94 protein-coding genes, 2 tRNA genes and 1 pseudogene (1 of these 97 running past the window's edge) are annotated in these 115,343 nt (G+C 70.7%); 54 read left to right on the forward strand and 43 right to left on the reverse strand.

Going from position 1 to position 115,343, the window contains the following annotated elements; all coding sequences use genetic code 11:
* From ACI2K4_RS19405 to ACI2K4_RS19425, 5 genes are all read left to right on the forward strand, one after another.
* Positions 1-769, forward strand: partial view of a fructosamine kinase family protein gene (locus tag ACI2K4_RS19405; protein ID WP_404513092.1) — the 3' portion only. It extends 122 nt beyond the left edge of the window; the window shows 769 of its 891 coding nt (coding positions 123-891); the start codon falls outside the window, past its left edge; its stop codon occupies positions 767-769.
* A 17-nt stretch (positions 770-786) separates the two neighbouring features.
* Positions 787-1,896 carry a GTP 3',8-cyclase MoaA gene (moaA, locus tag ACI2K4_RS19410; protein WP_404513093.1) on the forward strand — a complete coding sequence of 370 codons (1,110 nt, stop codon included), beginning with the start codon at positions 787-789 and terminating at the stop codon, positions 1,894-1,896.
* A gap of 2 nt (positions 1,897-1,898) precedes the next feature.
* A complete protein-coding gene (locus ACI2K4_RS19415; protein ID WP_404513094.1) occupies positions 1,899-2,180 on the forward strand; it encodes a MoaD/ThiS family protein in 282 nt (93 codons plus the stop codon).
* Between the two features lie 78 nt (positions 2,181-2,258).
* Complete coding sequence (locus tag ACI2K4_RS19420; protein ID WP_404513095.1) at positions 2,259-3,458, forward strand: low temperature requirement protein A; 1,200 nt, start codon at positions 2,259-2,261, stop codon at positions 3,456-3,458.
* Positions 3,459-3,570: 112 nt separating this feature from the next.
* On the forward strand, positions 3,571-6,789 hold the full coding sequence (locus ACI2K4_RS19425; protein ID WP_404513096.1) for a UvrD-helicase domain-containing protein: 3,219 nt from the start codon (positions 3,571-3,573) through the stop codon (positions 6,787-6,789).
* 75 nt (positions 6,790-6,864) lie between these two features.
* Here the strand turns inward: ACI2K4_RS19425 and ACI2K4_RS19430 are convergent, their stop codons facing one another.
* Positions 6,865-7,611: a prepilin peptidase gene (locus ACI2K4_RS19430; protein ID WP_404513097.1), complete on the reverse strand. Its 747-nt coding sequence runs from the start codon at positions 7,609-7,611 to the stop codon at positions 6,865-6,867.
* A 294-nt stretch (positions 7,612-7,905) separates the two neighbouring features.
* Here ACI2K4_RS19430 and ACI2K4_RS19435 point away from each other — a divergent pair, with 294 nt between their 5' ends.
* Together ACI2K4_RS19435 and ACI2K4_RS19440 are read left to right on the forward strand one after the other, a co-directional pair.
* Complete coding sequence (locus tag ACI2K4_RS19435; protein WP_404513098.1) at positions 7,906-9,021, forward strand: flagellar basal body protein FliL; 1,116 nt, start codon at positions 7,906-7,908, stop codon at positions 9,019-9,021.
* Positions 9,022-9,189: 168 nt separating this feature from the next.
* A complete protein-coding gene (locus ACI2K4_RS19440) occupies positions 9,190-10,437 on the forward strand; it encodes an AAA family ATPase (protein WP_404513099.1) in 1,248 nt (415 codons plus the stop codon).
* Between the two features lie 73 nt (positions 10,438-10,510).
* On the opposite strand, the gene ACI2K4_RS19445 is transcribed toward ACI2K4_RS19440, so the two are convergent.
* Entirely contained in the window at positions 10,511-11,050 is a 540-nt protein-coding gene (locus ACI2K4_RS19445; protein ID WP_404513100.1) for a GNAT family N-acetyltransferase, read from the reverse strand.
* A 151-nt stretch (positions 11,051-11,201) separates the two neighbouring features.
* Between ACI2K4_RS19445 and ACI2K4_RS19450 the strand changes: the two genes are divergently transcribed.
* Together ACI2K4_RS19450 and ACI2K4_RS19455 are read left to right on the forward strand one after the other, a co-directional pair.
* Positions 11,202-11,756 (forward strand): DoxX family protein, encoded by a 555-nt coding sequence (locus ACI2K4_RS19450; RefSeq protein WP_404513101.1) that lies wholly within the window; start codon positions 11,202-11,204, stop codon positions 11,754-11,756.
* A gap of 223 nt (positions 11,757-11,979) precedes the next feature.
* The gene (locus ACI2K4_RS19455; RefSeq protein WP_404513102.1) at positions 11,980-13,431 is read left to right on the forward strand and encodes a glycosyltransferase 87 family protein; all 1,452 of its coding nucleotides are present in this window, start codon (positions 11,980-11,982) and stop codon (positions 13,429-13,431) included.
* 39 nt (positions 13,432-13,470) lie between these two features.
* On the opposite strand, the gene ACI2K4_RS19460 is transcribed toward ACI2K4_RS19455, so the two are convergent.
* The 4 genes from ACI2K4_RS19460 to moaC form a co-directional block, all read right to left on the reverse strand.
* Entirely contained in the window at positions 13,471-13,908 is a 438-nt protein-coding gene (locus ACI2K4_RS19460) for a molybdenum cofactor biosynthesis protein MoaE (RefSeq protein WP_404513103.1), read from the reverse strand.
* Positions 13,909-13,946: 38 nt separating this feature from the next.
* Positions 13,947-15,152, reverse strand: a complete 1,206-nt coding sequence (locus tag ACI2K4_RS19465) for a molybdopterin molybdotransferase MoeA (RefSeq protein ID WP_404513400.1) — start codon at positions 15,150-15,152, stop codon at positions 13,947-13,949.
* A 127-nt stretch (positions 15,153-15,279) separates the two neighbouring features.
* Complete coding sequence (locus tag ACI2K4_RS19470; protein WP_404513104.1) at positions 15,280-15,771, reverse strand: molybdenum cofactor biosynthesis protein B; 492 nt, start codon at positions 15,769-15,771, stop codon at positions 15,280-15,282.
* Complete coding sequence (gene moaC / locus ACI2K4_RS19475) at positions 15,768-16,259, reverse strand: cyclic pyranopterin monophosphate synthase MoaC (RefSeq protein WP_404513105.1); 492 nt, start codon at positions 16,257-16,259, stop codon at positions 15,768-15,770. The genes ACI2K4_RS19470 and moaC overlap by 4 nt, the downstream gene beginning before the upstream one ends.
* A 636-nt stretch (positions 16,260-16,895) precedes the next feature.
* Between moaC and ACI2K4_RS19480 the strand changes: the two genes are divergently transcribed.
* From ACI2K4_RS19480 to ACI2K4_RS19505, 6 genes are all read left to right on the forward strand, one after another.
* Positions 16,896-19,421 carry a putative bifunctional diguanylate cyclase/phosphodiesterase gene (locus ACI2K4_RS19480; RefSeq protein WP_404513106.1) on the forward strand — a complete coding sequence of 842 codons (2,526 nt, stop codon included), beginning with the start codon at positions 16,896-16,898 and terminating at the stop codon, positions 19,419-19,421.
* A complete protein-coding gene (locus tag ACI2K4_RS19485) occupies positions 19,421-20,779 on the forward strand; it encodes a glycosyltransferase family 87 protein (protein WP_404513401.1) in 1,359 nt (452 codons plus the stop codon). Before ACI2K4_RS19480 ends, ACI2K4_RS19485 begins: the two co-directional genes overlap by 1 nt.
* Complete coding sequence (gene crcB / locus ACI2K4_RS19490; protein WP_404513107.1) at positions 20,776-21,261, forward strand: fluoride efflux transporter CrcB; 486 nt, start codon at positions 20,776-20,778, stop codon at positions 21,259-21,261. The genes ACI2K4_RS19485 and crcB overlap by 4 nt, the downstream gene beginning before the upstream one ends.
* Complete coding sequence (locus ACI2K4_RS19495) at positions 21,258-21,626, forward strand: fluoride efflux transporter FluC (RefSeq protein WP_404513108.1); 369 nt, start codon at positions 21,258-21,260, stop codon at positions 21,624-21,626. Before crcB ends, ACI2K4_RS19495 begins: the two co-directional genes overlap by 4 nt.
* A gap of 77 nt (positions 21,627-21,703) precedes the next feature.
* On the forward strand, positions 21,704-22,333 hold the full coding sequence (locus ACI2K4_RS19500; RefSeq protein ID WP_404513109.1) for a phosphoribosyltransferase: 630 nt from the start codon (positions 21,704-21,706) through the stop codon (positions 22,331-22,333).
* Between the two features lie 25 nt (positions 22,334-22,358).
* Positions 22,359-22,778, forward strand: coding sequence for a zf-TFIIB domain-containing protein (locus ACI2K4_RS19505; RefSeq protein WP_404513110.1), 420 nt, complete (start codon positions 22,359-22,361; stop codon positions 22,776-22,778).
* 91 nt (positions 22,779-22,869) lie between these two features.
* On the opposite strand, the gene ACI2K4_RS19510 is transcribed toward ACI2K4_RS19505, so the two are convergent.
* Complete coding sequence (locus ACI2K4_RS19510; RefSeq protein WP_404513111.1) at positions 22,870-25,557, reverse strand: replicative DNA helicase; 2,688 nt, start codon at positions 25,555-25,557, stop codon at positions 22,870-22,872.
* A 410-nt stretch (positions 25,558-25,967) separates the two neighbouring features.
* Here ACI2K4_RS19510 and ACI2K4_RS19515 point away from each other — a divergent pair, with 410 nt between their 5' ends.
* A complete protein-coding gene (locus tag ACI2K4_RS19515; protein WP_404513112.1) occupies positions 25,968-28,379 on the forward strand; it encodes a hypothetical protein in 2,412 nt (803 codons plus the stop codon).
* A gap of 66 nt (positions 28,380-28,445) precedes the next feature.
* On the opposite strand, the gene rplI is transcribed toward ACI2K4_RS19515, so the two are convergent.
* From rplI to rpsF, 4 genes are all read right to left on the reverse strand, one after another.
* Positions 28,446-28,895 (reverse strand): 50S ribosomal protein L9, encoded by a 450-nt coding sequence (gene rplI, locus ACI2K4_RS19520; protein WP_404513113.1) that lies wholly within the window; start codon positions 28,893-28,895, stop codon positions 28,446-28,448.
* Positions 28,896-28,909: 14 nt separating this feature from the next.
* Positions 28,910-29,149 carry a 30S ribosomal protein S18 gene (gene rpsR / locus ACI2K4_RS19525; RefSeq protein ID WP_007073789.1) on the reverse strand — a complete coding sequence of 80 codons (240 nt, stop codon included), beginning with the start codon at positions 29,147-29,149 and terminating at the stop codon, positions 28,910-28,912.
* A gap of 44 nt (positions 29,150-29,193) precedes the next feature.
* Positions 29,194-29,739 (reverse strand): single-stranded DNA-binding protein, encoded by a 546-nt coding sequence (locus ACI2K4_RS19530; protein ID WP_404513114.1) that lies wholly within the window; start codon positions 29,737-29,739, stop codon positions 29,194-29,196.
* An 82-nt stretch (positions 29,740-29,821) separates the two neighbouring features.
* Positions 29,822-30,112: a 30S ribosomal protein S6 gene (gene rpsF, locus ACI2K4_RS19535; RefSeq protein WP_121157770.1), complete on the reverse strand. Its 291-nt coding sequence runs from the start codon at positions 30,110-30,112 to the stop codon at positions 29,822-29,824.
* A 1,018-nt stretch (positions 30,113-31,130) separates the two neighbouring features.
* On the opposite strand from rpsF, the gene ACI2K4_RS19540 reads away from it, so the two are divergent.
* Both ACI2K4_RS19540 and ACI2K4_RS19545 read left to right on the forward strand, forming a co-directional pair.
* Positions 31,131-31,907, forward strand: a complete 777-nt coding sequence (locus tag ACI2K4_RS19540) for a deoxyribonuclease IV (protein WP_404513115.1) — start codon at positions 31,131-31,133, stop codon at positions 31,905-31,907.
* A gap of 12 nt (positions 31,908-31,919) precedes the next feature.
* A complete protein-coding gene (locus ACI2K4_RS19545; RefSeq protein WP_404513116.1) occupies positions 31,920-34,202 on the forward strand; it encodes a hypothetical protein in 2,283 nt (760 codons plus the stop codon).
* Positions 34,203-34,337: 135 nt separating this feature from the next.
* On the opposite strand, the gene ACI2K4_RS19550 is transcribed toward ACI2K4_RS19545, so the two are convergent.
* Complete coding sequence (locus ACI2K4_RS19550; protein ID WP_404513117.1) at positions 34,338-35,876, reverse strand: glycosyltransferase family 87 protein; 1,539 nt, start codon at positions 35,874-35,876, stop codon at positions 34,338-34,340.
* A gap of 121 nt (positions 35,877-35,997) precedes the next feature.
* Complete coding sequence (locus ACI2K4_RS19555) at positions 35,998-38,403, reverse strand: transglycosylase domain-containing protein (RefSeq protein ID WP_404513118.1); 2,406 nt, start codon at positions 38,401-38,403, stop codon at positions 35,998-36,000.
* A 79-nt stretch (positions 38,404-38,482) separates the two neighbouring features.
* Between ACI2K4_RS19555 and ACI2K4_RS19560 the strand changes: the two genes are divergently transcribed.
* On the forward strand, positions 38,483-38,854 hold the full coding sequence (locus tag ACI2K4_RS19560) for a hypothetical protein (protein ID WP_404513119.1): 372 nt from the start codon (positions 38,483-38,485) through the stop codon (positions 38,852-38,854).
* A gap of 316 nt (positions 38,855-39,170) precedes the next feature.
* Here ACI2K4_RS19560 and ACI2K4_RS19565 read toward each other — a convergent pair whose 3' ends face one another.
* Entirely contained in the window at positions 39,171-39,632 is a 462-nt protein-coding gene (locus ACI2K4_RS19565; protein ID WP_404513120.1) for a DUF5318 domain-containing protein, read from the reverse strand.
* Between the two features lie 176 nt (positions 39,633-39,808).
* Between ACI2K4_RS19565 and ACI2K4_RS19570 the strand changes: the two genes are divergently transcribed.
* Entirely contained in the window at positions 39,809-40,456 is a 648-nt protein-coding gene (locus ACI2K4_RS19570) for a PadR family transcriptional regulator (protein ID WP_404513121.1), read from the forward strand.
* 20 nt (positions 40,457-40,476) lie between these two features.
* The gene (locus ACI2K4_RS19575; protein ID WP_404513122.1) at positions 40,477-41,556 is read left to right on the forward strand and encodes an inositol-3-phosphate synthase; all 1,080 of its coding nucleotides are present in this window, start codon (positions 40,477-40,479) and stop codon (positions 41,554-41,556) included.
* Between the two features lie 190 nt (positions 41,557-41,746).
* On the opposite strand, the gene ACI2K4_RS19580 is transcribed toward ACI2K4_RS19575, so the two are convergent.
* On the reverse strand, positions 41,747-42,256 hold the full coding sequence (locus ACI2K4_RS19580) for a methylated-DNA--[protein]-cysteine S-methyltransferase (RefSeq protein WP_404513123.1): 510 nt from the start codon (positions 42,254-42,256) through the stop codon (positions 41,747-41,749).
* Positions 42,257-42,573: 317 nt separating this feature from the next.
* On the opposite strand from ACI2K4_RS19580, the gene ACI2K4_RS19585 reads away from it, so the two are divergent.
* Positions 42,574-43,131: an NADPH-dependent FMN reductase gene (locus tag ACI2K4_RS19585; RefSeq protein WP_404513124.1), complete on the forward strand. Its 558-nt coding sequence runs from the start codon at positions 42,574-42,576 to the stop codon at positions 43,129-43,131.
* Between the two features lie 72 nt (positions 43,132-43,203).
* On the opposite strand, the gene ACI2K4_RS19590 is transcribed toward ACI2K4_RS19585, so the two are convergent.
* Positions 43,204-44,685: a CCA tRNA nucleotidyltransferase gene (locus tag ACI2K4_RS19590; protein ID WP_404513125.1), complete on the reverse strand. Its 1,482-nt coding sequence runs from the start codon at positions 44,683-44,685 to the stop codon at positions 43,204-43,206.
* Positions 44,686-44,838: 153 nt separating this feature from the next.
* Here ACI2K4_RS19590 and murJ point away from each other — a divergent pair, with 153 nt between their 5' ends.
* The 7 genes from murJ (at position 44,839) to ACI2K4_RS19625 (ending at position 53,252) form a co-directional block, all read left to right on the forward strand.
* Positions 44,839-46,584: a murein biosynthesis integral membrane protein MurJ gene (gene murJ, locus ACI2K4_RS19595; protein ID WP_404513126.1), complete on the forward strand. Its 1,746-nt coding sequence runs from the start codon at positions 44,839-44,841 to the stop codon at positions 46,582-46,584.
* A gap of 303 nt (positions 46,585-46,887) precedes the next feature.
* Positions 46,888-48,486 carry a protein kinase family protein gene (locus ACI2K4_RS19600; RefSeq protein WP_404513127.1) on the forward strand — a complete coding sequence of 533 codons (1,599 nt, stop codon included), beginning with the start codon at positions 46,888-46,890 and terminating at the stop codon, positions 48,484-48,486.
* Positions 48,487-48,535: 49 nt separating this feature from the next.
* Positions 48,536-49,294 (forward strand): RNA polymerase sigma factor SigM, encoded by a 759-nt coding sequence (sigM, locus tag ACI2K4_RS19605; RefSeq protein WP_404513128.1) that lies wholly within the window; start codon positions 48,536-48,538, stop codon positions 49,292-49,294.
* Positions 49,291-50,262 carry a hypothetical protein gene (locus ACI2K4_RS19610; protein WP_404513129.1) on the forward strand — a complete coding sequence of 324 codons (972 nt, stop codon included), beginning with the start codon at positions 49,291-49,293 and terminating at the stop codon, positions 50,260-50,262. The genes sigM and ACI2K4_RS19610 overlap by 4 nt, the downstream gene beginning before the upstream one ends.
* Before the next feature lie 183 nt (positions 50,263-50,445).
* Positions 50,446-51,399: a thioredoxin-disulfide reductase gene (gene trxB, locus ACI2K4_RS19615; protein ID WP_404513130.1), complete on the forward strand. Its 954-nt coding sequence runs from the start codon at positions 50,446-50,448 to the stop codon at positions 51,397-51,399.
* Positions 51,400-51,434: 35 nt separating this feature from the next.
* A complete protein-coding gene (trxA, locus tag ACI2K4_RS19620) occupies positions 51,435-51,758 on the forward strand; it encodes a thioredoxin (RefSeq protein ID WP_404513131.1) in 324 nt (107 codons plus the stop codon).
* Positions 51,759-52,094: 336 nt separating this feature from the next.
* Positions 52,095-53,252: an N-acetylmuramoyl-L-alanine amidase gene (locus ACI2K4_RS19625; protein ID WP_404513132.1), complete on the forward strand. Its 1,158-nt coding sequence runs from the start codon at positions 52,095-52,097 to the stop codon at positions 53,250-53,252.
* Positions 53,253-53,262: 10 nt separating this feature from the next.
* Here ACI2K4_RS19625 and ACI2K4_RS19630 read toward each other — a convergent pair whose 3' ends face one another.
* Positions 53,263-53,922, reverse strand: a complete 660-nt coding sequence (locus ACI2K4_RS19630; RefSeq protein ID WP_404513133.1) for a GNAT family N-acetyltransferase — start codon at positions 53,920-53,922, stop codon at positions 53,263-53,265.
* A gap of 309 nt (positions 53,923-54,231) precedes the next feature.
* Here ACI2K4_RS19630 and ACI2K4_RS19635 point away from each other — a divergent pair, with 309 nt between their 5' ends.
* Together ACI2K4_RS19635 and ACI2K4_RS19640 are read left to right on the forward strand one after the other, a co-directional pair.
* The gene (locus ACI2K4_RS19635; RefSeq protein WP_404513134.1) at positions 54,232-55,548 is read left to right on the forward strand and encodes a PLP-dependent aminotransferase family protein; all 1,317 of its coding nucleotides are present in this window, start codon (positions 54,232-54,234) and stop codon (positions 55,546-55,548) included.
* Between the two features lie 74 nt (positions 55,549-55,622).
* The gene (locus tag ACI2K4_RS19640; RefSeq protein WP_404513402.1) at positions 55,623-56,573 is read left to right on the forward strand and encodes a D-alanine--D-alanine ligase; all 951 of its coding nucleotides are present in this window, start codon (positions 55,623-55,625) and stop codon (positions 56,571-56,573) included.
* Positions 56,574-56,651: 78 nt separating this feature from the next.
* On the opposite strand, the gene ACI2K4_RS19645 is transcribed toward ACI2K4_RS19640, so the two are convergent.
* The 9 genes from ACI2K4_RS19645 to rpmH form a co-directional block, all read right to left on the reverse strand.
* The gene (locus ACI2K4_RS19645; protein ID WP_404513135.1) at positions 56,652-57,530 is read right to left on the reverse strand and encodes a hypothetical protein; all 879 of its coding nucleotides are present in this window, start codon (positions 57,528-57,530) and stop codon (positions 56,652-56,654) included.
* Between the two features lie 1,517 nt (positions 57,531-59,047).
* Positions 59,048-60,088 (reverse strand): ParB/RepB/Spo0J family partition protein, encoded by a 1,041-nt coding sequence (locus ACI2K4_RS19650; protein ID WP_404513136.1) that lies wholly within the window; start codon positions 60,086-60,088, stop codon positions 59,048-59,050.
* Between the two features lie 27 nt (positions 60,089-60,115).
* Complete coding sequence (locus ACI2K4_RS19655; RefSeq protein WP_404513137.1) at positions 60,116-61,513, reverse strand: AAA family ATPase; 1,398 nt, start codon at positions 61,511-61,513, stop codon at positions 60,116-60,118.
* 709 nt (positions 61,514-62,222) lie between these two features.
* Positions 62,223-63,164, reverse strand: coding sequence for a 16S rRNA (guanine(527)-N(7))-methyltransferase RsmG (gene rsmG / locus ACI2K4_RS19660; protein ID WP_404513138.1), 942 nt, complete (start codon positions 63,162-63,164; stop codon positions 62,223-62,225).
* 7 nt (positions 63,165-63,171) lie between these two features.
* Positions 63,172-63,705 carry a protein jag gene (locus ACI2K4_RS19665; protein WP_404513403.1) on the reverse strand — a complete coding sequence of 178 codons (534 nt, stop codon included), beginning with the start codon at positions 63,703-63,705 and terminating at the stop codon, positions 63,172-63,174.
* A gap of 316 nt (positions 63,706-64,021) precedes the next feature.
* Complete coding sequence (gene yidC, locus ACI2K4_RS19670) at positions 64,022-65,062, reverse strand: membrane protein insertase YidC (RefSeq protein ID WP_404513139.1); 1,041 nt, start codon at positions 65,060-65,062, stop codon at positions 64,022-64,024.
* Entirely contained in the window at positions 65,059-65,352 is a 294-nt protein-coding gene (gene yidD, locus ACI2K4_RS19675; RefSeq protein ID WP_404513140.1) for a membrane protein insertion efficiency factor YidD, read from the reverse strand. Before yidD ends, yidC begins: the two co-directional genes overlap by 4 nt.
* Positions 65,349-65,768, reverse strand: a complete 420-nt coding sequence (gene rnpA, locus ACI2K4_RS19680) for a ribonuclease P protein component (protein ID WP_404513141.1) — start codon at positions 65,766-65,768, stop codon at positions 65,349-65,351. Before rnpA ends, yidD begins: the two co-directional genes overlap by 4 nt.
* Positions 65,769-65,801: 33 nt before the next feature.
* Positions 65,802-65,939: a 50S ribosomal protein L34 gene (gene rpmH, locus ACI2K4_RS19685; protein WP_404513142.1), complete on the reverse strand. Its 138-nt coding sequence runs from the start codon at positions 65,937-65,939 to the stop codon at positions 65,802-65,804.
* Positions 65,940-66,616: 677 nt separating this feature from the next.
* Between rpmH and dnaA the strand changes: the two genes are divergently transcribed.
* The 5 genes from dnaA (at position 66,617) to ACI2K4_RS19710 (ending at position 73,348) form a co-directional block, all read left to right on the forward strand.
* Positions 66,617-68,530, forward strand: a complete 1,914-nt coding sequence (dnaA, locus tag ACI2K4_RS19690; RefSeq protein ID WP_404513143.1) for a chromosomal replication initiator protein DnaA — start codon at positions 66,617-66,619, stop codon at positions 68,528-68,530.
* A 945-nt stretch (positions 68,531-69,475) separates the two neighbouring features.
* Positions 69,476-70,609: a DNA polymerase III subunit beta gene (gene dnaN, locus ACI2K4_RS19695; RefSeq protein ID WP_404513144.1), complete on the forward strand. Its 1,134-nt coding sequence runs from the start codon at positions 69,476-69,478 to the stop codon at positions 70,607-70,609.
* A gap of 35 nt (positions 70,610-70,644) precedes the next feature.
* A complete protein-coding gene (gene gnd / locus ACI2K4_RS19700) occupies positions 70,645-71,517 on the forward strand; it encodes a phosphogluconate dehydrogenase (NAD(+)-dependent, decarboxylating) (RefSeq protein WP_404513145.1) in 873 nt (290 codons plus the stop codon).
* A gap of 6 nt (positions 71,518-71,523) precedes the next feature.
* Positions 71,524-72,657: a DNA replication/repair protein RecF gene (gene recF / locus ACI2K4_RS19705; RefSeq protein WP_404513146.1), complete on the forward strand. Its 1,134-nt coding sequence runs from the start codon at positions 71,524-71,526 to the stop codon at positions 72,655-72,657.
* A 76-nt stretch (positions 72,658-72,733) separates the two neighbouring features.
* Entirely contained in the window at positions 72,734-73,348 is a 615-nt protein-coding gene (locus ACI2K4_RS19710; protein WP_404513404.1) for a DUF721 domain-containing protein, read from the forward strand.
* A gap of 214 nt (positions 73,349-73,562) precedes the next feature.
* Here the strand turns inward: ACI2K4_RS19710 and ACI2K4_RS19715 are convergent.
* Positions 73,563-74,696 (reverse strand): annotated as a pseudogene (locus tag ACI2K4_RS19715) (MFS transporter); the annotation flags it as partial.
* A 247-nt stretch (positions 74,697-74,943) separates the two neighbouring features.
* Complete coding sequence (locus ACI2K4_RS19720) at positions 74,944-75,498, reverse strand: hypothetical protein (protein ID WP_404513147.1); 555 nt, start codon at positions 75,496-75,498, stop codon at positions 74,944-74,946.
* Positions 75,499-76,022: 524 nt separating this feature from the next.
* Here ACI2K4_RS19720 and gyrB point away from each other — a divergent pair.
* From gyrB to ACI2K4_RS19750, 6 genes are all read left to right on the forward strand, one after another.
* Positions 76,023-77,966, forward strand: a complete 1,944-nt coding sequence (gyrB, locus tag ACI2K4_RS19725; protein ID WP_404513405.1) for a DNA topoisomerase (ATP-hydrolyzing) subunit B — start codon at positions 76,023-76,025, stop codon at positions 77,964-77,966.
* 179 nt (positions 77,967-78,145) lie between these two features.
* On the forward strand, positions 78,146-80,665 hold the full coding sequence (gyrA, locus tag ACI2K4_RS19730) for a DNA gyrase subunit A (RefSeq protein WP_404513148.1): 2,520 nt from the start codon (positions 78,146-78,148) through the stop codon (positions 80,663-80,665).
* Between the two features lie 3 nt (positions 80,666-80,668).
* The gene (locus ACI2K4_RS19735) at positions 80,669-81,670 is read left to right on the forward strand and encodes a DUF3566 domain-containing protein (RefSeq protein ID WP_404513149.1); all 1,002 of its coding nucleotides are present in this window, start codon (positions 80,669-80,671) and stop codon (positions 81,668-81,670) included.
* 178 nt (positions 81,671-81,848) lie between these two features.
* A tRNA-Ile gene (locus ACI2K4_RS19740) sits at positions 81,849-81,922 on the forward strand.
* Positions 81,923-81,963: 41 nt separating this feature from the next.
* Entirely contained in the window at positions 81,964-82,092 is a 129-nt protein-coding gene (locus tag ACI2K4_RS19745; RefSeq protein WP_404513150.1) for a DLW-39 family protein, read from the forward strand.
* Between the two features lie 43 nt (positions 82,093-82,135).
* Positions 82,136-82,208: transfer RNA gene (locus ACI2K4_RS19750), tRNA-Ala, on the forward strand.
* A 335-nt stretch (positions 82,209-82,543) separates the two neighbouring features.
* Here ACI2K4_RS19750 and ACI2K4_RS19755 read toward each other — a convergent pair.
* From ACI2K4_RS19755 to ACI2K4_RS19770, 4 genes are all read right to left on the reverse strand, one after another.
* Positions 82,544-83,881 (reverse strand): acetyl/propionyl/methylcrotonyl-CoA carboxylase subunit alpha, encoded by a 1,338-nt coding sequence (locus ACI2K4_RS19755; RefSeq protein WP_404513151.1) that lies wholly within the window; start codon positions 83,879-83,881, stop codon positions 82,544-82,546.
* 90 nt (positions 83,882-83,971) lie between these two features.
* Positions 83,972-84,595 (reverse strand): TetR/AcrR family transcriptional regulator, encoded by a 624-nt coding sequence (locus ACI2K4_RS19760; protein ID WP_404513152.1) that lies wholly within the window; start codon positions 84,593-84,595, stop codon positions 83,972-83,974.
* Positions 84,596-84,703: 108 nt separating this feature from the next.
* The gene (locus ACI2K4_RS19765; protein ID WP_404513153.1) at positions 84,704-87,616 is read right to left on the reverse strand and encodes a hypothetical protein; all 2,913 of its coding nucleotides are present in this window, start codon (positions 87,614-87,616) and stop codon (positions 84,704-84,706) included.
* 5 nt (positions 87,617-87,621) lie between these two features.
* Positions 87,622-89,415, reverse strand: a complete 1,794-nt coding sequence (locus ACI2K4_RS19770; protein WP_404513154.1) for an HSP90 family protein — start codon at positions 89,413-89,415, stop codon at positions 87,622-87,624.
* Between the two features lie 153 nt (positions 89,416-89,568).
* On the opposite strand from ACI2K4_RS19770, the gene ACI2K4_RS19775 reads away from it, so the two are divergent.
* From ACI2K4_RS19775 to ACI2K4_RS19785, 3 genes are all read left to right on the forward strand, one after another.
* Complete coding sequence (locus ACI2K4_RS19775) at positions 89,569-90,888, forward strand: MFS transporter (RefSeq protein WP_404513155.1); 1,320 nt, start codon at positions 89,569-89,571, stop codon at positions 90,886-90,888.
* Positions 90,889-90,907: 19 nt separating this feature from the next.
* The gene (locus tag ACI2K4_RS19780) at positions 90,908-92,104 is read left to right on the forward strand and encodes a lipase (protein ID WP_404513156.1); all 1,197 of its coding nucleotides are present in this window, start codon (positions 90,908-90,910) and stop codon (positions 92,102-92,104) included.
* Positions 92,105-92,254: 150 nt separating this feature from the next.
* The gene (locus ACI2K4_RS19785; protein ID WP_404513157.1) at positions 92,255-93,553 is read left to right on the forward strand and encodes a YncE family protein; all 1,299 of its coding nucleotides are present in this window, start codon (positions 92,255-92,257) and stop codon (positions 93,551-93,553) included.
* Positions 93,554-93,587: 34 nt separating this feature from the next.
* On the opposite strand, the gene ACI2K4_RS19790 is transcribed toward ACI2K4_RS19785, so the two are convergent.
* Positions 93,588-94,487 (reverse strand): sulfurtransferase, encoded by a 900-nt coding sequence (locus ACI2K4_RS19790; RefSeq protein ID WP_404513158.1) that lies wholly within the window; start codon positions 94,485-94,487, stop codon positions 93,588-93,590.
* Positions 94,488-94,809: 322 nt separating this feature from the next.
* Here ACI2K4_RS19790 and ACI2K4_RS19795 point away from each other — a divergent pair, with 322 nt between their 5' ends.
* A complete protein-coding gene (locus ACI2K4_RS19795; protein ID WP_404513159.1) occupies positions 94,810-96,018 on the forward strand; it encodes an MFS transporter in 1,209 nt (402 codons plus the stop codon).
* An 83-nt stretch (positions 96,019-96,101) separates the two neighbouring features.
* Here ACI2K4_RS19795 and ACI2K4_RS19800 read toward each other — a convergent pair whose 3' ends face one another.
* The 3 genes from ACI2K4_RS19800 to ACI2K4_RS19810 all read right to left on the reverse strand — a co-directional run bounded on the left by ACI2K4_RS19800 (position 96,102) and on the right by ACI2K4_RS19810 (position 98,758).
* Positions 96,102-96,881 carry an SGNH/GDSL hydrolase family protein gene (locus ACI2K4_RS19800; protein ID WP_404513160.1) on the reverse strand — a complete coding sequence of 260 codons (780 nt, stop codon included), beginning with the start codon at positions 96,879-96,881 and terminating at the stop codon, positions 96,102-96,104.
* Between the two features lie 174 nt (positions 96,882-97,055).
* Positions 97,056-98,234 (reverse strand): hypothetical protein, encoded by a 1,179-nt coding sequence (locus ACI2K4_RS19805; protein WP_404513161.1) that lies wholly within the window; start codon positions 98,232-98,234, stop codon positions 97,056-97,058.
* On the reverse strand, positions 98,231-98,758 hold the full coding sequence (locus ACI2K4_RS19810; RefSeq protein WP_404513162.1) for a SigE family RNA polymerase sigma factor: 528 nt from the start codon (positions 98,756-98,758) through the stop codon (positions 98,231-98,233). Before ACI2K4_RS19810 ends, ACI2K4_RS19805 begins: the two co-directional genes overlap by 4 nt.
* A 130-nt stretch (positions 98,759-98,888) precedes the next feature.
* On the opposite strand from ACI2K4_RS19810, the gene ACI2K4_RS19815 reads away from it, so the two are divergent.
* The gene (locus ACI2K4_RS19815; RefSeq protein WP_404513163.1) at positions 98,889-100,637 is read left to right on the forward strand and encodes a proline--tRNA ligase; all 1,749 of its coding nucleotides are present in this window, start codon (positions 98,889-98,891) and stop codon (positions 100,635-100,637) included.
* 110 nt (positions 100,638-100,747) lie between these two features.
* Here the strand turns inward: ACI2K4_RS19815 and ACI2K4_RS19820 are convergent, their stop codons facing one another.
* Complete coding sequence (locus ACI2K4_RS19820) at positions 100,748-101,359, reverse strand: dTDP-4-dehydrorhamnose 3,5-epimerase family protein (RefSeq protein ID WP_404513164.1); 612 nt, start codon at positions 101,357-101,359, stop codon at positions 100,748-100,750.
* Between the two features lie 165 nt (positions 101,360-101,524).
* On the opposite strand from ACI2K4_RS19820, the gene ACI2K4_RS19825 reads away from it, so the two are divergent.
* From ACI2K4_RS19825 to ACI2K4_RS19835, 3 genes are all read left to right on the forward strand, one after another.
* Complete coding sequence (locus ACI2K4_RS19825; RefSeq protein ID WP_404513165.1) at positions 101,525-101,917, forward strand: CBS domain-containing protein; 393 nt, start codon at positions 101,525-101,527, stop codon at positions 101,915-101,917.
* Between the two features lie 69 nt (positions 101,918-101,986).
* The gene (locus tag ACI2K4_RS19830) at positions 101,987-102,409 is read left to right on the forward strand and encodes a SufE family protein (RefSeq protein ID WP_404513166.1); all 423 of its coding nucleotides are present in this window, start codon (positions 101,987-101,989) and stop codon (positions 102,407-102,409) included.
* Between the two features lie 112 nt (positions 102,410-102,521).
* Positions 102,522-103,154: a DsbA family protein gene (locus ACI2K4_RS19835; RefSeq protein WP_404513167.1), complete on the forward strand. Its 633-nt coding sequence runs from the start codon at positions 102,522-102,524 to the stop codon at positions 103,152-103,154.
* 119 nt (positions 103,155-103,273) lie between these two features.
* On the opposite strand, the gene ACI2K4_RS19840 is transcribed toward ACI2K4_RS19835, so the two are convergent.
* Both ACI2K4_RS19840 and ACI2K4_RS19845 read right to left on the reverse strand, forming a co-directional pair.
* Entirely contained in the window at positions 103,274-103,825 is a 552-nt protein-coding gene (locus ACI2K4_RS19840) for a YbaK/EbsC family protein (protein WP_404513406.1), read from the reverse strand.
* A gap of 221 nt (positions 103,826-104,046) precedes the next feature.
* Positions 104,047-104,244: a hypothetical protein gene (locus ACI2K4_RS19845; RefSeq protein ID WP_404513168.1), complete on the reverse strand. Its 198-nt coding sequence runs from the start codon at positions 104,242-104,244 to the stop codon at positions 104,047-104,049.
* A gap of 130 nt (positions 104,245-104,374) precedes the next feature.
* Here ACI2K4_RS19845 and ACI2K4_RS19850 point away from each other — a divergent pair, with 130 nt between their 5' ends.
* Together ACI2K4_RS19850 and ACI2K4_RS19855 are read left to right on the forward strand one after the other, a co-directional pair.
* On the forward strand, positions 104,375-105,181 hold the full coding sequence (locus ACI2K4_RS19850; RefSeq protein WP_404513169.1) for an alpha/beta fold hydrolase: 807 nt from the start codon (positions 104,375-104,377) through the stop codon (positions 105,179-105,181).
* Positions 105,174-105,740 carry a TetR/AcrR family transcriptional regulator gene (locus ACI2K4_RS19855; RefSeq protein WP_404513170.1) on the forward strand — a complete coding sequence of 189 codons (567 nt, stop codon included), beginning with the start codon at positions 105,174-105,176 and terminating at the stop codon, positions 105,738-105,740. Before ACI2K4_RS19850 ends, ACI2K4_RS19855 begins: the two co-directional genes overlap by 8 nt.
* A 70-nt stretch (positions 105,741-105,810) precedes the next feature.
* Here ACI2K4_RS19855 and ACI2K4_RS19860 read toward each other — a convergent pair whose 3' ends face one another.
* Positions 105,811-107,247 (reverse strand): MFS transporter, encoded by a 1,437-nt coding sequence (locus ACI2K4_RS19860; RefSeq protein WP_404513171.1) that lies wholly within the window; start codon positions 107,245-107,247, stop codon positions 105,811-105,813.
* A 147-nt stretch (positions 107,248-107,394) separates the two neighbouring features.
* On the reverse strand, positions 107,395-107,649 hold the full coding sequence (locus tag ACI2K4_RS19865) for a hypothetical protein (protein ID WP_404513172.1): 255 nt from the start codon (positions 107,647-107,649) through the stop codon (positions 107,395-107,397).
* Positions 107,650-107,912: 263 nt separating this feature from the next.
* Between ACI2K4_RS19865 and ACI2K4_RS19870 the strand changes: the two genes are divergently transcribed.
* Positions 107,913-112,427 carry an HAD-IC family P-type ATPase gene (locus ACI2K4_RS19870; protein WP_404513173.1) on the forward strand — a complete coding sequence of 1,505 codons (4,515 nt, stop codon included), beginning with the start codon at positions 107,913-107,915 and terminating at the stop codon, positions 112,425-112,427.
* A gap of 101 nt (positions 112,428-112,528) precedes the next feature.
* Here ACI2K4_RS19870 and ACI2K4_RS19875 read toward each other — a convergent pair whose 3' ends face one another.
* Together ACI2K4_RS19875 and ACI2K4_RS19880 are read right to left on the reverse strand one after the other, a co-directional pair.
* Complete coding sequence (locus ACI2K4_RS19875) at positions 112,529-113,158, reverse strand: MBL fold metallo-hydrolase (RefSeq protein WP_404513174.1); 630 nt, start codon at positions 113,156-113,158, stop codon at positions 112,529-112,531.
* Positions 113,158-114,246, reverse strand: a complete 1,089-nt coding sequence (locus ACI2K4_RS19880; RefSeq protein ID WP_404513175.1) for an S-(hydroxymethyl)mycothiol dehydrogenase — start codon at positions 114,244-114,246, stop codon at positions 113,158-113,160. The genes ACI2K4_RS19875 and ACI2K4_RS19880 overlap by 1 nt, the downstream gene beginning before the upstream one ends.
* A gap of 173 nt (positions 114,247-114,419) precedes the next feature.
* Here ACI2K4_RS19880 and ACI2K4_RS19885 point away from each other — a divergent pair, with 173 nt between their 5' ends.
* The gene (locus ACI2K4_RS19885; protein WP_404513176.1) at positions 114,420-115,010 is read left to right on the forward strand and encodes a DUF4291 domain-containing protein; all 591 of its coding nucleotides are present in this window, start codon (positions 114,420-114,422) and stop codon (positions 115,008-115,010) included.
* The last annotated feature ends 333 nt before the right edge of the window (positions 115,011-115,343 follow it).

Consider the following 115,343-nt stretch of genomic DNA (forward strand, 5'->3'; position numbering starts at 1 on the left):
CGACGGCAGTTCGGTGTTCGCCAAGAGCTGGCCGGAGGGGGCGGCGGTGCCCGTACCCGATGGGTTCTTCGCGGCCGAGGCGGCCGGGCTGCGCTGGTTGCGCGCGGCCGGTGCGGTGCCGGTGCCGGAGGTCGTCGCCGAGCTACCGGAACTACTCGCCCTGGAGTGGGTCGAGCCGGGGGCGGCGACCCCGGCGGCGGCGACCCGCTTCGGCCGGGAGTTGGCCGCGCTGCATCGGGCCGGTGCGCCCGCCTTCGGTGCCGACTGGTCCGGTTACATCGGTGCGCTGCCGCAGTCGAACACGCCGTCGACCGGACCGTGGCCGACCTGGTTCGCCGAGCACCGGTTGGCACCGTACCTCCGCCGCTCGGTCGACAACGGCGCGCTCGGACCGGCCGAGGTCGACCTGGTCGAGCGGGTGATGAACACCATCGACGGGTACGGCGGCGCCGAGCCCCCGTCACGAATCCACGGTGACCTCTGGCCGGGCAATGTGATCTGGGGCTCGGACGGACGGGTCTGGCTGGTCGACCCGGCCGCGCACGGCGGGCACCGGGAGACGGATCTGGCGCAGCTCGCGCTCTTCGGCGGCGCCCCCGAACTGCCCCGCATCATCGACGGCTACCAGGAGGTCTGGCCGCTCGCCGACGGTTGGCGGGCGCGGGTCCCGCTGCACCAGCTTCACCTGCTGCTGGTGCACACCGCCCTCTTCGGCGCGGCCTACCGGTCGGCGGTAAGCACGGCGGCTGGCTCCGCGCTGGACGGTTGACGGTATACCGTCGAACGATGGGCATCCCGGTGATCCAATCGACGGCCGCCGGACCGGCGCGGGCAACAACCCGGCCGGGGACGGACCAGAAGACCGAGACACCCGTACGACCGGAGGTCAACGGGTTGATCGACCGTTACCAGCGGCTCGCCACCGACCTGCGGGTCTCCCTGACCGACCGGTGCAACCTGCGCTGCACCTACTGCATGCCGGCCGAAGGGCTGCCCTGGTTGCCGAAGGACCGGCTGCTGACCGACGACGAGATCGTTCGCCTGGTCCGGGTGGCGGTGCAGAAACTCGGCGTGACCGGGGTCCGGTTCACCGGCGGGGAGCCGTTGATCCGTCCCGGACTGCCCGCCATCGTCGCCGCCGCCGCCCGGCTGGACCCCCGGCCGAAACTCTCGCTGACCACGAACGGCATCGGTCTGGCCCGGCTCGCCGGGACGTTGCGCGATGCCGGGCTGGACCGGGTCAACGTCTCGCTCGACACCATCGACCCGGACCGGTTCACCGCGCTGACCCGGCGGGACCGGTTGTCGGACGTACTCGCCGGGCTGGCCTCGGCCGCCGACGCCGGGCTGACCCCGGTGAAGATCAACTCGGTGCTGATGCGGGGTGTGAACGACCAGGACGCGCCGGACCTGCTCCGGTTCGCCCTCGCGCACGGTTACGAACTGCGCTTCATCGAGCAGATGCCGCTCGACGCCCAGCACGGCTGGGACCGCGCCTCGATGGTGACCGCGACCGAGATCCTGGCCGCCCTGAAGGCCGAGTTCACCCTGCTCCCCGACCCGGTCGAGCGGGGTGGCGCACCGGCCGAGACCTGGCTGGTGGACGGCTTCACCGCACTCGACGGCCGACCGGCCCGGGTCGGTGTGATCGGCAGCGTCACCCGGCCGTTCTGCGGCGACTGCGACCGGACCCGACTGACCGCCGACGGCCAGGTGCGGGCCTGCCTCTTCGCCACCGAGGAGTCCGACCTGCGCGAGGCGCTGCGGTCCGGCGCGGACGACGAGGAGTTGGCCGGGCGCTGGCGTACCGCGATGTGGGGCAAACGGGCCGGACACGACATCGACGACCCGACCTTTCTCCAGCCGGCCCGTCCGATGTCGGCGATCGGAGGTTGACCATGACATCACCGACCACCAACAGCACGACCGGCGTGTCGACGGTGAACGTGCGCTACTTCGCGGCGGCGCGGGCCGCGGCCGGGGTTTCCGAGGAGCCGGCTCCGGGCGGGATCGGCCTGGACGAGTTGGTCGACGTGCTCGGTATCCGGCACGGTGAACGGCTCGCCACCGTACTGAAGGTGGCCAGCTTCCTGGTGAACGGCGTGGTGCGGCACGACCGGCGACAACCGCTGCCGCCGGACGCCACGGTCGACGTACTCCCCCCGTTCGCCGGAGGCTGAGCCGCTCCGGGCAGCAGCCGCGTCGCCCGGCCGTTCGTTGACCCGTTGGTACGGGCAGCGCACGGGTGGGGGTGGCCGATGAGGATCGACCGCGCCGACGAACTCGTACGCGACCCGGAGGAGCCCGAACGGGCCACCTTCCTCGAACTCCTCTTCGACGTGGTGTTCGCCTTCGCGCTGACCCGGGTGTCGCAGCAACTGCTGGAGGCGATCGGCGACGGACGACGGATCGGTGTCATGGCCATTGCCGAGACCCTGGTGCTGCTGGTGGCGGTCTGGAACGTCTGGATCTTCACCTGCTGGGTGACGAGCCGGTTCAACCGGCTGGCCACCGCCATGCACCTGCTGTTCAGCGGGCTGATCGTGGCCAGTCTGCTGCTGGCGGTGGCGATGCCGCAGGCGTTCGGTGACCGGGGCATGCTCTTCGCCGCGGCGTTCGTGGGAGCGCAGGTCGGGCGCCCGATCTTCCTCGCCGTCCTGCTCGGCGGGCACCCCCGGCGGCGTAACGAGATCCGGCTGGTGTGCTGGGCGTCGCTGTCGGGCGTGTTCTGGATCGTCGGCGCGGTCCTGCCCCACGAGGTGCGGCTACCGCTCTGGGCGGTCGCGCTGGCCGTCGACTACCTGGGCGTACGGCTCGGTTGGCCGGCGCCGTGGCTCGGCCGCGAACAGAACGCGCAGTGGCGGCTGGCCGGTGCACACCTCGCCGAGCGTTACCAGCAGTTCCTCATCCTCGCGCTGGGTGAGTCGGTCCTCTTCATCGGGCTGACGTTCAGCGAGGGGCCGCTCGACTTCGGCCGTACGGTGGCCTTCCTCGTCTCCGTTGTAAGCACGCTGCTGCTCTGGCAGATCTACTTCCAGCGGGCCGGAAAGCTGTTGCCGGAGGCGATGGGTAGCACGCCGAACCCGGGCCGACTCGGACAGTCCTCGAACTACACGCAGTTTGCCCTGGTCGCCGGGGTGCTGCTCACGGCGGTCGCGAACGAACTGGCCATCGCCGACCCGCTCGGGGACACCCACCTGGCGTTCAGCGTGGTCGTGCTCGGCGGGCCGATCGTCTTCCTGATCGCCCGACTCCGGTTCGAGTACGAGGTCTTCGGCCGCTTCGCGCCGCCACTGCTCGTCGGGCCACTCCTGCTCGGCGCCCTGATCCCGGTGATGCTGCTCCCGCCCCCACTGGTCGGTCTCGTCGTGGCCACCCTGCTGCTGGCCGCCAGCGGCCTGGGCAACCTCTACCACGTCCGGAAGCGCGCCGTGACCACCCCGAATCCCCCGCTCTGACCGGGTACGGGCGGTGTGAGCAACGCGTACGGGCTGTGTGGCACGGGATCGGGGATCTCACGCTTGTGCGTGGCGCCACGCGCGGGCGGACCGGCCCATGACAGTATGCGGCGTGCCTCCGTTCAGCGCTGCATCTTCCGGCGGCTCCGTCATGGCCACCGGGTCCTTCGTCGCGGACCTGCACATCCACTCGAAGTACTCGCGCGCGTGCAGCCGGGACCTGACCCTGCCCAACCTCGGTTGGTGGGCCAAGCGCAAGGGCATCAGTGTGCTCGGCACCGGCGACTTCACCCACCCCGCCTGGTACGACCACCTGCGGGAGACCCTCCGCCCGGCCGAACCGGGGCTCTACCGGCTCAGCCCGGAGGCGGAGCGGGACATCGCCCGCCGGCTGCCGCCCCGGCTCTCCAGCGTGGCCGAGGCCAACCCGGTGCGTTACCAGCTCAGCGTGGAGATCTCCACGATCTACAAGCGGGACGACCGGACCCGTAAGGTGCACCACCTCGTCTACCTGCCCGACCTGGACGCGGTCGCCCGGTTCAACGGGGTGCTCGGCCGGATCGGCAACATCGGCTCGGACGGGCGGCCGATCCTCGGGCTCGACTCCCGTGACCTGTTGGAGATCGTGCTGGAGGCGAGCCCCGACGGTTACCTGGTGCCGGCGCACATCTGGACGCCGTGGTTCTCCGCCCTCGGGTCGAAGTCCGGCTTCGACGCGATCGCGGACTGCTACGCCGACCTCGCCGAACACATCTTCGCGGTGGAGACCGGACTCTCCAGTGACCCCGAGATGAACTGGCGGGTGTCCAGCCTCGACCGATACCGGCTGGTGTCGAACTCCGACGCGCACTCCCCCGCCGCGCTGGCCCGCGAGGCGACCGTCTTCGCCACCGAGGTCGACTACTTCGCGATCCGGTCGGCGATGCGTACGGGCGACGGGCTCGCCGGCACGATCGAGTTCTTTCCCGAGGAGGGGAAGTACCACGCCGACGGCCACCGCCTCTGCGGGGTCAACTGGGCGCCGGAGCGGACCCGTGAGGCCGGTGGGCTCTGCCCCGAGTGCGGCAAGCCGCTGACCGTCGGGGTGCTCAGCCGGGTCGAGGACCTTGCCGACCGGCCGGCGGGACACACCCCGTCCGGCGCGCCCCGGGTCACCCACCTGGTCCAGCTCGCCGAGATCCTGGGCGAGATCAACGGAGTCGGCCCGAAGTCGAAGACGGTCGAGGGCCAGCTCAACAACCTGGTCGCCGCGCTCGGCGCCGAACTCGACATCCTGACCTCGGTGCCGCTGGACGACCTACGGCAGTCGGGTGGCGAACGGATCGCCGAGGCGATCGGCCGCCTTCGCGCCGGTGAGGTGCGCCGGGTCCCCGGCTACGACGGCGAGTACGGCGTGATCAGTCTCTTCGCCCCGGACGAGCTGCGTGGCCCGGGCAGTGGCGCACAGCCGGACGCACTGTTCGACGTACCCGTGTCGGTGCCCCAGCCGCGACCGGCGGCGGAGTCGGCGCCGAAGCCACGGGCCAAGTCCGCCGCGAAGGCCGCCGAGCCGAAGCGTCGGCCCGCGCGGGCCGTGCCACCGCCGGCCCCGCCGATCGCACCGCCGCCGTCACCGCACGAGCCGTTCGAACCGATGCTGGCCGGGATGGAGGAGGTCGGCACCGGCCTGCTCGACCGACTGGACGCGATGCAGCGGGTGGCCGCCTCGGCACCCGGTGGGCCGCTGCTCATCGTCGCCGGTCCCGGCACCGGCAAGACCCGCACGCTGACCCACCGGATCGCGTACCTCTGCGCGGAGCTGAACGTCTTCCCGGAGCACTGCCTGGCGATCACCTTCACCCGGCGGGCTGCCGAGGAGTTGCAGGTCCGGCTGGACGGGCTGCTCGGCCCGGTGGCCGAGGACATCACCGTGGCCACCTTCCACTCGCTCGGCCTGGCCATCCTGCGCGAGCACCCGGCCGCCGCCGGCCTGCCGGCCGACTTCCGGATCGCCGACGACACCGAACGGACCGCCGCGCGCACCGAGGCCGGCGAGGACGACGCGGCGTACGTGAAGCTGCTTCGCGGTCAGGACCTGGTCGACCTGGACGAGCTGGTGACCCTGCCGGTGCGCGTGCTGCGCGAGGACCCGGAGCTGGTCCGGCACTACCGCGACCGCTGGCGCTGGGTGTTCGTGGACGAGTACCAGGACGTCGACGAGGTCCAGTACGAGCTGCTCCGGCTGCTCGTGCCGACGGACGGCAACCTCTGCGCGATCGGTGACCCGGACCAGGCGATCTACTCGTTCCGGGGTGCGGACGTGGCGTACTTCCTGCGGTTCTCGCAGGACTTCTCCGACGCCCGGCTGGTCCGGCTCACCCGCAACTACCGCTCGTCGGCGCCGATCCTGGCCGCCGCGGTCCAGGCCATCGCCCCGTCGTCGCTGGTACCGGGCCGGCGGCTGGACCCGGCCCGGCTCGACCCGGAGGCACCGCTGGTCGGCCGCTATTCGGCCGCGTCGGTCGCGGACGAGGCGAACTTCGTCGTACGGACCGTCGACGACCTGGTCGGCGGGCTGTCCCACCGGTCCCTCGACTCGGGCCGGATCGACGGCCGCAACTCGGGTGTCTCGTTCTCCGACATCGCCGTGCTCTACCGGACCGACGCGCAGGCGGCGCCGATCGTGGACGCGCTGGTCCGGGCCGGGGTGCCGGTGCAGAAGCGCTCGCACAACCGGCTGCGCGACCGGCCCGGGGTGGGGGTGATCGCGCGCGAGCTGCGGCACGCCGACGGGCTCGGCGGCTCACTGGCCGCCCGGGTACGTCTCGCCGGTCAGGTGCTCGCCGAGCGGTTCGCCACCCCGACCCTGGACGCGCCCGGCGGGGTCGGCCCGGACGAGATCCGCAACGCGGTCGACCTGCTCACCCCGCTGGCCCAGCGCTGCGGCGACGACCTGCCGCTGTTCCTGTCCCAGCTCGCCACCGGTGCCGAGGTCGACGCGCTCGACCCGCGCGCCGAGGCGGTCACCCTGCTCACCCTGCACGCCGCCAAGGGGCTGGAGTTCCCGGTGGTGTTCCTGGTCGGCTGCGAGGACGGGCTGCTCCCGCTCCGCTTCCCGGGTCGGCCGCCGACCGACGAGGACGTGGCCGAGGAGCGACGCCTGTTCTTCGTCGGGCTCACCCGGGCACAGGACCGGCTCTACCTCAGCCACACGGCCCGCCGGTCGCGGCACGGTCAGGAGAAGGAGACCGTACCGACGCCGTTCCTGGGTGCGATCGACGCCGGCCTCTTCGAACGGTTCGGCGACACCGAGCCGCGCCGCCCCAAGGACCGCCAACTCCGCCTGCTCTGACGCCTACCGCCCCGACGCCGGTCCAGATCTTCTGCTCTGGACACTGACCTGCCCCGACGCGACGGCCGGGGCGGGTCAGCCGAGCACCAGGGCGAGCAGGGCGCCGCCGAGCAGGGCCGGGCCGAAGGCCCACGTGCTGCCCCGATCGGCGCGCCGGGTCAGCAGCAGGACCAGCGCGATCGTGCCGTTGACCAGGTGCGGCAGGGCCAGGCCGAGCAACAGGACCGGCCAGCCGAACCAGCCCAGCGGCAGTCCGAGCAGGGTGGCCAGCTTCACGTCGCCGAAGCCGAGCCGGGAGCCGGGCAGGAGCGCGAGCAGCAGGTAGCCGGCGGCGCTGACCAGCGCGGCGAGCAGTGCCCGCAGCAGCGGTTCCGGGGTGCCCAGGAGAACCGAGGCGCCGACGAGCCCGACCAGCACCAGCACCGTGGCGACCGCCAGGAGCGGGTCGGGCAACCGCAGGCAGGCCAGGTCGATCAGGGCCAGGGGGAGCCCGACGGCCACCAGGGCGAGCACCGCCGGCAGTGCCGGGTCGATCCCGTCGGGGGTGGAGAGTGCGGCGGCGACCAGGGCGAAGGCGGCGGCACCGAGCGCCACCACCGGACCCGTACGGGGACCCAGACGCGCGCCGCAGCCCGGGCAGCGCGCGTCGGGGCGTACCCAACCGGGTCGGCCGCGCGGGAACGGGCGGGTGCACCGCTCGCAGGCCGACCTGGGGGCTGAGCCCGGCCCGACGGAGAGCCGGTGCACCAGCCACGGAGTGTTCACGCCGACCACCGCGCCCAACACCGTCGCGAGTACGGTCACGACGGACCCGGCGGACATGCGCTCGGATGTTATCGCCGCGTACCTCTCCGGTCGACCCCGTCCGACAGGTGGACGGCGGCGATCGGCCGGAGCCGGCGTGTCGGTAGGGACGGGCGTGTCGGGTCGGCTGACCGACAAACCCGGTGACCGGACACCGACGGGTCGGTACGGATCCGGCAAAGCCGGCACGATCCTCGGCGTCGGGCCGGTTCCACGAGGTGAGTCGATCGGGGGGTCACGCTACGGTGACCAGAGCATCGCCGTCCCGCCGAGGGTGGCCAGCCTCTTTCTCTCGTGCCAGGAGGACAGTCCATGTCTAACTACGGACCGCCCGGCGGGCCGTACCCGGGCCAACAGCCTGAGTCATGGCCCGGCCAGCAGCAGGGACCGCACCCCGGACAGCAGGAGCCGTATCCGGGACGGCAGGGGCCGGGCCGGGGCCCGGAGCCCTACCCCGGACAGCAGGAGTCATACCCCGGACAGCCGGGGGCGTATCCGGGCCGCCCGCAGCCGGGACAGGCACAGGGACAGCACCCCGGCCAGCCTTCGGGACCGTGGCCGGGGCAGCAGGCCGACGACCCGTACCGCCGGCCGCAGGGGGACGATCCGTACCGCCGGCCGCAGGCCGAGCCGCACTGGCAGCCGTCGGGGGAGCCGACCTCCCTGGCGTACCCGGAGGAGCCCTACCGGCCGGCGCGCGAACCGTACGCGCAGCCGCAGGATCCGTACCGGCAGTCCCGCGACCCGTACGCGCAGCCGTCCGACCCGTGGGGCGACGAGCCGCAGCCGTGGGGTGGTGGGCCGACGTCGACCCCACCGGGCGGCCCCGGCTCGCCCAGCGGCTACCAGGACTACCGTGACCAGGGTTATCCCGGTGGGCCGGGCCAGGGCTACCCGCCGGGTTACCCGGCACCGGGGCCGGATCCGCAGTGGACCACGGCGGGCCCGGTGCCGCCGCGCAAGGGCAACCGGGGCATGGTGGCGGTCCTGGTGGCGCTGCTGGTGCTCGTGGTCGGGGTCGGTGGCACCGCGCTCTGGCTGATCGGACGGGACACCGAGGGCTCGAACGGTACGACGACGGCGGGCGCGACCACCCCGGGCGCGGACCCGAGCGCGGCGGCCCCGGGCGCGCCGAGCGGGGACCCGGAGGCGGGTGCCCCGGCACCGGAGTCGTCGACGGACGCGCGGCTGGTCAAGGAGGGCCAGTGCGTCAAGAACGAGGGCGACGCGAGTGGCAAGCCGAAGCTGGCGATCACCCAGTGTGGGCCGAAGACGTACCAAGTGCTGCGCCGCTTCGACGGTGCCACCGACGGGGAGAACGACGCCAAGACGAAGTGCGCCCAGGTCGAGGGCTACACCGAGTGGTACTTCTTCAACAGCGAACTCGACGTGCTCGACTTCGTGCTCTGCCTGAAGTCACAAGGTTAGCCACTGGGCCGCTCACCGGACCCTTACGGAACCAGTCACAGAATCGTGGAAACTAGGACTGTCTAGCGTTATTGCTAGACAGTCCTAGTTAATTCACGAGACGACACGCGGTAGCCAGATCTACCTATTTCTAGCTCGGCGGCTAGACGTGCCGATACGGTGCAATGCGTGGATCCGGTCCGCAACCCGTACGCCCCCGGCGCCGGCCAGCGCCCGCCCGAACTCGCCGGTCGGGGGCGGGAGCTCGACGTCTTCGACGTCGTGCTCGAACGCGTCGCCCGGGGACGGCCGGAGCGGAGCCTGATGCTCACCGGGCTGCGCGGCGTGGGCAAGACGGTGCTGCTCAACACGCTCCGCTCGCAGGCGATCGGACGGCTCTGGGGCACCGGCAAGATCGAGGCGCGACCGGACCAGTCGCTACGCCGCCCGGTCGCCGCCGCGCTGCACATGGCCGTACGCGAACTCGCGCCGCACCATCGCGCGCCGGACCGGATCGACGGCTTCCTCGGCGTACTCAAAGCCTTCGCCCTGCGCGGCGGGCCCGCCGGCAGCGGTCGCGGCTCGGCCACCACGAAGCTGCGTGACCGCTGGCAACCCGGCATCGACGTGCCCGCCGCGAGCGGCCGGGCCGACTCCGGCGACATCGAGATCGACCTGGTCGAGCTGCTCACCGACGCGGCCAGCGTGGCGACCGACGTCGGCACCGGGATCGCCGTCTTCATCGACGAGATGCAGGACGTGAACCCGGAGGACGTCTCCGCGCTCTGCGCCGCCTGCCACGAGCTGTCGCAGATCGGCGCACCGCTGATCGTGGTCGGCGCCGGCCTGCCGCACCTGCCCGCCGTGCTCTCGGCCGCCAAGTCCTACTCGGAGCGGCTCTTCCGTTACCAGCGCATCGACCGGCTCGACCGGGTCGCCGCCGACCAGGCACTCTGCGCGCCGGCCGAGCGCGAGGAGGTCGAGTACGAGCAGAAGGCGCTCGACCTGCTCTACGAGAAGTCCGGCGGATACCCCTACTTCGTCCAGGCGTACGGCAAGGCGACCTGGGACCACGCGCCCCGCTCCCCGGTGACGGCGGCCGACGTACGGGTCGCCGCGCCCGAGGCCGAGGCGGAGTTGGCGGTCGGCTTCTTCGGCTCCCGGTTCGAACGGGCCACCCCAGCGGAACGCGAGTACATGCGGGCCATGGCCACACTCTCCCTGGTCGCCGGGGAAGAGACCGGGGTGGAGCGCGACGACATGGACGCCGCGGTGCCGACCGCCGAGATCGCCCGCGCACTCGGCCGCAAGCCGGCCAGTCTCTCGCCCGCCCGGGACGCGCTGATCAAGAAGGGGCTGATCTACTCGGGCGAGCGGGGCACCGTCGCCTTCACGGTGCCGCACTTCGGCCGTTACCTGCGCACCCAACCGGCCTGACCGGGCCCGGCCCGACCCGGACCGGCCTGACCCGGACCGGCCCGACCCGGACCGGCCCGACCCGGACCGGCGGTCAGACCCGGGACCAGGGCATCGGATAGTTGACCTCGCCGACCGGCACGACGCCGTCGCTGCTGACCGACGGCGGCAGCAGCAGGGCCTGCCACGGTGCGCCGAGCCCGGACCAGGGGCTGGTCAGCCCGTACCGGGCGGCGGGTACGAAGCCGAACCGCGAATAGTAGGCCGGGTCGCCCAGCACCACGACCAGCCGCTCGCCGAGTTCGGTCGCGGCGGCCAGGGCCGCCTGCACCACGTCGGTGCCGTAACCGACGCCGTGCCGCTTCGGCAGCACCGCGACCGGGCCGAGCGCCAGCGCCGGCACCGCGCCGGGCTGCACCCGCACCCGGGTGAGCAGTGCGTAACCGACCACCTCGCCGTCGACCTCGGCCACCATGGACAGCTCCGGCAGCCAGGCGTCGCTGCCGCGCAGGGCCTCGACCAGGTGCACCTCGGCCGGCACCGGCCGCTCCGGGGACGCGAAGGCGGCGGCGACCACCCGGCGGATCGCCGCTGCGTCGGCCGTACCCTCGGGCCTCAGCCGTACAGTCGTCACGCCTGGCGACGCTACCGGTACCCGTACCGGCCGCGCATCACGATTCGCCGACCACTTTCCCGATTCGTGCTGCTCACGCCGGGGTGACCGGCACGGACCAGTCCGACGGTTGCGGGGGTGGACGGGGCACCGAGCGGGTAAGACTGGTCTCATGAGACCCGTACGTACCGTCGCCCGCACCCTGCTGAGCGGCATCTTCGTGGTCAACGGCGCCCGGTCGGTGGCGGATCCCAAGTCGTTCGTACAACGGGCGGAGCGGGTCACCGACCGTGTCGCCCCGATGCTGGCCCGGGTCGACTCCCGGATACCGACCGACCCGACCTCGCTGGTCCGGATCAACGGCGCGGTCCAGCTCGTCGGCGGGCTGATGCTCGCCACCGGCCTGCTCACCCGCCCGACCGCGGTGGCGCTCGCCGGCTCACTGGTCCCGACCAGCCTGGCCGGGCATCCGTACTGGGCGGAGGACGAGGCGAGCCGGCGTCGGATCCAACGGAACGAGCTGTTGAAGAACGTCGCCATCCTCGGCGGCCTGCTCCTGGCCGCGGTGGACACCGAGGGCAGGCCGGGGCTGCGGTGGCGGGCCGGACACGCACTCGACGACGGGCGCCGTTCGGTACGACGTACCGTACGACATGCCGGACGGGGGACCCGGATGGTCGCGAAGTCCGCGCGCCGATCGCCGGTCGGTTCAATACTCCCCCGATGAGCTGCGTCGATATCGGGGCGTGTCGCCTCCGGTACGACGGAAACCGCGAAACACCTGAAACAGTCGCCCTGCGTTAACGCGGTGGAAATGTCGCGAACTAGTGTGGGATCGGACACGGTCGGATAACGCAGGAGGCGAACAAGTGGTGCGCCGTTCTAGGCTCCCAACTGGACCTGGGCGGGATTTTCGGGAAGTTCGACACGTGTACGGGGGTGGCCACACCATGCCGGCGACCGTCGGGAGACGGCTGGACCGACTCGACCCAGTCCGCCGTGCCACACGTGGCATCGATCGTCGAACCGTCGCCCGGCTCGGCATCATCGCCGCCGTCTGGTACGCCGCCTGGCTCGCCGTCGACGTGTTCGGGCGCCCGTACAACTTCTTCGACATGCGCATCTACCACGGCGCGATCGTCTGGTGGGCGAGCGGCAACGACCTCTACGCCTTCATCGCGCCGATGACCACGCTCGGCTTCACCTACCCACCGTTCGCCGCGCTGATGATGCTGCCGATGGCGTGGTTCCCGGTCGGTGTCGCCGGTTGGCTGAACGCGCTCGCCAGCATCGTCACGCTCGGCGTGGTGCTGACCGCCCTGTTGCGACCGATCGCCGAACGGCTGGGTGGCTCGCTCTGGTTCGTGGTGGGTATCGCCGTACCGCTGGCGGTGGCGATCGAGCCGGTCCGGGAGACGCTCGGCTACGGCCAGGTCAACCTGCTCCTCTTCGGCCTCATCATGGCCGACCTGGTGGCCCTGCGCTGGCGGGCGCACCGGGGGACCCGCCGGGGCCGGGCGGACAGCCCGCTACGCCGGTTCTTCTTCAGCGGCGCCTGGGCCGGTGTCGGCATCGGGCTGGCCACCTCGGTCAAGCTCACCCCGGCGCTGTTCATCCTCTACTTCCTGCTGACCCGCCAGTGGCGGGCCGCGATGACCGCGATCGGCACCACGATCGGCGTCACCCTGGCGACCTTCGCGATCGCCGGGCGCGAGTCGATGAGCTACTTCACCGGGGTGATCTGGGAGACCGAGCGGGTCGGCGCGGCGGACATGACGCCGAACCAGTCCCTGGCCGGGGTGCTCGCCCGGCTCTACGACTCGATCGAGACGCCGGGCCTGCTCTGGCTCTCGTTCGCCCTGGTCATCCTCGCCATCGGGCTCTCCCGGGCGGCGAACTCACACGCCGACGGTGACGAGCTGACCGCGTTCACCCTGGTCGGCCTGACCACCAACGTGATCAGCCCGATCTCCTGGTCACACCACCTGGTCTGGGTGCTGCCCGCGATCATCGTGCTGGCCGACACCGCGTTGCGCCGCCGCCGCGCCAGCCGTGGCCTGCTGGACCGGATCGGCCCGCCGCTCAACGGCGCGAATCCGATCGGGATGGTCGGCCTCCGGTCGCCGATCTGGTTCCCGACCCTGACCGGGCTCCGGCACGCGGTCGCCGCGGTCGGTCTCTACCTGCTCTTCGTGATCTCGCCGATCTGGCCGTACGAGCACAAGCTGCCCGAGGTGTCGCACTACCAGGACGGCTTCTTCGGCGCGCTGATGGAGAACTCGCTCGCGCTGGCGCTGATCGTGCTGGTGGCGACACTGCCGTGGCGCCCGGGTGCGGAACCGGCGTTCTACACCGAGCGGCGCCGGCTCAACCGCCTGCCGCTCTACAACCGGCCGCAGTGAGCCGGGCCGGGCCGCACCGAGCGGGCAACCCGCCCGCCCTCAGGGGCAGTTGACCCACTCCTCGGTGCCGTCCGCGAAGACCTGCCGCTTCCAGATCGGCAGCCGGGCCTTCACCTCGTCGACCAGCCGGGCACAGGCGGCAAACGCGGCCGCGCGGTGCGCGGTGCTCACCGCCGCGACCAGGGCCGCGTCGCCGATGGCGAGCGGCCCGATCCGGTGCGACACGGCAACCGCGTGTACGTCCGGGTCGGCGGCGATCTCGGCGGCCACCTCGCGGAGCACGTCCAACGCGCTCGGGTGGCCCTCGTACTCCAGGTTCTCCACCACGCGGCCGTGGTCGTGGTTGCGGACCACGCCCTGGAACGAGACCACCGCCCCGGCCCGGGGGTCGGCGACCGCCGCCTCGTGCGCGGCCAGGTCGAGTGGTTCGGTGGTGACCGCCACCCGGGTCACACCTGTGGTCGTCGGCGCGCTCACGATCTCCGCCTCTCCGTCCGTGGCCGGTGGTCCGACAGTCATGATCTCACTGCGGGCAGCAACGGCAAGGGTACGAGCGGCACCCGTGCCCCGACCTCGCCGCTGCTGCCCGGCTCGATCACGGCGAAGCCGTCGGCCTGCGCCAGCCCGCGCAGCATCGCCGAACCGACGTGGCGGACCGGGCGGGCGGTGCCGGTCACCGGGTCGACCCGGACCAGGGCCAGGTGGGTGTAGTCGCCGCGACCGGCGATCGGCTCGGCCAGGTCCACGTACGGCAGCAGTGGCGCCGGGCGGCCCTGTAGACCGGCCAGCAGGGGCGCGACCAGGGAGACCAGGGCGACGATCGCGGACTGCGGGTTGCCCGGCAGTCCGGCGACGTAGCGGCTGCGCCCGTCCGGCCCGGTCACCCGGGCCAGCAGCATCGGGAACCCGGGGCGCACCGCGACGGTGTTCACCACGTATTCCGCTCCGAGTTCGGCGAGCGCCGGGTGCAGATGGTCGACCGGGCCGTGCATGGTGCCACCGGTGGTGCAGACCAGGTCCGCCCCGGCCAGTGCCGTCCGCAGCGCGGTGACGTGCGCCGACAGGGTGTCCGCTACCGGGCCGATCACGTCGGACGGCGCGACCGTGGCGCCGTACCGGCGCAGCCAGGCCGGTACGGCCGGACCGAGCGCGTCGCGTACCTGACCGGCTTTCGGCGGTCCGGCGGTGAGCAGTTCGTCGCCGAAGACCAGCAGCGCGGCCCGGGGTGCCGGCCGGACCCGGAGCCGGTCGTAGCCGCAGGAGGCGGCCAGCCCGATCACGCCCGGCCCGACCGGGGTGCCGGCCGCGAGCAGTTCCTCACCCGCGTACGCCTCCTCGCCCGGCGACCGCCACTCCGGCGTGGTACGCGGTGTGCCGGTCACCCGCCCGTCGTCGGTACGGGTCGACTCCTCGATCCGGAGCACCTCGTCCGCGCCGGCCGGGAGCATGGCGCCGGTGGCGATCTCCACCGCGCTGCCGTCCTCGGTCAGCGGTGGTGGCGTGCCGCCGGCCAGCACCCGCCCGACCACCCGCCACGGTCCGGTGCCCCGGACCGCCCAACCATCCACGCTGGAGGTCGGGAACGCGGGCAGGTCGGTCAGGGTGGTGAGCGGGTCGACCAGGGTCAGCCCGTCCGCCTCGGCGAGGGACACCTCGACCGGGGGGAGGGCGTCCGCCTGACCGGCGGCGTACACCAGAGAGCGGGCCCGGGCCCAGTCCACGGGTAGGCCGTCGGCGCCCTGTCCCGTGACAACGGCGGGTTCGACGCTCACCGGGCCGGTCCCGGTCGGCTCTTCTTCACGTTCACCGATCGAGCCTATCGCCGTACGCCGTGGGTTTGGTCCCGGTCTAGGTCTCCTGGGCCGGCTGCGGGTGGTCGCCGCCGCGCAACTGGTCGACGGTGTGCGCCAGGATCGGTCCGAGCACGGCGAGCCCGTCCTTGGCCCCGCCGGTCGACCCGGGCAGGTTAACCACCAGCATCCGACCGGCCACCCCGGCGAGCCCCCGGGAGAGAGCCGCGGTGGGCACGGTCGCGCGGCTGTGTGCGCGGATCGCCTCGGCGATGCCGGGAATCTCGTAGTCGAGCACCGACCGGGTCATCTCCGGGGTCCGGTCGGTCGGCGTGACGCCGGTGCCGCCGCTGGTTACGACGACGTCCATCCCGTCGGCGAGGGCCTGCCGCAGCGCCTGCGCGACCGGCTCCCCGTCCGGCACGACAACGGGCTCGTCGACCTCGCAACCGAGGTCGCGCAGGCCGGAGACGAGTCGGGGGCCGCTGGTGTCGGCGTACACCCCGGCGGCGGCTCGGTTGGAGGCGACCACCACCCGCGCCCGGATCACGAGCGGTCCTCCGGTCGGGTCCAGTCCCCGGTCTTGCCGCCTTCCTTGCGCAGCACCCGTACCCGTTCGAGGGAGGCCGCCGGGTCGACGGCCTTGACCATGTCGATCAGCGCCAGCCCGGCAGTCGCCACGGCGGTCAGCGCCTCCATCTCCACCCCGGTACGGTCGGCGGTCCGGACGGTGGCGACGATCTCCACGGTCGTGTCGGTCAGCTCGAGGTCGACGGTGACACCGTGCAGCGCGATCGGGTGGCAGAGCGGGATCAGGTCCGGCGTGCGTTTGGCACCCATGATGCCGGCGAGCCGGCCGACGGCCAGGGCGTCGCCCTTGGGCAGGCCGTCCTGGCGCAACAGCCGCACCACCTCGGCGGTGGTCTGGAGTCGACCGGCGGCGACGGCCCGACGGCCGGTCACCGCCTTGTCCGAGACGTCGACCATCCGGGCCGCCCCGGCCCGGTCGACGTGGGTGAGATGCTCCGAGGTGGTCACGCCCACGACCCTATCGACCGGCGCCGTCCATTCGCGAGGCCCCGCACCGCCGTACGGGTGTCGACGACGCTCCCGGGGGAAATTGACTACTCCGCTGAATCGAGAGAGCATCCGCCGATAACGCCCGTGGGGCGGGCGTCCGGTGGGTGGTGCGGGGGCCGACCGGACGGCGAACAGCGCCACGGGATCGTCCTGATCGCCTGGCCACAGCGCGGTGCCGGAGGCGATACGCGGGTCGTCGGAGGCCGTTGTGAACGGTCACCGGTCACGGGAGCCGGATTCAGTCGATTCTCAATCGGCAAATAGGAAAAATGGCGCCGATCAGGACTGAGACATAAGCATTCAGTTCCCATATCAGGACGGAACGTAGCAAACCAGGTGAGGATTGGCGAATCCTGCGCATATCGACATTTAATGGTCTATATTTCGCGCCTTGCCCCATACGATTCTCCCGTCGAACAGCAACGATTCGAGCGCCGGACCCCCTCCCGCTCGATCGGTACGACGAGAGAGAGGAAGCGGACAATGAGCACGACCGACTGGCTCTGAGTAGACGTATCCGTGAACAACCGCGGGTCGTAGGCTGTCGAGACATACCGTCACGGGACAAGCACCGAGTGGCGACAAAGGACTGGTATGACTCGGACTGATCAGGACGACACTGGGACCGATCGGCGGCTGGTGCTGCTTGTCGGTCTCGTCGTCGTTTCTGCCGGCATAGCCGCAGTAATCAGCATCCGGGAGATATCGACCCACGGACTCCCGACCTTCGACGACCTCACCACCGCGGCCAAATTGACCTTCCTGGTGGTGGTCGGCGCCACTGTCAGCGTACGGATACGCATCCGTTCGACCCCACACGGAATCTCCTGGACCGAGGTCCCCATCCTCACCGGTCTCGCGTTCGCCCCGATCCCCTGGGTCATCCTCTGCACCGGCCTCGGAATCGCCATCGCCCGGGCGGCCGTCCGACTCGCACCGCTCAAACTCGCCTTCGGCGTCGCGAAGGACATGCTGCTCGCCACCGCGGCCGGACTGGTCTTCCTGCTGCTGGACTGGTCCTGGTCGCCCGAACGGCCCCTCTCCGAACGGATCCTGCCGCTGATCGCGGCGTACCTCGTGGTGGTGGTGCTGGACGAGGCGCTGACCCTGCCCGTCATCTCCCTGGCCAGCCGGGTCAGTCTCGGCAAGCTCTTCTCCGGTCACTGGGACCTGCGCCTGGCCAGCGGCATCGCCCGCCTCCTGGTGATCCTGGCCATCCTGCTGATCCTCCAGGCCGACCTCAGCCTGCTGTTGATCATCCCACCACTGGTGCTGAGTCTGCACCTCGCCTACTCGGCCCGACTACGCAGCCGGGCCGAACGCGACGCCTGGCAGCGGCTGGCACGGGCCACCGACGCACTCAACGACGTCGACCTGAACCAGGTCCTGCGCACCGCCGTACAGAGCGCGGTCGACCTGTTCTCGGCCGACCGGGTCGAGGTGACCAGGTACGACGGCGGGCGGACCATCCGTGGCGACAGCACCTCCGTCGATCTCGACGGCACCGCCCAGGAACCCCTCCCGAGCACCGGCACCATCATCACCACCGCGCTACAGGGACACGACGGCATCGAGATCGGACTGCTCCGCCTCTGGTTCCCCGGACCCGTGCAACTCTCCGAACGCGAGCGCTACACGCTGCACACGTTCGCCTCCGCGCTCTGCACCGCGATCCGCAACGCCTCGGCGTACGCCGAACTGACCCGGGTGGCCGACGAACACGCCCACGCCGCCTCCCACGACGTACTCACCGGCCTGGCCAACCGTCGCCACCTGCTCGAACGCGGCACCGAACGACTGGACCGGCGGCACACCGACGGTCTCGCCGCCGTACTGCTGATCGACCTTAACCACTTCAAGGAGGTCAACGACACGCTCGGGCACCCGTCCGGCGACCGGGTGCTGATCGAGGTCGCCGACCGGCTACGAGCCGTCGCCGGCCCCGACGACCTGGTCGCCCGGCTCGGCGGCGACGAGTTCGCCATCCTCCTCACCGGCCTGCCCGCCCCGGCCGTGGCCACCCACCGGGCCGAACGCCTGCTCGCCGTACTGCACGAGCCGATCGAACTCGACGGCATGCGGATCAGCGTCGAGGCCAGCGGCGGCATCGCGATCGCACCCAACACCGGCGGCATGGCCGAACTGCTCCGCCGCGCCGACGTCGCGATGTACCAGGCAAAACGTGGCGGGCTGCGACTCGCAAGCTACGCCGCCAGCCGGGACACCGCCGACGTCGGCCGGCTCACGCTCAGCGGCGACCTGTCCCGCGCGGTGGCCGAACGCCAGTTCACGGTCGACTTCCAACCGATCGTCGACCTCGGCACCGGCACCGTCGTGGCGGCCGAGGCGCTGGCCCGCTGGCAGCACCCCACCCACGGCACCATCGACCCACTGCGGTTCCTCGACGCGGTCGAACGCTCCGGCCTCCTGCCCGCCTTCACCGCCGCCGTCCTCGACCAGGCCATCGGCGCCGCCGACGAGTGGCAGGCCGCCGGCTTCGCACTGACCGTGGCGGTGAACGTCTCACCCCGCAGCCTGCTCGACGCCAGCTTCCCCGAAGTCGTACTGGCCCGGCTCGACGACCACGAACTGCCGCCCGAACGGCTCGTCCTGGAACTCACCGAGAACCTCACCCTCAGCCAGCTCGAAGTGGTCGACCGGGTCCTCGGACAACTACGCGACGCCGGGGTACGCCTCGCCCTCGACGACTTCGGCACCGGCTACTCCTCCCTCTCGGTGCTGTCCCGCATCCCGGTGCACGAGCTGAAGATCGACCGTACGTTTGTCATGGCGATGGAGACCTCGGCCGAGGCGGTCGCCGTGATCCGCTCCACCGTCGACCTCGGACGCAGCCTCGACCTGCTGGTCATCGCCGAAGGAGTGGAGAGCGAGCCGCAGCGCCGGGCACTCTGGGAACTCGGCTGCACCGCCGGCCAGGGCCACCTCTTCGCCCGCCCGATGCCGTCCCCCCGGGTGCTCGCCGCGCTGCGCCGGGGCGCCGACGGCCGGGCCGGCGCACTCGCCCCACCACTGCACGACGAGGGCGCCGTGATCCGGCTGTCCCCCGGACGCCGGACCGGCCCGCGCCAGCCCGACCGTCTGCCACACTTGCCCGCGTGATCCCCCAGGACCGGTCCACCCGCACCAGCCGCCGCTGGCACCGCCTGGACGGGGCCGCCGGTGGGACCGCGGCCGACCTGGCGCTCTACTCGGCCTCGGCGATCTTCGCCGCCGTCACCGCCGCCACCTCCACCCTGCTGCCACACCGCGCCTGGGGAAGCATCGCCACCGTCGGTTACCTGATCGCGGCGGCCGTCGCCGCCGGGCAACTCGTCGCCCACCGACGCGGCGCGAGGCGGCTCTCCGGCATCGCCGCACGGGCCGGGTTGACCGTAGTGACCTGGGCGACCACCGCACTGTTACCGATGGTGTGGCAGGCCGTCGAACGGGCCGACGGCCGGACCGACCGGGCCCAGGAGGAGGTGGTCGTGATCGAGCACGCCGGCATCCGCCTGCTCGACCACGGCACGCCCTACCTGGGACCGGACGCGATCAGGGCACTGCCGGCGGGCGAACAACTGCTCGGCTACACCCCGTACCAACCCGGGATGGCCCTGTTCGGGCTCCCCCGGGCGATCGCCGGAGACGCCTGGTGGACCGACGCCCGGATCTGGTTCGCCCTCACCACCGCCGTCGCCCTGGCCGTCGCGGTGGCGACACTGCGCGGCGGAAGCGGCCGGACCGGGGCCGGGCGGTCTCCCGGCCAGCCGGGCCCGGACCCGACCAAAGACCACTACCTGGTACGCGCCGTGCAGCTCGCCACCATCCTGCCGATCTGCGCCCTCACCCTCGCCACCGGCGGCGACGACCTGCCCGTCCTCGCCGGATGCCTGCTCGCGCTCGCCCTCGGCGCCACCCGCCGGTTCGGTGCCGCCGGAGTGGTGATCGGACTCACCGGGGCACTCAAACTCTTCGCCTGGCCGGTCGCGATCGTGCTGCTCGCGTACGCGGCCACCCGGGGCTGGCGCACCGCCGCCCGGTTCACCGCCGGGGCGATCGGCCTGCCCGTCGCCGCCCTGATCCCGGTCCAACTGGTCGACTCCGCCGCGCTGGTCGAGAACGTACTGCGCTTCCCGCTCGGCCACGGCATCGTGAGCAGCCCGGCCCAGTCCCCGTTCCCCGGCTACCTGATCGCCGCCGCGCTCCCCGCCGGACGGCTGATCGCCGCCGGACTGCTCGTCGCGGCCGGCGTCGCGATCGCCGTACGGCTGCTGCGCCGCCCACCCCACACCGCCGCCTCGGCCGCCCTGATCTGCGGGTACGGGCTGCTCGCCGCGATCGCGCTGATGCCCTCCACCCGCTTCGGCTATTTGCTCTACCCGATCGCGTTCCTCGCCTGGGCACCCGCGCTGCTCCCGACCCGGCCGGAGTCGGACCCGAACAGCGAACGGGACCGACCGGCGGCGGTACCGAGATGACCCCGACGCCCGGAATCCCGCTCCCCGCGCCCGGAAGCCCGCCCCCGAAGGACGGCGTCCAACTCGTCGCCGAGGACCGCCTCCCCTGGGACGTGGTCGCGGCCGTGGCGGTCGGCGGTGCACTCGGCTCCGCTGCCCGGTACGGCGTGAGCCTCGCCTGGCCGGCACCACCCGCACATTTCCCCTGGGCCACCCTGGTCATCAACCTGACCGGCAGCGCCCTGCTCGGCGTACTCATGGGCATCATCGCCAGCCGGACCGCCACGCACCCGCTGGTCCGGCCGTTCCTCGGCACCGGGGTACTCGGCGGCTACACCACTTTCTCCACCTACGCGGTGGAGACCCGGGGCCTGCTCGACACCGGCCGCCCCCTGCTCGCCGCCGGATACGTGCTCGGCACCCTGGCCGGCGCGCTGACCGCCGCCTGGCTCGGCGGTCGGCTGGGCGGCCGGCTGGCGACCCGATCGCGGGTGATGCCGTGAACCTGGTGCTGGTGCTCGTCGGCGGGCTGGTCGGCGCACCCTGCCGGTTCCTCGTCGACCGGATCGCGACCCGACGGCTGGGCGCAACGCTGCCCTGGGGGACGCTCGCCGTCAACGTGGCCGGCTCGCTGCTGCTCGGGCTGCTCGCCGGGCTCGGCGGCACCCTGCCGGGCTGGGTGGGAACGCTGCTCGGCACCGGCTTCTGCGGCGCCCTGACCACGTACTCGACGTTCAGCCACGAGACCGTACGGCTGGCCGGCGCCGAGGGCTCCGGACGCTGGCGGGCACCGCTCTACGTCGCCGCGACACTGGTCGCCGGGCTCGGCGCGGCGGCGCTCGGTTGGTGGCTCGGGGAGCTGGCCTAGGTCCGTCCTCGGTGTCGGGGACGGCTTTCTGCGGCGACTGGCCGGCGCTGGGCGGTGGTTGGGCGTACACCTGAGAGATGACCACCATCTACCGGGACCGGGCCGACGCGGGCGTGGCCCTCGCGGACCGGCTGGCCGAGCTGACCGGCCGACCCGACAACACCGTGCTCGGCCTGGTCCGTGGCGGCGTACCGGTGGCCGCCACGGTGGCGGAGCGCCTCGCCGCACCGCTGGACGTCCTGGTCGTACGCAAACTCGGCCTGCCCCGGGCGCGGGAGGTGGCGTTCGGCGCGCTCGGACCGGCCGGGGTTCAGGTGCTGAACCCGGAGCTGGCCGACCGGCTCGACCCGGAACAGCGCGAGGAGGTGGTCCGCCGGGAGATGGCGGAGCTGGAACGGCGCGAGCGGCTGTACCGGGCGGATCGGCCACCGTTGGCGCTCGGCGGGCGTACCGCCGTGATCGTGGACGACGGGCTCGCCACCGGCGCGACCGCCCGCGCCGCCGTCGCGGTCGCCCGGCGGCTGGGGGCACGCCGCGTGGTGGTGGCGGTGCCGGTGGGCTCGCTGGCGGCCCACGAGGCCCTGGTACGCGAGGCCGACGAGGTGGTCTGCCCGCAGATCCCGGACGACTTCGGGGCGGTCAGCCGCTACTACGAAGACTTCCACGAGGTCTCCGACGAGGAAGTTACGGCCACGCTCGGTGGGTGATGCCGACTCGACCCGGTACCGTCGAGTGATGCATCTGACATGTCCGAAGTGCCAGGGCGACATGCGCCAGTACGAGCGCAGCGGCGTCACCGTAGACCAGTGCGGCGAGTGCCGCGGGATTTTCCTTGACCGTGGCGAGCTGGAGAAGCTTTTCGAGGCCGAGGCTAACTGGAACCAGCAGGGCGGCACGCCGCCCCGTCAGCCGTCGGCCGCACCGGCCGGCGGATACGCTCCACCGCCGCCCCCGCCGGGTGCCGGCTACCCGCCGCCCCCGCCCGCTCCGGGGCAGCACCAGCCCGGCTACCCCGCGCCCGGCCACGCCCCGCCGCCGCCGGTCACCCACGGCTACCCGCCGGCTCCGGCCTACGGCCAGCAGCACGGTGGCTACCACGGGCACTACCGGCACAAGAAGCGCAAGAGCTTCCTCAACGAGCTCTTCGACTGATCAGCGGCTCGGTAGCAATCCCGGTCGCTGACCGGTAGTGGTGTCGGCCAGGTCCCGACGGGTCCTGGCCGGCACGCCCGGCTGTCAGCGGTCAGACGATCGCCATGTCGACGAACCGCGACAGGTGTAGCTGCGCCGCGACGGTGACCGTGTCGGTCGGCCCGTTCCGGTGTTTCGCGACGATGAAGTCCGCCTCGCCCGCGCGCGGGGACTCCTTGTCGTAGTAGTCGTCCCGGTGCAGCAGGATGACCACGTCCGCATCTTGCTCGATCGAGTTGTGCACGGCGATGCCGTTGGCGATGAAGTTGTGTACGCCGAGCACGGTCGCGTCGTACACCTCACGCTCGCCCAACGATTCGATCGCCCGCACCTCGTCCCAGAAGACGTCGTTGGTCGCGTGCAGCTCAACATCCGCAGACTCCAACACGTCGGCGATCCTGGCCAGTCGCGCCCTGCTGGGCGCGTGCTTCCATAGCGCGCTGCCAGAGAACTGAGTGCCAATCGCCGAGGCGAAGGCCCGCTGCGTGGCGTTCCGCTCGGTCAGAACTTCCCGCACCCGGTTCCACACCTCACGGGGCACCGTGTCGACGTTGACGTTGCTGGTCGTCGGTTCGATGGCGGCAAGCAGTCGGACACACGCCGCTTCCCGTGCGCCGTGGACTCCGATCTCCCGCAGGAAGCGCAGTTGATCGTCCCGCCCCGAGATGTCGAGGCTGTACTGCATCCGGTAACCGGCCTTCGGAACTGCCCGCAGTCGTGCGGTGATGCCGTACCGAAGCAGCAGGCGGGAGATGTCTTCGAGCATCCGACGGCTGGTCGAGGCGTAGTAGACCCGTCCACCTCGTCCGGTCTTGTTCACCGACACGGACCCGTCGGTCGCCCAGAGATGACGAAGGAAGAGGGTGATCTGCTCCTTCGGTAGTGAAGCGACCTCGGGCGGCACGAACTTCTCGTGCGACCGCAGTCCGAACAATCCGAGGCCGTCCAACCACTCGGCGATGGGGTTCCGCCGTCCCCGAGCGAGCCGATACGGGGCCGGTAGGCGCAGCGTGGTCACGCGGGCAGCGGCGTATTCGTCACGGACGGCGGTGATGCCGAAGTCCTTCGCCGCCTCGGTCACAGCGTCAAGGTTCTTCTCATCCTGGCTCGCGTATCGGATCGGCTGTCGACGGACAAACGATCCGTCTCCGAGCAGGTGCGCGAGCATCACCACCCTCGCCTCCGGCCAGGGCCGGATGTCGAGCGGCGGTGGAATGTGCCGGGGAGTAGCGATTCGAGAGCCGACCGTTAGTTCTCGCAGTGGAACCCAACCCCCGAACGCCAGGAACGGGTGATTGGCGGTTGCCTCGATCTGCTTGCCCGAGGCAAGCGTCAGCCGAAACACCTCGCGCGTGCCGCTCGGAAATACGTGCGTCATCGTCCGGGGCGTGTACTTCAGCTTCTCATCGAGGGCCCACACCGGAATCTCGCGGGTATTGCTGGCCAGCAGGTCGCCGAGAGTGACCTCCGCATTGGTGTCGGCCCGGATCACCCGCGTCTCGGCGGTCAGGCAGCCAGACTCCCGCAGGTCGGACAGTTGGGGCCGCTTGTCGGTACGTTGCTCCGGTCCACGGTTGAGCTGACTCACCGCGATGACCGGGCACTCCACCTCCTTGGCCAGCAGCTTCAGCCCTCGGGACAGCTCCGCGACCTCCTGCTGACGGCTCTCCGTACGCTTCGGCGAACTCATCAGCTGGAGATAGTCGACCACGATCATCTTTAGATCGTGCCGTTGCTTGAGCCGCCGGGCCTTGGCCCGGATCTCCATCAGGTTCATGTTCGGCGTGTCGTCCACGAAGAGCGGCGCCTCGCTGATCTCGCCCATGCAGCGGGCCAGCTTGGTCCAGTCGTCGTCGGAGAGCTGCCCGCTGCGCAGCACGTGCAACGGCACCCGCGCCTCGGCCGAGAGCAACCGCATGACAATCTCGACCTTGCTCATTTCAAGCGAGAAGATCGCCGCCGCCTGGTTGGCGCGAATTGCGGCATTTCGGGCAAAATCCATTGATGCGGTACTTTTGCCCAAACCGGGCCTACCCGCAACGATGATCAACTGGCCGGCGTGGAGTCCGTTGAGCAGCCGGTCCAGGTCGGAGAACCCGGTCGGCACGCCGGTCATCACCCCGCCCTGGGCGCCGACCGCCTCGATCTCGTCGAGGGTGGGCTGGAGCATGTCGGCGAGAACCGCGAAGTCCTCGCTCACCCGCTTCTCGGTGACGTCGTAGATGGCCTGCTGGGCGAGGTCGACCACGTCGTCGACGTCGCGCCCGCCACCGGCCGCCGAGCCGTATCCGAGTTGGACGATCCGGGTGCCCGCCTCGACCAGGCGGCGCAGCACCGCGCGCTCGCCGACGATCCGGGCGTAGTAGCCGGCGTTGGCCGCCGTCGGCACGCTCGCGATCAGCGTGTGCAGGTACGGCGCGCCACCGATCCGGGCCAGGTCACCGGCGTCGGCCAGCGCCGCCGCGACGGTGATGGAGTCCGCGGGTTCGCCACGACCGTAGAGGTCCAGGATCACGTCGAAGATCGTGGCGTGCACGGGCCGGTAGAAGTCGTTGGTCTTGAGGATCTCCACCACGTCGGCGATGGCGTCCTTGGAGAGCAGCATCCCGCCGAGTACGCACTGCTCGGCGGCGATGTCCTGCGGCGGGGTCTTGTCGAACTGGCCGTCGCGCTGCGGCGGTGGTCCGGCCGGGGGCCCCGACGACCTGGCCTCCGCGCGGACCTCATCGCTGATCGACACCGACTCCCCCCTCCGCTGGATCGGCCGCCTCTGAGCGAACCGCCGAGATGTGACAAGTTTTCGGGTTCGGGTCAGCCTTCGGCACGGTCCGAGGCTGTCGCGTCAGGGGCGTGGATCCGCCAGGTAACCATACGAAAGTCGAGGTCAGGACCCCAAACCCGGCGGTGGACGAGCCTCGGGACAACCTGTGGACAGTGGGCACCAGGGTGTGCGCAGCCCTGTGCACAGGCTGTGCATAACGCCTGGGGAAGGTAACCTGTACCAGCCGTGACTTGGGCGTACTCCGTCCCCACGGTGTGGAGGAAAGAAGTCCAGGGAGTTCCGTCCGAGCTGGCGCGATTTTGCCGGCTAAGAGATGTCTGTCCGGACGGTCGATTGCTATTCGATCTCAGAAAGGTCACGCTCCGGCCGTGGACTATCGGGACTGGGGGCGCGGTGAGCTCGCCCGCCCCGTGCGGCGACCAGCCGACGCCTGGGTCGACGATGGCGATCCGCGCCCCGGTGACCCGTACTCGCACACCGGCGAGGGTTATCAGCCCAGCAGCCGCCGTAGCGGCGCGCACCGCAGTGATCCCGACCGGTACACCCCGAGTTGGGCGCGGGGGTCCGCGGAGAACGCGGACAACGACAGCGGCCGGCACGCTGGCGGCGAGCCGGATCGCTCCTGGGCGGACGAGCTTCCGTACGACCCGCCCCGGACCGAGCCGACCACGCGGGCCGGCGGCAGCCCGGCCACGGACTACTGGACCGCGCCGAGCGCCTGGTCCAACCCCGAGCCCAGCACCGGCGGACGGCGCCGGGCCGAGGAGGACGACCGGCGGCCGGGTCGGGCGGGTCGGCACGCGGACGCCGACGACGACCGGACCGAGGACGACCGTCCCGCACGTCGGCCGGCGAGCGGGTACGCCGAACGCGGCACCCGCTCGGGCACGACCCCGAGGTCCGACAGCACCTGGAGCAGCGGCGGGGCGGACCAGGACGGCGGCTCGTCGAGCCGGGGCGCGTCGACGGGTGGTCGCCGACGCGCGGACCGGGACCGGTCGGATGACCTGCCCACCGGTGGTCCCGCCGAGCGGACCGACACCAGCCGGTGGAGCACCGGCGGTGGTGACGGCACCGGCCGGCAGTGGAGCCGCACCGGCAGACCCCGCTGGGACGATCGCGCGGTGGAACCGGGCCGGTGGGACCAGTTCACCGACACCGGCATCTGGCACTGGGGCGGCGAGGACGACCGCCCCGACGTACGCGATCCGGATCCTGGATCGCGCCGCGTGGAGCGCGACGAACCGGTAGGTCGGACGGAGCGCCGGGAACGGACCGGCCGGGCCGCCCGAGCCACTCCCGAGGAGCGGGCCGAACCCACCAGCCGGGGAGGCCGAGCCGCCTGGGCCACTGCCGAGGAGCGGGCCGAGCCCACCACCGCGGGAGGTCGGGCCGGACGAGGCACCCGGGGCGACCGGGACAGCCGGGCCGACGCAACCAGCCGGGCCGAGCGAGGCACCCGGGATGACCAGGACAGCCGGGCCGGACGAGGCACCCGGCCCGATGGAACCGGGCGGGCCGAACGCGGTGGCCGGAGCGAGCGTGCCGGCCGTGGCGAGCGCGCCGGGCGGGGCAGTCGTTCCGAGCGCCCCGAGTGGGCGGGACCGCGTACAACCGCCGGCACGGGTGAGCCGGTTACCCGGGGCCGTGGCTACCGTTCCGAACCCGACGAGGACCGTACGGGCTTCGGGTCGGCCACGGACGACCGGACGACGACTGGTTCGGCCACGGGTCGCCGGGGGTCAACCGACCCGGCGCCGGGTGGACGGAGTCGGGACCGGTTCGCCGAGACCGGCCAGTGGAACCGGGTGACCGACACCGGCGAGCGGCAGTCCGGGCGTCGGCGCCGGGCCGACGACACCGGTCAGTGGGACCGGCTCACCGACACGGGCGAGTGGGACCGGTTCGACGGGACAGACCGCCGGGGCCGCTTCGACGGGTCGGACCGTACTGACCGCGACGAGGCCGAGCCGAGGGTCTGGAGTTCGTTCACCGACACGGGCCAGTGGGACCGGTTCACCGACACCGGTGTCTGGGACCGCAGCGAGCTGGACGCGTTGGAGGAGCAGGAGCGCGGCGGCGGCGACGGTCCGTCGTGGCGTGATCGGGGGGAGACGTTCTGGTCCGGCACCCGGCTGGCCGACGACGACCCGCGCTGGATGGAGACGCCGACATCGGCACCCCGGTCACCGGCGGTCGCCTACCCGCGCCCGCCCAGGATGACTCCGCCGAGTCCCGCCGCACCGACGACCACTGGCAGCCGGGTCGCACCGGCACCGGAGGAGACGCGTACCGGACGGGGTCGGCGGGGTAGCGGTCAGGCTGGGCGCGTGGTCGAGGACGGCCGTGCCGCCCCGAGCACTCGTACGGCCCCGAGCAGTTCGCCCGGCCGGATCTCCCGACGGATCGAGGAGGATCTTCTCGACGCGGAGCCCGGCACCCATCTCGCCGCGGTGCTCTACACCGCCGCCTGGTACGCCGTACCGGTGCTGGTTTTCTTCGTCTGGTTGGTGACCCTGGACAACAGCCCTCCGCCCGGCTGTGTCACGGACCCCAGCGGGGGCGGCTGTGATTCGGACCGGGCGCAGGCGCTCACCACCATCCTCAGCGCCGCGCCGCGCTTCGGTGCGGCGTTGATGGGCAGTCTGGTGGTGGCGCTGCTGCTGCGCTGGGTGAGCAAGTCCTGGCGGCCGGCGAGTCTGGGGCTCGCCTCGGCGGTGGTCGGCGGCGGCCTCTCCACCGTGCTGTACAGCGTGATCACCGGCCAGCCGCTCGGCTGACGACGGGATAGGGATACGAGTGAGGGCCGCACCCGTACGGGTGCGGCCCTCACTCGTCAGTACCGGTTACTTGCCCTGCACCACGTTCAGGTCGAACTTGGCGGTGACCTCCGGGTGCAGCTTGACCCGCACCGGGTACGCACCGATCGACTTGATGTGGCCGGGAAGCTCCAGCCGGCGCCGGTCCAGGACGGGGCCGCCAGCGGCCTTGACCGCGTCGACGACCTCGGCCGGGGTGACCGAGCCGAAGAGGCGGCCGCCGTCGCCGGCACGCGCCCGGAGGCTGACCTTGAGCCCTTCGAGCTGGCCCTTGACCTCGGTGGCGTGCCCGAGGTCACGGATCTCGCGCGCCGAGCGGGCCCGCTTGATGACCGTGACCTGCTTCTCCGCGCCCTTGGTCCAGACGATGGCGAAGCCCTGCGGCAGCAGGTAGTTACGGCCGTAGCCGTCCTTGACCTCGACGACGTCGCCCGGGGAACCGAGGCCGGACACTTCCTGCGTCAGGATGACCTTCATGTCAGCGTCTCCTCTCAGCGGGCCGTGGCCGTGTACGGCAGGAGCGCCATCTCACGGGCGTTCTTGACCGCACGGGCGATCTGGCGCTGCTGCTGGGAGGTGACCCCGGTCACCCGCCGAGCGCGGATCTTGCCGCGGTCGGAGATGAACTTCCGCAGCAGCGCGGTGTCCTTGTAGTCGATGTAGGTGATCCCGTCCTTGTCGAGCGGGTTCACCTTCTTCTTCGGCTTGCGCAGTGCCGCAGCCTTTGCCATTGCTCTTGCTCCTGGTTTGCGATCTCGAGCGCTCGGCGGCGCCATCAGAACGGGGGCTCTTCGTCGAAGTTTCCGCCGCCCGAACCGGAGCCGGAGGAGGCCGGTGCTGCCGTGGCCCACGGGTCGTCGAAGTTGCCTCCGCCGCCCTGGCCACCACCGCCACCGCCACCGCCGGAGGCGCCGAAGCCGCCACCGCCGCCACCGGAACGCGACATCTTCTGCACCTTCGCCGTGGCGTACCGCAGCGACGGGCCGATCTCGTCGACCTCCAGCTCGATGACGGTGCGCTTCTCGCCCTCGCGGGTCTCGTACGACCGCTGGCGCAGCCGACCCGAGACGATCACGCGGGCACCCCGCTGCAACGACTCCGCAACGTGCTCCGCCGCCTGCCGCCATACGGTGCAGGCGAGGAAGAGCGGGTCGCCGTCCTTCCACTCGTTCGTGGCCCGGTCCATGAACCGGGGCGTGGAAGCGACCCGGAACTTGGCAACCGCCGCGCCGGACGGGGTGAAACGCAACTCGGGGTCATCAGTCAGGTTGCCGATGACCGTGATGGTGGTATCTCCTGCCATGACCAACTCCTCGCGCACTCATCAGACTCCGTCGTAAGGCTGCCAGAGCAGTACGACAGAGCCCTGAGGCTGATCCGGGCGTGCCGGGAAAGGACGCGCGTCAGCGCGTTTCCGGCCGGATGACCTTGGTACGCAGCACGGACTCGTTGAGTCGTAGCTGACGGTCCAGCTCGGCCACCGCAGCAGGCGATGCCTGCAGGTCGATGACGGCGTAGATGCCCTCGGCCTTCTTGTTGATCTCGAACGAGAGGCGCCGGCGGCCCCACACGTCGAGCTTCTCCACCGAGCCACCCGCGGTCCGGATCACGTTGAGGTACGTGTCGAGCGACGGGGCGACGGTGCGCTCCTCGAGGCTTGGATCGAGGATGACCATGATCTCGTAATGACGCAAGACGTGCTCACCTCCTATGGGCTAGCGGCCACGGTCCTTCCGTGGCAGGAGGTCGTGCGTCGTTGCCGCGCACTCCGGCGGGGGGACCCTCGGGCACACAGACAACCTGACCAGACTACCCGGTGGGCGTACCGGGACGTTCACCGGGCGTACGGGTGTTACCAGGGGCCCCTTCCCGTCGAAGATCGACAGGAAGGGGCCCCTCCTTGCAGAGCCGCGGGGCGCCTTATCCGCATTCTTTGGGTGGGACCTGGGGAGGAACGACCACACCGATGAGGTTGGATAGGAGGCGCCCCGCGGAGCCTACTGAGTTGTCATCTTACGCCACAACAGTCCGTGTTGCTCGTTGAGCGACGATAGCCCGAATTGCCCCAGCTCCGACGCCTACCACGCAGACGGTGGCAACAAGCGCGAGCAGACCGGTCACGCCGGACCTTTCGGGCCCCTTGCCCGGTGCCGGGAACTCTGCCGCCGGACCGGCGGACCAGGCGGACGGAAGGGCACTCCCCTCCGCCGCGCCGGGCCGCGCGGCGGAGGGGTGCCATCGATCAACGTCTGTCGTACGGTCGACCGCCGGTACCACCTCGACCCGTACCGCCGGATCGACGATCCGGCAGGACGCCCCCGGAACCGGGACCGCCACGGGATCGGCGGACGGTTCGGGCGAGCACCGCACCTGGAGCGCTTCGACGCGCCGGGCATCGCTGCCGGTGACGCCGTCCCGCTCGGAAGCGCCGGCCGTCGGCCCGACCGCGACCGCTGTCGCCAACGGCGGCGCGCCCGCGAACAACGCGGCGACGGCCACGGTGGCGTGGCGGTGACGGATCAGCGGCGGCACTTCTTCATCCCTCGGTCGGCAGTGGTTCCGGGCCCGGTCCGATCAACCGGGCCATGAGTCTCACCAGTGCTAACGACCGGCACACCGGGCGGTAACGCGGTATCCCCCGAGGCGACGGCGGACGCCGGCCGTGGTCCGCCGCGATGTCGGGTGACGGTGTCGGGACGTAGGCTCGCCCTCATGCGTATCGGAGCCCACGTCGATTCCGCGGACCCGTTGGACGAGGCAACCCTCCGGAAGGCGGACGTCGTCCAGTTCTTCCTCGCCGACCCGCAGGGTTGGAAGCCACCGGAACCGCGCGCCGACGCCGACCGGTTGCGCGCCGCCGAGGTCGACGTCTACATCCACGCGCCGTACGTGATCAACGTGGCGACGCCGAACAACCGGATCCGGATCCCCAGCCGCAAGCTCCTGGTCGACCACGCCAACGCGGCGGCGACGGTGGGCGCGCGCGGGCTGGTGGTGCACGGCGGGCACGTCAACAAGGGCGACGACATCACCAAGGGCTACGACAACTGGCGCAAGACCTTCGCGTACGCGGCCGAGACCGGCGGCTTCGCCACTCCGGTGCTGATCGAGAACACCGCTGGCGGGGAGAACGCCTGTGCCCGCCGGTTCGACTCGCTCGCCCGACTCTGGGACGCCGTCGGCGAGTACGGTGTCGGCTTCTGCCTTGACACCTGCCACGCGCACGCGGGCGGTGAGGACCTGCTGGACATCGTCGACCGGGTCAAGGCGATCACCGGCCGGATCGACCTGATCCACGCGAACGACTCGAAGGACGGGTTCGACTCCGGTCGCGACCGGCACGACAATCTGGGACAGGGAAGAATCGACCCCGACCTGGTGGTCGCCGTGATCCGAGCCGCTGGCGCCCCGGTTGTCGTGGAGACGCCGGGCGGGGCCGACGGTCAGGGCGCGGACATCGCATATCTGCGCGACCGCGTGGGCCGGTAGGGGAACAGCCTGATGACAACGGACCAGTCAAACGCCACCGACGTGCCGGCCGACGCGGCGCGGGCGGCTTCCGGCACCGCGAACGGTACGACGAACGGCGGGTCCGGACCCACCACCAACGGATCCGCGACCCACGAGCCGACCGACGTCGCCTCGACCAGCACCCCCACACCGGCCGCCACCACCGACCCGGCGAGCAGTACCGAATCCGCCGCCAAGACCGATACGGCCGCCAAGACCGAAGCGGCCAGCAAGACCGAGCCGACCGCCGAATCGGAAGCCGCCGCCAAGACCGAGCCGAGCGGCAAGACCGAGCCGACCACCGGTCCTGCGGACAGCACAAAACCAACCGTGATCGACCTGGGCACCGTCGGCCCGGCCGGCGCCACGGCGGCAACCGCGTCCCCCCGGACCGGCTGGCGGCGGTTCTGGCCGATCGGCCGTACGGCACCGGCCGGGGTCGCGCGCGCCGTGACCGTCGAGGGCGGGGGGACCGAGGCCGAACCGGTGGACAAGTGGTCCGCCTTCGGGCCGGCACCGGAATCGGTCCCCGGACCGGTCGGCCGGGTCGGCCGGGCGATCGGTCGCATGCTGGTCCACGAGTGGAGCCTGGCGACCCTGGTCGGTCTGGCGCTCGCCGTCGCCATGACCTGGCCGACCCTGCGCTACCCGCAACACACCATCCCGCAGGACATCTGGGACCCGACCCTCCAGGCGTGGCAGATGTCCTGGTCCGGGCACATCCTGCTGACCAATCCGGCGCTGCTCTGGCAGTCGAACGCCTTTTACCCGGAGTCGTGGAGCTTCGCCTTCTCCGACACCCTGCTCGGCTACGCGCCGGCAGGGATGATCGGGGACGGTCCGATGGCCGCCGTTCTCCGCTACAACATCATCTTCGTGCTGGCGCACGCGCTCGCCGCGATCGGCGCGTACGCGTTGGTGCGTCAGCTCGGCGGCGGCAAGATCGGCGCGGCGGTGGCCGCGGTGGCGTACGCCTATCCGCCGTGGCTGCTCTCCCAGTCCGGTCACCTGCACGTGCTCTCCAACGGCGGGATTCCGCTGGCGCTGGCGATGCTGGCCCGGGGACACGGCTGGTCGCTGCGACACGGGTTCCGGCCGGAACGTACCCACGCGGGCTGGGCGCTGGCCGGGTGGCTGGTCGCTGCCTGGCAGCTCAGCCTCGGCTTCGGCATCGGACTGCCGTTCGCGTACTTCCTGGCGCTGATCATGCTCGTCGCCGTGGTGACCTGGTTCGTCCGGCGTACCTGGGTGTGGAAGGAGCGCCGGCCGCTCGGGATCCGGCTGCTGTTGGCCGACATCTGGGGAGCGGTGATCTTCGCCGGAATCGGCGCGCTGCTCGCCATCCCGTACTTCAAGGTCGCCGAGCTGCACCCGAACGCCAAGCGTACGGTCGGCGACCTCGCGCTCTACTCGCCACCGCCCAGTGGGTTCGTTGTCGCCCCGAAGGAGTCGCTGCTCTGGGGTGGCGTGCACGACGCGGCCCGGGCCGGGCTGCCGTGGGCGCCGGAGAACACCCTGCTGCCCGGCTTCGCGCTGTACGCGCTGGCCCTTGCCGGCCTGTTCTTCTCCGTCTGGACCGTACGGCAGCGGCTGCTGCTGCTCGCCTCGGTGCTCGCCACCGGCATCCTCGCCATGGGCACCGAGTTCTTCGGCGGCAGGTTCACCTACCTGCCGCTCTTCGAGAACCTGCCCGGTTGGGACGGGCTGCGTACCCCGGGTCGGTTGATGATCTGGACGACGCTGCTGCTCGGCGTCCTCGCGGCGGGCGCGGTCAGCGCGTTCGCCAAACGGGCCCGGGACATCTCGGCGGCCGAGCGGATCCCGCCCCGACCGGGTCCGTGGCTGCGCCTGGCCACCCTGCTGCCCCTGGCCCTGGTCCTGGTCGAAGGGCTCAACTCGACCCCGACCCCGATCGTGCCGGCCCAGCCCGCAGCCCTGCGTACGGTCGACGGCCCGCTCCTGGTGCTCCCGTCCGACCAGGGGACCGACCAGCACGTGATGCTCTGGTCGACCAGCCGGTTCCAGGACGTGGTGAACGGCGGCAGCGGGTTCACCCCCGACTCGCTGGCGGAGGTGCGCGAGCTGACCCAGAGCTTCCCCGACCAGCCCAGCGTCGACTACCTGCGTGGGCTCGGCGTGAAGACGGTGGTGCTGCTCAAGGACCGGGCCGTCGGTACGCCCTGGGAGCAGGTGGCCGACCGGCCGGTGGAGCAGTTCGGCATCCAACGTGAGGACCGGGGCGACACCATCGTCTTCCAACTCGCCCAGGGCTGAGCCGTCCACCCGCGCACCCACCGCGTGGAGGACAACAAACGAGACTGGCCCGGACCACCGTGACGACGGCGGTCCGGGCCAGTTCAACGTGTACGGGCTGTGGTGCGACTCGTACGGCTGGAGCGCGGGTGTCGGTCAGGCCACCGGCACCGGCTGACCGGGAGACGGCGGCTCGGGCGCGGCCCCGGACCCGTCGGCGCTCCTGCCCGTACGCCAGCGGGTGAACCAGGGCGCGTCCGGGGCCCCGTCGAGCACCCCGCCGTCCGGGTCGTCGTCGTAGGTCGCGCGTACCGGGTCGAGTTCGGGTCGGAGGATCTCGCGCACGATCAGCACGCAGAGGACGACCACCGTGACCCAGCGGAGCGTGGCGGCGAGCACGAACACACCCTCCGGGAAGACCTGCTTGCCCGAGGCGCCGAGCAGTTCGCCGTAGAAGGCGACGAAGTAGCAGACCTCGGCGAGTTGCCAGGCGAGGAACGCGCCCCAGCGCGGCCGGGCGAGCACCAGCAGCGGCAGCAGCCAGAGCGTGTACTGCTGGGACCAGACCTTGCTGAAGATGAGGAACGCGGCGACGACGAGGAAGGCGAGCTGCGCCAGCCGGGGCCGGCGCGGCGCCACCGCCGCGAGCACGGCGACACCGACACAGGCCAGGATGAACAACGCGTACGTCAGGTAGTTGAGCGTCGGGTCGACGTGGTTGCTCAGCCACTGGAACGGTCCCTGGTCACCCGGGGTGCCGCTGGCCCACTTGCCGTCCAGGTAGCGGCCGATGTACCAGAGCGTGCCCCAGTCGATCGGCCGTTCGCTGTTCAGCTCGAAGAAGCGGTTCCAACTCTCCCGGTACAGGATCGCCACCGGTAGGTTCACCGCCACCACGGTGGCCACGGCCACGCCGGTCGTCACCAGTGCCTGACGCAGCCGGTTCGCCCGCAGTGCGAGCACGAGTATCGGCCCGAGGATGAACAGGGGGAACAGTTTCGCGGCGCCGGCCAGCCCGAGCAGGATGCCGGCCGCGACCGGCCGCCGTTTCGCCCAGGCGTAGAGACCGAACGCGGCGAGCCCGATGGCGAGCAGGTCCCAGTTGACCGTGGCGGTGACCAGCAGCGCCGGTGAGAGCGCGAAGAGTGCGGCGTCCCAGGGTCGACGCCGGCGCAGTGACAGCAGCATCGCCACGGTCGCCACCGCGAGCGCGCTGAGCACCAGCGCGTTCAGGTTGTAGAACCACATCCCCTGGTTGAGACCGGGCCGGGATTCACCGAGCGCGTGTACGGGAAGGCCGAGCGCGCCCATGAAGTAGCCGGTCACGACCGGGTACTCGACCGGGTGGTCCTGGTAGGGGACCTTGCCCTCGTTGAGGCCCTCGGCGTAGTAGAGCGCGAGCACGTCGGTGTAGCAGAGCCGGGTGTACTGGATGTTGTTCTGCCAGGCCCCGTCCTGGCACGGCGACTTCTGCACCCAGTGCAGGGCGAGGGTGAGGCAGGTCAGGGCCAGCACGATCCGCGCGGCCGTCCAGAAGACGCCACTGCGGTCGCCGCCGCCCCGGTTGACGCCCACGGCGTGGTCGCCGAGGGGGCCACCGATCGCCTCGGCCAGCCCTCGGACGAATCCGTCCGAGCGGGAGGGGTGGTCCACCTTCTCAGGCTCGTCGATGCCTGCCGTCGGCTGCGCGCTCATGAACAGGCATCCTGCCGTACGCGACCGTCATCCGTCCTGCCCGGCCCGGCCGTGTCGGACACCGGGCACGGAAACGGGCCGGCAACCGGGTGAATGCCCGGTTGCCGGCCCGCCGCGTTCATCAGTCTCGGGTACGCCCGGTGGGGGTCGGAACCACGCCGCCGCCGCCACCGCCGCCTGGGTTCTGCCCGCCCGGGTTCTGTCCCCCTGGGTTCTGTCCGCCCGGGTTCTGTCCCCCTGGGTTCTGTCCGCCCGGGTTCTGTCCCGGCGGATCCTGCCCCGGCGGGTTTCCTCCCGGCGGATTGCCGTTCTGCGGGCAGAAGAGCGGGATCGGGTTGGTGCAGGCCGGTGGCTGGCCCGCCGGCGGCGGGGGCGGCGCGGGCCGCTCGCCGTTACCGGCGTCCGGGTCACCGAAGTCCTTCGGCGGCTCCGGGAACTTCTCCACCTTCTGGCCCTTCAGGGCCAGGTTCATGAAGTCCTTCCACACCTCCGCGGGGAGGCCGGCACCGCCGATCCGGTTTCCTGCCTTGTCCTTGATCGCCTTCAGGTCGCCGACGTTGCCGACCCAGACCGCCGTGGCCACCTGTGGGGTGGCACCGACCATCCAGGCGTGCGCGTTCTCCGGGCTGGTCGGGCTCAACTCCCAGGTGCCGGTCTTGCCGGTGGCGGGCCGGTTGCCGCTGAGCTCGTCGTTGCCGACCCCCGGAATCTTCTCCAGTACGGCGTTGACGCTGTCCGCGACCTCCGCACGGATCCGTCGCACCGGCTTGAGCTGCTCGCCGCCGAGCTTCTTCCAGGCGCCGGTCTCCTTGTCCTTCTGCTCGACCTTCAGCACAAAGTGCGGCTTGTTGTAGATGCCCCGGTTCGCCAGGGTGGCCACACCGCTGGCGTGGTCGAGCACGGTGATCGCGTACTGGCCGAAGCCGACGTAGGTGTCGAACGGCGACTCCTTGCCCGAACCCTTGGTCAGGTCGTAGGGCTTGCCGTCGTCCGTCCACATGGTGGTGACGCCGGCAGCCTTCGCCATGTCGACCACCTTCTCCACGCCGATCTTCTCGGTGACGTGGTAGAACGGCACGTTGTACGACTGGATCGTCGATTCCGACAGCGTGCAGTACTTCGCGCAGCTCGGTTTGCGGCCCGCGTTGTTGACGGTCGGGCCACCACCGGGAACCTTGTAGTCCGTGGCGTCCCAGCGCGACTCGACCGCCATCCCCTCCTGGAGCGCCGCCGCCAGGGTGTAGATCTTGAAGGTCGAGCCCGGCGGGTGGCCACCGGTGAGGGTGCCTTCCAGGTTCTTGCCGGCGTAGTCGTGGCCGACGCCGTTGTCACCGCCGAAGTAGGCCAGCACCCCACCGGTCTTCGGGTTGATCGCCGCCGCCGCCGCCATCAGGTTGGCCGGCTGGTCGCTGAGATCGGAACCCTTGGCCTTCCGCCAGGCCACCGACTCCATCGCCTGCTGCATCTTCGGGTCGATGGTGGTGGTGATCTTGTAGCCACCGTCCCGGATCTGCTTGATACAGGAGTCCGCGTCGGCGCAGATCTTCATCTGCACCATCTCGTCGCGAACGTAGTTGACCACGTTGCCGACCGGGGTGTTGATGCCGCATTCGAGGCCGCAGTTGGCCGCGTCCTTCGGCTTCTCCTTGAACTTCGGGTACTCGGCGGGCTTCTCCTCCGGCTTCAGCCACTGCTTCTCGATCATGCCCGAGAGGACGTAGTCCCACCGGCCCTTGGCCGCCTCCAGGTTCTCGGCCGGGTCGTAGCCCTTGTGGCCGGTCAGCGAGTCCGGCTGCGGCTGCTTGATGACCGCCGCCAGCACCGCGCCCTCGGCGATGGTCAGCTTGTCCACCGGCTTGCCGAAGTACGCCTGCGCCGCCGCGTCGATGCCGTACGCGCCACGACCGAAGTAGATGGTGTTCAGGTAGAACTCCATGATCTTCGGCTTGGGGTACTTCTCGTTCAGCTTCGACGCGAGTACGGCTTCCTTGACCTTACGGCCGTAGCCACCGGTCAGCTCCATCGCGTTCCGGGCGTACTGCTGGGTGATCGTGGAGGCACCTTGCTTGCTTCCGCCGGTGAAGTTGTTCCAGGCGGCACGGGCGATACCGACGTAGTCGAGACCGCCGTGGGTGTAGAAGTTCCGGTCCTCGGCCGAGGCGACCGACCTCTCCACGTAGTCCGGGATCTGGTCGATGGTGACGAAGTTCCGGTTGACCTCGCCGAGCTTCACCAGCTCCTTCGTGCCGTTGTTGGCGTAGATCGTGCTGGAGAGCGGGAGCGTCATGTCCGCCGGCAGCAGCACCTGGGTGGAGTAGTAGGTCACGCCCACCACGCCACCGCCGGCCAGCATGATCAGCACGGCGAAGCCGGCAATCAGCCAGTTGACCCGACGACGGATCTTGGCCTTGCGCTGTGCCTCCGGATCTCCGCTGCCGCGCGAACCGCGCCGGCCCGGACCGTCGGGGCCGTCCGGGCCTCCCGGTCCGCCCGCGCCACCGGGGCGCACGCTCGCCCGACCGGCCATGCCCGCACTGCCCACCGAGGCCGAACCGACGCTGGCCCGGCCAGCCGGACCGGCGTAGCCACCGTCCGGGCCTGGCGGTGTGGCCCGGCCGCCGACCCGCGCCCGTCCCGGCGAGGCGGAGCCGACCGAGGCCGAACCCACCGAGGCCGAACCGACGGAGGCGGAGCCCCTCGACGCCGAGCCGACCGAAGCCGAACCGACGGAGGCGGAGCCGACCGAGGCCGCGCCTCTCGACGCCGACGCTCTGCCGGCCGACGCTCCCGGGCCGCTCGGAGCCGCGCCGCGAGCGCCGCCCACGGAGGCCGAGCCGACCGACGCGCGTCCACTCGACGCGGGACCGACCGAAGCGGCGCCCCTGGGCGTCGCCGAGCCTGATGATCCGTTGCTGCCGTTCGCACCGCCGTTGGCGGACCAACTTCCGGCCGCGCCTGCGGGCGCGGAGGAGCGGTAGGTCGGTTGGGCGTCCGGGTCCGGACGCCGGTACGGGTCGTCCGCCGCCGGTCCGGGTTCGCCGTTCGGCCCGGGACGGGCCTGACCGCGTGCGGAACTGGGGTCGCCGTACGAGTTCATTTGTCACACCCTGCCGGTCGCGGTGACGCGCGCGAGCGCTGCCACCGGGTTGCCGTGAGCTAGAACACGCTGCAAGCTTGGCCGGGATCGCCCATTGCCTGCAGCCGCTTCGGGAATTTCCGGACTTATCCGGTTAGGAATCCGCCACTCGCCCTGATATGTCGGGGGAACCGTGCTAAGGGCCGGGGGCGGTGGGTTCACCTGCGCGCCTCACGCCTTCGCCGGGCGGTGGGTGCCCGGGAGCCGGTGGCCGCGACGGCTTCGCCGACGGGTGACTCACCCTGGTCGTTGGCGACGCCGTCCCGTCCGAGCAGGTACTGCTCGACGAGATGGTTCCAGTCACAGGCGCGGCACACCTCGACCACGTAGACCTGGAACTCACGCACAGTCATGGCGAGCACGGGCAACTCCGCCAACGTGCGCGCCTGTCCGGCGGACTGCTTGAGCTCATCGCCGTAAATGTAGTGGACGTGGGTGAGATTCTCGCGCCGGCAGATCGGACAGCGCACCTCGGTCGGCTCGCCGTGGAAGCGAGCGGCGTTCTTCAGGTACGGAGATGCGTCACAGACCTCGTACGTGCCGACCCGTCCGGCGTACACCTCGCGCAGTACCGCCCGCTTCTGGAGCGAGTAGTCCACCACCTGGCGCTGCGTACGCATGCGGTGAAGGGTACGCGGTTCGGGCGGGCGAGGCGACCACCGTCACACTCTGTAGCGACACGGGTGCCGAACAGGGTTTGCCCTCGTCACCCTCGTGGGTCTACGGTGCGATGTATCGGGCCGATACATCGGGTGGATTACCGGGATGCAAGCGGGGAATGGAGGGTTGGCGCCAAATGCTTGAACTCGCCGTCCTCGGCCTGCTGCAGGAGTCCCCAATGCACGGCTATGAGCTGCGCAAAGAGCTCGCCGCCAAGCTCGGCGCCATCCGGGCCGCGATCAGCTACGGCTCGCTCTACCCGACGCTACGCCGGCTCCAGGCCGCCGGTTGGATAGCCGAGGCGGCCGAGACATCGGTCACCAGCGAGGTGGTCCCCGCGCTGACCAGCCGTCGGGGTCGGGTGGTCTACAAAATCACGGCGGAGGGCAAGGAACGGTTCGCCGAACTCATCGCGCAGACCGGTCCGGAGACGTACGAGGACACCGGGTTCGGGGTTCACTTCGCGTTCTTCGCCCGTACCGACCAGGCCACCCGACTACGGATCCTGGAAGGTCGCCGACGCAAGATCGAGGAACGTCGCGAGGGCCTACGCGACGTGCTCGGCCGGGCGGCCGAACGCCTCGACGCGTACACACTCGAACTTCAGCGCCACGGGCTCGACGCCTGCGAACGCGAAGTCCGCTGGCTGGAGGAGCTCATCGCCAACGAGCGCTCCGGCCGGGCTCCCGCGGCACCCACGACGGGTGCGGCCGGGACCCCATCAACCGAGATAAGCCCGCCTCCGCCAGGGCAGCAGCCCAGCAATGAGCCGGAGCGGCCGTGATGAAGAAGGAGGCAAACGCGATGGGTTCCGTCCGCGTCGCCATCGTCGGTGTGGGTAACTGCGCCTCGTCCCTGGTCCAGGGTGTGGAGTACTACCGCAACGCCGACCCCAACGACCGCGTCCCCGGTCTCATGCACGTGACCTTTGGCGACTACCACGTCTCGGACGTGGAGTTCGTCGCGGCGTTCGACGTCGACGCCAAGAAGGTCGGCATGGACCTGGCCGAGGCGATCGTGGCCAGCGAGAACAACACCATCAAGTTGGCCGACGTACCGCCGACCGGTGTTGTCGTCCAGCGCGGTCCGACCCTGGACGGGCTGGGCCAGTACTACCGGGAGATCGTCCAGGAGTCCGACCGCGAGCCGGCCGACGTGGCGCAGGCGCTGCGGGACGCCCGGGTCGACGTGGTCGTCTCCTACCTGCCGGTCGGCTCGGAACAGGCGGACAAGTTCTACGCCCAGGCGGCGATCGACGCCGGCTGCGCGTTCGTGAACGCGCTCCCCGTCTTCATCGCCTCCGACCCGGCGTGGGCGCAGAAGTTCACCGACGCCGGCCTGCCGATCGTCGGCGACGACATCAAGAGCCAGGTCGGTGCCACCATCGTGCACCGCGCGCTGGCCAAGCTCTTCGAGGACCGTGGGGTCGAGCTGCTGCGGACGTACCAGCTCAACTTCGGCGGCAACATGGACTTCATGAACATGCTGGAGCGCACCCGCCTGGTCTCGAAGAAGATCTCGAAGACCCAGTCGGTCACCTCGCAGATCCCGCACGAGATCAACAAGGGCGACGTGCACATCGGGCCGTCGGACCACGTGCCGTGGCTCGACGACCGCAAGTGGGCGTACATCCGCCTGGAGGGTCGTTCCTTCGGCGACGTGCCGCTCAACGCCGAACTCAAGCTCGAGGTCTGGGACTCGCCGAACTCGGCCGGCGTCATCATCGACGCGGTACGCGCGGCGAAGATCGCCCTGGACCGGGGCATCGGCGGCCCGATCCTCTCGGCGTCGTCCTACTTCATGAAGTCGCCCCCGGTGCAGTACTCGGACCACGACGCGCACCAGTCGGTCGAGGACTTCATCGCCGGCAAGGTCGAGCGCTGAGCGATCGCCTGAACAGCCGGCGCTGAGCAGCGGTCAGCGCGCGCGAGGGCCGGGTCCACCACGGACCCGGCCCTCGCCGCGTCCGTGGTCACGGGGTCGGCGCGGTGACGCTCACGCCGTGGATCGGCCCGAGCAAAGCACCGTGGACCAGCCGAGCCGAGCACCGTTGATCGGCCGGACGGGGCCCAGGTCAGCCCCAGGCCCGCTCCAGCGCCACCCGGGCCTCGAGTTCCAGCAGGTGGCGCTTGCGGGGCAGGCCACCGCCGAAGCCGACGAGCTTGCCGTTGGCGCCGACGATCCGGTGACAGGGCACGATCACCGGGATCGGGTTCCGGTTGCAGGCCACCCCCACCGCACGGGCCGCGCCCGGGTCGCCCACCGCCAGTGCCACTTCGCCGTACGTGCGCATCTCGCCGTACGGGATGGTCGACATCTCGCGCCACACCGCCCGTTCGAAGGCCGAGCCCCGGAGCACGGAGAGCGGAACGGTGAATTCCGTCAGTTCGCCGGCGAAGTACGACCGCAACTGCTCGATCGCGTCCTGCCGCCACCGTCCGGCATCGCCCGGCACGGGTTCGGCCGGCTCCACCCCGGCCGGGACCGCGCCCTCGACCGGACCGAACTGCACCCCGCAGACACCGAGCCGGTCGACGGCGACGGAGAGTTCACCGATCGGTGAGTCGAGCAGGGTCCAGCGCATCGACCCAGTATCCAACCGCCGCCCGACTCGGGCCGGTGGAGGTGGACGGCGAGCTGGGTGGCGGACGCGACGAGGCTGCTCAGCACCGGAAACGGGCAGGCTCCCGGAAGCCCCGGCCTGCCCCGGCCGTACGTGCGATGCTGGCGCCAACCGGACTTTTTGCCACTCGGTTGTACTCATCTCCGCATTGGTACCGGTGTTGTCCGGCGAGCCGTGAGGCGTGCGTCACGTCTACCGATCCAAGCGAGGGTGACGTGTCATCCTGGCTACGGCGATGTCCAGGGATGACACGTCACCCTAGTAAAGGAAGATCGAAGATGACCAAGGTAGCCATCATCCTCGGCAGCACCCGGCCGGGTCGTAACGGCGAGGCCGTCGCCCGCTGGGTCCTCGACCTCGCGAGCAAGCGCACCGACGCCGAGTTCGAGCTGGTCGACATCGCGACCTACAACCTCCCCCATCTCGACGAGGCGATCCCGCCGTCGATGGGGCAGTACGCCAACGAGCACACCAAGGAGTGGGCCGCGAAGATCGCCGAGTTCGACGCGTACGTCTTTGTCACCCCGGAGTACAACCACTCCACCTCGGGTGCCCTGAAGAACGCGATCGACTACCTGTACGGCGAGTGGAACAACAAGGCGGCCGGCTTCGTCAGCTACGGCAGTGTCGGTGGCACCCGCGCGGTCGAGCACCTCCGCCTGATCATGGCCGAACTCCAGGTCGCGACCGTCCGCGCCCAGGTCGCGCTCACGCTGCACAGTGACTTCGAGAACTACAGCGTGTTCAAGCCGGCCCCGATGCACGACGACACCCTGAACACCGTGCTCGACCAGGTGGTCGCCTGGGGCGGCGCGCTCAAGACGCTGCGCAAGTAGCACCGCCGAATCCCCGGGTACGACCACGGGGCGACGTCCCGGGCGGGCGTCGCCCCTTCGTGCGCGCCGGGCTCAGCCCGCGATGCCCTGCTCCCGCGCCCAACGCAGCAACTCGGCCTCGGCCTCGTCCCGGTCCATCGGCCCACGTTCGAGGCGCAGCTCCTTCAGGTGGCGCCACGCCTGACCGACGAGCGGACCCGGCGGTACGCCGAGCAGCTCCATGATCGCGTTACCGTCCAGGTCGGGCCGGACCCGGGCCAGGTCCTCCTCAGCCTGGATCCGCGCGATCCGCTCCTCCAACGCGTCGTAGTCCGAGGCGAGTTGCCGCGCCTTGCGCCGGTTGCGGGTGGTGCAGTCGGAGCGGGTCAGCTTGTGCAGGCGGGGCAGCAACTCACCCGCGTCCGCGACGTAGCGGCGGACCGCCGAGTCGGTCCACTCACCCCGCCCGTAGCCGTAGAACCGCAGGTGCAACCCGACCAGCGCGACCACCTGGGAGATCACGTCCTTGGGGAAGCGCATCGCTTTCATCCGTTGCTTGGTCAGCTTCGCCCCGACCACCTCGTGGTGGTGGAAGCTGACCCTGCCGTCGCTGCCGACCGCCTTGGTGGCCGGCTTGCCGACGTCGTGCATCAGTGCGGCCATCCGCAGGACGAAGTCGCACTCCGGCCCCTCCAGCCGGACCGCGTTGCTCACCACGATCAGCGTGTGCTCGTACACGTCCTTGTGCTGGGCGTGCTCGTCGATCTCCAGCTTCAGGCCGGTGAGCTCGGGCAGGAACCGGTCGGCCAGGCCGGTGTCGACCAGCAGCCGCAGTCCGGTGATCGGGTCCGCGCCGCAGAGCAGCTTGGTGAACTCGTCCCGGACCCGTTCGGCGGTGATCCGGTCCAGGTCGGTGGCCATCGCGGTCATCGCCGCGTGGACCTCCGGCTGCACGGTGAAGCCCAACTGCGCCGCGAACCGGGCCGCGCGGAGCATCCGCAGCGGATCGTCACCGAACGACTCCCGGGGCGTGCCCGGCGTACGGATCACCCGGGCGGCGAGATCGGCCAGCCCACCGTACGGGTCGGTGAAGGTGTGTCCGGGGACGCTGACCGCCATCGCGTTGATGGTGAAGTCCCGCCGCCGCAGGTCGTCGACGAGGTTGGTGCCGTACCGCACCACCGGGTTACGGGTGATCTGGTCGTACGACTCGGCCCGGAAGGTGGTGATCTCCAGTCGCAGGCCCTCGCGCTGGGCGCCGATGGTGCCGAACTCCCGCCCGGTCTCCCAGGTCGCCTCGGCCCAGCCCCGGACGATCCGGAGGGTGTCGTCCGGGTGGGCGTCGGTGCAGAAGTCGAGGTCGTCGCCGAGCCGGCCGAGCAGCGCGTCCCGTACCGAACCGCCGACCAGGTGCAGCTCGAACCCGGCGCGGGCGAACCGGCGCCCCAACTCGTCGGCGACCGGGGAGACACGCATCAGTTCGGCGACGGCATTGCGCTGGGCGGCGCTCAGACCGGGCGCGACGGACTGGGCCGCGGCGGCGTCAGCGGCGTTCGGAGCGGAGGTTTCGGACATGGGAGCGCCAGCCTATCGGTCCGTCCGATCCGCTGTCCCGGCGGGCGGACCAGCGGTATCGGACTCGGCGCGGCGTGCGCCTGCACCGGTTGACTAAGGTCTGAGCAGTATCGGTGGGCACGCCTGCCCGCCGTACGGGTTGGGGAGGCCGAGATGGGCGACGGGCTGTACCGCAGCGCGAACGCCATGCCGCACGGGTCCGAGCCACCGCCGGACGGGGCGACACTCATCTCCATCGACTCGCTCGAGCAGCCGATGGTGGAGACCACCGCGCCGGCCCCGGAGCCGCCGGGCGAGGGCAACGCGGCCTCGAACAGCGCGGTGATGGCGATCGGCAGCCTGGTCAGCCGGGGCACGGGCTTCCTGCGTACGGTCGTGCTCGGTGCCGCCCTCGGCACCTTCGCGGTCGGCAACGCGTACACGACCGCGCAGATCTTCCCGGGCATGGTCTACGAGTTCCTGCTCGGCGGCATCCTGACCAGCGTGCTGATCCCGGTGCTGGTCCGGCGCCGCAAGGTCGACCCGGACCAGGGCCAGGCGTACGCCCAGCGCCTGCTCACCCTCGCCGTGATCGCCCTCGCGGTCGCGGCGGTCCTCGCGGTGGCCGGCGCCGGTTGGCTGGCCGCGCTCTACGGCGGCGACGACACCAGCCCGGATTTCCAGCCCCTGGTCACGAAGCTCTCGTACCTGATGCTGCCGATGATCTTCTTCACCGGCCTCTCCGCGCTGATCAGCGCGGTGCTCAACGTCCGGGGCCACTTCGCCGCCCCGATGTGGACGCCGATCCTGAACAACCTGGTGGTGATCGCCACCTTCGGCACCTACATCGCGGTCTTCGGCGCGAAGGTGATCCCGGCGGACGAGATGACCACCGGGCGGATCGCCCTGCTCGGCGGCGGCACCCTGCTCGGCGTGGTCATCCAGGCCGCCGGCCTCTTCCCGGCACTGCGCAAGGTCGGCTTCCGGTGGCGCTGGCGGTTCGACTTCCGCGCCCTGGGCCTGCGCGAACTGGGCCGGCTCGGGGCCTGGATGTTCTGTTACGTCGCGGTCAGCCAGATCGGCCTGGCCGTGCTGTTCAACCTGCTCAACCGGGCCGGGCACGAAAACGAGGCCGGCCCGCTGATCTACAACAACGTCTTCCTGCTGGTGATGATGGCGCACGGCATCGTCGCGGTGTCGATCCTCACCGCGCTGATGCCGAGGATGAGCGCGGCGGCGGCCGAGGGCCGCTACCCCGACGTCGTCGCCGACCTGTCCCGGGGGACCCGGGTGGTGACGGCGGTGCTGGCCCCGATCGCGGTCTGCTACGCCGTGCTGGCCAGCCCGATCTCGGTCGTGCTCTTCCGGTACGGCGCGTTCAGCGCGGAGAACGCCACCGCCACCTCGGTGGTGCTGTTGGTCGGTGCGCTGGCGCTGATCCCGTTCGCGATCAGCCAACTCTTCACCTTCGCCTTCTACGCGCTGCCGGACACCAAGACCCCGGCCCTGATCAACATTCCGGTGGTGGGAATCCGGGTGCTGGTGCAGATCGGGCTCTTCGCCGCGTTCAGCTCCTCGCTCGTCGCCGCCGGACTGATGCTCGGCAACGCGGTCTCGTACGTGGCCGCCGTGGCGATCACGGCCGCGCTGCTGCGCCGCCGGATCGGCCGGCTCGGCCTCGGCGAGATCATGAAGACGGTCGGCAAGGTGGTGGTCGCCGCGCTCGGCTCCGCCCTGGTCGGCTGGTTGGTGCTCCAGGTGCTTCCCGGTGGGTCCGAGCCGAGCTGGCTGGAGGCGGTGGTCCGCTTGATCGTCGGTGGCGGCCTGATCGGCGCGAGTTACCTGGGTCTGGCCCTGCTGCTGCGGATCCAGGAGATCAGTGAGGTCGTGCAACTCGTCCGTCGCAAGATCGGTCGCTGATCGCACCCGTCCGGGTCGGGGATGAGCTGTGGAAAAGCGGGGACGGGAGGAAGAGCGCTGACCCTCCGTCAGGTAGTTGAAATGAACCGATAGATTAGCTATTGCCGGTGGCGTCAAGGCGGATGACACCGGTCGTACCTGGACTGTTCGACCCACTCCCGGCACCGGGTCGGGTAGGCCCGCAAGATGACATGTCGGGGATGAGTCCATCCCAGGTAAGGTCGCTCTCGACAGGTGCGGAGAGCGCCTACGCTAAGGGATGGCGCCCAGCGTCCGGTTCACCGGCGATAGAGCGGAAAATCAATGCCCAGCAGCACGGGTCCATCGACTGCGACAATCATCGAGGGAGGACGGGTGACCCAGGTCGGCGAAGGTCAGGAGGCGGACGAGGTTGCCCCGCCCGTCATGGCCTTCGGTGCGCCCGCCGTCGGTGAGGTCCTCGCCGAGCGGTACGAGCTGGCCGAGCACATCAACGACGACAGCGCCGGCCGTCAGGTCTGGCGGGGCGTGGACGTCGTACTCCGCCGGCCCGTCGCGGTGGTGCTGCGCTACCCCGGCGGCGACTCCGCGATGGAGATGCTCCAGGCCGCGGTGACCGCGAGCCGGGTGATCCACCCCAACCTGGTCGGCGTCTACGACGCGATCGACGAGGAAGAGCGGGCGTACGTCGTACGCGAGTGGGTGGACGGGCACTCGCTGCGGGAACTGGTCGCCGACGGCCCCCTCGAACCGGCCCGCGCCACCAGCATCGCGCACTCCGTCGCCGGCGCCATCGCCGCCGTGCACGCCACCGGCATGGTGCACGGCAACGTCCACCCCGGCACCGTGATGGTCGGCGACGACGGCCGGGTGGTCCTGGCCGACGCCCGCGCCGACGGGGCCGACACGATCGAGACCGACGCCCGCGCGGTCGGCGGTGTCCTCTACTTCGCCCTGACCGGTGCCTGGCCGCACGCCGAGGCGCACCTCTCCGGCGGTCGTGGCCGATCGGCGCTGCCGGACGGGATGCGCGACGCCAACGGCGCCCTCGCCGCACCCCGTCAGGTCCGGGCCGGGGTGCCGGCCTACCTCGACGACCTGACCATGGACCTGCTCGACCCGCAGCTCGCGGTCCCCTCGGTCGACGTGCTCGCCGCCGAACTCGGCCGGCTCAACGCCGCCGCCGAGGAGCAGTACCTGGACAACAGCGGGCCGTTGAGGTTCGCCACACACGACGAGGGCAACCCCGGAGTGGCGCCGGCACCCGCCGGCACCCGCAAGATCGTGGCGGGGGTCGCCGTACTGCTGGTGATCGCCCTGATCGGTCTCTACTTCGGCATCAACGCGCTCTCCGACGACGGTGCCGGCACCAACACCGCCGCCCCGACCACCCCGCCCGGTGCCACCACCCCCAGCGGCGGCACGGACGCGCCGGCCGCGCCGCCGCAGCCGATCAAGATCGACGGCAGCAGCGTGCGCATCGTCAGCACCGGTACCGACCGGGGCGACGAACTCGACGGCGCCGCCGCCGTGGTCGACGGCGACCTGCGCAAGGGCTGGGAGTCCGACTCCTACAACGGCCCGAAGTTCGCCAACCTCAAGTCGGGCATGGGCGTGCTGATCGACCTGAAGGAGCCCCGGAGCGTCAAGTCCGTGACGGTGCACCTCCAGTCCAGCGGGGTGACCGCCGAGCTGAAGACCGGTACCGAGACCCTGCCCTCCAGCAAGGCCTCGGACGACCAGATCGTCAGGACCTACAAGACCATCGGCGAACCGGCGGAGAAGGCCGGGGCGAACGTGACCTTCAGCGCCTTCGAGTCGACCGAGAAATACCAGTACCTGCTCTTCTGGGTCACCGACATGACGCAGAACAACAAGGGCGAGTTCCGGCTCGGCATCCAGGAGATCGAGGTCGAGGGATAGTGACCGCCCGGCCGGCACGCGGCAGCGGACCCCGGGACCGGACCGGCTCATGACCGGGCTTCCGGTGCCGGAGGGGACGAGCAGCGCGCCGGTCGACGAGGCCACGGAGCAGCTCGTCCCGCTCACCGACGCCGAGTTGCTCCGCGCTCACGTCGGCGGCGACCGGGACGCCTTCACCCAGCTCTTCCACCGGCACCGGGACCGGCTCTGGGCCGTCGCGCTCCGTACGGTCGGCGATCGGGAGGACGCGGCCGACGCGCTCCAGGACGCACTGCTCTCGGCTCATCGCGCGGCGGCCCGCTTCCGGGGCGACGCGGCGGTCACCACCTGGCTGCACCGGATCGTGGTGAACGCCTGCCTCGACCGGATCCGGCGCCGGCAGGCACACCCGACGGTCCCACTGCCCGACGGCTCACGTACGGACGAGTCCGGGCGGTGGCCCGGCTTCGAGCCCGCCGCACCCGTGGCCGACCACGACACCGCGCTCGTCGTCCAGCAGGCGCTGGCCCAGCTCCCCGCCGAACAGCGGGCGGCGATCATCCTGGTCGACGTCCAGGGCTACCCGGTCGCCGAGGTCGCCGTGATGCTCGGCGTAGCCGAGGGCACCGTGAAGAGCCGCTGCGCCCGGGGACGGGCCCGGCTGGCCCTCATCCTCGGCCACCTCCGTCCCCGGGGGCCCGCCGTACCGGCGCCGAGCAGGTCCGACAAGCCCGTGCCGTCGGTCACCGCGGGGAACCCCCCGCCGGTCGGCGGCGTCCGATCAGGGTCGGGTCAGTCCGGGCGCGACGGCATCCAGGAGGAAAAGTGACCGCGGGCCAGTCCAGCGAGGTCGATTTCGACCTGCTGGCCGACTATCTCGGCGGCGCCCTGACGGGCACCCCCGACGAGGCGGCGGTCGCCAGGCTGGTCAGCACCGACCCGGAGTGGGCGGCGGCACACGAGACGCTGTGTCAGGCGTTCGACTCGGTCCAGCAGAGCCTCGACGGGTGGGCGGCCGACACCGGACCGATGCCGACCGACATCACCGACCGGCTCACCGCCGCGCTCAGCGACGCCGGGCCGCTGGTCCAACCCGCCGTCCCGAACCAGCCGGCGCAGGCACCGGCCCGCCACCTCACGGCCGTACCCGGGTCGGACGAGCGGGTGGACGACGGGCCCCGCACCGCCTCCCGGACAAACCGTCGTCGCTGGTCGCGTCTTGCCGGACCGGTGGCCGTCGCCGCCGCCGCGACCGCCTTCGCGGGCTTCGGGCTCAGCCAGTTCGGTACGCCCAACGAGTCGAACAGCACCTCCGACGCCGCCGGAAAGGCTCCGACCGTCAGCGGGATACCGTACGGCGCACCCGCGCAGGAACGGATGTTCACCAGCGGCACGGACTACGGTTCGGCCACCCTCGGCCAGGCCCTGGCCGCCCTCGGTCGGCAGGTCGGCGGCGGGGAGCGCGGCGGTGCCGAGAGCGTCAGCCCGCTCGGCAGCGGCCCGCCCCAGACCGAGGACCGCCCCTCGGCCACCAGCGGCGACCGGACGCCCAGCGGGCTTGCCCGCCTGGCGACGTCGCAGGACGCCCTGGCAGCCTGTCTCGAGGCGATCGCCCTGAGCCACGGTCGTGCCCCGGTCACCTTCAACGTGGTCGATCTCGCCGCGTACGAGGGCGTGCCCGCCGTCGTCGCGGCGTTCACCGACGGCGCCGGCACCCGTTGGGCGTGGGTCAGCGGTTCCGACTGCGGGCTGCCCACCTCTGGCCCCGACACCCGCTATCGCGTCCAGGTAGGGTGAATCCACTCCTCACCGGCCGTTTGGCCGGTGGCGTGACGTGACCCACCGGATGACCGGCAGGGGAATTTCCGCTTCGTAGTATGGCGTTCTGCTCATCAGTTGCCGGTCGCAGATCATCGACCGGCGTGCTGACCGGCATCGACGTACCGCACCGGTCGGCGACCAGACTCTCGGGAGACGGCAGTGGACGAGGTCCGCAACCTCATCATCATCGGCTCGGGGCCGGCCGGATACACGGCCGCCGTGTACGCCGCCCGCGCCAACCTGAACCCGCTGGTGATCGAGGGTGTGCAGTCGGGTGGCGCCCTGATGACCACCACCGAGGTGGAGAACTTCCCGGGCTTCCCGGACGGGATTCTCGGCCCCGAGCTGATGGACTCGATGCGCAAGCAGGCGGAACGGTTCGGCGCCGAGTTCATCACCGACGACGTCAGCCGGGTCGAGCTGACCGACACCGGTGAACCGGGTTCCGACGCGGTCAGCGTCGCGTACGTCGGCGAGACCGCGTACCGGGCGAAGGCGGTAATCCTCACCACCGGCTCGGCGTGGCGCCCGCTCGGCGTACCCGGTGAGCAGGAGTACCTCGGACACGGCGTCTCCTCCTGTGCCACCTGTGACGGCTTCTTCTTCCGGGGCCAGGAGATCGTCGTCGTCGGCGGTGGCGACTCGGCCATGGAGGAGGCGAACTTCCTCACCAAGTTCGCGTCGAAGGTGACCATCGTGCACCGCCGGGACAGCTTCCGGGCCAGCAAGATCATGGCCGAGCGCGCGCTCGGCAACGAGAAGATCCAGGTGGAGTGGAACAGCGTCGTCGAGGAGGTTCTCGGCGCGGACGGCAAGGTCACCGGGGTACGGCTGCGGAACGTACACACCGGTGAGGCCAAGGTGCTCGACGTTGCCGGTGTCTTCGTGGCGATCGGCCACGACCCACGCAGCGAGCTCTTCCGTGGCCAGGTGGAGTTGGACGACAACGGCTACGTCCGGGTCGACGCCCCGGGGACCAAGACCAACGTGCCCGGTGTCTTCGCCGCGGGCGACCTGGTCGACCACACCTACCGGCAGGCGATCACCGCCGCCGGCACCGGCTGCGCCGCGGCGCTGGACGCCGAACGCTTCATCGCCTCGTTGGAAGTCTGAGACAACCGGAACGTACGCCCGGAGGAGGGTCTTTCATGGGAACAACAAAGGCGGTCACGGACAAGAACTTCGTCAGTGACGTGCTCCAGTCCGAAAAGCCGGTACTGGTCGACTTCTGGGCCGAGTGGTGCGGACCCTGCCGGAAGGTCTCTCCCCTCCTGGAGGAGATCGCCCGCGAGATGGGCGACCGGGTGGAGATCGTCAAGCTCAACATCGACGAGAACCCGGAGACCGCCATGGCCTACCGGGTGATGTCGGTGCCGACCCTCACCATCTTCAAGGGCGGACAGCCGGTGCAGTCGGTGGCCGGTGCCCGTCCCAAGAGCGACCTGGTCAAGCTGATCGAGGCCGCGCTCTAGGTTCACAGAAAACGTGCGTCCCGTGCCCGCTCCCGGCCCGCCGGGGGTGGGCACGGTGCTTTCCGGTGTACCGGCGGATCCGCCCCGCTCTCCGAAAGGCCGGGAAGCAGCGGGCTCGGCGGTGGCACCGCCAAGGTCCGCATCCCGTCAACCCGGGGCGCCGGAGACCGGACCACGGTAGGCTCCGGAAGCGTCTCAACTCGCGGACGGGCGGCCTGCGGAAAGGACATCGCGGGATGATCCAGCCCACCCGCCGCAACGGTAGGCCGACCGATGATCACGCGTCGGTCCGGGTCAGGTCAACGTTGTACGGAATCGCGCGGAGGGAGGTCGTTTGTGCGTCCGGTTCGACGTGGTGACCGCGGTCCAGCCGTCACCGAGATCAGAGGCGTCCTGCTCGGCCTCGACCTGCTCCCCTCCGACGCCTCGACGCCGCCGGACGAGTTCGGTGCGGAGATCGAGCACGCGGTACGCGCCTTCCAGCAGAGTCGTGGGCTGAGCGTCGACGGCCAGGTCGGTGCCGAGACCTGGCGGGCGCTCGACGCCGCCCGCTGGCGACTCGGTGCCCGGACCCTGTACCACGCGATTCCCGACCCGCTCACCGGCGAGGACGTACGGACCCTTCAGGAGCGGCTGCTGGAGATGGGCTACGACGTCGGGCGGGCGGACAGCATCTACGGGGCGCAGACGGCCAGGGCGGTGGCCCAGTTCCAGCGAGAGGTCGGCCTCTCCCCGGACGGCACCTGCGGCCCGCACACCATGCACGCGCTGCGTCGGCTCGGCCGCAAGGTGGTCGGTGGCCGACCGCAGTGGCTGCGCGAGTCCGACGCGATCCGTCAGTCCGGGCCGAACCTTATGGGCAAGGTCATCGTGATCGACCCGGGCCACGGCGGCTCCGACCCCGGCGTGGTGGTGCCGGAGGGCGGGTTGCGCTGGTCCGAGGCGGAACTCGCCTACGACCTCGCCAACCGGCTGCGGGGCCGGCTTGTCGCCGCGGGCATGCGGGTGCACCTCACCCGTGGACCGATGCCGGCCGCGCCCCTGCCGGATCTGGCCCGCGCGGAGCTGGCCAACGAACTCGGCGGCGACCTGTTCATCTCGTTGCACGTCGACGGTCACGCCAATCCGGAGGCGGACGGGGTGGCCACCTACCACTACGGCACCGACAACGGCGTCACCTCCACCGTCGGGGAGCGGCTCGCCGGGCTGGTCCAGCGGGAGATCGTGGCCCGGACCGGGATGCGCAACTGCCAGGTCCACGCCAAGACCTGGGAACTGCTCCGACTCACCCGGATGCCGGCGGTACGGGTGGAGGTCGGTTACCTCACCTCGCCCACCGATCTGGCGCGGCTGGTGAACCCCGGGTTCCGGGACCATGTGGTGGAGGCGATCGTCGCCGCCGTACAGCGGATGTACTTCCCGGTCGAGCAGGACGTGCCGACCGGCTCGATCGACGTGAGCGAGCTACGCGCGGCGGTGGCCGCCGGGCGCTGAGGCAGCAGCGTCAGCCGGTGGTGGTGCGGGTTGCCGGGCGGACCGGACGGAGCAGGCTCTCCGGGCTCATCGAACCGAGCAGCTTCTCCAGCGCGTACTCCACGTCCGACTTCCACGAGAGCGCGGTACGCAGTTCCAGTCGCAACCTCGGGTAGCGCGGGTGCTGACGTACCGTCTTGAAGCCCACCGAAAGGAAGTAGTCAGCCGGCGCGACACAGCCGCCCGCCTCGTCACCCGCCTCGCCGAACTTCGCGTCGCCGAACGCCTCGATCGCCTTGATGCCACGCTTGGTCAGGTCGCGGGCGACCCCTTGGACCAGCATCCGGCCGAGTCCGCCGCCGGCAAAGGCGGCCACCACGTGCGCGGTGGTCAGCAACGCGGCGTCCGCCGAGACCGGCGAGGTGGGGAAGGCCATCGAGCGCGGCACGTACGCGGGTGGCGCGTACATGGCGAAGCCGGCCGGCATCCCGTCGACGTAGACGAGCTTGCCGCAGGAGCCCCATTCCAGCAGGGTCTGCGAGACCCACGCCTCCTTTTCGAGGCCAGGATCGCCGACGGCGCAGGCCCGGTCGGCCGAGACCGGATCAAGCTCCCAGTAGACACACTGCCGGCACGGGCGCGGAAGATCCTCGAGCGTATCGAGGGTCAGACTGACCAGACGTCGCGACATCGCCGTATCCCCAAAAATCCGGTCGGAGGTCCAAAGACCGCGAAATATCGCCACAGTCGCGCCTTGCCCCCAACGAGCGATCGTACGCCGGAACGTCGCGCCACGGGAGAGGTCGGACGGACCAGTACGCCCCGGAATGCGGGTCGGGGGCCGACCGGCGTCCGGGATGTGGACCCCGGGTCGGCTGTACGGACGAGATCGTCGACCGCGGATTACGATCGAGTTACCGGCGCTGTCTGGCTTATGGTTGGCCAGCACCAGCAACCTGCGATCAGGGATCGTCATGACCGAGCGCAGCGAGGAGAGGCCATGACCGGCACGACGCTCGACGACTATACCGACCGTTATGCCCGCCGGGTCCGGGGCATGACCGCATCGGAGATTCGAGCACTCTTCGCCGTGGCCAGCCGACCCGAGGTCGTGTCGCTCGCCGGTGGTGCACCGTACATCGCCGCGCTGCCGCTCGACGCGGTCGGCGAGATGCTCGGCCGGCTCGGTTCGGAGCAGGGCACCACCACCCTCCAGTACGGCATCGGCCAGGGCATGCTCGACCTGCGGGAACGCATCTGCGAGGTGATGGCGCTCTCCGGCATCGACGTCGGATGCGGCGCCTCCCCGGAGGACGTGGTGGTGACCGTCGGCGGACAGCAGGCACTCGACCTGATCTCCCGACTCTTTCTCGACCCGGGTGACGTGGTGCTTGCCGAGGGCCCCACCTACGTCGGCGCGCTCGGCGTGTTCCAGGCCGCCCAGGCACAGGTCGTGCACGTACCGATGGACTCCGACGGGCTGATCCCGGAGGCGCTGGAGCTGGCCATCGCCGAGGTCGCCCGCACCGGCCGCAGGGCGAAGTTCCTGTACACCATTCCGACGTTCCAGAACCCGACCGGCGTGACCCTCACCGACGAACGTCGGGAGCGGGTCCTGGACATCTGCGAGCGGGCCGGTCTGCTGGTGGTCGAGGACGACCCGTACGGCCAACTCAGCTTCGACGGCGACGCCCCGTTGCCGCTGCGCGCCCGTCGTCGCGACGGTGTCTTCTACCTCAGCACCTTCTCCAAGACCTTCGCGCCGGGGCTGCGGGTCGGCTGGATCCTGGCGCCGCACGCCGTACGCGACAAGCTGGTGATCGCGAGCGAGGCGCAGATCCTCTGCCCGAGCGCGTTCGCCCAGTCCGCGGTGACCAGCTACCTGACCACCATGCCCTGGCGGGAGCAGCTCAAGACGTACCGTGAGGTCTACCGGGAACGCCGGGACGCGATCCTCGACGCGATGCGCGACCTGATGCCCGCCGGCACCACCTGGACCGAGCCGGGTGGTGGACTCTTCGTCTGGGCGACGTTGCCGGACGGCCTGGACTCGAAGGCGATGATGCCGCGGGCGATCGCGGCCCGGGTCGCGTACGTGCCGGGCACCGGTTTCTACGCCGACGGCACCGGCACCGGCCACATGCGCCTCAACTTCTCCTTCCCACCACCGGACCGGATTCGTGAGGGCATCCGCCGGCTGGCGAGCGTGATGGAACAGGAAATGGCGATGCGCCAGGTCTTCGGGGCGGTCGAGCGACCCACCCACCGCCGTCGGGGACAGGCCGGCGCTGACGTTCCGGGTCCTGACTTGGCATGATTCCGGGCATGAGTACGCCCCCTGCCGACTCCGGGTTCCCGACCGACAAGACGCAGTATCCAGCCGCGCGCGCCATGAGCGATCTGCGCGTCCTGGTGCTCGCCGGTGGACTCTCCTACGAACGTGACGTGTCCCTGCGCTCCGGCCGTCGGGTGCTGGACGCACTCCGGACGATCGGCGTGGAGGTCGAGCTGCGCGACGCCGACAGCGCACTGCTGCCGTCGCTGGTGCTCGACCCTCCGGACGCGGTGGTGATCGCGCTGCACGGGGCGACCGGCGAGGACGGTTCCCTACGTGGCGTGCTCGACCTCTGCGGAGTGCCGTACGTCGGCTGCGACGCCCGTTCCTCCCGCCTCGCCTGGGACAAGCCGTCGGCGAAGACTGTCCTGCGCGAGGCGGGTATCCCGACGCCGGACTGGGTCGCACTGCCGCACGACCGGTTCTCCGAACTCGGTGCGGTCGCGGTGCTGGAACGGATCGCCGACCGTCTCGGGCTGCCCCTGATGGTCAAGCCCGCCCAGGGCGGTTCCGGACTGGGCGCCGCCGTGGTCCGGGACGCGGCCGCGCTACCGGCCGCGATGGTCGGCTGCTTCGCGTACGACTCAACCGCTCTGGTCGAGCGGTACGTGCCAGGAATGGATGTCGCCGTCTCCGTGGTCGACCTGGGCGACGGTCCCCGTGCGCTGCCGGCGGTCGAGATCGTTCCCCGCAACGGGGTGTACGACTACGCGGCCCGCTACACGGCCGGACTGACCACCTGGCACGCACCGGCCCGGCTCGCTCCCGAGGTGGCGGCGGAGGTCGCGGAGACCGCCCTGGCCGCGCACTCGGCACTCGGTCTCCGCGACCTGTCCCGAGTCGACCTGATCGTCGACCGGGACGGCCACTCGCACGTGCTCGAAGTGAACGTCTCGCCGGGGATGACCGAGACCTCCCTGCTCCCGCTCGCCGTCCAGGCCGCGGGTCTGGACTTCGGCAAGCTTCTCGGCTCGCTCGTGGTTCGGGCGGTCGGCCGGAGCGGCTGAGGTCCTGCCGCAGGTGCTAGCGCCGATCCCGCCGGGATCGGATGGGCACCGTACGACCGTTGCCGGCTCGGTCTCCGTTCAGCGGGCCGGCGACGGCCCAGGCGTGGGTCGGTCAGTGGGACGCCCGGACTCTGTCTCCTCCGGCGGCGCTTCGGCGTACGCCACCAGGGACGCGTCCGTCACCGATCCACCGCCTGCCGCGTTGTCCGAGATAGTTCCGTCGGCGTCTGTGGGGACAGCCCCTTTCGAGGCGGTGGCGGTCGTCGAGCTTCCACCCGGAGGGAGAGTCGCCCCGATGTCGTCCACGAACTCGCCCTCCACTTCGGGATCACCCGCCGTCTGGCCGACCGCCGCCTGCTGGGTCAGACTCGACGGTGCCTGCCACTGAATCCGGGGTGGCGCTGCCAGCGGACGGCCGCCGAACTCGGCCAACCATGCCGCCACATGCGCCAGGTTCTCCCGCCAGGTCGACTCGGGTATCGCGGGCAGGATGGCGTCCCAGAGCGAGAGAAACGTTCCGCGCAGTTGCAGTTGGCCGTATGGACGGGCCAGGAACCACATGTGCAGGTGCGCCGAGCCGTCGCCCCAGCGATTGACGTGGACCCGCGCGACGCCGTCGAGGGATCGGATGGCCCGCTCCAGGCGAACGGTCATCACGCCGAGTTCGGCGGCCAGCAGGTTGGGAAGGTCACCCAGGTCGAGATGTGACCGGGACTCCAGAATGAGCACCATCGGCAGCCCGGTGGGACGGTCCATGGCACGTACCCGCCAACGCTCACTGACCCAGATGTAGGCGTCATCCGGGGCGTTGCAGGAGAGGCATTCGGCCGAACCTTCGCCCTTGCGAGCGGGCTCGACGTCGACCGGGTCGTCGAGCTGCTTGACGCGAAGATCGCCCTCGAAGGGGAACGAGGGCCATTTGGCAAAGTCTGGAACAGAGAGAGGGGTGTGGGGCACGACGCTGACCCTAACCGAGTTGAACTCGGCTGTCCCTCCCCGTCTCGGGCGGTGAGTCACACCTGATCACGGTCGTCCTCGCCCTGTCCAGAGTGGTCCGTGACGCCCCGCTGACCGTCCGCTTCGCCGGTCGTCACTCGCTCCCGCCAGCGATGTTCAACGGCTTCACCGGACCCGGTGTCCGCCGGTGGCGTCGGAGACCGACCTAGCCGTCCGGCCGCCGAGGCCGCCGGTCCTCGTACCGGCCCACCCCACTCGCGGTCCCCGGTTGAGCACGGTCATCCACAGGCACGGACCCCGTTTCACGCGCGGTTTCACGTGAAACGGGGTCCGCCTGTGGAAAAACCCTGTGGATTACCGTCGCGGGGCGAGCCGAGCGCTCCGTCGGCCCTCCCAACGGGCCGTGCACGACAAAATCGCCTGCCAACCAGGCTGCTCGACCACCCTGGCGGCGCGGTCGACGTCGGCCTGTCCGGATGGTGCTCGCCGCTTCCGGCGCACAGAACGGCGTCGTGGGGGAAAGTTATCCACACCCCGCCACCGGTCGGGGGGCCCGCGTCCCGAGCGCCTGGGGATAACTCCATCCCCTCGTGCGAGCGCGGCGAGCGCCACAGCGATCTCTCGGGCTCCGGGGTCCCGGGGTCTCGGGTCCCGGGACCCGGGTCGAGGAGTCTCCCTTCACAGTGGGGGATCGTGGCGATGCCCCACGCTCGTCTTAAAGCAGGTCCCGCCGCACCCGGCCACCCGGGCTGCTCGACGTGACCAACGAGCAGCGAAGCAAGGCGTGACTGGCGGCCAATCGGAAAGCTCGCCGTTTCACGTGAAACACGAAACGGCTTGAAACTGTGGCAGAGGTAAACGACAGATGGGGCGCCGCAATCAGCCGCGTCATTCTCGCCACTTGGTAATGATCGGTTCGACGGCAGCGGGGAGAGCGGGGGGGAACCACGCGCAGCATTGAGTAGGGGCGGCAGCCGCGACCGAGCGGGGGCGTACGGCGTACAGCCGCGATCCGCGTGGTCGTCCCGACATTCCGATCGGCCACGGGATCGCGGCTCCGGACGCCCGCGCTGTGCCGAGTAGTCAGGGTGGGCGACCGTACCCATGTGGCCGCACCGCCGTGGCCGTTCGAGGACGTGGCTGTTCGAGGACGTAGCCGTTCGAGGGACGTAGCTGTTCGGAGGCATCACCGTTCAACGAGACGCCTTCGGTAAGGTCGCTGCTCGGCGGCCTCGCCGAGATCCGGGAAGCGTCTCGCCGAGGCCGGGGCAGTCGGGCCTGGCCACGAGGCTCACCCATGCGGCAGCCCGGCACACAGATGTCGCCCCCGAATGATCAAGGCAGTCAGCAGGCGCACCTTTGGCGACGAACGCGTACACACGCGCCCCCGGGAGAATTCGATCAGAGGGTAGGTGACGCTGCCACCAACACCGGCATGCCCGAAAAGGTGCCCTGTGAAAGAACAATGGCCGCGCGCCCAGTGGAACGGGCAGCACGGCCATCGAAGTGGTCCGGGGTCAGTCGGCGGAGTCCTGCTCCTCCATGCCGATGATGCCGACGATGCGCTCCAGGTCGTCGACTGACGCGAACTCAATGGTGATCTTGCCCTTGCTCCGACCGATGTCCACCTTCACCCGGGTGTCGAATCGGTCGGAGAGGCGATCAGCAAGGTCCGTCAGAGCCGGCGCGTGCGGCTTTGCCCTACGGGTCGCCGGAGCACTCTTGGTCGTACCGCCCTCGGAGGCGGCGAGCTTGACCAACTCCTCGGTGGTCCGGACCGACAGCCCCTCCTTCACGATCCGCTCGGCCAGCTCCGCCTGCGCGTCGAAATCGTCGAGGCCGAGCAGTGCACGCGCGTGACCAGCGGAGAGCACACCGGCCGCGATCCGCCTCTGGACCTGTGGCGGCAGGTTCAACAGCCTGATCGTGTTGGAGATCTGCGGACGGCTCCGGCCGATCCGGCGAGCCAGCTCGTCGTGGGTCGCCCCGAACTCCTCCAGCAACTGTTGGTACGCGGCCGCCTCTTCCAGCGGGTTCAGGTTGGCCCGGTGGATGTTCTCCAACAACGCGTCGCGGAGCATCGCGTCGTCCCGGGTCTCCCGGACGATCGCCGGGATCGCCTCGCGGCCGACCGCCTGCGCCGCACGCCAACGGCGCTCACCCATAACGAGTTCGTACTGCTCGTCGTCGAGGCGGCGTACGACGATCGGCTGAAGGAAGCCCACCTCCTGGATCGAGGTCTTGAGCTCCTCCAGGGCCTCCTCGTCGAAGATCTGCCGAGGCTGCTTCGGGTTCGGCACGATCGAGCCAACCGGGATCTCCGCGAAGTGCGCTCCCGGCACGGGGGCCAACTCGGGCACGGGTTCGATCGCCGGTTCGGGTTCGTACGCTTCCGGAACCGCCGGAGTGACCTCACCCTCGGCGGGGATCGGGGAGGTGCTTTCGATCCGGTCCGTGACGTCGTCCTCTGCGATCGCCACTCCGGACGCTGGCATCGGGGCAGTAGGGATCAGTGCCCCCAGACCCCGACCGAGCCCGCCCCGCGGACGGTTCTTCATCCCACGCCTCCCACCGAATCAAGCGTCCTATGCATTCCGGCCGACGGGGTCCTTGACCCCGCGCTCCGCGATCTCCTGAGCCGCCTCGAAGTAGCTCGTAGCGCCCCGCGAACCGGGATCGTAGGTCATCACCGACTGACCGTAGCTCGGAGCCTCGGATACCCGGACGTTACGAGGGATGACGGCCTGGAGCACCTTGTCGCCGAAGTGGTTCCGAACATCCTGCTCGACCGCGTCAGCGAGCCGCGTACGGCGGTCGTACATCGTCAGCAGGATGGTCGAGACGTCGAGGGTGGGGTTCAGGTGCTGCTTCACCAGGTTGATGTTGTTGATGAGCTGGTTCAGTCCCTCCAGCGCGTAGTACTCGCACTGGATGGGAATCAGAACTTCCTGGGCTGCGACGAGCGCGTTGACCGTCAGCAGTCCGAGCGAAGGCGGGCAGTCGATGAAGACGTAGTCGAACTGACCCGGGTACGCCGCGATCGCCCGGCCCAGCCGAGACTCCCGGGCCACGACGGAGACGAGCTCGATCTCGGCACCGGCCAGGTCGATGGTCGCCGGCACACACCAGAGGTTCGGGATGCCCTCGACCGCCTGGGCCACCTCCGCGAGGGGGACGTTCTCGATCAGGCAGTCATATACGTCAGGGACGCCAGCGTGATGCGGGACGTTGAGCCCGGTCGAGGCATTGCCCTGCGGGTCGAGGTCGACAACCAGTACACGATTGCCGTGCAGCGCGAGTGCGACCGCAAGGTTGACCGTGGTGGTGGTCTTTCCCACGCCGCCCTTCTGGTTCGCGACACACATGATCCGCGTCCGGGTGGGGCGGGGCATGTTCACCTCGCCGCTCGGGTTCAGGATTTGCACGGCGCGCATTGCCTCCATAGCCAAGGGGGGATCATCCTCTTCCCGAGACGTGGTTTCACGTGAAACGTACGCGTCCCCACCCGGATCGTCCGGGAAGGGTCCCGCCGAGGGCGGGGGCGTGTCTGTCGCGGCGACTTCCGCTGGGGCCGGCTCGCCGAACGGTGCGTCAACACCGATGGCTGTAGCCGACCCAAGTGTCTCCGCCGGTGGGTAGGTCGACAAAGCCGGTATCGCCGCGGACGGCGACGGCTCGGCGGGCGCCTGTTGTGGAACGTGTAGGCGGTCGGAGGATGCCAGCTCCACGGGTCGCTCGGGCGACGACGCTGGATTCACGGGCGCCACCTGTCTCGCTTCTCGGTTCGACCGATCACTTCGCCGTTGCGGAAGGCCGTACTCCCCAACGGGAGGAGCTTCCGGGCTCGGCGCCGAAGGCGTCCGAATTCGGCTGCCAGCAGCCCAGCCCTCGTAATCGGTTTCACGTGAAACATGGGCGCCATCGGAATGATGGCCCCTGGGGTCGGTTATCCCTTGATCGTCATGCCTACCGTTGTCATGCACCGTGTCATCCCTGCCAGCTTCGGACGGGTCGGCACCGCCAGCGCCCACAACATGCGCGCTTCCGGTTGTAGCCTACGGCCCGGCGAGAAACGGCAGGGGCCCACAGGGCCGCCGGCCGCCGCCCGGTCCACACTATCGACGCGCGGCCAGCCTACGACCGATAGGCCGACGAGACCATGGCTGCGGACAACGTCGACCGGGCGGCCGACAATTACACCTTGCCGAACGAGGCGGGCCGCCACGAACGAAGCCCCGTCACATCGAGCTGGTCGCCGCCGGGGCCGTCGCCGCCAAGGCATCATGCCGGGGCCGTCGCCGCCAAGGCATCATGCCGGGGCCGTCGCCGCCAAGGCATCATGCCGGGGCCGTCGCCGCCGAGGCCGTCACCGCCAAGGCATCATGCCGGGGCATCACGCCGGGGCAGGGCGGCCGGGGGCAGGGAGACAACGACTGCTTCGACTCGGAATGGATGGGTCCGAGAGACGAAGCGCACCGACCGCCGCCCGGATCGAGCCGATGATGGTTCGAATGGCTCGATCGCGGCGACCAGAGACCGGTTCGAATACGGCGACGGACCCGAGTGCTTCGAGTGGCCACGGGTTCGAGTGGTCCGAGCCTGCGGCTGGTCTCATGCCAAGTGCCAACGGCGAGACTGGCGAGCGAGCCCGCGTTTGCCGTTTACGACTCGTCGACCGGAGCGGCGGCGGAGTCAGCGACGTCGGGCGCGACCTGCGCCACGACGATCCGGCTCGGTACGAGTGGCGGCCCGACGGGTCGACCGTGCCGTACGCGAACCGGACGGTCCGACCGCCCGCTCCCGTACGATCTCCACCACCGTCGTCGCCGGGTCGAGCAGTCCGACGCCACACTGGTGGAGAACCGGATGCCCGCCGCCGAGCCGGGCGACCGCCACGGCGTGGTCCACGATCTCCTCGCCGGCGGACGATCCCTTCATCGCGAGCACTCGTCCGCCGGGCGCGGCGAGCGGCAGGCACCAGCCGGCAAGCCGATCGAGCGGTGCCACCGCCCGCGCGGTCACCACGTCCGCCAGCGCCAGGTCGCCGCCGATCCCGCCGCCCGCCACTTCCTCCGCCCTGGCACGCAGCACCGTGACCGAACTCTCCAGCCCGAGCGCGCTCACCGCCTCGGTGAGGAAGGCGGTCCGACGAGCCAGCGGCTCCACGAGCGTCACCGACAGGTCCGGACGGGCGATGGCGAGCACGATGCCGGGCAGACCGGCTCCCGAGCCGACGTCGACCACCGACCGCCCGACCGGAATCAGCTCGGTGACGGCCGCGCAGTTGAGCAGGTGCCGCTCCCAGATCCGAGGTGCCTCGCGTGGTCCGATCAACCCTCGGACCACGCCGTCGGTGGCAAGCAGTTCCGCGTACGCGACGGCCAGGTCGAGCCGTTCGCCGAAGAGCGTCTGCGCGGCGTCGGTGAGCTCGGCCGGAAGCGGGACAAGCGCACGGTCGACGGTTCCGCCCGTACCTGCCGGTCCGGCCGAGGTAGGCAGTTCGCCACCAGCGCTGGAGGAGACATCGTTGGAGGAGGCGTCGTCCGAGTCGGGGCGGTCAGGAAAAGCGGGCGGCCCGGGTGGCGTGACACCACCCGGGCCGGCAGCGGCACGAGCCGCAGGGTCGTACGTCATCGGCCGGTCAGGCAACCGGTCGGACGACGATGCGCCGGTTGGGCTCGACGCCCTCCGACTCGCTTTCGACACCACTGATGGCGTTGACCACGTCGTGTACGCACTTGCGCTCGAACGCGGACATCGGCTCGAGCCGTACCGACTCGCCGTGCTCCTTGACCTTCTCCACCGCGTTCTTCGCCACTGCGGCGAGCTCCTTGCGCCGGTTCGCCCGGTAACCGCCGACGTCGAGCAGCAGCCGGCTCGGCGTGCCGGTCTGCCGGAAGACGGCAAGCCGAGTCAGCTCCTGCAGCGCTTCGAGCGTGGCGCCGCGCTGGCCCACCAGCGGTTGCAGCCGACCACCCACGACCTCGACCATCGGACGACCGGCCGACACCAGCTCGTCGATGTCGCCGTCGTAATCGAGGATGTCCAGCAGTCCTTCGACGTAGTCCGCGGCGATCTCGCTCTGTCGGAACAGGTCGGCGTCGCTGGCACCCGTCGCGGACTTGCCGCTCTCCGTCCGCGCCTCGGCACCGTTGTCATCGGTGGCGTCGTCGATGTTGTCGTCGACTTCGAGCTGTGTGTCAACCGTGGCCGGTTCGGTCTCCTCAGCGAGGGTCTGCTCGGCGCGCGGAATGCTGGTGTCGGTCACGGTCTCATCTCCGTACTCGCTCGGCCGGACCTGTACGGTCCGCTGGTTCCCGGGCCCGGCGGGAGGTCGCCGAGTGCCACGGGCACGTCTTCTCGGGCAGTCTTGCCCGCAACCGCGACGATTCGCGGCGGAATCCGGATCCGGCGCCGGGCGCGCTGGCGGCGGCCTGGACCCGGGACTCCTGCGGGCTGCCGACGGGAACAGCCGCCGGCAGCCCGATAGCTCAACCCTGACGCTTGGCCGGACGGCCCTTCTTCGGATTCACCGGCTTCGCACCCGGCTTGGGTGCGAGCGCCTTGGTGTCGACCGCTGGCTTTGCCTGCGGCTGGGCGCCGTTGGCCTTGGTCCGGCCGAAGAGCCCGCTCGGCTTCGCCTGCGGGGCGGCCTTGCTGCCGGTGCCCGGACGGTTGTTGTTGCCGGTACGAGCGGCCGTTCCGGTACGGGAGGACGAGCCGGTGGTCAGGTTGGCGGTGGGCGGCGGCGGGTACTTGCGCAGCACCCACTGCTGCTGGCCGAGGGTGAAGAGGTTGTTGGTGACCCAGTAGATGATCACGCCGATCGGGAAGATCGCGCCGGAGATCAGCAGCGAGGCCGGGATGCCGTAGAGCATCAACCGCTGGATCATGCGCTGCTGCGGGTCCTGGGCCCAGCCGGTCTTGAGAATCATCTGGCGGCTGGTCAGGTAGGTGGTCGCCATCATGATGAGGACCAGGATGCCCGCGATGACCTTGACCGTGGTCGGGTTCGCACCGAGGTTGCTCAGTTCCGCCGCGCTGGACCCGAACCGACCCGAGATCGGCGCGGTGAAGAGCTTCGCGTTGGACGCGCTGTTGAACTGGTCCAGGGTCCAGCCGTAGATCGTCGGCTGCGGGTTGTCCGGGTTCAGCCGGCGGAGCACGTGGAAGAGTCCGAGGAAGACCGGGATCTGCAGGAACATCGGAAGGCAACCCATCAGCGGGTTGGCCTTCTCCTTCCGGTACAGCTCCATCGTTTCCTTCTGGAGCGTCTCCCGGTCACCCTTGTGCTTCTCCTGCAGCGCCTTGATCTGCGGCGCGAGGGCTTGCATGGCCCGCTGCGACTTGATCTGCTTCACGAAGACCGGGAAGAGGATCACCCGGACGGTGATCACCAGGAAAATGATCGAGAGGATCCAGGCCCAGTTCGTACCGAGGGCCGCTGTCGCCGGCACCCCGATCGCGTCCCACGCGGAGTGCCAGATCAGCAGGATCCACGAGATCGCCCAGTAGATCCAGTCGAGACTCAATTCGGGGCTCCAGTCACGTCGGCATGTCGGCGGCCGCCCGGCTCCGGCACCGGGTCATATCCACCAGGGTGGAAGGGGTGGCAGCGCGACAGCCGCCAGACCGCGAGACCGGTTCCCCGGAGGGCACCGTGCCGCGTCACCGCTTCAAGGGCGTATGCGCTGCACGACGGGTAGAACCGACAGCGGGCCGGCAGCGCCGGGCTTATCCAACGACGGTACGCGACGATGGCTCCTGCCAGCACGCGGGCACCGAGTGTGGTGGGTCGGGACCGCCCGGTGACCCCACTCATTCCGACCGCCGCCCGGGGCGGCGGGGACGTCGGGCCGCACTGATCGCACCGTCCAGGTCGGCCGCCAGCCGGTCGTACGACAGGTCGCCGGCACCGGGCAGCGCGCGTACCACGAGGGTTGCGCCGGCCGGGAGATCGGCGAGCCGGTCCCGGACCAGGTGCCGCAACCGACGGCGGACGCTGTTCCGGACCACCGCCGGGCCGACCGCCTTGGACACGACAAAGCCGGCGCGGGCCGGGGCGGAGTCTGGCTCCGCGCCAGCCGGACGCACCGGCTCTGGCGTTGCTGATTCGGGCGATGACGTGGGAGGTAGGTCGAGGTGCACCACAACCGCGCCCCGGCCGGCACGTCGTCCGGCGCGGACCGCCACGGTGAAATCACCGCTACGCCGCAGTCGCTGCGCGGCCGCCAGCACGACGTCTACATTCCGGACCGGCCCGGTCGACCGTCAGGCCGACAGGCGGTCGCGGCCCTTGGCGCGCCGGGACGAAAGGATGGCGCGGCCGGCGCGGGTACGCATGCGCAGCCGGAAGCCGTGGGTCTTCGCGCGCCGGCGGTTGTTCGGCTGGTAGGTGCGCTTGCTCACGTCAGGCTCTCCGTCTTCGTACGAACCCCGGTCGGTCGACGTCGGGGTCGGGTGGTGGTCCGCCACAGGCCGCCACACCGGGTGACCCGTGGTCGATTGCTGCCCGTGGTTGATCACTGCACGTGGTGCACGGACCGGCGTGACGCGGTATGGAGACCGCGGACAGCAAGCACCCATCACCCTAGCAGAGGGCGAGAGAGCAGCCGTTCAAGCCTACGCACGGCCCCGATGACCGTCAAACATCACCGAAACGCCCCCCAGGAAACGGGCAGCGCGGGACGACGGTGATCGAAGGGGCGGTTTTCGCCGATCTCCGCTCGGCCCGCACCGGTTCGACGGTTGAAGCGTTGTGGAGAACGCTGTTAGCGTGCCCGTTTGCCGGTCAGCGTCAGGGGGCTCTGTTGTCGCTGCTGGGCAAAACTGGACAAGCTGGTCGATCGTTCGACAGGTGAACCCGCGTCAGCACTGGTTCGACCGGGGGCAGGTCGGACAGGGGTCCGGCGGGGAGCCACAATCAGTCGATACACAGGTTGTGGATAACTTGTGGACGACGGTTCTATCAGGCGCCGAGGCATGTCAGGTCGTGCCTGTTCGAGAGCGGTGGCAGGCCCGGAACGGTCGACTGGCGAGACAGCAGCGGCGGCCGGGAACGCAGAGGCGATGGGGGTGGCGCGACGGTGGCCGACACGATCGACCTTGCCGCGGTATGGCTGGCCGCAACCGATGATCTCGCCGACGAGATCATTTCAGCACAGCAGCGCGCCTATCTCCGCCTCACCCGCCTGCGCGCCATCGTCGAGGACACCGCGCTGCTCTCCGTGCCGGACGCCTTCACCCGCGACGTCATCGAGTCCCGCCTCCGCCCGGCCATCACCGACGCGCTCTCCCGCCACCTCGGCCGGCCGATCCAGGTCGCGGTGACGGTCCGGCCGCCCGAGGACAGCCAGGGTCGCCCCACCGGCACCCTTTACGGCAGCACCCCCAATCCCGGCCCGAGCGGGTACGCGCCCGGCCCGGTGCCGAGCGGCTACGGCCCGACCCCCGCGCCGGGTGGATTCCCGCCCGGACCCCCGACGGACGGACCACGCGACGCCGGCCCGACGAACGGACCCGCCGAGCGGGTGCCCACCGGTTCGGCCCAGTTCCCGTCCACGCCGGTCGAACCGAACCGGATGGGCCTGATCCCGAACAGTCGCGACGGCGGACAGGACACCCTGTTCGGCGCCGGGTATCCCGACCACCAGGGCTACCCCGAGCAGTCGTACGCCGAGGCCGCCTACCCGGAGGGGAGCTATCCCGACCCGGGCCGCCCGGCCGCACCGCACCAGGAGCGGCGCAACCTGGACGACCGCACCGACCGGCTCGGTGGCAATCCGCACGGCCTCGACCCCCGGCAGCTCGAGCAGCGCTACCGCGACGACGTCGGTCCCGACGTCGTCCCGCGGGGTCTGCCCCGGGACAACGGGACGGACAGCGGACCCGGCCGGGGCAGTGCGCCGATCGACCACCGGCCCGGCGTACGGGACGACCGGCGGCTGGGCTTGGAGAACGGCAACAGCGGCGGCAACCGGCTGAACCCGAAGTACATGTTCGAGACCTTCGTCATCGGCTCGTCCAACCGGTTCGCGCACGCCGCCTCGGTGGCGGTCGCCGAGTCGCCGGCCAAGGCGTACAACCCGCTTTTCATCTACGGCAGCTCCGGGCTGGGCAAGACCCACCTGCTGCACGCGATCGGTCACTACGCCACCACGCTCGGCAACGCTCGCTCGGTGCGGTACGTCTCCACCGAGGAGTTCACCAACGACTTCATCAACTCCCTGCGCGACGACAAGACCAGTGCGTTCCAGCGTCGCTACCGCGATGTCGACATCCTGCTGATCGACGACATCCAGTTCCTGGAGAACCGCGAGCGGACCCAGGAGGAGTTCTTCCACACCTTCAACACCCTGCACAACGCGAACAAGCAGATCGTGATCAGCTCCGACCGCTCGCCCCGCGACCTGGCCACCCTCGAGGACCGGATGCGGACCCGGTTCGAGTGGGGGCTGCTGGCCGACATCCAGCCACCGGACCTGGAGACGCGGATCGCGATCCTCCAGAAGAAGGCGGCCCAGGAGCGGATGTACGCCCCTCCGGACGTACTGGAGTTCATCGCGTCGCGGGTGTCCAACTCGATCCGGGAGTTGGAGGGTGCCCTGATCCGGGTGACCGCCTTCGCCAGCCTGACCCGGGCCACCGTCGAGTTGTCGCTCGCCGAGGAGGTCCTGCGGGACTTCATCCCGGACGGCTCGGGTCCCGAGATCAACGCTGACCAGATCATGGTTTCCACCGCCGACTACTTCGGGGTGAGCCTGGAGGACCTGCGGGGTCAGTCCCGGTCCCGGGTGCTGGTGAACGCCCGCCAGGTCGCCATGTACCTCTGCCGCGAGCTGACCGAGCTGTCGCTGCCACGGATAGGTCAGGCGTTCGGCGGACGGGACCACACCACCGTCATGCACGCCGACCGCAAGATCCGCCAGCAGATGGCCGAGCGCCGGTCGCTCTACAACCAGATCGCCGAGCTGACCAACCGGATCAAGCAGAACACCTGAGCCCCAGCCGGGGTCGCCAGCGCACGAACCGCGTGCCGCGTGCGTACCGGCCGACTCACCTCACCGGGACGCCGATCCCGCCCGCCCGTCCACCGCGCCGCGCCGGCAAGGCCCGGTACGTCGCCGGATCGGCTTGGTCGGCCCGGTCCTCGACCCCGGATCATGCGCCCGGTTGCCGGTACCCGGTAGCGACGTACCCGCCGTACCGATCCACGTACCGATCCACAGGTTTTCCGAAACGGTTTCGGCGTCGCCGGAACCGGGTACGAGCGACGACCGGCCCGGTACGACGAGCGGTGGGCGGTGGATAGCCACAGGTTTTCCACACCTAGTTATCCACCGTCGGTGGACAACCGGTAGTGGCGATCTCCCCGACGATCCACAACCTGTGGACAACTTCTGGGGAAACCGCTGTGGACAGACACTCTCCGTAACCGAGTTATCCACCGACGGCCGCTCGCTGTGGATCGCCTGTTGAAGGTTCTGGGGACGGTGGTGATCGATACGGATTCGACTGTCCCCAGCCCTGGGGAGAAACCCGGTGGAGAACCGGTGGACAACCGGTGGATAACCGTGGACAACTGTGTACGGCCGACCGCCTGTGGATCAAAGGCCGGGTTTTACCCCAGGGTTTCCACAGCGAACCCACCGGTGGATAATGCTCTGGCCTGGCCAAACGTCGCTCATCCACAGTTTGCACAACACCGATGAAGACGATGAGTTTTATCTCTAAGACAACAAAAACCAATCATCACCGTTGGGCATTCTGTGGATTCACCTGATCGACTCACCGAAGATCCGCATCGAGACCGAACTACCGGGGTCGGGTGCATAGCCGATGACATCGCGGCCTAAGGTGCGATGGGGATCCGCACGGTTGGCCGGGCGGGCAGGCGCCACCCGGCATGAGACAGTGGTCGCTGACGTCGACGCGGAGGCAATGGCATGAAGTTCCGAGTGGAGCGCGACGCGCTCGCCGACGCCGTGGCCTGGACGGCCAAGAGTCTGCCGAACCGGCCCTCGGTGCCGGTCCTTGCCGGGGTGCTGCTGCGGGTCGCCGATGGCAGCCTGCACGTCTCCGGGTTCGACTACGAGGTGTCCAGCCAGGTGACGGTGGATGTACAGGCGGACGCGGACGGCGCCGCCCTCGTCTCCGGGCGGTTGCTCGCCGAGATCACCAAGGCGCTGCCGGCCAAGCCGGTGGACATCGCCGCCGTCGGCTCGCACCTGGAGCTGGTCTGCGGCAGCGCCCGCTTCACCCTGCCGACCATGCCGGTCGAGGACTACCCGACGCTGCCCGAGATGCCGGCCAGCGCCGGCACCATCGACGCCGCCGCGTTCGCCTCGGCGGTCGGCCAGGTGGCCGTCGCGGCCGGTCGGGACGAGACCCTGCCGATGATGACCGGGGTCCGGATCGAGCTGAACGGCAGCACCCTGTCGATGCTGGCGACCGACCGTTACCGGCTCGCCCTGCGCGAGATGCAGTGGCAGCCGGACGACCCGGAGATCAGCCTGAACGCGCTGGTGCCGGCGAAGACCCTGAACGACACCGCCAAGACGCTCGGCCCGATCGGCGGGCAGGTGACCATGGCGCTGGCCCAGGGCGCGGCCGGCGAGGGCATGATCGGTTTTGCCGGTGGCACCCGGCGTACCACCAGTCGCCTGCTCGACGGTGCGAACTACCCGCCGGTCCGGTCGCTCTTCCCGAGCAGCCACAACGCCGAGGCCCGGGTCACGGTGAGCACCCTGATCGAGGTCGTCAAGCGCGTCTCGCTGGTCGCCGAGCGGACCACACCGGTGCTGCTGAGCTTCAGCTCGGACGGGCTCGTGGTGGAGGCCGGCGGCACCGAGGACGCCCGGGCGAGCGAGGCGATGGAGGCGACCTTCACCGGCGAGGCGCTGACCATCGGCTTCAACCCCGGCTACCTGATCGACGGGTTGCAGAACCTGGGCGCCGCGACGGCGCTGTTCTCCTTCGTCGACGCGTTCAAGCCTGCGGTGATCTCCCCCTCGGGGGAGGACGGGGAGATCATCCCCGGTTACCGCTATCTGATCATGCCGATCCGGGTCACCCGCTGACCCAAGCCGGCAAGTAACACAAAGGGGAAACGGAAATGCAAATCGGCCTGGTAGGGCTCGGTCGGATGGGCGGCAACATGGCAGAACGCCTGCGCGCCGCCGGACACGAGGTGGTCGGTTTCGACCGTGACCCCGGGGTCACCGACGTGGCCACTCTGACCGAGCTGGCCGAGAAGTTGGCCGCACCACGGGTGGTCTGGGTGATGGTGCCGGTCGCCGTCACCGAGGCGACCATCGACGAGCTCTCCGGGGTGCTCTCCGCGGGCGACATCGTGATCGACGGGGGCAACTCCCGGTTCAGCGACGACGCGCCGCGGGCCGAGAAGCTGGACCGGTTCGGCATCGGCTACGTCGACGTCGGCGTCTCCGGCGGCGTGTGGGGTCGGCAGAACGGCTACGGACTGATGGTCGGCGGTGCGAGCGAGCACGTCGAGCGGCTGATGCCGATCTTCGAGGCGCTGAAGCCGGCCGGCGAGTTCGGCTTCGTGCACGCCGGCCCGGTCGGCGCCGGGCACTACGCCAAGATGGTGCACAACGGCATCGAGTACGGCCTCATGCACGCGTACGCCGAGGGCTACGAGCTGATGGCCGCCTCCGAACTGGTGACCAACGTGCCCGGCGTGATCAAGTCGTGGCGTGAGGGCACCGTCGTCCGCTCGTGGCTGCTCGACCTGCTCGACCGCGCGCTGGACGAGGACCCGGAGTTGGCCAACCTGCGCGGCTACGCCGAGGACACCGGCGAGGGGCGCTGGACCGTCGAGGAGGCGATCCGGCTCGCGGTGCCGATGAACGTCATCGCCGCCTCCCTCTTCGCCCGGTTCGTGTCCCGGCAGGACGACTCGCCGGCGATCAAGGCGGTGGCCGCGCTGCGCAACCAGTTCGGTGGCCACGCCGTCCACAAGAACTAGCGAACGGTGTACGTCCGCCGGCTCGAGCTGGTCAACTTCCGCTCGTACGAGCGGGTCGAACTGGATCTGGAGCCGGGCGGAAACGTCTTCGTCGGCGCCAACGGGGTGGGCAAGACCAACCTGGTCGAAGCACTCGGCTACGTGGCGACCCTGGCCAGTCACCGGGTCGCCACCGACGCTCCGCTGGTCCGGATCGGCGCGGGCTCGGCCGTACTCCGGTGCGCGATCGTGCACGACGGGCGGGAACTGCTGGTCGAGCTGGAGATCGTCCCGGGCCGGGCCAACCGGGCCCGGCTGGGACGGTCACCGGTGCGCCGGGCCCGGGACGTGCTCGGCGCGCTGCGGCTGGTGCTCTTCGCTCCCGAGGACCTGGAGCTGATCCGGGGGGATCCGGCCGAGCGGCGGCGGTACCTGGACGACCTGATGGTCACGAGGCAGCCGAGGTTCGCCGGGGTTCGGGCGGACTACGAGCGGGTGGTCAAACAGCGCAACGCCCTGTTGCGTACGTCGTACCTGGCTCGTAAGACCGGCGGCTCGCGGGGCGGCGACCTTTCCACCCTGGACGTCTGGGACGCACAACTGGCCAGGCACGGGGCGGAACTGCTCGCCGGGCGGCTCGAACTGGTCGCCACCCTGGCCCCGCACGTGAGCAAGGCGTACGACGCGGTTGCCGCCGGTCGCGGCGCGGCCGGGATCGCGTACCGGCCCTCGGTCGAGTTGCGCGATCCGGCGCCGGACCGACCGGCGCTGGAGGCGGCGCTGGCCGCCGCACTGGCACAGGCTCGTCCGAACGAGGTGGAACGGGGCGTCACGCTGGTCGGGCCACACCGGGACGAGTTGGCGCTCACCCTCGGTCCGATGCCCGCCAAGGGGTACGCCAGCCACGGTGAGTCCTGGTCGTACGCGCTCGCCCTGCGGCTGGCCGCGTACGACCTGCTGCGGGCGGACGGCATCGAGCCGGTTCTCGCGCTCGACGACGTCTTCGCCGAGTTGGACGCCGGTCGACGGGAGCGGCTGGCCGAGATGGTCGGCGGCGCGAGTCAACTGCTGGTCACCTGCGCGGTCGACGACGACGTGCCACGACTGTTGCGCGGCGCCCGGTACGCGGTGTCGGAAGGAGCGGTACGCCGTGGCGAATGAGCCCAGGCCCCGGCCGACCGAGGGGACCAAACCAGCCAACGGGTCGAAGCGGGGCGCTTCGGGGTCGGCGAAGTCGGTGGTGCCGCCGGAGCAGGCGCCCTCGTCCAGCCAGGCATCCCAGCCGGGCCCGGGGCGGTCCCAGACGACGCCGGAAGCGTCGGCTCAGGCGAGCGGCCCGGAACTGGCCCGTGCCGTACTCGACGCGGCCCGCGCCCGTCGGGAGGCCAACCGCCCGCAGCGGCGCAACCGGCCCGGCGCGGACGGCACGGGTGCCGAGGGCGACGACGGGCAGGGCCGCCGCCGGCTGCGGGGCTACTCCGGCCCCGGTCCCGACCCTCGGGACCCGCAACTGCTCGGCACCGTACTGGCTCGCCTGGTCAAGGCCCGGGGTTGGCAGCAACCGACGGCGGAGGCGACCGTCTTCGGTGCCTGGGAGCGGGTGGTCGGGCCGGACATCGCCAAGCACAGCCGCCCGGTCAAGCTGGAAGAGGGCGAGCTCACGGTCGAGGCGGAGTCGACCGCGTGGGCGACGCAGCTACGACTGCTGGCCGGCTCGCTGTTGCGGCGGATCGCCGGCGAGGTCGGCCATAACGTGGTTCGGAAACTGCATATCCATGGGCCGACCGCACCGTCGTGGTCGCGCGGACCGCGACGGGTGCGGGGGCGTGGCCCTCGGGACACATACGGCTGACCGCTGCCGCGCCACGTAGCCGCAGGGCTGCCCGACGGACGACCACCGCCTCCACCGGGGCCGCGACCGTCGCGGCTGCCACGCTCCGGCGTTGCCGGGCCAGCGCCACCCCGGCGGCGGCCGAGGCGACCGCCGCGACCGTGCCGGCCAGGACCAGGGTCTGGCGGGGGCCGGAGTGCTCGGAGAGCCAGCCGAGCAGCGGTGCGCCGACGGCGGCGGAGATCGAGCCGGTCACCCCGACAGCGGCGAGCACCCGCCCCCGCATCGCCCCGGCGGTGTCGAGCTGGGCCCGGGTGCCGACGGTGGTATCGATGATCACGGCGGCGGCTGCGATCGGCAGGATGAACGCGGCGAAGGTCCATGCGCCCGGGGCCAGCCCGGCGAGGATCTGGAGCAGGCTGCCCAGAATGCCGGCACCGACCAGGATGCCGTAGCCCAGCTCCCGACGCTGGGCGGCGACCAGCGCACCGATCACGGTGCCGATCGCGAAGACGGTCGAGAGCATTCCGTACCCGGAGGCTCCGGCGCCGAGCGGGCCGTCGCTCATCGCCGCCATGGTCACCTGGTAGTTGCGGCCGAGGCTGCCGAGGACGAAGGCGAGGGCGAGCATGGTCAGCACCACCGGCTGCCCCCGCAGGTACGCGAAGCCGGCCCGGACCCCGCCACGTTCGGTGGAGCGCCCGGAGCGCCCGGAGCGGGCCGACCCCGGTTCGGGGCTCGTCACCGCTGCTGCGGTGATCGCTGGCGCCGCTTCGGGCGAGTGCAGGTCCCGTTCCCGGATGGCGAAGAGTGCCAGCACCACAGCGGCGAAACTGATCGCGTTGACGACAAAGAGCGGGGCCGGGCCGGCGGCGGCGACCAGCACGGCGCCGACACTCATGCCCAGGATCCGACCGGCGGAGTTGGTGAGCGAGCCCAGAGCGAGCGCGTTGCCGAGGGTGGCTCGGTCGACCAGGGTCGAACCCCACCGGCCCATCACCGGGCCCTCCACGGCGGAGACCGCGCCACTGACGAGGGAGATCGCGTAGATCACCGGCAGTCCACCCGTGTCCGACCAGGCGACCGCCGCCAGCCCGAAGGCGAGCGCGGTGTGCATCACCTGGGTGCCGATCAGCAGGGGCCGGGCACGCAGCCGGTCGGCCAGGGCGCCGCCCCAGGTGCTGAGCAGCAGGCTGGGCAGCGCCTGGAGCAGGATTGTCCAGCCCATCGAGGTGACCGAACCGGTCTGCTGGAGTACGAACCAGTTGACACCGAGAACCTGCATCCAGGTGCCGATGACCGATACGAAGCCGGCGCCGGCCCAGATGCGGTAGTTGCGATGGCGCAGTGCAGCGAATGTGGCGCGCATGGCCGCGTGCCGACCCCCCTCGGACGGCGGCGCCGAGCACCCACCAGATTCCGGTTGGTCACCGACCGTCGGTGACGACCCGCAATACTGGCTCGCTCTGTAGCTAAACCATTACTTCTGGTGGTCGACCTCACGCCGCCGACGGTCGTACGGGTGCGTCCTCACCCGCCAACGGCGCGCGTACGCGGTGCGGGGCGGTACACGAGAACCGCGGCGTCAGAACGCTGGAACGGGGCGACCGGCCCGCTCAGGAGTCGGCGTAGACGGCAAAGCCCCGGTCGGCGCATCGGCGGTAGAACCCGGCCAGCACGCTCAGCTCCGAGCGGACGAAGCTCCACTGCGGGGCGGCGCCGGATTCGTCACGCAGCGCGTCGAGTCGGGTGTCCAGCCAACGCAACTGCTGCTCGGCGAGCCGGCCGTCGGCCAGTGCCGCGCGGAGCACGGCGCCCACCGTGTCGAAGGTCACCAAATCGCCGTGTTGGCGATGCCCGTCGACGAACCGCTCCAGGCCGCCGGCTATCCACGCGCAGCCGTCCGGGTCGATCACCGGGTCCTCGTCCTCCGCCGCCGCCTCTGTGGCGTACAGCACACCATCGAGGCCGAGCAGCAGATCGACCAGTTCGGTGTACGCGGTCGCCCGGACCGTACCGGTCTTGGCGATGTGACCGGCCAGCGCGGCGGTCGGCGCGGCGACCTCGGGCGCGTCGGCGAGGTCGCCGAAGTCCACGAAGTCGGCCGGGGCCACCGGGTCGTAGAAGCGGCCGGTACGCGGCCAATGCACCGCGACGTTGTCCAGCCCCATCGAGCGTCACCCTCCTGAGCACATACCGAGCCGGCCGTCCGAGGCACGGAGACAGCGACGCAAAGTTACGGCACGGCGAGCGGTTCGCGCGACCCCCACTGGTCAAGATCCGTTACCGGGTCGCGCCAAGATCCGTCTCCGGCTCGCGCTGCGCGCCGGAGAGCGGCCATGATCCGACGGATGGCGTGTGGGGGGAGTCGTGGGAGGCGGGGTGCGGCCCGCTACGGAGGTCTCAGGCGGTCCGCAGGGGTGCCGCGTACTGGTTCTGTCGTCTCGGCACAGTAGGATTGACGCCAGAGACGAGGACAAGGTGTGGAGCGACGACGCGGGCCGTACCGGCCTGTGCCACCAGTCCGCACCGGGTCCGAGCCGATCGCGATCCGCGGGCATCCGCGGCGACCGGCGCTTTCGGCCGTATCCGCAGTTTAATCGTGGTGCCGGTCCGTGTGCGCTGAGGTCGCCGTGCCCGCCAAACCCGCGCCCGCCGTGCCCTGGTGCCCGGATGGTGCGAGAAAGTGGCCAAGGTGGCAGCGCAGGACAAGCAGGATTACGGTGCCGACTCGATCCAGGTGCTCGAAGGTCTGGAGGCCGTCCGCAAGCGGCCCGGTATGTACATCGGATCTACCGGCGAGCGCGGTCTGCACCACCTGGTCTGGGAGGTAGTCGACAACGCGGTCGACGAGGCACTGGCCGGATACTGCGACACCATCCTGGTGACGCTGCTCGCCGACGGTGGCGTGCGGGTGGTCGACAACGGCCGGGGCTTCCCCGTGGACATCCACCCGAAGCTGAAGAAGCCGGGTGTCGAGGTGGCGCTGACCGTGCTGCACGCGGGCGGCAAGTTCGACGGCAAGGCGTACGCGGTCTCCGGCGGCCTGCACGGCGTCGGCGTCTCGGTGGTGAACGCGCTTTCCGTGCGGATGGCCCTGGAGATCCACAAGGACGGTTTTGTCTGGCGGCAGCGCTACGACAACTCCAAGCCGACGCCGCTGGAGAAGGGTGAGGCGACCAACCTGAGCGGCTCCTCGGTGGCGTTCTGGCCGGACCCGACGGTCTTCGAGACGGTCGAGTTCACCTTCGAGACGATCTACCGCCGGCTCCAGGAGATGGCCTTCCTCAACCGGGGGCTCACCATCCAACTGCGCGACGAGCGGGTCCAGGAGGAGGACGGCAAGCCGCGCGAGGTGACCTTCTGCTACAAGGGCGGTATCGCCGACTTCGTCCGCCACCTGAACGCCTCGAAGAGCCCGATCCACAAGACCGTGGTCGAGTTCGGGGCCGAGGAAGAGGGCATGTCGGTCGAGATCGCCATGCAGTGGAACGAGTCCTACGGCGAGTCGGTCTACACCTTCGCCAACACGATCAACACCCACGAGGGCGGCACCCACGAGGAGGGCTTCCGGGCGGCGTTGACCGGTGTGGTCAACAAGTACGGCGCGGAGAAGAAACTCCTCAAGGGCGACGAGAAGCTCTCCGGCGAGGACATCCGGGAGGGGCTCGCCGCGATCATCTCGGTCAAGCTGGCGAACCCGCAGTTCGAGGGCCAGACCAAGACCAAGCTGGGCAACACCCCGGTGAAGAGCTTCGTGCTGCGGGTCTGCAACGAGTGGCTGGTGGACTGGTTCGACCGGAACCCGGCCGAGGCCAAGATGATCATCACCAAGGCGTCCCAGGCCGCTCGGGCCCGGATCGCCGCTGCCCAGGCGCGCAAGCTGGCCCGTCGTAAGTCGCTGCTCGAGTCCGGATCGATGCCGGGCAAGCTGGCCGACTGCCAGTCGACCGACCCGCGCGAGTCCGAGGTGTTCATCGTCGAGGGTGACTCCGCCGGTGGCTCCGCCAAGCAGGGGCGGGATCCGCGTACCCAGGCGATCCTGCCGATCCGCGGCAAGATCCTCAACGTGGAGAAGGCCCGGATCGACCGGGTGCTGAAGAACAACGAGGTCCAGGCGTTGATCACCGCGCTGGGCACCGGCATCCACGACGACTTCGACATCGAGAAGCTGCGGTACCACAAGATCGTGCTGATGGCCGACGCGGACGTCGACGGCCAGCACATCCAGACCCTGCTGCTGACCCTGCTGTTCCGCTTCATGCGGCCACTGGTGGAGCTGGGGCACGTCTACCTGGCCGCCCCGCCGCTGTACAAAATCAAGTGGAACAAGAAGGGCGACGACGCCCAGTACGCCTACTCCGACCGGGAGCGGGACGGACTGATCGCGCTGCGGCAGCAGAAGAAGGCCAACGCCAAGCCGGACGACATCCAGCGGTTCAAGGGTCTGGGCGAGATGAACTACCCGGAGCTGTGGGAGACCACGATGAACCCGGCAACGCGTACGCTGCGTCAGGTCACGCTCGACGACGCTGCAACCGCCGACGAACTCTTCAGCGTCCTCATGGGTGAGGACGTGGAGGCGCGCCGGTCGTTTATCCAGCGAAACGCGAAGGATGTCCGGTTCCTAGATATTTAAGGCGAATCCTGGACACCAAGGTCTTGCCGGCGGCGTGGGTTCCGGTTGACCGAGGGTGGACATGAGGGTGACCGGTGGGTGTACGAGTACTTGAATCCACATGGTTATCCACAGCTTCGACGGTTTCCACAGCCGTTATCCACAGGGAAAGCGGCCGATTAGTCTGATAAGGGTTGACAGTGACGGATACTCCCGAGTCCTTCGATAGCGAGCCGGAAGCGGCTGCCGCCGGCGGAGCGGTGGTCCAGCACGACCGCATCGAGCCGGTGGGGCTCGAGGTGGAGATGCAGCGGTCCTACCTCGACTACGCGATGAGCGTGATCGTCGGTCGTGCCCTGCCGGACGTACGGGACGGCCTCAAGCCCGTACACCGCAAGATCCTCTACGCGATGTTCGACTCCGGCTACCGGCCCGACCGGGGGTACGTCAAGTGCTCCCGGGTGGTCGGCGACGTGATGGGCCAGTTCCACCCGCACGGCGACTCGTCGATCTACGACGCGCTGGTCCGGATGGCGCAGACCTGGTCGCTGCGCTACCCGTTGGTCGACGGCAACGGCAACTTCGGCTCGCCGGGCAACGACCCCGCCGCCGCGATGCGGTACACCGAGTGCAAGCTCGACCCGCTGGCGATGGAGATGCTCCGGGACATCGACGAGGACACCGTCGACCTCCAGGACAACTACGACGGCCGGGCCAAGGAACCGACGATCCTGCCGTCCCGGATCCCGAACCTGCTCCTCAACGGCTCCGAGGGGATCGCGGTCGGCATGGCCACCAAGATCCCGCCGCACAACCTGCGCGAGATCGGCGCGGCGGTGCAGTGGTGCCTGGAGAACCCGGACGCCGACGAGGCGACCACCCTCGACGCGCTGATCGAGATCGTCAAGGGGCCGGACTTCCCGACCTACGGGTTGATCGTCGGTCACCAGCCGATCCAGGACGCCTACCGGACCGGCCGTGGTTCGATCCGGATGCGTGCCGTGGTCGAGGTGGAGGAGGACAAGCGGGGGCGTACCTCGCTCGTCGTCAGCGAGCTGCCCTACCAGGTCAACCCGGACAACCTGGCCGAGCGCATCGCCGAGCTGATCAAGGAGGGCAAGCTCGCCGGCATCGCCGACATCCGGGACGAGTCCTCCGGGCGTACGGGTATGCGGATCGTCCTGGTGCTCAAGCGCGACGCGGTCGCCAAGGTGGTGCTGAACAACCTCTACAAGCACACCCAGCTCCAGGAGACCTTCGGCGCCAACATGCTGGCGCTGGTCGACGGGGTGCCGCGCACGCTCAACCTGGCCCAGTTCATCCGTTACTACGTCGAGCACCAGATCGAGGTGATCCGCAGGCGGACCGCGTACCGGCTGCGTAAGGCCGAGGAGCGGGCGCACATCCTGCGTGGTCTGGTCCGGGCCCTCGACGCACTCGACGACGTGATCGCCCTGATCCGGCGCTCGCCCACGGTCGAAGAGGCGCGGCAGGGCCTGATCCAGCTCCTCGACATCGACGAGATCCAGGCGACCGCGATCCTGGACATGCAACTGCGGCGGCTCGCCGCACTGGAGCGCCAGAAAATCATCGACGAGTTGGCGAAGATCGAGCTCGAGATCGCCGACTACAAGGACATCCTGGCCAAGCCGGAGCGGCAGCGGAAGATCGTTTCCGAGGAGCTTGGCGAGATCGTGGCCAAGTGGGGCGACGAGCGGCGTACGAAGATCCTGCCGTTCGACGGCGAGGTCTCCATGGAAGACCTGATCGCGCGCGAGGACGTGGTGGTCACGATCACCCGTACCGGTTATGCCAAGCGGACCAAGGTCGACCTCTACCGCTCGCAGCGCCGGGGTGGCAAGGGCGTCAGCGGAGCCACGCTGCGCCAGGACGACATCGTCAGCCACTTCTTTGTCGGCTCGACGCACAACTGGATGCTCTTCTTCACCAACAAGGGTCGGGTTTACCGGGCGAAGGCGTACGAGCTGCCCGAGGCGAGCCGGACGGCAAAGGGTCAGCACGTCGCGAACCTGCTCGCCTTCCAGCCGGACGAGCAGATCGCCCAGGTGATCCAGATCCCGGACTACCAGGTCGCGCCGTACCTGGTGCTGGCGACGCAGAAGGGCCTGGTCAAGAAGACCAAGCTGGAGGAGTTCGACTCCAACCGTTCCGGCGGCATCATCGCGATCAACCTTCGCGACGAGGACGAGCTGGTCGGAGCGGCACTTGCCGGACCCGAGGACGATCTCCTGTTGGTGTCCAAAAAGGCGCAAGCGATCCGGTTCAACGCCACCGACGAGGCGCTGCGGCCGATGGGCCGGGCGACCACGGGCGTTATCGGGATGCGGTTCACCGACGACGACGTCCTGCTGGCCATGGAGGTGGTCCGCGAAGGGATGGATGTCCTGGTGGCGACGAACGGCGGGTACGCAAAACGTACGCCGATCGAGGAATATCCGGTCCAGGGCCGGGGAGGAAAGGGTGTGCTGACCGCGAAGATCACGGAACGCCGTGGTGGACTGGTCGGCGCAGTAGTGATCAGCCCGGACGACGAGCTGTTCGCGATCACCAGTAACGGCGGCGTCATCCGGACTCCGGTGAAGCCTGTACGCCGTACACGCGATCGGAACACAATGGGGGTCAAGCTGATGGACCTCCCGGATGGTGTGACGATCGTGGCCATTGCTCGCAATGCCGACGAGCCTGACGAACAGGACTAGTTGATGACGGAGACACAGGCGAAGTCGGGGAGTGCGGGGACCTCGGCCAACCCGGTCGACGAGGAGGCCGCCGCCGGCGGCGCACCAGCGACCGGTCGCGCGGCCGTCGGCCGGGCGGTGGTCCCCGCCGACGCGCCCTCGCCGAAGTTCACCCGGGCACCTGGAATGCCACCGCCGCCGGACCAGCCGAGCGGTGAGGCGAGCCGTCCGGCGGAGGTAAGTGGTGTGGCCGTGGGGAGTGCCGCCCCCACACCCTCGGCACCCGCATCCGGGCCGACCGCCGAGGCGGGTACGTCGGCCAGCGGCGGCCCGGCCCCCGAGCGACCCGGTGCGCAGAGCCGGCCGGGAACACCTGGTCCGGCCGGCCGGCCGCAGACGCCCGATCGTCCGGGTCAGCCCGCTCCCGGTCAGTCCATGCCGGGTCAGACTCTGCCCGGCATGTCGGTGCTTGGTCAGCCGGCGTCGGGAACGCCCAGCGCCGGGCCCGCCGGCCAGGAGGAGGGGCGGGCCACCGGATCCGCTCGTCCGACCACCGGAGCGGGTCGTGGCTTCGGTGCTGCCGCCGCGGTCGGTGCGGCCAGGGTGAGCGAGGCGGTAAGGTCCGCCCGTGGCGCGGTCGGCAGCGCCGCGTCGCGCGGGCCGCGTCGGGCCAGGCTGAACCTCAAGCGGATCGACCCCTGGTCCGTCATGAAGTTCTCGTTCGCGGTGTCTCTGGTGCTCTTTGTCGTTGTGATCGTCGCAACCTCGGTGCTCTACCTCGCGCTCGACGCCATGGGCGTCTTCGAGAGTGTGAACAGCAGCCTGGCCGACCTGATCAACGCCGGTGGCGGTCAGAGTGACAGCGCCTTCTCGATCACGGCCAAGGGCGTGATCCTGAGTTCGGCGTTGATCGGGCTGGTGAACGTGGTGCTCTTCACCGCGCTCGCCACGCTCGGGGCGTTCGTCTACAACGTCTGTGCCGACCTGGTCGGCGGGATCGAGTTGACGCTCGCCGAGCGGGACTGACAATGCGTGTGACGCCGGGGCTCCGCGGTTGTGCGGTGGCCCCGGCGTTCTGCATTCGCCCACCGGCGGCAACGACTGCCATGCCAGCCCGTACGTGAGGTGTTGCCGCAGGTCAGCGTGGGGGTTCGCCCCTGATTTGAGGCGCTGACCAAAGGTGCGGTAACCTTGCTCGTCGCACGGGGCTATAGCTCAGTCGGTTAGAGCGCAGAGCTGATAACTCTGAGGTCGCTGGTTCGATTCCAGCTAGCCCCACTTTCAGACCGTCCGACAGCAGTCGAACGTGAGGGACTGTCATGTTCAAGAAGCTTCTGATCATCGCCAGCGTTGTCGGCGTGGCGGCATTGATCGCCAAGAAGGTCAAGGACTCCAACGACGAGCGCGCGCTCTGGCACGAGGCCACCACCGCGCCCGACCTTCGATAGTTCCCGAAACCTGGATCGACCGACCCGGTGGCACCAGTCACCCGGGGCCGTAGCTCAACTGGCAGAGCACTGCCTTTGCAAGGCAGGGGTTAGGGGTTCGAGTCCCCTCGGCTCCACCGAATATCGCTTCGACCGGGGCCCCAACGGTCTCAGGGTCACTGGCACAGTTTCGACACAGGTCAGCCCTGATCTTGCGGATTTGAAGCCCGTGCCGCTGCCACGGTACGTCCCCGACGGCGACCGTCAACAACCTGATCGCCACCTGCATCCAAGCCAGGGCCGACGCGACCCGACACGGCCGGCAGAAGCTGCCGCTGGACCGATACGCGCCACTTCACCGACCGGGATGGTCACCTCGACCTGACGTACCAGGGTGGGGCCCACCGTGCCCACGGCGGGGATCAAGCCTGACGGCCCAGAGTCGGCACGGTGGGCCCCACCCACCCCCACATCAACGCATCCGAGAAACGATCCCGGTGTCATAGTTCCCCGAGACAAACTCCTCGTTCTCCAACAACTCAGCAAAGAACGGCAGGTTGCACTTGGGCCCGGCCACCTCGAACCCGGCAACCGCAGCCCGCGCCCGCGCAATGGCTTCCGCGCGATCAACGCCGTACACGATGAGCTTGGCCATGAGCGAGTCATAAAACGGGGTCACCGTCGTACCCATGGCGTAACCGGAGTCGACGCGGACCCCTTCGCCCGTGGGCTCCACCCACGTCTTGACCACCCCGGGACCGGGCAGGAACCGCTTCGGGTCCTCGGCGTTCACCCGCAACTCGATCGCGTGCCCGCTGGGCACCAGCGCATCGGGATCGAAGTTCGGCGCCAGCCCGGAAGCCGCCCGCAACTGCTCCTCGACCAGGTCAACCCCGTAGACCAACTCCGTAACCGGGTGCTCGACCTGGAGCCGGGTGTTCATCTCCAAGAAGAAGAACTCACCGCTACCCGGGTCCAGCAGGCACTCGACCGTACCGGCGTTGCGATATCCCACCGCCTCACCAGCCCGCACCGCCGCCGCGAGAAAACGCTGACGCAACTCGGGCGAGACGGCCGGGGACGGCGACTCTTCGACCAGCTTCTGGTTGCGCCGCTGGACCGAGCACTCCCGCTCACCCAACGCCACCACCCGACCGTCGGCCAGGCCGAGGATCTGCACCTCGACGTGACGTACCCGGGGGAAGTAACGCTCGATCAACACCGAACCGTCGCCGAACATCCGCTCGGCGAACGCGCGGACCTTGTCGTACTCGGTGCGCAGTGAGTCGGCGTCGGTCGCCACCGCCATGCCCATGCCCCCGCCACCGGCCGCGGCCTTGACCATCACCGGGAAGCCGATCGACTCCGCCGCCGCCAGCGCCGCGTCGACGTCGGCGGCCGGGTCGGTGGTGCCGGGTGCCACCGGCACCCCGGCGGCGGCCATCAGGTTCCGGGCGTTGATCTTGTCGCCCATCGCGCTGATCGCGTCCGGGCCCGGTCCGACCCAGATCAGGCCGTTGGCCTCGACGGTACGGGCGAAGTCGGCGTTCTCCGACAGGAAGCCGTAGCCGGGGTGGATCGCCTCGACCCCGGTCGACTTGGCCGCGGCGAGGATCGCCTCGGCGTTGCGGTAACTCTGGGCCGGGTTCGCCGGTCCCACGCAGACCGCCTCGTCGGCCTCCCGAACGAACGGCAGGTCGACGTCCGCCTCGGAGTAGACCGCCACCGTACGTATGCCGAGTCGCCGGGCGGTGCGGATGACGCGCCGGGCGATCTCACCTCGATTCGCGACCAGCAGCGACTGGATCATGTCTTCTCCTCGGGGTCTCCGGGTCTCCTGACCGTGCAAGGACACCACGAGCACCCCCGGATCACCCAGTCCGGGTCTCGATGGACCCCCTCAGGAGACCGGACCGAGCAGGGCCGCGAGGGTCGCCGCCCGGAGCAGCGCGGCCCGGCGGCGCCGGTCGACCTCGCCACCCAGGAACGGGGTGGAGTTCATCAGGCCGAAGGCGGCGTGCGCCAGCACCCGTGCCTCCCCGGCGTCCAGCCCGGGGCGCAGCACGGTCAGCACCGACACCCACTCCTCGACGTAGAGCCGCTGCAACCGGCGGATCTGCCGGCGGGGCTCGTCCGGCAGCCGGTCCAGCTCGTGCAGGTGCAGCGCGATCACCGCCGGGTGGGCGAGCGCGAAGTCGACGTGGAAGTCGATCAACGACTCCAGGATCGCCTGCGGCTGCCCGGTGTGTTCGGCCACCCGCTGCCGGCCACCGTCGAGCAGACCCTGGCTGACCGGGGTCAGGGCGGCGGCGAGCATCGCCTCCTTGCCGGCGAAGTGGTGGTAGAGCGCGGGCCCGGTGACGCCGGCGGCGGATCCGATGTCGTCCATGGAAACGCCGTGATAGCCACGGGCGGCAAAGAGCCCGACCGCGATCTCCAGAATTTCGTCCCGGCGCGACCGGCGCCGTGGGCTCGCCGGAGTCGCGCCCGGCGTCGCCCCTGTCACCTGCTGTTCCAGCGTCACAAGGCCAGCCTAGTCAGTTGTCAAACGGCAGCGGACAACAGCTTCGCCCGCCCACCGGCGTCCCACCAGATGGACGAACAATTCCACGTACGGTAAGGGTCCGCTCGCTCAGCCATCGGCGTCCAGGTCGTGCTCCTGACGCAGCGCCTCGGCCTCCTCGGTACGCCCGAGCCGCCCCAGCGCCTCGGCCAGCAGCCAGGCGGCTCGGCGTACCACCCCGGAGCCGGTCGGCAGGGCGGCGAGGGTGGTCCGCAGCAGGCGCTCCGCCTCGGGCAACCGGTCCAGTCGCAGCAACACCTCACCGGTCAGCAACTCGACCTGCAACGCCTCCCCGAACGCCTCGATCGACCGCAGCCGAGCCGGCACGTCCTCGATCCGGCGCAGCGCCTCCTCCGGCCGCTCGGCGGCGACCAGGGCACGGGCGGCACTGTCGGCCAACATCGACGACTCCCAGATCGCCGCCGGCTGCTCCGCGGCCTCCGCCGGCAGTCCGGCCAGCACCACCTCGGCCCGCGCGACCGCCGCCAGGGCGCCCTCGGGCTCGCCCGCCCAGTGCCGGGCGTCCGCCTCCCGCCGCCGCCCCCGGGACTCGTCCAGTGGCAGCCCGGCCAGCCCGAACGCGGTTGCCGCCGAGGCGAACCGCTGCGCCGCCAGCGCGTCCCGGTCCTGCGCGTACAGCAGGTCGCCGGCCTCCTCCAGCACCTGGGCGCGGGCCGCCAGGTTGTCCGGCCCGTCCAGGTTCTCCGCCAACTGGTCCAGCAGGGTCAGCGCGAGTTGGTCCTCGTCCAGCTCGCGGTAGACCTCGGCGAGCAGGTGCCGGCACCGGTCCGCGTCCCCCTGGTGGCCGAGCCGGTCCAGCTCGCGTACGGCCTCCTCGGCCACCTCGGCCGCGTCGAGCATCCGCCCGGCGAGCCGGTACGCGTTCGCCAGCTCGAACCGGAGGAACGCCGACCCGTCCACGATGCCCTGCTCGGCACAGATGCCGACCGCCTCGACGAAGTCCTCGACCGCGTCCTCCGGGCGGTGCAACGCCAGCGACGCGCGGGCCCGACCGATCCGGGCGTGCAGCACCCCGTCCCCGGTCGCGACCGACAGGGCCTCGTCCAGCGCGTCGCGTACCTCGGCCGGGTCGTCCAGGGTCTGCGCGTGGCAGATACACGCCGCCGCCAGCCGCTCGGCCGATCCGAGCGCCCGGTAGCGGTCGCGAGCCAGGGCCGCCAGCTCCCGTGCCTCCGGCTGCCGCTCCAGGGCCTGGAGGCAGATGGCCCGACGCAGCTTGATCCGCGCGTCCAGGTACGGGTCGTCCACCTTGGCCGCAGCCTCGGCCGCCAGCTCGACCGCGGCCAGCGCCTCGGTCCAGCGCTGCAACCCGGCCAACGCCATGGCGGACCGGTCGTGCATCGCCGCCGTGTCGGCCCGGTCACCATGTTCGGCCAGGTACGCCACCGCCGCCTCGACCAACGGAAGCCCCTCGGTCTCCCGCTCGGTCTGGCAGAGCAGTACGCCGAGCCGGCCGGTGACCACCCACTCCCGCCGTCGGTCGGGGATCTCCCGGTAGAGGTCGACGGCCCGGCGGACCAGTTCGACCGCGCCCGGCCGGTCCTCGTCCAGCACCCGCCGTACGGCCTGGAACTCGACCCAGCGCGCCTCGTCCATCGGGTCCAACCCGGCATCACCGAAGCGTTCCTCGAACACCCCCAGGACCGCCCGCAGGTGCTCGTACCGCTCGGTGTTCCAGTGCTGCTCCGCGAGGTCGAGCAGGTCCGTACCGGTCGCCTCGGTCGGCACCTCGACCACGACCGGCGCGGCGACCGTGGGAGTCCGGCCCGGGTCGGCGGCGTCCGAGCCGGCCCCACCGACCGGCTCGGCACCGGTCGGCCGGCTCCGGTCGCTGCGGCGGCGGGCGGTCGCCGACAACGGCAGGTGTTCGCCGATCGGCTCGGCCACCAGCCGCCGGGCGACCCAGGTGGACTGGGCGCTGGTGCCGTTGCGGTCGTCGAACCGCTCGGCGAGGCCGGTGGCGAGCCGGGCCAGATCCTCGGCGAGTACGCCGACCGGCAGGTCGGCCGCCGCCCGGTCACCGTGCCCGCGCCGGTGCACGACCAGCCCAGCGTGGCCGGCGCGGTCCAGCCGGCGCAGGACCAGCGCCGAGGCGGCGGCGAAGGACATCGCGTCGGCCGGCGACGGCGCCCGGTCCAACCAGTCCAGGTGCCGTTCGACGATTTCCAGGCCCCGGGACTCGTTCCCGGTCAGCGCGCAGAACTCGACGTGCTCGCCGATGCTGCCGAGGTCGGCTAGATTGCCGCGCAGCCGTCGGTACGCCTGCCGGTGCGCGTCCCGCGCCTGTTCGCGCCGCCCGGACCGGAGGTAGGGCACGAGCAGGCTGGTCAGGATCCCCTGCGGTTGCTCGTTGCAGGTGAGCTGCCCGGCGAGTACGGGTTCGGCGAGCGCCACCGCCTCCTCGATCTGTCCGGTGCCGACGAGGTGCCGGACCCGGCCCGACGGGTCGCAGCCGGCGCAGTCGGAGAGGTCGTCCCGGGGTGCGGTGACCCACTTCCGGTACCACTCCTCGCTCTCCTGTTCGGCTCCCCGGTGCCGGGCCACCAGGTGCCGGTACTTGTACACCGCCTGGAGGCTGTGCCCGCCCTCGCGGTAGCGGCGCTCCATGTCGTCGAGGACCGCGTACGTCCGTTCCAGCGGCACCTCGGGGAAGTCGAGCAACGCGTTGACCATGTGCTTGAAGTGCCAGAGCAGGGTCCGCACGAAGTGCTCGTGGTACGGCTGGGGGTTGCGGTCGTAGTCGGCCAGGCACCACGAGAAGGTGACAAACGACTTCGCCGGCTCACCGCCGTAGGTGTAGGCGCTGGTGGCGAGCATCCGTACGCCGAAGGCCAGCTCCTGGTCGTCCTTGGCGTCGACCTGCCGGATCAGTTGCTCGACCGCGGCGATCTGCCCGGCGCCGAACGGCATCTGGGCCACCTGCTGGTACGCCGCCCGGAGGTCGTCGTTTCCGCCGCTCACGGTCTTCACTCCTGTCCCGGGACGGCCCGGCCGAGCAGGCCGAGGAACGAGTTGTTGAGCAGGGCCGCGTCGGCCGGGCGGATCGGGTGGTAACCGAGCAGCAGCGCCTGCCCGTACAGCGCCTCGACGGCGAGCCCGACCAGCTCCGGGTCGCCGATCGTGGTGATCCGGCGGACCAGCGGGTTGCGGTGGTTGAGCACCAGTTGTGGCCGCTCCGGCGGTCCGGAGGAGGCGATCGCGTCGAGCACCCCGGCCCACAGCTCGTCGGCCCGCTGCCGGGTCGACTCGAGCTGGTCGTGCCAGGCCGCCGTCCGGCTGACCAGGTAGAGCGCCGGCAACGACACCGGGTCGTACGCGCGCAGCGCCACCTCGCAGCCGAGCCGGTCCAGTGACCGTTGGGCGGCGAGCAGGAACGGGCGCAACGCCAGCTCGACGCCCGGGTCGAGGGTGTCGAACCGGGTGGTGAGGTCGGTCGGCTCCAGCCGCTCGATCAACACGCTCCGGTCCAGCCCCGGCAACCGCTCGATGATCTCGGTGTCGTACGTGTAGCCGCCGTTGACCACGGCCAGGTCCTGTGCCGCGGCCACCGCGGCGAGCTGCCGGAACTCGTCGGTGGTCGCGGCGTAGCGGATCAGGCCGTGCCGGGACCGGAACTCGGCGAGCGTCATCCTTCCGGCGTTGGTCTCCATCGGCCACCACTGCTCGACCAGGCGCAGCATCTCGTCGTCGTGCAGCGCCAGCGCCTTCACGCCGAGGTGGTGCACCTGGAGGAACTCGCCGAGCCGGCGCGGGTCACCGCTGGCGAGGCGCACCAGCCAGCCACGCAGTTGGTCGCCGAGCGCCTCCCGGGTCGCTTCCAGCAGGCTGTCCTCGTAGAGCGCCTCGCGGCTCGCGGTGGGGCGCAGCTCACCGGCGTCGACCACGCAACGGGCGAAGAACGCCCACTCCGGCAGCAGCCCCTCCGCGCCCTCGGTGAGCAGCATCCGCTTCAGGTAGACCCGGTGGCCGACCCGGGCGGCCGGGTTCGCGGGACTGGGCAGCACAAAGGCGGCCCCGGTCAGTCCGGCCTCCGGTACGGAGAGCGGGATGACGTCGAACGGGGTGAAGCCGAGCGTCTCGCGCGCGTACCGGATCAGGTTCTCTCGGCGGGTGGCCGGTGAGGTGTCGGCGGCGGGCGACCACGGCGGCGGCCCGGTGGTGGTCTCCAGCTCGCCGACCCGGACCGTGATCGGCAGCAGCGAGCCGAAGAGCCGGGCCAGCTCGGTCACCGTCGGTACGGTGAACCACTGCTCGGCGCCGGGGCGCGGGACCAGCGTGACCGTGGTGCCCGGCTCGTCCCGACCGCTCCCCGGCGCGGCCAGCTCGACGCCGTAGCGGCCGTCGGTGTGGCCGGTCCAGAGCACGGTCTGCTGGTCGGCGTGCCGGGTGGCGACCCGGATCTCGTCCGCGACCAGGAAGCAGGAGAGCAGGCCGATGCCGAACTGGCCCAGGAACTCGTGCCGGGCGAAGCCCAACTCGTCCCGTTTGGAGCTGCGGCCGATGGTGGCGAGCAGTTCGTGCACCTGTGCCTCGGTGAGACCGATCCCGGTGTCGTGGATCCGGAGCGTGCCGTCACCGGTCAGCTCCGGCGGCTCGATCCAGACCACCGCCGGTGCTCCCGGGTCCGCCACCCGCCGGGCGGTGATCGCGTCCGCCGCGTTTTGCAGCAGCTCCCGGAGGTAGACCCGGGGGCTCGCGTACAGGTGGTGGCTGAGCAGGTCGACGATGCCCCGAAGGTCTACCTGAAAGGTGCGGTCCACGCGTTGTTACTCCCCAGTCCCGGTGCAGGCGCCCCACCGTACCGGTGATCACCGACACTCCGCCGCCCCTTAACCGGGCCGGGATTGACCCTCGACCTGGTCGAGCCCACAGGGTCACACCGGCAGGCAACGTCCGTGGAGTGAGGGAGCGCGATGACCGGATACCGGACCTCCCTTGTGGACGAGAACCCGGACGTACGGCAACCGCTCGGCGCCGCGTACGGCCGGCTCTGGGCGGCGGCGGTGACGTCGCGGTTCGGGGACGCGGTGCGTACCCCGGCGCTGGCCCTGCTCGCGGCGTCGCTGACCCGCGATCCCCGGCTGATCGCGGCGGTGGTCGTCGCCGGGCAGCTCCCTCCGCTGCTGTTCGGCCTGCTGGCCGGTGTGTACGCCGACCGCTGGGACCGCCGCCGGACCATGGCCATCGTGGACGCGGCCCGATCCGTGCTGGTCGGCGCGCTGGCGGTGCTGGTGCTGACCGGCAGTGTCGGCATCGGCGCGCTGGCCGTCGTCGCGTTCCTCCTGGCCGGGCTGGGCGCCCTCTTCGACGCCGCCGCCTTCGCGGTGCTGCCGTCGGTGGTGCCCGCCGAGCGGTTGCCGGCGGCGAACGGCCGGCTGGCCGCCGGTACGGCGGTGGCCGGCGGATTTGTCGGCGCCCCGGTCGCCGGTCTGCTCTTCGCCCTCGGCGCCGCGCTGCCGTTCGCGGTCGACGCCGCCTCGTTCGCGGTGGCCGCGCTGCTCGCGCTGACCCTGCCGGCGCACGGGGTCACCGATCCCGCCGCCGCATCTCGGCGGTCGGTGTGGCGGGAGGCGGGTGACGGGCTCCGCTGGATCCGGCGCGAGCCGACCCTGCTCCGGATCACCGCGCTCAGCGCCGCCAGCAACCTCGCGATCAGCGGACTGATCGCGGTGATGGTGCTCTACGCGCTGGAGGTGCTGCGGGTGCCCGAGGCCGGTTACGGGGCGTTCATGGCGACGGCGGTGCTCGGTGGGCTGGCCGGTGGGCTCGGTGCCGGCAGGCTCGCCGCCCGGGTTGGCCTCCGTACCGGGCTGCGCTGGGTGCTGACGGCGCAAACCCTGGCGTTGGTGGTGCTGGCGTTCTCCCGGCACCCGGTGCCGGGCGCGATCGCCCTCGCCGTCTTCTCCGCCGGCTCGACCACCTGGAACGCGCTCTGGTCCGGGTACGGCCAGCGTCACGTTCCGGCCGGACTGCTCGGCCGGGTCGGCAGCGCCCAGCGGGTGGCGGGACTCGTCGCCGCCCCGGTCGGCGCCGTGCTCGCCGGCTTCACCGCGAACGCGTACGGGCTGCCGCCGGTGGCGTACGCGGCGGCGGCCGTCTTCGCCGTGCTGACCGTCGTCGCCTGGCGGGTTCTCGGCACCGGGGCGGCCTCTGTTCCGGCTGGCACCCCTGTCCCGGCTGGGGTCCTCCCGACCCCGGATCGGGCAGGTGGCGGGCGTGTTCCAGGGCCCTGACCAGCTCACCATTATGGACATGAATCCAATCAGACGGACCGGCCTGGCGCTGGTGACGGCGGTGGCCGTGACCGTGGCCTCGGTGCCGGTGTCAGCGCACGCCGGTGAGCCGACCGGACGCGGAACGGTGGTGTCGGACAGCTACGTGCTGGGGCTCGACGCCGACGAGATCGACGACTACCTCACCCCGGTCGGTGTCTACGTGCCCGAGGCCAGACACGGGGTGGACGCGTACCAGGTTGTCTACCGGACGGTCGACGTACGGGGACGGTCGACCACGGCGAGCACGCTCGTCGTACTGCCCCGGACCACCCAGCGGAAGCTGCGGCCCGCCGTCTGGCTGCACGGTACGCAGTCGTACCGGCGGGGCGCGCCGTCGGTGAGCGAGTGCTGCGACCGGGCGGCGGGGGTGCTGTTCGCCTCGCTCGGCTACGCGGCCACCGCGCCCGACTACCTCGGACTCGGCGAGGGGCCGGGCACCCACCCGTACTTCCACTCCGGCACCATGGTGAGCGCGTCCGTCGACGCCCTGCGCGCCACCCGCGAGTTCGCCGCCGAACAGGGGCGCACGGTCGGCGGACCGGTTTCCGTATCGGGCTTCTCGCAGGGCGCAAACGGCGCGTTCCTGCTGGCCAGGGCCTTGCAACGAGGTGCCGACCGACACTTCCCGCTCGGCGCGCTGGCCCCGATCAGCGGCGCGTACGAACTCTTCGACACCGAGTGGCCGGCAGCGCTCGACGGTGACGTGGATCCGGTGGCGGCCACCTACTACCTCGCCTACCTCACCGTGGCGTGGAACCGGATCTACCACCTCTACGACAACGAGTCCGAGGTCTTCCTGGACCCGTACGCCGGTCACGTCGCCGCCCTCTTCGACGGCGAGCACACGATCGAGGAGTCGATGGACGGACTGCCAACCAGGCCGGTGGAGTTGCTCCAGCCGGCGTACGCCGATCTGCTGCGGAACCCGACCGGCGCACTCGGCCGGGCGGCCCGGGCCAACGACGACGCCTGCCTGCGGTGGCATCCGACGGTGCCGGTCCGGATGTACGCCGCACACGGCGACCCGGAGGCGGTCTATGCCAACAGCCTGCGCTGCCGGGAGTCGCTGCGCGGAGCCGACGTGACGCTCACCGACGTCGGCAACGTCGACCACATCACCTCGCTGGTCCGATCCGTGCCACAGGTCGCGACCTGGTTCGCCACGCTCGTCTGACCGTTGCTGCCAGCCTGTTCGACCGAGGCTCGCTCCCGCTGGTCGTCGACCGGCGGGAGCGAGCGCGTCCCTTGGGAGAACAGCGCGTCCACCGGAAAACCCGGCTCGCCCGGTCCGGAACCGGGGAGCCCGGTCACGCCTCTACCGGGCATGACAACAAGGCGTACGGTGCTGCGGCTGGCCGGCGGGATCGCGGCCGGCGCGGCGGGTGGTGGAATGGTCGTGGCCAGCGGCGGTTGCCGCCGGGGCACCGACGGGTCGACCCGGGACGTGGTGCCGGCGAACGAGGCCCTGGTCGTCGAACTGGCGGCCGGTGAACTCGCGGTGCTCGACGCCGTCACCGGCCAGACGGTGGTGAACCGTTCGGCCGCGGTGGTCAGTGGTGACGGCAGCAGACTGGTCCGGAGCGAGTTGACCGGCGGCGGCACCCGGATCACCAACCACCGGATCTCCGACGGGTCGGCGCTCAGCAGCGGCCTGCTCACCGACCAGCTCACCGCGAGGGCCACCAGCCCGGACGGCGAGCTGGTGGCCCTCGCGACCCTGGGCGAACCGGGTACGAGCCCGTACCGGCCGGGTGGGCGGGAGCGGACCACCATCGTGGTCGCCGGCAGCGCCGGGCAGCAGCACCGGGTGGAGTTGCCGGGCAACCTGGAGCCGGAGGCGTTCGACGTCACGGGTCAGGCGCTCTTTGTCCTCGACTACCTGCCACCGACCGCCCCGGACCGCTACCGGGTTCGCGTCGTCGACCTCGTCGCCGGCGAGCTGCAACCGTTGGTGACCAGGGTGAAGTCGGCGGTGCCACCGGGCGCCGAGGAGGAGATGCGGGGCGAGGGCCGGCAGGCGGTGTACGACAGCGTCACCCGTCAGCTCTTCACCCTCTACACCCACCAGCCCGATCACGAGCACACCCGGGACCTGATCGCCGGGGCGCGGGAGGACGCGCCACACGTACACGCGTTTGTGCACACGCTGAACCTGACCGAGAGGTGGGCCTTCTGCGTCGACCTGCCGGCGCCCTTCGGTGAAGGACCGGCCGCCGCGCACGCGATCGCGCTCGACCCGAACGGCGGTGCGGTGTACGTGGTGGACGCGACCAGCGGCACCATCGCCACCATCGACCCGAGCGGGCTGACCGTGAAGGGGACGGTCCGGTTCACCCCGCCGGCCGGGCCGGTCACCTCCGCCGCCGCCACGACCGGTTCGACCGGGGTGCTGCTGGTCGGCGCCGGCCGGGACCTGGTCACCGTACCGCTGACCGGTGCCGAGCCGACCCGCCGGACCATGCCGACCGCCGTACGCGGCATCGCCGCCAGCCCCGACCGTCGACGCTGTTTCGTGGGTCAGGACGACGGCGTGCTCCGCGTCGACCTGGGCACCGGCGTCACGACGGGACCTGTTGCCGTACCGGGGTTGCAGACGTTGCGGCAGGTCGTCGCGCGGTCCTGAGCGCCGCGCGACGACCTGCCGGTGGTCGATCCGGTCAGGCCAGCCCGCCGGGCTGGTCGCCCTGGACGACGGGTGCCCGGACCAGGTTGCCCCACTCGGTCCACGACCCGTCGTAGTTGCGCACCTGCGGGTAGCCGAGCAGGTGCCGCAGGACGAACCAGGTGTGGCTGGAGCGCTCGCCGATCCGGCAGTAGGCGATGATGTCGTCAGCGGTGGAGAGCCCCAACTCGTCGGCGTAGATCGCCCGGAGCTGGTCGGGACGCTTGAACGTGCCGTCCTCGTTCGCCGCCGACTTCCACGGCTTGTTCACCGCACCGGGGATGTGCCCACCGCGCATCGCCCCCTCCTGCGGGTAGTCCGGCATGTGCAGCAGCGCACCGCTGTACTCGCCCGGCGAGCGTACGTCGACCAGCGGTCGGCCGCTGGCGATGTGCGCCGCCACCTGGTCCCGGTACGCGCGGATCTGGCTGTCGTCACGCTGCGGCACCGGGTAGTCGGCACGCGGACGCTCGACCTTCTCCCGGGTCAGCTCGCGTCCCTCCTCCACCCATTTCTGCCGACCGCCGTCGAGCAGCCGTACGTCGTTGTGGCCGAAGAGCGAGAAGACCCAGAGGGCGTACGCCGCCCACCAGTTGAAGTTGTCACCGTAGAAGACGATCGTGTCGTCCCGGCCGATACCCTTGGCCGCGCAGAGCTCGGCGAACGCCTCGGCGCTCAGGTAGTCCCGGGTGACCTGGTCGTTGAGTTCCAGGTGCCAGTCGACTTTGATCGCACCCGGGATGTGGCCGGTCTCGTAGAGCAGCACATCCTCGTCGGATTCGATCACCACCAGACCGTCCGCGCCCAGGTTCTCGGCCAGCCACTCGGCGGTGACCAGGCGCTGCGGTTCGGCGTATGCCTGCAGGGCAGGCGTGGGATCACTTGGTACGGGCATGTGGCCCAACGTACGCCAGCCGTACGCCGATCAGGCGGAGATCGGGATGCCTGCTGAGTCACTCTCCGGTCCGACCGGTCAGACCGCTGGGGGCAGCCGGTGAGGGCAGCCGGCGACGGCCGGGGCCGTTATCCTGCGTCCGGTAGTCGATCCACGGTTAGGAGTTGGCATGCGCCTCGACAAGGTCACGGTCACCGCCTCGCCGCGAGAGCACACCGCGCGTTAGTCGGTACACCGTGTGGCGTACGCCCACGGTGCGGTGCTCCTCGCCGCGAAGCGGTCGCTTCAGCGATGACCGTTTCCCCTGGTTCGAGGAGTCTTCTTGCGTGCCCCTGTATCCGCGCGTCTCGGCGCGGACTTCGCCAAGCTCTGGACCGCCTCGGCGGTCTCCAACATCGGTGACGGAGTCACCATGGCGGCCGGCCCACTGCTGGTCGCCGCCATCACCATCGACCCGGCGCTCGTCGGCGGCGCCGTCTTCGTACAGCAGCTTCCCTGGCTGCTCTTCTCCCTGATCAGTGGCGCCTACGTCGACCGGCTCGACCGGCGGCGGCTGGTTGTCGTGGTCAACGCGCTGCGCGCGGTGGCGCTCGCCGGGCTGACCCTCGCCGTCGCCACCGACACCGTCACGGTGGCACTGGTCTACGCCGTGTTCTTCCTGCTCGGCACCGGTGAGACCCTCGCCGACACCGCGTCCGGTGCCTTCCTGCCCGCCATCGTGGCACCGGAACGGCTGGCCACCGCCAACGCCCGGTTGATGGCAACCTTCACGGTCGCCAACCAGTTTGTCGCCAAGCCGCTGGGCGCGTGGCTGTTCGTGATCGCCGCCGCCGCACCTTTCGGCGTCAACGCGTTGACCTTCGCGGTTGCCGCCGCGCTGGTCGCCACGATCAGGCCGATCCCCGCACCTCCCGCGACCCCAGCCACGAGCCTGCGCGTGGAGATCACCGAAGGCGTACGTTGGCTCTGGCGGCACCGGCTGCTGCGTACCCTCGCCGTGAGCATGGGCCTGGGCAACGTGGTGTTCTGCGCCGCCTTTGCCGTCTTCGTGCTCTACGTCCGGGAGCGACTGGGTCTGTCGGACGTCGGCTACGGCTTCCTGCTGACCACCTTCGCCGTGGGTGGGCTGCTCGGCACCCTGCTCGCTCCCCGCCTACAGGCGACCTTCGGCGCCGGCACCCTGCTCCGTGCCGGACTGGTCGTCGAGGTTGTCACCCACGTGACCCTGGCGATCACCACGACGCCACTGGTCGCCGCCGGCATCCTGGTGATCTTCGGGATGCACACCATGGTCTGGGGCGTCATCGTGGTGACCCTGCGACAACGGGTCGTACCCGGGCATTTGATGGGCCGGGTGGGCAGCGTGTATTCGCTGCTCGACCTGGGCGGGGCGGCCCTCGGCTCACTGCTGGGGGGCCCGTTCGCCCGCATCTGGGGCCTCACCACCCCGTTCTGGGTCGCCGCCGCCGCGATGACCCTGATCACCATCGCCGCCTGGCACCCCCTCCGCAACTCCCCACCCCCCTCCTAACCCTCCCCCCTCCCTCCCCGCCCCCCGCTTCGCTGATCTAGGGCAAATCCACACTGGATGATCCACCTCCAGGTGGATTTGCCCTAGATCGACGGGGTGTCGGGGAAGGGGGAGAGGGCTGGGCGTTTGGGGGTGATGGTGTCGCCGGTGGAGCGGCCGGTTAGGCGGCGTTTGATCCAGGGGGCCAGGTGCTGTCCGGCCCAGCGCAGGTCGGCGCCGCGTGCGGCGAGCCACGGCGTCGGTGCCGGTGCCGGCGGTACGACCAGCCACTGCTCGTCCGGGGCCAGGCCGAGCGCGGAAAGCACGTGCCCGGCCACCCGTCGGTGACCGGCGGCCGACAGGTGCAGCCGGTCCTCGCTCCACAGTTCAGGGTGCGCGAACACGTCGTCGGCGAAGAGGTCGACCAGCTTCGCGCCGTACCGGTCGGCGACCTCACCGACCGCGTGGTTGAGCAGCTCGACCCGGGGTGCCACCATCCGCTGCCCCGGCAGCCGGGACATCAGGTCGGCGAACCGGAACACCAGCACGTCCGCCCCGGCCTCCCGGAAGTCCCGGATCACCCGGTCGAAACGGCTGGTCAGCGCCTCCGCGTCGAAGTTGCGCCGGAGTACGTCGTTCCCCCCGGCGGCGAAACTGACCAGGTCGGGTCGCATGGCGAGCGCGGCGGGCACCTGCTCGGCGACCACGGCGGGGAAGAGGCGACCCCGGATCGCCAGGTTCGCGTACCCGAAGTCGGGACCGGCCTCGACGGCCAGCCGGGCGGCGACCAGATCCGCCCACCCCCGGTACGTGCCGTCCGGGTACGCGTCGTCCATGCCCTCGGTGAAGCTGTCCCCCACCGCCACGAAGCTGCGCCAGCGCATCCGCGCCCTCCTGAATCCGTGGCCCTTGAACGGTTCCGACCGGAGTCTTACACCTCGGCGGGCCAGGTTACCGCCCGGTAGGCCAAAAGTGGCGGCGCCGACAGACGTGTCGGCGCCGCCACTTCCCTTCGAACGGCCAGCCCGGCCTACCGGGGTCAGCCCGGCCTACCGGGGTCAGTCAAGGACCGTCATGGTGAAGGCGACCTTGTTGTTGCCGGTCTTGCGATCCGCCGATGTTTCCACCTCGACAGACCCGGTCGCCTTGGTCGCCTCCGCCGCATAGCCGAGGGTGAAGCTGACCGTCACACTCTGGCTCGGCGCGAGCGTGGCCAGCTCGCAGGCGATGACCTGCGGCGGCCCTTCGACGACCGCGTGACACGCGTCACTCTTTATCCCCGACTGTCCGGTCAGGGTGGCTCCCATGGGCAGGGTGAGGGTCAACCCCAGCGCCTGCGTGGCCTTCGGACCGGCGTTGCGTACGGTCACCTTGAGTTCGCCCTCGTACGTGCCCCTCGCCGGCTTCAGCTCCACCGGATTCGCCTGCACGCTGACGTCGGCGCTCAGGTCCGGGAACCGGGTCGGGCCGTTCACCTGCTTGAACTGCCCGTCGGTCCAGCGGTAGGTCCGCCACTGCGGGGCGGCCGTCGACCCTGCCTGGTTGTCCGCCCACCGCACCCGGATCGTTCCCGAGTCTCCGGCGCCGACCGCCTGGATCAACTCCGGAGGCATGAAGACGTCGGGCAAGGGCCGGACCGATGCCACCCGTCCGAGGCTCCGTACGCCGCCGTCCGGAGCCCGCTCGAACACGAGCACCTGCTGTGCGTGAACCGCGTGCGGGCTGCAAACGATCAGCGCGGCTGCCTCGTTGACACCGTCGCCGTTGACGTCGACCAGAGCCGGTTCGCCGACGACCGAGAACGTCATCGACGAGTCGGGCAGCGGGCGGTAGACGTGCAGGCCGTTCCTGAAGGAGAAGGTTCCGTTCGGGCACTCCTCCGTACCCCAGTCCGACAGGGACAGTTTGCCGTTCTTGATCTCGGCGACGGTCAGCGGCTTGAGCGTGGTCCCGGTCGGGGTCGGCGAGGCATCCGCAGACGTGGGTGTCGGGGTGGGGGTGACAACCGCAGGCGTCGGCGTCTCGGTGCCCGGTGCCGGGCCGGGGTTGTCCTTCGGTAGGAAGGCGAACGCGGTGCCGGTGGCGGCACCGATCATCACCAGGGCGGCGGCCGAGGAGGCCAGGGTCCGCTGGACACCGATACGGCGCGAGGTGCGCAGGGCCCGGTCCCGCAGGTCCACCGGCGCGGCCTCCTCCGCCAGGTCGGCCAGGTCGTTGCGAAGACGGTCGAGGTTCATCGGGCAGTCCCTTCCAGCACGTACATTTCGGCGAGTTCCGGGGCTACGGCGCGGAGCCGGGCCAGCGCCCGCGAGGTCTGGCTTTTGACCGTGCCGGCGGAGACGCCGAGCAACTCGGCGGCCTCGGCCTCGCTGCGGTCCTCGAAGAACCGCAGCACCAGTACCGCCCGCTGCTTGGCGGAGAGCTTCAGCAGTGCCGACCGCAGCGAGAGCCGCAGCGCGGTCTGGTGGGCGTGGTCCGACGAGGAGTCGCGACGCGGCTCCGGCAGCTCGCCGGGCATCGACTCGGCCACCCGGCGTCGGCGCCACCAGGAGACCTGCAGGTGGTACATGGTCTTGCGGGTGTACGCCTCGGCGTTACCGGTCTCGTGCAGCCCCCGCCACGCACGGTGGGTGCGGGCCAGTGCCGACTGGACCAGGTCCTCGGCCAGATGCTGATCACCGGTCAGCAGGTACGCCGAGCGCAACAGCGCCGGGGTACGCGTACGGACGAAGGTGTCGAACTCGCTAAGTGAGGGGTCCACCCGAACCGATCCTTGGGGTAGTGGAACGTGGGCAAGTCATGCCACCCAAGACGCGACCTTGTGCGGGGAGGTTGCTGGTGTCGCGGCGAAATGCTTGGACGTCGGGTTTGTGACATGCCAGGCTGCCTGGATGCTGCTTCGGATGTCCAAGCTGTTCCTTCGTACGCTGCGCGAGGACCCGGCGGACGCGGAGGTGCCGAGCCACCGGCTGCTGGTCCGGGCCGGTTACATCCGGCGGGCGGCACCGGGCGGCTACACCTGGCTGCCGCTGGGCAAGCTGGTACTGGACCGGGTGGCGCAGGTGGTCCGGGACGAGATGGCCGCGATCGGTGGCCAGGAGGTGCACTTCCCCGCCCTGCTGCCCCGGGAGCCGTACGAGTCGAGCGGCCGGTGGACCGAGTACGGCGACGACATCTTCACCCTGACCGACCGGCGCGGCGCGGAGCACCTGCTCGCACCGACGCACGAGGAGATGGTCACGCTACTGGTGAAGGATCTGTTCAGCTCGTACCGGGACTTCCCGGTGATCCTCTACCAGGTGCAGACGAAGTTCCGCGACGAGGCGCGCCCCCGGGCCGGGCTGCTGCGCGGGCGGGAGTTCCTGATGAAGGACGCCTACTCGTTCGATCTGGACCAGGCCGGGTTGCAGGCGGCGTACGACCAGCACCGGATGGCGTACCAGCGGATCTTCGACCGGCTCGGGCTGGACTACACGATCGTGGCCGCCTCGTCGGGTGCCATGGGTGGCTCGGCCTCGGAGGAGTTCCTGGCCGCGACCCCGGTCGGCGAGGACACCTTTGTCGGCTGCACCGCCTGCCACTACGCCGCGAACACCGAGGCGGTGACAACTCCCGCGCCGCCCGCTGGCGACGTCGACGCGTTCCCGCCGGCGCAGGCGTACGACACTCCGGACACCCCGACCATCGAGGCGCTGGTCCAGATGGCGAACGCTCGCCGGTTGGGTGGCCGGGACGACTGGACCGCCGCCGACACGCTGAAGAACGTGGTGCTCTCGGTACGCCGGGTCGGGGTCGCCGAACCGGAGTTGCTGGTGATCGGGGTGCCGGGGGACCGGGAGGTGGACCTCAAGCGGGTCGAGGTCGCTCTCCACCCGAACACCGCCACCCTCTTCGACGGTTTTGCCGACCGGCCCGACCTGGTCCGGGGCTACCTCGGGCCGCAGGTGCTGGCGAAGCTCGGCATCCGTTACCTGGTCGACCCCCGGGTGGTCACCGGCACCTCCTGGTTGACCGGCGCGAACGAGCCGGGCCGGCACGCGGTCAACGTGGTCAGCGGCCGGGACTTCACCCCCGACGGCACCATCGAGGCCGCCGAGGTACGGGCCGGCGACCCCTGTCCGGCCTGCCGCTCCGGCGAGCTGACCATCCGCCGGGGGATCGAGATCGGGCACATCTTCCAGCTTGGCCGCCGTTTCACCGACGCGTTCGCGGTGGACGTGCTGGGTCCGGCTGGCAAGCCGGTCCGCCCGACCATGGGCTGCTACGGCATCGGGGTGTCCCGGGCGGTGGCGGCCATCGCCGAGCAACATCACGACGACCGTGGGTTGAGCTGGCCGGACTCGATCGCACCGGCTGACGTACACGTGGTCGCGGCCGGCAAGGACGGCCAGGTCGAGGCGGCGCTCGCGCTCGGCGGGGAGCTGGCCCGGGCGGGCCTGCGGGTGTTGGTCGACGACCGGCCGTCGGTCTCGGCCGGGGTGAAGTTCGCCGACGCGGACCTGCTCGGGATCCCACGAAGTGTCGTGGTCGGCCGCCGGCTGGCCGACGGGTACGCGGAGTTGCGGGTCCGCGCCACCGGCGACCGGACCGAGCTACCCGTCGCCGAGGTGGTCGCCCGCCTCACCGGGACAACCGCCTGACCACGCCCGACCCTTCGGATGCACCGTTCGGCCCTCGAACTGTTCGAGGGCCGAACCACAGGTGACCGGCTGGCCCTGGTGGGCGGCGCGCTGACGTCGGTGGGCGGCGGCTAGCCTCGGTGGGCGGCGCGCAGCGACTCGTAGTAGTGCAGGCAGTCGTCGTACGACGGGAGCAGTCCGGCCTCACGAAGCTCGGTCAGCCCGGGACCCTTGGCGTCCCGCTCGGAGAGCGTCGGGGTGATGTCCGTCGGGATCGGCAGCGCCAGCTCCGGGTCGAGCACGTTGACGATCCGCTCCCGCTTCGGGGCGTAACCGGTCGAGCAGAGGTAACTCAAGACGGTGTTGTCCTCCAGCGCGACAAAGCCGTGCCCCAGTCCCTCGGAGAGGTAGAGGGCGCGGTAGTCGACCGTGTCCAGACGAACCACCTCGTGCTGGCCGAACGTCGGCGAGCCGACCCGTAGGTCGACCACAATGTCCAACAGGGCGCCCTGCGGGCAGTAGACGTACTTTCCCTGACCCGGGGGGACGTCGGCCCAGTGGATGCCCCGGACCACGCCGCGCGCGGAGACGCTGTGGTTGGTCTGGGCGACCGACAACTCGAAACCGAGCGCGTCGGCAAACGCGGTGGCGTCGTACCAGACGAGAAAATTGCCACGGGCGTCCGGGAATTGCTGGGGGACGAACTCCCACGCGCCGGAAATCGACAACTCGGTGGCCTTCACCTGTTCACCTTTCACACGATGGGCGACAGCACACGATAACGGGCCGGTGGGAACAGCCGGGCAAGGCATCTCCGTACCAGGTGAGACGGTCGTCCCAACGGGGTGTGACCATTCGGGTACGGGGTACCGCGAAGATATCGACGGACACGATTGACGGAGGCTTTCATGAACACTTACCGGGTCGCCGACCTGATGACCCGACGAATCGTCTACCTGTCGGCACAGACCACCCTCGACGAGGCGGCGCGGGCGATGGCGGACGCGGACATCGGGGACATCGTGGTGACCGACGGACAGAGCCTGTTCGGCATGGTGACCGACCGGGACATCGTGGTCCGGGCGGTGGCCGAGCGGAAGGACCCGGCGAAGACCACGCTCGGCGAGATCGCCACCCGGGAGATCGTGATGATCGAGCAGAGTTCGACCGGCGCCGAGGCGGCCCGGCTGATGCGGGAGCGGGCCGTACGCCGGGTGCTGGTCTGTGACGTGGATCGCCAACTGGTCGGCATCATCTCCCTCGGCGACCTGGCCCAGCGACTCGCCCCCACCACCGACTGAAGGAAGGGCCCCTTGTTATCGCTTCTGGTATAGGAAGGGCCCCCTCTTAACGTGAGTAGCCTGGAACCCATGTCACCGAAGAAGCTCGACGAGATCATCGAGGAGTTCGCCTCCGCACCTCGTGATCTGGTGCTGGAGATGCTGCTCGAATACTCCGACGCGGTCCCCCCGCTGCCGGCCGAGTTGGCCGGGCACGCCGGGATGGAGCAGGTTCCGGAGTGCCAGACCTCCTTCTTCCTCCGTGCCGAGGTCACCCCGGAGCGCACGGTGAACACCTGGTTCGACTGCCCGCCGGAGGCACCCACCACCCGTGCGTTCGCCGGCATCCTGGCCGAGGGGCTGGCCGGTGCGAGCGCCGAAGAGGTGCTCGACGTACCCGATGATCTCTACCAGCGGATGGGGCTGGCCCAGGCGATCAGCCCGCTGCGGGTACGCGGCGGCACCGCGATCCTGGCCCGACTGAAGCGACAGGTACGCGAACAGCTCGGCTGAGGCGCCGGCTACGTAACCGCGTCCGACCGAGGCGGCGGGTACGTAACCGCGTCCGGCTGAAGCGGGCGGCTGGCCGGGAACAGATCGGCTGAGCCGGCGTGTTGATCGGTGCGTGGAAATCGACCTCTACGCGGACGTCGTCTGCCCCTGGTGCTACATCGGTAAGCGTCGCCTGGAAAAGGCGCTCGAGTCGTACGACGGCGAGGTGACCGTACGGCTGCGCCCGTTCCAACTCGATCCGTCACCGGTGCCGGAGCCGGTCCGGTCGATGGACGCACTGGCCGCCAGATTCGGTGGGCCGCAGCGCGCCCAGCAGATGGTCGCCCACGTCAGCGGCATCGTTGCCGAGACCGGCCTGGACTACGACTACGACCGGTCGATCGCGGCGAACACCTTCGAAGCACACCGGCTGGTCTGGTTCGCCGGGCAACGTGGGCTGGCGAGCGAGACGATGGACGCGCTCCAGCGGGCCCACTTCGTGGACGGGGTGGACATCGGGTCGCGGTCCGAGCTGGCCTCGATCGCCGCGCAGGTCGGCCTGGACGAGATTGAGGTACGCGACTGGCTCGACTCGGACGCCGGCACCCCGGAGGTCCGGGCCGAACTGGCACAGGCCCGCACACTGGGCATCAGCAGCGTGCCGACCTATGTGCTGGCGGGCAAGTACGCCGTTGTCGGCGCCCAGGAGACGGCAACCCTGGTGCAGGCGCTGAACGAGGTTGCACGTCTCGAAGCGGCATCCTGACCAGGACTTTTACATGTTTCACGTGCAACAGTATTGATTTTCATCGAAGTGTGGCGGCAACCCGCGGAGGGCGGGGCCGGCAACGCGGCGACAACTCGCGCCGATCGCGCCAGCCCGCGTCAGGCGACCGGGCGGGCCAGATCGGTGACCACCCGGGCATTGGGCAGTTCCGCGAGCGCGCGGCCGGGCAGCGCGATCTTGCTGTGCCGTACGCCGGATCCGACGATCACGTACTTGGCCTCGACCACCCGTTCGTCGACCAGGATCGGCCACTGCTCCGGCAGCCCCAGCGGGGTGATCCCGCCGTACTCCATGCCGCTCAGTTCGACCGCTTCTTCCATCGGGGCGAAGCTCGCCTTACGTACGTCGAGCTGTCGACGCACCACGCCGTTCACGTCCGCCCTGGTCGTGGCGAGGATGACGCAAGCCGCGTAGCGGGTCACGCCTTCGCGCTTGCCGGCCACCACCACGCAGTTGGCGGACAGGTCCAAGCCGACCTCGTACGCCGCACAGAAGGCGGCGGTGTCGGCGAGCGTGGCGTCGATCGGCGCCACCAGGATGTCGTCCACCGGCACCGAAGCCTGGGTCGGCCAGCCCAGCACGGCCGCCGCGACCGGCGGGGCGAGCAGATCGAGGCGGGTCCGGGCCGATTCGGTGCGCAGGGTCCCCATCACGGTTCCGATCCTCGCACCGCCAGCCCCGTACCACCGCCGCGGGGCACCGGGACGCGACCGGGGACGAGTCCAGGCTGGTCAGGGTCACGGCAAACCGGGGTCAGTTCCAGGCGGTCGCGGTGACGGCAACCGGGTGGATCCAGGCTGGTCACGGTCACGGCCGCCAAGGCGAGCGGGGCGAGATTCCAGGAGGTCGCCGCCTCGCCGGGAACGGGCGGTCAGCTACCGGCGAGGAAGGCGTTCTCCCGGGCGAAGGTGCGCTCCTCCAGCCGCGCCCGCTCGGCGGCGTGGTCGGGGTTCTCCGGTCGGGACCGTTCGACGTCCTGGAGCCCGTGCCGTACGGCGAGACGCATCACGCCGTAGATGCAGGGGAACCCGCAGACGTAGAGCAGGACAGCAGCAGCGATCTCGAGCATGTCTCGACGGTAGGCCGGACCCAGGTCCGAAAAGGTTTCATTTCCGGTCGGGTCCCCCGTACGTGTCGGTCGGGCGACCCGGCCCGGGGCGCGGTTGACGAGGTTGGCTAATCACATTAACCTTACGGCTATGACGATTAACTTCCTTGCTCGCGGAGAGGGCCGGATCGGCTACACCGTGCAGGGCGAAGGCCCCCTGGTCATCTGCCTACCCGGGATGGGCGAGTTGCGCTCGGTCTACCGGTTCACCGTGCCGGCCCTGGTCGACGCGGGCTACCGGGTCGCCGTACCGGATCTGCGCGGCCACGGCGACAGCGACGACGGATTCCACGAGCACGACGACGCGGCCCTGGCCAGCGATGCCCTCGCACTGATCGACCAACTGGGCGACCGGGCGATCCTGGTCGGCAACTCGATGGGAAGCAGCGCCGCGATCCTCGCCGCCGCCGACCAGCCGACCAAGGTCACCGGGCTGGTGCTGATCGCCCCGTTCGTCCGTAATCCGAAGATCAGCCCGGCACTGTCGCTGCTCATGCGGCTGCTGCTGGTCCGGCCCTGGGGTCCGGCCGCATGGCGCGCCTACCACCGCACCCTGTTCCCCGGGCGGCGGCCGACGGATCTGGCCGAGCACCAGGCCCGGATCGCCGAGTCGATGCGCCGGGGCGACCACTGGCGGTCCTTCGTCCGCACCACCCGGACCAACCACGACCCGGTCGAGAGACGGCTGGACCAGGTGCGTGCCAGCACGCTCGTGGTGATGGGCGAGAAGGACCCGGACTATCCCGATGCCGCCGCCGAGGCCCGCTACGTCGCCGATCGGCTGCACGGCGAGCTGCTGCTGGTGCCGGACTCCGGGCACTACCCGATGACCGAGTACCCGGAGCTGGTCAATCCGGCACTGGTCGACTTCGTCAACCGGGTGGCCGCCGGTGCCTAGGGCCGGACTCACCCCCGCGATAGTGGTCGCCGAGGCGGCCAGGGTCGCCGACGAGGTGGGCCTGGACCGGCTCACCCTCGCCGCCGTCGCCCAACAGCTCGGCGTCACCCTGCCCAGTCTCTACAAACACGTCCGAGGGCTGGACGGGCTGGCCCAGCAACTCGCCGTCCGTGGTCTGGACGAGATGACCGGATGGGCCACCGAGGCGACCGTGGGCCTCTCCGGCGCTGCGGCGGTGCGGTCGCTCGCCGCCGCGTACCGGAACTACGCCCGCGACCACCCGGGCAGTTACGCGGCGACGCTACGGGCCCCGGACCCCGGGGACCCGGCCCACGTCGCCGCCGCCGACCGGACCGTACGCGTGATCTACGCCGTACTCGCCGGGTACGGGTTGACCGGTGACCGGGCGGTGGACGCGACCCGGACGCTGCGCAGCGCGCTGCACGGTTTTGTGACCTTGGAGGCGGCCCACGGCTTCGGGCTGCCACAGGACCTGGACCGGTCGTTCGACCTGCTCGTCGACGCCCTCGACCGGGCGCTGCGCACCTGGCCGGAGTAGCGACGGGTGGCCCCGGCGCCACGCCTTCGGCCGGAGTAGCGGCGGGCGATCCGGGGGTCGGTCGGGGCGCTCATCGGTCCGGGATGACCCGGCCGGCGATCAGCCCACCGGTCACCGCCAGGCCGGTGGCGACCGCGAACCCGGCCAGGTAGGTCCCCGGCCCCGGTTGCGCCGCCGCCGCGAGCAGCGCACCGGTAAACGCCAGTACGGTCGCGCCGGAGAGCGAGTCGCTCAGTTGCAGGGCGGAGCTGTTGCGACCCTGCTCCTGAGGCGCGGAGAGTTCCAGCGTCAGGACCGATATCGACGGGTAGGCCAGACCGATGCCGAGGCCGGCGACCGCCCAGGCGGCGATGCCCAGCACCACCGGCACCGACTGGGTCAGCATCAGCGGCGCGGCGGCGGCGATCCCGGCGGCCATCAGCAGCAGCCCGACCCGGGGCAGGGTGGCCCGGGACGCCGGCTGTCGGACCCGCCCCTGTAGCCACGAACCGAGCGACCAGGAGACCGCGCCGGCCGCCAGCGCCGCTCCGGCCAGCGCCGGTGCGAGCTGCCGCTCCCGGGAGAGCAGCAACGGGATGAAGACCTCCGCGCCGACAAAGGCCGCGGCCGCGAGGCCGCGCAGCGCGATCACCGTCGGCAGGCCACGGGCCGCCCGCAGCACGCCGGCCGGCAACAACCGGGGTACGCACACACCCAGGCCGCCGAGGGCCACCACCACCAGGGCGATCGCGAGCGGTCCGGACTGCTGCCCCCCGACGTGCAACAGTCCGGCGCTCACGGCCGCCCCGAGGGCCCAGCCGATCCGGCGCGACGCGGCCGGCGTGATCCGGCGTACCGGCTCGGTGGCGGTCGGGCCGGTGGCGGTCGGGCCGGTGGATGGCGGTTCGGCGCCGCCGGGCGACCCACCGTCCACCTGCCGCAGGGCGGGGCGGATCAGCACCACCGCCGGCAGTGCCAGCAGCGGTACGGCGAGGAAGACCCAGCGCCAGCCCACGTACTGCACGATCAGGCCGGCGATCGCCGGTCCGACCAGCGAGGGCACCACCCAGGCCGCCGCGAACGCGGCGAAGACCTTCCGGTGCAGTTCCTCCGGGTAGACCCGGGCGACCACCACGTAGAGCGCGACGATCAGCAGTCCCGAGCCGAGTCCCTGCACCACCCGCCCGACCACGAGCTGCACCATGTGTTGGGCGGTGCCGGCGATCACCAGACCGACGACGAACCAGGTGACCCCGTGCCGTACCGGTGCGGCCGGTCCCCGGGCGTCACTCCACATCCCGGCGACGACCATGGTCACCACCCCGGCGGCGGCCGGGCCGCCGAAGGCGAGCGCGTAGAGCCGGATCCCGTCCAGCGCGTGCGCGATCGTCGGCATGGCGGTGGCTACCGCGAGCGCCTCGAAGGCCAGCAGCGAGATCAGCGCGACCATGCCCGTGCTCAGCGCGCGGAACCGTCGACCGAACAGTCCCTGCACCGGCCCGGTCGGCGCCAACAGTTCTGCGGTCACCAGGACGACTCGTTCATTCGCGGGTGCCCCCTCCGGTCCGGCCGCCGGTGATGCCGGTGGTGCAGACCAGCATCAGACATGAACCAGGGTTGAGGTCAACCGCACCACGACCACCGGCCCGACCCCGGCCGGACGGCGAGACGCCGGCTAGGCCTGTTGCAGTGCCTCGCCCAAGCCCTTGGCCAGCCCGGAGAAGTGCTGGTCGGCGATGAGGTGTCCGGCTGTGATGACCACCGCCAACGGCCACTCGATGATCTGGAGGGCGGCGAGCAGACCGAGCCCCGCGTAGTAGGCGATCTTGTCCGGCGGCGGTACGGCGATCATCCCGACGCCGGGTACGCGCACCCTTCCGGCGTACGACTCGACCACCCTGCGCGGATCGTTCAGGACGCTGACGTTCATGGACGCCTCCCCGGTCTCGGAAACCTGTCGGCTACTACCCGCGCGCTCGGTTTCCACGGATGCCGGCGTCCATGCCTGCGGCGCCATCACGATCCCCGCCCGACCCGGTCGGACGCCCCGAATCGGTCCAGCGGGTGTGCATAACGCGCCCCCGGGTGGGAAGGCATGGCGCCGACCGGGCATTCGGGGGGCGATATGACGTACGCGAGCAGCAGGAGCCGAGAGCAGTCACACCGGTACGCGGCCACCACTCACGCGGCTCGATGACGCCCTTCGGGCTGAATCTCACCGGAGCCCTGCCGACGCCCACCCTCAGCAATCTGCTCGACGGTGTGACCCGGGGCGCACAGGAGTTGGCCGGTCGGGCCGGGAGCCTGGCCGATCAGGGCGCTCGCGTCGCCGGGCTGACCCGTCGCGGTGTCCGGTCCCGCCCCGGTCGCCACCACATCGAGGTACGCGGGGTGGCCGTACCTGGCAGTGAACGGCTGGCCCGCCGGGTGGAGGGGGCCCTCGAACGGTTGCCGGGCGTGCTCTGGGCCCGGGTGAACGCACCGACCGGCCGGGTGGTCGTGGCGGTCGGTGAACCCGCGCCCCGACTGCGGGACCTGATCGCGACGATCGTGGCGGTCGAACGTACCGACGACTGCGAGCACCACCCCGACGACCCGCAACCGCACCCGCCGGAGGAGGGACCACGGACCCGGCGGGCGGTCTCCACCCTGGCCGCCGACGCGCTCGGACTGGGGCTCACCGTGGCCACCCGGATCCTGCCGTTCGCCCCGCTGCCCGGCGAGGTCGCCGGGCTGCTGAAGGCGATCGACATGCAGCCGAGGCTGCACGCCCTGGTCGGGCAGGGCCTGCGTGGCGACCACCGGGCGGATTCGCTGCTGCCGCTGGCCGAGGCGCTGGCGCTCGGCCTGACCGGCGGTTGGGCCGGCATCCTGCTCGACGGGGCGCAGCGGGTGCTCCAGTGGCAGGAGGCCCGCGCCCAGTTGACCGCCTGGCAGGCGGCCGAACCCCGGCTCGCCGGCACGCCCGAACTGGCGGCGGCGGAACCGTTGGCGGACGGGCGACCACGCCCGAAACCCGACGGCCCGTTGGAGCGGTACGTCCGCCGGACGCTCACCGGCGGGGCACTGGCCGGGGCGGTCGCGCTGCCGTTCGCCGGGCCGAAACGGGCGGCCGCGCTCGCCATGTCCAGCCTCTCCAAGGCGCCCTTCGACGGTCGGGAGGGGTACGCGGCACAGTTCGGCCGGGCACTCGCGGCCCGGGGCGTGATCGCCATGGACCGGTCGGTGCTGCGGGAGCTGGACCGGGTCGACACCCTCGTGTTGGACGAGGCGGTGCTGCATTCCGACCGGGGCACCCTGACCGACCTGGTCCCGCTCGCCGGGGACGCGGAGGAGGTGGCCGGTCGGGCGTTCGTGCTCTTCGACCCGTCCGCGCCGGACGACCCACACGAAGCGGACGGCTGGCGGCTCGCCCCGTTCACCACGCTCGGTGTGTCCCCGCCGACCGACCACCCGGAGGCGGGTCGGCTCTTCGGCTCGGGTGGCAGTGTGCTCGGCCTGACCCACCACGACGAACTCGCCGCCGTGGTGAAGTACGAGCCCGAGGCGGCGCCGGGCGTCGACGCGCTGCCGGCGGCCACCCGTCGGGCCGGCGTACGGCTGGTGGTCGCGAGCACCGACACGGACCGGTACGGCTTCGCCGACGCCCTGGTCGACGGCGGCACCGAGCTGACCGCGTCGATCCGGTCGTTGCAGGCCGAGGGCGCGATGGTGATGCTGGTCTCGGGCGACCGGCGGGCGCTCGGCGCGGCCGACTGCGGGCTGGGGGTCTGGCGCGACGGCGAGGCACCGGCCTGGGGTGCGCACCTGCTCATCGGTGCGGATCTGGAGGTGCCCGCCCTGGTGGTCGAGGCGGTCGGCCTGGCCCGGAAGCTGACCCGGCAGAACATCGCCCTGGCCGCGGGTGGCACCAGCCTCGGCGCGCTCACCGCCTTCACCGCGCCGGTCACCAGGCTGCCCCGCCGCACGATGAACGGGGTGAACGTGGCCGGCGCGATGGCGCTGGCGAACGGGGTCTGGCGGGCGAAACAGCTCCCCGCCCACACCACGGGCGGCCCGGTCGGCGCGGCCACGCCCTGGCACCTGATGCCGGTCCCGACCGTTCTGGACCGGTTGGGCACCGGCACGGACGGGCTGAGCAACGACGAGGCCCAGCGGCGCGGACGGGACCACCGGGCGGACGACCACCCCGGGGTCAACCTCGGCCGGGCCTTCGTCGACGAGCTGTCGAACCCGCTCACCCCGGTCCTGGCCGCCGGGGCGAGCCTCTCCGCCGCCGTCGGTTCCGTGGTCGACGCCGCGCTGGTCGGTGGTGTGGTCGGGCTCTCCGCACTGATCGGCGCCGTCCACCAGCTCAACACCGAGAAGTCACTGGCCGAACTGCTGTCCCGGTCGGCGGTCACCGCGCGGATCCGTCGCGGCGGCACGGAACACGTGGTCGCCGCCGGCGACCTGGTCCGGGGGGACATCGTGCTGGTCGGGCCGGGCGACGCCATCCCGGCGGACTGCCGGGTGCTGGAAGCGAACGGTCTGGAGGCGGACGAGTCGTCGCTGACCGGCGAGTCGTTGCCGGTCGCCAAGGACAGCCCCCCGGTGGTGGCCGCCGCGGTCGCCGACCGCCGGTCGATGCTCTACGAGGGAACCACCGTCGCCGCCGGCCGGGGCGTTGCCGTGGTGGTCGCCACCGGCTCCGACACCGAGGTCGGACGGGGTATGGCGATGGCCCGTCAGGCACCGCCGAGCAGCGGCGTCGAGGCCCGGTTGACCAAGCTCACCAAGGCCACCATCCCGGTCGCGACCGGTGCCGCGATGGCGGTCGCCGGTGCGGGACTCTTCCGGGGCGTACCGCTGGCCGAGACGGCCGCGACCGCCGCGAACCTGGCCGTCGCGTCGGTGCCGGAGGGGCTGCCGTTCCTGGTCAGTGCCGCCCAACTGGCCGCCGCCCGGCGGCTGGCCGAACACGGCGCGCTGGTCCGAAACCCGCGCACGATCGAGGCGCTGGGCCGGGTCGACGTGCTCTGTTTCGACAAGACCGGCACGTTGACCGAGGGACACCTGCGGCTCGCCGGGGTCGGTGACAGCGAGCGGTACGCCGAAGTCGACGCGCTCGACCGTACGACCCGTCGGGTGCTCGCCGCCGCCCTGCGTGCGACCCCCGAGGCGGAGCACCCCGACCAGCTCAGTGGACAGACCGACCGGTCGGTGCTGATCGGGGCGCAGAGCGCCAAGGTGGAACCGACCACCGGCTGCCGGAGTTGGCAGTACGTCACCGCGTTGCCGTTCGAGCCGTCCCGTGGTTACCACGCCACCCTCGGCCGCCGGCACGAGACGTACGTGCTGAGCGTGAAGGGGGCGCCGGAGACGGTCCTGCCCCGGTGCGGGCGGCGACGTACCCGGGACGGCGAGGTGCCGCTCGACGACGCGGGCCGGGAGTCGTTGCAGCGGATGATGGGTGAGCACGCGGGCGCCGGGCAGCGGGTGTTGGCGGTCGCCGAGCGGGTGGTCGGCGGGGAGACGCTGAACGACACCGACGTCACCGACCTGACCTACGTCGGTTACCTGACCCTGGCCGACGGGGTACGCGCCAGCGCCGCGCCGGCCGTCGCCCGGATCCGGCAGGCCGGCGTGCACACCATCATGATCACCGGTGACCACCCCGGCACGGCCGCCGCGATCGCCTCGATCATCAGCACCGACGACGCCGAGCAGCGGGTCGCCACCGGACTCGAACTGGACCAGCTCGACGACAACGCGCTCGCCGAACGACTCGCCCGTACGGACGTGGTCGCCCGCTGCACCCCGGCGCACAAGGTGCGCATCATCAAGGCGCTCCAGCAGGCGGGCCGGGTGGTGGCGATGACCGGTGACGGCGCCAACGACGCGCCCGCGATCCGGCTCGCCGACGTCGGCATCGCCCTCGGCCAGCGCGGTACGCCCGCCGCGCGGGCCGCCGCCGACCTGGTGGTGACCGACGACCGGCTGGAGACGATCATCGCGACCCTGGTCGAGGGCCGGGCCATGTGGTCCTCGGTACGGCACGCGCTCAGCATCCTGGTCGGCGGCAACCTCGGCGAGATCGCGTTCAGCGTGCTGACCGCGGCGGCCACCGGCCGGTCCGCGCTCAACGGACGCCAACTGCTGCTGGTCAACCTCCTCACCGACCTGGCCCCGGCGATGGCGATCGCGGTACGCGCACCCGACCCGGACGCGACCGACGGGCTGCTGCTGGAGGGGCCGGACAGTTCGTTGGGTGGCAGCCTGAACCGGGAGATCGCCCTGCGGGCCGGGACCACCACGCTCGGCGCCACCGCCGGCTGGACCCTGGCCCGACTCACCGGCCGACAGCGCCGGGCCGGAACCATCGCGCTCGCCTCGCTGGTCGGCACCCAGCTCGGTCAGACGGTGGTGGACGGTGGCGCGAGCCCGTCCGTACTCGTCTCGACCGCGGGCTCGCTGGCCGTGCTGGCGGGCGTGATCCAGACCCCCGGGGTGAGCCAGTTCTTCGGCTGCACCCCGCTCGGCCCGCTCGGTTGGGGTATCGCCGCCGGCAGCGCGCTCGGCGCCACCTTCGCCAGCACCACGCTCGGCCGGTTGCTCACCCGTACCGGTGACGACCACGAGACACCGACAAACCCGGCAGCGGGCCCCTCGGAGCCCGACTCCTCCACGCCCGCCGCGTCGGCGCCGGACGCCACCTCGGAGGCGTGAACTCGCCAGGCGTGAACTCGGAGGTGGTGTCCGACCCGGGGGGGCCGACGGTGGCTACGGTCGGGCCGATGACCTGGCCGAATCGCGATCTCGTTCGGGTTTCAGTGGCCGCGAGCCAGCCACTCGTCGAGCTGTGGCGCCTCGGCGCCGATCGTCGTGGTCCCGCCATGTCCGGTGTGGACGGTGGTGGCCGGTGGCAGGGTAAGCAGTCGCTCCCGGATCGAGCCGACGATGGAGCCGAAGTCGCTGTACGAGCGGCCGGTGGCGCCCGGCCCGCCGGCAAAGAGCGTGTCACCGGTGAAGACCGCACCGAGTCGCGGCACGTGGAAGCAACACGCGCCCGGACTGTGGCCCGGGGTGTGCAGGACGGTCAGCGTGATCCCGGCGATCTCGATGGCCTGCCCGTCGGCCAGTTCACCGTCCGGCACGACATCGGGGTGGACCATGTCCCAGAGCACCCGGTCGTCCGGGTGCAGCAGCACCGGCGCGCCGGTCGCGTCGCCCAGCTCCGGCGCCACCCGTACGTGGTCGTCGTGGGCGTGACTGGCGAGGATCGCCCGTACCCGCCGGTCGCCGACCGTGTGCAGGATCGTCCCCACGTCGTGTGGCGCGTCGATGACCACGCACTCGTCGTCGTCGCCGACCACCCAGACGTTGTTCTCCACCTCGAAGGTCTGGCCGTCGAGGGAGAAGGTGCCCTTGGTGATCGCGTGGTCGATCCGGGCCGGCATCAGAAGATCACCACCGAACGGAGTACGTCGCCCCGGTGCATCCGGGCGAACGCCTCCTCGACCTGGTCCAACGCGATCTCCTCGGTGACGAACCCGTCCAGGTCCAGCCGGCCCTGCAGATAGAGCTCGGTCAGCAGGGGGAAGTCCCGGCTGGGCAGGCAGTCGCCGTACCAGCTCGACTTCAGTGATCCGCCGCGACCGAAGACGTCCAGCAGCGGCAGGTCGGGAACCTTCATCTCGGGCGTGGGCACCCCGACCAGGACCAGGGTGCCGGCCAGGTCCCGGGCGTAGAACGCCTGCTGCCAGGTTTCCGGGCGACCCACCGCCTCGACCACCACGTCAGCGCCGAAACCACCGGTGAGTGCTCGGATCGCCTCGACCGGGTCGGTCTCCCGGGCGTTCACCGTGTGGGTGGCACCGAAGCCCCTGGCCCACTCCAGCTTGCGCGGGTCGGTGTCCACCGCGATGATCGTCGTCGCCCCGGCCAGCACCGCACCGGCCACCGCGCCGTCGCCCACCCCGCCGCAACCGATCACCGCGACCGAGTCGCCCCGGGTCACTCCACCGGTGTTCATCGCGGCGCCGAGTCCGGCCATCACCCCGCAACCGAGCAGGCCGACCGCCGCCGGTCGGGCAGCCGGGTTGACCTTGGTGCACTGTCCGGCGTGGACCAGGGTCTTCTCGACGAAGGCACCGATGCCCAGGGCCGGTGAGAGTTCGGTGCCGTCGGTGAGGGTCATCTTCTGGGTGGCGTTGTAGGTGCTGAAGCAGTACCACGGGCGGCCACGGTTACAGGCCCGGCAGTCGCCGCAGACGGCCCGCCAGTTCAGTACGACGAAGTCGCCCGGCTCGACGTCGGTGACGCCCGCACCGACCTGCTCCACGATCCCCGCCGCCTCGTGCCCGAGCAGGAAGGGATAGTCGTCGTTGATGCCACCCTCGCGGTAGTGCAGGTCGGTGTGGCAGACCCCGCAGCTCTGCACCCGCACCACGGCCTCACCCGGTCCAGGATCCGGTACGACGATCGTGGCGACCTCCACCGGTGCGCCCTTGGCCCTCGAGATGACTCCGCGTACTTCCTGACCCACTGATCCGCCCTCGCCTTCGCCGCGATCGACCAATCTTGATCTCGGAGGTATCTCATCACGCGGGCCGGTCGAGGGCCACCCGTCAGCCACGGTCGATGCGGTAAAGCGCTCGCCCGAGCGGGACCGGGCTGGCATGCTCCGGATCACTGTCCGGTCGAGCGGTACGGGGTTCGATGCCACGCCTACGCGAGATCCGCGCCGATTTTGATGCCGACACGATCGTCGTCTACCAGGCGTACGCCCGTTCGGTGGCGGCGCCGGCACTGGCCGCCCAACGCTTCGTGCCGCCGTTCTCGTTCCAGCGGATGAGCTGGATCAAGCCGTCCCTGCTCTGGTTGATGCACCGGAGCAACTGGGGGCGTAAGCCGAACCAGGAGCAGATCCTGGCCGTACGGATCAGCCGGCGGGGATGGGAGGACGCACTCTCCCGCGCCGTACTGACCACGGGGCCGAGCGGCTCGGGCGGCGACCGGTGGGAGGCGGACCTGGACACGGCGCAGGTGCACGTGCAGTGGGATCCGGAACGGTCACTGCGTGGGGCCGCACTGAACCACTACAGCATCCAGGTCGGCGTTGGTCGTTCACTCGTTCGGACGTACGCCGAGGACTGGATCGTGTCGATCACCGACCGGACGCCCGAGGTACGGCGGATGGCGCAGTTGCTGACCCGGGGCGAGAGCGCGAAGGTGAGCCGGCTGCTGCCACCGGAGCGGGTCTATCCGCTCGGTGCGGACCTGGCCGCCCGCATCGGCGCCGATCGTTGAGCTGCTAATCCGGTACCCGGACGGACGGCCGAGATCCTTGAGCGCCAGTGCCGGACGTTCGACCAGGTGCCACGAGACGACCGCGAGGAGCAGCGTGCCCGCGACGGAGAAGAGCAGGTACGCGGGCAACCCGTAACCCGAACCGCCCAGCAACGCGATCACCTGCTGGACCGGGAAGGCATAGAGGTAGACGCCGTACGAGTAGTCGCGCCAGGGACCGAACATCCGCACCTGCCGGGGCAGCGCGACCGAGGCGTAGAGCAGCAGGTACGCGTACGCCGGCAGCCCCACCACGATGAACGCGCCACGCCAGAGCGAGACCACGACCAGCAC

Source organism: Micromonospora sp. NPDC050397, from assembly GCF_044901685.1.
In the GTDB taxonomy this organism is placed as follows: Bacteria; Actinomycetota; Actinomycetes; order Mycobacteriales; family Micromonosporaceae; genus Micromonospora_G.

What these genes read in the sequence shown, in the direction of transcription:
- moaA (WP_404513093.1), top strand. Translation starts at nt 787, where the DNA reads ATGGGCATCCCGGTGATCCAATCGACGGCCGCCGGACCGGCGCGGGCA.
- ACI2K4_RS19415 (WP_404513094.1), top strand. Translation starts at nt 1,899, where the DNA reads ATGACATCACCGACCACCAACAGCACGACCGGCGTGTCGACGGTGAAC.
- ACI2K4_RS19420 (WP_404513095.1), top strand. Translation starts at nt 2,259, where the DNA reads ATGAGGATCGACCGCGCCGACGAACTCGTACGCGACCCGGAGGAGCCC.
- ACI2K4_RS19430 (WP_404513097.1), bottom strand. Translation starts at nt 7,611, where the DNA reads ATGTCCGCCGGGTCCGTCGTGACCGTACTCGCGACGGTGTTGGGCGCG.
- ACI2K4_RS19435 (WP_404513098.1), top strand. Translation starts at nt 7,906, where the DNA reads ATGTCTAACTACGGACCGCCCGGCGGGCCGTACCCGGGCCAACAGCCT.
- ACI2K4_RS19450 (WP_404513101.1), top strand. Translation starts at nt 11,202, where the DNA reads ATGAGACCCGTACGTACCGTCGCCCGCACCCTGCTGAGCGGCATCTTC.
- ACI2K4_RS19455 (WP_404513102.1), top strand. Translation starts at nt 11,980, where the DNA reads ATGCCGGCGACCGTCGGGAGACGGCTGGACCGACTCGACCCAGTCCGC.
- ACI2K4_RS19480 (WP_404513106.1), top strand. Translation starts at nt 16,896, where the DNA reads ATGACTCGGACTGATCAGGACGACACTGGGACCGATCGGCGGCTGGTG.
- crcB (WP_404513107.1), top strand. Translation starts at nt 20,776, where the DNA reads ATGACCCCGACGCCCGGAATCCCGCTCCCCGCGCCCGGAAGCCCGCCC.
- ACI2K4_RS19500 (WP_404513109.1), top strand. Translation starts at nt 21,704, where the DNA reads ATGACCACCATCTACCGGGACCGGGCCGACGCGGGCGTGGCCCTCGCG.
- rplI (WP_404513113.1), bottom strand. Translation starts at nt 28,895, where the DNA reads ATGAAGGTCATCCTGACGCAGGAAGTGTCCGGCCTCGGTTCCCCGGGC.
- rpsR (WP_007073789.1), bottom strand. Translation starts at nt 29,149, where the DNA reads ATGGCAAAGGCTGCGGCACTGCGCAAGCCGAAGAAGAAGGTGAACCCG.
- ACI2K4_RS19540 (WP_404513115.1), top strand. Translation starts at nt 31,131, where the DNA reads ATGCGTATCGGAGCCCACGTCGATTCCGCGGACCCGTTGGACGAGGCA.
- ACI2K4_RS19545 (WP_404513116.1), top strand. Translation starts at nt 31,920, where the DNA reads ATGACAACGGACCAGTCAAACGCCACCGACGTGCCGGCCGACGCGGCG.
- ACI2K4_RS19550 (WP_404513117.1), bottom strand. Translation starts at nt 35,876, where the DNA reads ATGAGCGCGCAGCCGACGGCAGGCATCGACGAGCCTGAGAAGGTGGAC.
- ACI2K4_RS19555 (WP_404513118.1), bottom strand. Translation starts at nt 38,403, where the DNA reads ATGGCCGGTCGGGCGAGCGTGCGCCCCGGTGGCGCGGGCGGACCGGGA.
- ACI2K4_RS19565 (WP_404513120.1), bottom strand. Translation starts at nt 39,632, where the DNA reads ATGCGTACGCAGCGCCAGGTGGTGGACTACTCGCTCCAGAAGCGGGCG.
- ACI2K4_RS19570 (WP_404513121.1), top strand. Translation starts at nt 39,809, where the DNA reads ATGCTTGAACTCGCCGTCCTCGGCCTGCTGCAGGAGTCCCCAATGCAC.
- ACI2K4_RS19575 (WP_404513122.1), top strand. Translation starts at nt 40,477, where the DNA reads ATGGGTTCCGTCCGCGTCGCCATCGTCGGTGTGGGTAACTGCGCCTCG.
- ACI2K4_RS19580 (WP_404513123.1), bottom strand. Translation starts at nt 42,256, where the DNA reads ATGCGCTGGACCCTGCTCGACTCACCGATCGGTGAACTCTCCGTCGCC.
- ACI2K4_RS19585 (WP_404513124.1), top strand. Translation starts at nt 42,574, where the DNA reads ATGACCAAGGTAGCCATCATCCTCGGCAGCACCCGGCCGGGTCGTAAC.
- ACI2K4_RS19590 (WP_404513125.1), bottom strand. Translation starts at nt 44,685, where the DNA reads ATGTCCGAAACCTCCGCTCCGAACGCCGCTGACGCCGCCGCGGCCCAG.
- murJ (WP_404513126.1), top strand. Translation starts at nt 44,839, where the DNA reads ATGGGCGACGGGCTGTACCGCAGCGCGAACGCCATGCCGCACGGGTCC.
- ACI2K4_RS19600 (WP_404513127.1), top strand. Translation starts at nt 46,888, where the DNA reads ATGCCCAGCAGCACGGGTCCATCGACTGCGACAATCATCGAGGGAGGA.
- sigM (WP_404513128.1), top strand. Translation starts at nt 48,536, where the DNA reads ATGACCGGGCTTCCGGTGCCGGAGGGGACGAGCAGCGCGCCGGTCGAC.
- trxA (WP_404513131.1), top strand. Translation starts at nt 51,435, where the DNA reads ATGGGAACAACAAAGGCGGTCACGGACAAGAACTTCGTCAGTGACGTG.
- ACI2K4_RS19630 (WP_404513133.1), bottom strand. Translation starts at nt 53,922, where the DNA reads ATGTCGCGACGTCTGGTCAGTCTGACCCTCGATACGCTCGAGGATCTT.
- ACI2K4_RS19635 (WP_404513134.1), top strand. Translation starts at nt 54,232, where the DNA reads ATGACCGGCACGACGCTCGACGACTATACCGACCGTTATGCCCGCCGG.
- ACI2K4_RS19640 (WP_404513402.1), top strand. Translation starts at nt 55,623, where the DNA reads ATGAGCGATCTGCGCGTCCTGGTGCTCGCCGGTGGACTCTCCTACGAA.
- ACI2K4_RS19650 (WP_404513136.1), bottom strand. Translation starts at nt 60,088, where the DNA reads ATGAAGAACCGTCCGCGGGGCGGGCTCGGTCGGGGTCTGGGGGCACTG.
- rsmG (WP_404513138.1), bottom strand. Translation starts at nt 63,164, where the DNA reads ATGACGTACGACCCTGCGGCTCGTGCCGCTGCCGGCCCGGGTGGTGTC.
- yidD (WP_404513140.1), bottom strand. Translation starts at nt 65,352, where the DNA reads ATGAGTGGGGTCACCGGGCGGTCCCGACCCACCACACTCGGTGCCCGC.
- dnaN (WP_404513144.1), top strand. Translation starts at nt 69,476, where the DNA reads ATGAAGTTCCGAGTGGAGCGCGACGCGCTCGCCGACGCCGTGGCCTGG.
- gnd (WP_404513145.1), top strand. Translation starts at nt 70,645, where the DNA reads ATGCAAATCGGCCTGGTAGGGCTCGGTCGGATGGGCGGCAACATGGCA.
- ACI2K4_RS19720 (WP_404513147.1), bottom strand. Translation starts at nt 75,498, where the DNA reads ATGGGGCTGGACAACGTCGCGGTGCATTGGCCGCGTACCGGCCGCTTC.
- ACI2K4_RS19735 (WP_404513149.1), top strand. Translation starts at nt 80,669, where the DNA reads ATGACGGAGACACAGGCGAAGTCGGGGAGTGCGGGGACCTCGGCCAAC.
- ACI2K4_RS19745 (WP_404513150.1), top strand. Translation starts at nt 81,964, where the DNA reads ATGTTCAAGAAGCTTCTGATCATCGCCAGCGTTGTCGGCGTGGCGGCA.
- ACI2K4_RS19755 (WP_404513151.1), bottom strand. Translation starts at nt 83,881, where the DNA reads ATGATCCAGTCGCTGCTGGTCGCGAATCGAGGTGAGATCGCCCGGCGC.
- ACI2K4_RS19775 (WP_404513155.1), top strand. Translation starts at nt 89,569, where the DNA reads ATGACCGGATACCGGACCTCCCTTGTGGACGAGAACCCGGACGTACGG.
- ACI2K4_RS19780 (WP_404513156.1), top strand. Translation starts at nt 90,908, where the DNA reads ATGAATCCAATCAGACGGACCGGCCTGGCGCTGGTGACGGCGGTGGCC.
- ACI2K4_RS19785 (WP_404513157.1), top strand. Translation starts at nt 92,255, where the DNA reads ATGACAACAAGGCGTACGGTGCTGCGGCTGGCCGGCGGGATCGCGGCC.
- ACI2K4_RS19790 (WP_404513158.1), bottom strand. Translation starts at nt 94,487, where the DNA reads ATGCCCGTACCAAGTGATCCCACGCCTGCCCTGCAGGCATACGCCGAA.
- ACI2K4_RS19800 (WP_404513160.1), bottom strand. Translation starts at nt 96,881, where the DNA reads ATGCGCTGGCGCAGCTTCGTGGCGGTGGGGGACAGCTTCACCGAGGGC.
- ACI2K4_RS19805 (WP_404513161.1), bottom strand. Translation starts at nt 98,234, where the DNA reads ATGAACCTCGACCGTCTTCGCAACGACCTGGCCGACCTGGCGGAGGAG.
- ACI2K4_RS19815 (WP_404513163.1), top strand. Translation starts at nt 98,889, where the DNA reads ATGCTGCTTCGGATGTCCAAGCTGTTCCTTCGTACGCTGCGCGAGGAC.
- ACI2K4_RS19825 (WP_404513165.1), top strand. Translation starts at nt 101,525, where the DNA reads ATGAACACTTACCGGGTCGCCGACCTGATGACCCGACGAATCGTCTAC.
- ACI2K4_RS19830 (WP_404513166.1), top strand. Translation starts at nt 101,987, where the DNA reads ATGTCACCGAAGAAGCTCGACGAGATCATCGAGGAGTTCGCCTCCGCA.
- ACI2K4_RS19840 (WP_404513406.1), bottom strand. Translation starts at nt 103,825, where the DNA reads ATGGGGACCCTGCGCACCGAATCGGCCCGGACCCGCCTCGATCTGCTC.
- ACI2K4_RS19845 (WP_404513168.1), bottom strand. Translation starts at nt 104,244, where the DNA reads ATGCTCGAGATCGCTGCTGCTGTCCTGCTCTACGTCTGCGGGTTCCCC.
- ACI2K4_RS19850 (WP_404513169.1), top strand. Translation starts at nt 104,375, where the DNA reads ATGACGATTAACTTCCTTGCTCGCGGAGAGGGCCGGATCGGCTACACC.
- ACI2K4_RS19865 (WP_404513172.1), bottom strand. Translation starts at nt 107,649, where the DNA reads ATGAACGTCAGCGTCCTGAACGATCCGCGCAGGGTGGTCGAGTCGTAC.
- ACI2K4_RS19870 (WP_404513173.1), top strand. Translation starts at nt 107,913, where the DNA reads ATGACGCCCTTCGGGCTGAATCTCACCGGAGCCCTGCCGACGCCCACC.
- ACI2K4_RS19875 (WP_404513174.1), bottom strand. Translation starts at nt 113,158, where the DNA reads ATGCCGGCCCGGATCGACCACGCGATCACCAAGGGCACCTTCTCCCTC.
- ACI2K4_RS19885 (WP_404513176.1), top strand. Translation starts at nt 114,420, where the DNA reads ATGCCACGCCTACGCGAGATCCGCGCCGATTTTGATGCCGACACGATC.